Annotated in this window: 94 protein-coding genes, 1 tRNA gene and 5 pseudogenes (2 of these 100 running past the window's edge); 70 read left to right on the top strand and 30 right to left on the bottom strand. The window is 58.1% G+C overall.

Going from position 1 to position 115,343, the window contains the following annotated elements:
- The 6 genes from AXG89_RS20540 to AXG89_RS20565 all read left to right on the top strand — a co-directional run.
- Positions 1-420, top strand: partial view of an NAD(P)/FAD-dependent oxidoreductase gene (locus tag AXG89_RS20540; RefSeq protein ID WP_062172150.1) — the final stretch only. The gene continues 792 nt to the left of window position 1, outside the view; the window shows 420 of its 1,212 coding nt (coding positions 793-1,212); its start codon lies off the left edge, out of view; the stop codon is at positions 418-420.
- Positions 421-773: 353 nt separating this feature from the next.
- The gene (locus AXG89_RS20545) at positions 774-1,220 is read left to right on the top strand and encodes a GatB/YqeY domain-containing protein (protein ID WP_062002514.1); all 447 of its coding nucleotides are present in this window, start codon (positions 774-776) and stop codon (positions 1,218-1,220) included.
- Between the two features lie 35 nt (positions 1,221-1,255).
- Positions 1,256-3,133 carry a DNA primase gene (gene dnaG, locus AXG89_RS20550; protein ID WP_062172152.1) on the top strand — a complete coding sequence of 626 codons (1,878 nt, stop codon included), beginning with the start codon at positions 1,256-1,258 and terminating at the stop codon, positions 3,131-3,133.
- A gap of 524 nt (positions 3,134-3,657) precedes the next feature.
- On the top strand, positions 3,658-5,904 hold the full coding sequence (gene rpoD, locus AXG89_RS20555; RefSeq protein ID WP_119024683.1) for an RNA polymerase sigma factor RpoD: 2,247 nt from the start codon (positions 3,658-3,660) through the stop codon (positions 5,902-5,904).
- A 159-nt stretch (positions 5,905-6,063) separates the two neighbouring features.
- Positions 6,064-6,140, top strand: a tRNA-Ile gene (locus AXG89_RS20560).
- 172 nt (positions 6,141-6,312) lie between these two features.
- Positions 6,313-7,533, top strand: coding sequence for a tyrosine-type recombinase/integrase (locus AXG89_RS20565; protein WP_062172154.1), 1,221 nt, complete (start codon positions 6,313-6,315; stop codon positions 7,531-7,533).
- Positions 7,534-8,165: 632 nt separating this feature from the next.
- Here the strand turns inward: AXG89_RS20565 and AXG89_RS44660 are convergent.
- Positions 8,166-8,584, bottom strand: a pseudogene (locus tag AXG89_RS44660) (IS110 family transposase); the annotation flags it as partial.
- 266 nt (positions 8,585-8,850) lie between these two features.
- Positions 8,851-9,756 carry a LysR substrate-binding domain-containing protein gene (locus AXG89_RS20575; RefSeq protein WP_062172156.1) on the bottom strand — a complete coding sequence of 302 codons (906 nt, stop codon included), beginning with the start codon at positions 9,754-9,756 and terminating at the stop codon, positions 8,851-8,853.
- 153 nt (positions 9,757-9,909) lie between these two features.
- On the opposite strand from AXG89_RS20575, the gene AXG89_RS20580 reads away from it, so the two are divergent.
- The 7 genes from AXG89_RS20580 to AXG89_RS20610 all read left to right on the top strand — a co-directional run bounded on the left by AXG89_RS20580 (position 9,910) and on the right by AXG89_RS20610 (position 16,434).
- The gene (locus AXG89_RS20580; protein WP_062172158.1) at positions 9,910-10,674 is read left to right on the top strand and encodes an ABC transporter permease; all 765 of its coding nucleotides are present in this window, start codon (positions 9,910-9,912) and stop codon (positions 10,672-10,674) included.
- On the top strand, positions 10,671-11,699 hold the full coding sequence (locus AXG89_RS20585; protein ID WP_062172160.1) for an ABC transporter ATP-binding protein: 1,029 nt from the start codon (positions 10,671-10,673) through the stop codon (positions 11,697-11,699). The genes AXG89_RS20580 and AXG89_RS20585 overlap by 4 nt, the downstream gene beginning before the upstream one ends.
- 29 nt (positions 11,700-11,728) lie before the next feature.
- Entirely contained in the window at positions 11,729-12,802 is a 1,074-nt protein-coding gene (locus AXG89_RS20590) for an extracellular solute-binding protein (protein WP_062172162.1), read from the top strand.
- Positions 12,803-12,804: 2 nt separating this feature from the next.
- Positions 12,805-13,626 (top strand): ABC transporter permease, encoded by an 822-nt coding sequence (locus AXG89_RS20595; protein ID WP_062172164.1) that lies wholly within the window; start codon positions 12,805-12,807, stop codon positions 13,624-13,626.
- The gene (locus AXG89_RS20600) at positions 13,577-14,134 is read left to right on the top strand and encodes a TIGR00725 family protein (protein WP_062172166.1); all 558 of its coding nucleotides are present in this window, start codon (positions 13,577-13,579) and stop codon (positions 14,132-14,134) included. Before AXG89_RS20595 ends, AXG89_RS20600 begins: the two co-directional genes overlap by 50 nt.
- A 620-nt stretch (positions 14,135-14,754) precedes the next feature.
- Positions 14,755-15,954: a porin gene (locus AXG89_RS20605; protein WP_062172167.1), complete on the top strand. Its 1,200-nt coding sequence runs from the start codon at positions 14,755-14,757 to the stop codon at positions 15,952-15,954.
- A gap of 186 nt (positions 15,955-16,140) precedes the next feature.
- Positions 16,141-16,434, top strand: a complete 294-nt coding sequence (locus AXG89_RS20610) for a hypothetical protein (RefSeq protein ID WP_062172169.1) — start codon at positions 16,141-16,143, stop codon at positions 16,432-16,434.
- A gap of 166 nt (positions 16,435-16,600) precedes the next feature.
- Here AXG89_RS20610 and AXG89_RS20615 read toward each other — a convergent pair.
- Positions 16,601-17,590: pseudogene (locus tag AXG89_RS20615) on the bottom strand (IS630 family transposase); the annotation flags it as partial.
- 73 nt (positions 17,591-17,663) lie between these two features.
- Here AXG89_RS20615 and AXG89_RS44665 point away from each other — a divergent pair.
- A complete protein-coding gene (locus AXG89_RS44665) occupies positions 17,664-18,164 on the top strand; it encodes a transposase (protein WP_062172171.1) in 501 nt (166 codons plus the stop codon).
- A complete protein-coding gene (locus AXG89_RS20620; protein ID WP_062172173.1) occupies positions 18,161-19,240 on the top strand; it encodes an IS3 family transposase in 1,080 nt (359 codons plus the stop codon). The genes AXG89_RS44665 and AXG89_RS20620 overlap by 4 nt, the downstream gene beginning before the upstream one ends.
- A 431-nt stretch (positions 19,241-19,671) precedes the next feature.
- Here the strand turns inward: AXG89_RS20620 and AXG89_RS20625 are convergent, their stop codons facing one another.
- The 3 genes from AXG89_RS20625 to AXG89_RS20635 form a co-directional block, all read right to left on the bottom strand.
- Entirely contained in the window at positions 19,672-20,835 is a 1,164-nt protein-coding gene (locus tag AXG89_RS20625; RefSeq protein WP_062172175.1) for a mandelate racemase/muconate lactonizing enzyme family protein, read from the bottom strand.
- Positions 20,836-20,927: 92 nt separating this feature from the next.
- Positions 20,928-21,761, bottom strand: a complete 834-nt coding sequence (locus AXG89_RS20630; RefSeq protein ID WP_162916088.1) for an SDR family oxidoreductase — start codon at positions 21,759-21,761, stop codon at positions 20,928-20,930.
- A gap of 111 nt (positions 21,762-21,872) precedes the next feature.
- Complete coding sequence (locus AXG89_RS20635; protein WP_062172179.1) at positions 21,873-22,484, bottom strand: amidase family protein; 612 nt, start codon at positions 22,482-22,484, stop codon at positions 21,873-21,875.
- Between the two features lie 57 nt (positions 22,485-22,541).
- Between AXG89_RS20635 and AXG89_RS20640 the strand changes: the two genes are divergently transcribed.
- From AXG89_RS20640 to AXG89_RS20650, 3 genes are all read left to right on the top strand, one after another.
- Positions 22,542-22,919, top strand: a complete 378-nt coding sequence (locus AXG89_RS20640; protein WP_062172182.1) for a LysR substrate-binding domain-containing protein — start codon at positions 22,542-22,544, stop codon at positions 22,917-22,919.
- 1,447 nt (positions 22,920-24,366) lie between these two features.
- Positions 24,367-25,473: a porin gene (locus AXG89_RS20645; RefSeq protein WP_062172184.1), complete on the top strand. Its 1,107-nt coding sequence runs from the start codon at positions 24,367-24,369 to the stop codon at positions 25,471-25,473.
- Between the two features lie 655 nt (positions 25,474-26,128).
- On the top strand, positions 26,129-26,494 hold the full coding sequence (locus AXG89_RS20650) for a BON domain-containing protein (protein ID WP_062172186.1): 366 nt from the start codon (positions 26,129-26,131) through the stop codon (positions 26,492-26,494).
- An 810-nt stretch (positions 26,495-27,304) separates the two neighbouring features.
- On the opposite strand, the gene AXG89_RS20655 is transcribed toward AXG89_RS20650, so the two are convergent.
- Positions 27,305-28,420 carry a LysR family transcriptional regulator gene (locus AXG89_RS20655; protein WP_236873431.1) on the bottom strand — a complete coding sequence of 372 codons (1,116 nt, stop codon included), beginning with the start codon at positions 28,418-28,420 and terminating at the stop codon, positions 27,305-27,307.
- Positions 28,421-28,490: 70 nt separating this feature from the next.
- Here AXG89_RS20655 and AXG89_RS20660 point away from each other — a divergent pair, with 70 nt between their 5' ends.
- From AXG89_RS20660 to AXG89_RS20695, 7 genes are all read left to right on the top strand, one after another.
- Positions 28,491-29,516, top strand: coding sequence for an SIS domain-containing protein (locus AXG89_RS20660; RefSeq protein WP_062172190.1), 1,026 nt, complete (start codon positions 28,491-28,493; stop codon positions 29,514-29,516).
- 39 nt (positions 29,517-29,555) lie between these two features.
- Positions 29,556-30,344 (top strand): PfkB family carbohydrate kinase, encoded by a 789-nt coding sequence (locus AXG89_RS20665; protein WP_162916089.1) that lies wholly within the window; start codon positions 29,556-29,558, stop codon positions 30,342-30,344.
- 7 nt (positions 30,345-30,351) lie between these two features.
- Entirely contained in the window at positions 30,352-31,560 is a 1,209-nt protein-coding gene (locus AXG89_RS20670) for a M24 family metallopeptidase (RefSeq protein WP_062172194.1), read from the top strand.
- Positions 31,557-32,636, top strand: a complete 1,080-nt coding sequence (locus AXG89_RS20675) for an ABC transporter ATP-binding protein (RefSeq protein WP_062172196.1) — start codon at positions 31,557-31,559, stop codon at positions 32,634-32,636. Before AXG89_RS20670 ends, AXG89_RS20675 begins: the two co-directional genes overlap by 4 nt.
- 34 nt (positions 32,637-32,670) lie before the next feature.
- The gene (locus AXG89_RS20680; RefSeq protein WP_062172197.1) at positions 32,671-33,705 is read left to right on the top strand and encodes an ABC transporter substrate-binding protein; all 1,035 of its coding nucleotides are present in this window, start codon (positions 32,671-32,673) and stop codon (positions 33,703-33,705) included.
- A 113-nt stretch (positions 33,706-33,818) separates the two neighbouring features.
- Positions 33,819-35,510: an ABC transporter permease subunit gene (locus AXG89_RS20685; RefSeq protein ID WP_062172200.1), complete on the top strand. Its 1,692-nt coding sequence runs from the start codon at positions 33,819-33,821 to the stop codon at positions 35,508-35,510.
- 423 nt (positions 35,511-35,933) lie between these two features.
- A complete protein-coding gene (locus tag AXG89_RS20695) occupies positions 35,934-36,590 on the top strand; it encodes a Gfo/Idh/MocA family protein (RefSeq protein WP_205583074.1) in 657 nt (218 codons plus the stop codon).
- 45 nt (positions 36,591-36,635) lie between these two features.
- Here AXG89_RS20695 and AXG89_RS42775 read toward each other — a convergent pair whose 3' ends face one another.
- The gene (locus tag AXG89_RS42775; RefSeq protein ID WP_205583075.1) at positions 36,636-36,797 is read right to left on the bottom strand and encodes a hypothetical protein; all 162 of its coding nucleotides are present in this window, start codon (positions 36,795-36,797) and stop codon (positions 36,636-36,638) included.
- Between AXG89_RS42775 and AXG89_RS42780 the strand changes: the two genes are divergently transcribed.
- From AXG89_RS42780 to AXG89_RS20705, 3 genes are all read left to right on the top strand, one after another.
- A complete protein-coding gene (locus AXG89_RS42780; RefSeq protein WP_205583076.1) occupies positions 36,789-36,941 on the top strand; it encodes a hypothetical protein in 153 nt (50 codons plus the stop codon). The two genes, AXG89_RS42775 and AXG89_RS42780, sit on opposite strands and share 9 nt — an antisense overlap.
- Positions 36,942-36,970: 29 nt before the next feature.
- Positions 36,971-38,098 carry an NAD(P)/FAD-dependent oxidoreductase gene (locus tag AXG89_RS20700; RefSeq protein ID WP_062172619.1) on the top strand — a complete coding sequence of 376 codons (1,128 nt, stop codon included), beginning with the start codon at positions 36,971-36,973 and terminating at the stop codon, positions 38,096-38,098.
- A 367-nt stretch (positions 38,099-38,465) separates the two neighbouring features.
- Entirely contained in the window at positions 38,466-39,380 is a 915-nt protein-coding gene (locus AXG89_RS20705) for a glutaminase (RefSeq protein WP_062172202.1), read from the top strand.
- Positions 39,381-39,481: 101 nt separating this feature from the next.
- Here AXG89_RS20705 and AXG89_RS20710 read toward each other — a convergent pair whose 3' ends face one another.
- Positions 39,482-39,793 (bottom strand): substrate-binding domain-containing protein, encoded by a 312-nt coding sequence (locus tag AXG89_RS20710; protein WP_062172204.1) that lies wholly within the window; start codon positions 39,791-39,793, stop codon positions 39,482-39,484.
- Positions 39,794-39,816: 23 nt separating this feature from the next.
- Positions 39,817-40,014: a LacI family DNA-binding transcriptional regulator gene (locus AXG89_RS44670; RefSeq protein WP_082771516.1), complete on the bottom strand. Its 198-nt coding sequence runs from the start codon at positions 40,012-40,014 to the stop codon at positions 39,817-39,819.
- A gap of 111 nt (positions 40,015-40,125) precedes the next feature.
- Here AXG89_RS44670 and AXG89_RS42220 point away from each other — a divergent pair, with 111 nt between their 5' ends.
- Complete coding sequence (locus AXG89_RS42220; RefSeq protein ID WP_162916091.1) at positions 40,126-40,362, top strand: hypothetical protein; 237 nt, start codon at positions 40,126-40,128, stop codon at positions 40,360-40,362.
- On the top strand, positions 40,359-41,354 hold the full coding sequence (locus tag AXG89_RS20720; protein WP_062172206.1) for an ABC transporter substrate-binding protein: 996 nt from the start codon (positions 40,359-40,361) through the stop codon (positions 41,352-41,354). Before AXG89_RS42220 ends, AXG89_RS20720 begins: the two co-directional genes overlap by 4 nt.
- A gap of 310 nt (positions 41,355-41,664) precedes the next feature.
- Here the strand turns inward: AXG89_RS20720 and AXG89_RS20725 are convergent, their stop codons facing one another.
- Positions 41,665-42,762 (bottom strand): LacI family DNA-binding transcriptional regulator, encoded by a 1,098-nt coding sequence (locus AXG89_RS20725; protein ID WP_062172209.1) that lies wholly within the window; start codon positions 42,760-42,762, stop codon positions 41,665-41,667.
- A gap of 896 nt (positions 42,763-43,658) precedes the next feature.
- On the opposite strand from AXG89_RS20725, the gene AXG89_RS20730 reads away from it, so the two are divergent.
- A complete protein-coding gene (locus AXG89_RS20730; protein WP_062172210.1) occupies positions 43,659-44,567 on the top strand; it encodes an HTH-type transcriptional regulator ArgP in 909 nt (302 codons plus the stop codon).
- Between the two features lie 191 nt (positions 44,568-44,758).
- Here the strand turns inward: AXG89_RS20730 and AXG89_RS20735 are convergent, their stop codons facing one another.
- Both AXG89_RS20735 and AXG89_RS20740 read right to left on the bottom strand, forming a co-directional pair.
- A complete protein-coding gene (locus tag AXG89_RS20735; RefSeq protein ID WP_062172212.1) occupies positions 44,759-46,015 on the bottom strand; it encodes a hypothetical protein in 1,257 nt (418 codons plus the stop codon).
- A complete protein-coding gene (locus AXG89_RS20740) occupies positions 46,012-46,950 on the bottom strand; it encodes a fatty acid desaturase (protein WP_062172214.1) in 939 nt (312 codons plus the stop codon). Before AXG89_RS20740 ends, AXG89_RS20735 begins: the two co-directional genes overlap by 4 nt.
- A 199-nt stretch (positions 46,951-47,149) precedes the next feature.
- Between AXG89_RS20740 and AXG89_RS43095 the strand changes: the two genes are divergently transcribed.
- From AXG89_RS43095 to AXG89_RS20850, 21 genes are all read left to right on the top strand, one after another.
- Positions 47,150-47,431: an ACT domain-containing protein gene (locus AXG89_RS43095; RefSeq protein WP_236873432.1), complete on the top strand. Its 282-nt coding sequence runs from the start codon at positions 47,150-47,152 to the stop codon at positions 47,429-47,431.
- A gap of 371 nt (positions 47,432-47,802) precedes the next feature.
- Positions 47,803-48,339 (top strand): hypothetical protein, encoded by a 537-nt coding sequence (locus tag AXG89_RS20750; RefSeq protein ID WP_062172216.1) that lies wholly within the window; start codon positions 47,803-47,805, stop codon positions 48,337-48,339.
- A gap of 125 nt (positions 48,340-48,464) precedes the next feature.
- On the top strand, positions 48,465-48,698 hold the full coding sequence (locus AXG89_RS20755) for a helix-turn-helix transcriptional regulator (protein WP_062172218.1): 234 nt from the start codon (positions 48,465-48,467) through the stop codon (positions 48,696-48,698).
- A complete protein-coding gene (locus AXG89_RS20760) occupies positions 48,691-48,975 on the top strand; it encodes a hypothetical protein (protein ID WP_062172220.1) in 285 nt (94 codons plus the stop codon). The genes AXG89_RS20755 and AXG89_RS20760 overlap by 8 nt, the downstream gene beginning before the upstream one ends.
- A gap of 334 nt (positions 48,976-49,309) precedes the next feature.
- Entirely contained in the window at positions 49,310-49,885 is a 576-nt protein-coding gene (locus AXG89_RS20765; RefSeq protein WP_062172222.1) for a hypothetical protein, read from the top strand.
- On the top strand, positions 49,885-50,538 hold the full coding sequence (locus AXG89_RS20770; RefSeq protein WP_062172224.1) for a lytic transglycosylase domain-containing protein: 654 nt from the start codon (positions 49,885-49,887) through the stop codon (positions 50,536-50,538). Before AXG89_RS20765 ends, AXG89_RS20770 begins: the two co-directional genes overlap by 1 nt.
- Positions 50,539-50,588: 50 nt before the next feature.
- Positions 50,589-50,930, top strand: a complete 342-nt coding sequence (locus AXG89_RS20775) for a TrbC/VirB2 family protein (protein ID WP_062172226.1) — start codon at positions 50,589-50,591, stop codon at positions 50,928-50,930.
- Between the two features lie 52 nt (positions 50,931-50,982).
- Entirely contained in the window at positions 50,983-51,303 is a 321-nt protein-coding gene (locus AXG89_RS20780) for a type IV secretion system protein VirB3 (RefSeq protein WP_162916105.1), read from the top strand.
- Between the two features lies 1 nt (position 51,304).
- The gene (locus AXG89_RS20785; RefSeq protein WP_062172228.1) at positions 51,305-53,743 is read left to right on the top strand and encodes a VirB4 family type IV secretion/conjugal transfer ATPase; all 2,439 of its coding nucleotides are present in this window, start codon (positions 51,305-51,307) and stop codon (positions 53,741-53,743) included.
- Entirely contained in the window at positions 53,740-54,900 is a 1,161-nt protein-coding gene (locus AXG89_RS20790) for a type IV secretion system protein (RefSeq protein WP_062172229.1), read from the top strand. Before AXG89_RS20785 ends, AXG89_RS20790 begins: the two co-directional genes overlap by 4 nt.
- Before the next feature lie 16 nt (positions 54,901-54,916).
- A complete protein-coding gene (gene virB5, locus AXG89_RS20795; protein WP_062172621.1) occupies positions 54,917-55,612 on the top strand; it encodes a P-type DNA transfer protein VirB5 in 696 nt (231 codons plus the stop codon).
- Between the two features lie 213 nt (positions 55,613-55,825).
- The gene (locus tag AXG89_RS20805) at positions 55,826-56,530 is read left to right on the top strand and encodes a virB8 family protein (RefSeq protein ID WP_062172231.1); all 705 of its coding nucleotides are present in this window, start codon (positions 55,826-55,828) and stop codon (positions 56,528-56,530) included.
- Positions 56,527-57,357, top strand: a complete 831-nt coding sequence (gene virB9, locus AXG89_RS20810) for a P-type conjugative transfer protein VirB9 (protein WP_062172232.1) — start codon at positions 56,527-56,529, stop codon at positions 57,355-57,357. Before AXG89_RS20805 ends, virB9 begins: the two co-directional genes overlap by 4 nt.
- Complete coding sequence (gene virB10 / locus AXG89_RS20815) at positions 57,350-58,615, top strand: type IV secretion system protein VirB10 (RefSeq protein ID WP_062172622.1); 1,266 nt, start codon at positions 57,350-57,352, stop codon at positions 58,613-58,615. Before virB9 ends, virB10 begins: the two co-directional genes overlap by 8 nt.
- Complete coding sequence (virB11, locus tag AXG89_RS20820; RefSeq protein ID WP_062172233.1) at positions 58,612-59,730, top strand: P-type DNA transfer ATPase VirB11; 1,119 nt, start codon at positions 58,612-58,614, stop codon at positions 59,728-59,730. Before virB10 ends, virB11 begins: the two co-directional genes overlap by 4 nt.
- A 7-nt stretch (positions 59,731-59,737) precedes the next feature.
- Positions 59,738-60,136 (top strand): hypothetical protein, encoded by a 399-nt coding sequence (locus AXG89_RS20825; protein ID WP_062172235.1) that lies wholly within the window; start codon positions 59,738-59,740, stop codon positions 60,134-60,136.
- Entirely contained in the window at positions 60,133-61,869 is a 1,737-nt protein-coding gene (locus AXG89_RS20830) for a type IV secretory system conjugative DNA transfer family protein (protein ID WP_062172236.1), read from the top strand. The genes AXG89_RS20825 and AXG89_RS20830 overlap by 4 nt, the downstream gene beginning before the upstream one ends.
- The gene (locus AXG89_RS20835; RefSeq protein ID WP_062172237.1) at positions 61,866-63,722 is read left to right on the top strand and encodes a PriCT-2 domain-containing protein; all 1,857 of its coding nucleotides are present in this window, start codon (positions 61,866-61,868) and stop codon (positions 63,720-63,722) included. The genes AXG89_RS20830 and AXG89_RS20835 overlap by 4 nt, the downstream gene beginning before the upstream one ends.
- Before the next feature lie 74 nt (positions 63,723-63,796).
- Complete coding sequence (locus tag AXG89_RS20840) at positions 63,797-65,296, top strand: LPD7 domain-containing protein (RefSeq protein ID WP_335671963.1); 1,500 nt, start codon at positions 63,797-63,799, stop codon at positions 65,294-65,296.
- A gap of 15 nt (positions 65,297-65,311) precedes the next feature.
- On the top strand, positions 65,312-65,848 hold the full coding sequence (locus AXG89_RS20845) for a plasmid stabilization protein (protein WP_069638403.1): 537 nt from the start codon (positions 65,312-65,314) through the stop codon (positions 65,846-65,848).
- A 1-nt stretch (position 65,849) separates the two neighbouring features.
- Positions 65,850-66,866 (top strand): relaxase/mobilization nuclease domain-containing protein, encoded by a 1,017-nt coding sequence (locus tag AXG89_RS20850; RefSeq protein WP_062172242.1) that lies wholly within the window; start codon positions 65,850-65,852, stop codon positions 66,864-66,866.
- Positions 66,867-67,012: 146 nt separating this feature from the next.
- Here the strand turns inward: AXG89_RS20850 and AXG89_RS20855 are convergent, their stop codons facing one another.
- Positions 67,013-67,441 carry a hypothetical protein gene (locus AXG89_RS20855; protein ID WP_062172243.1) on the bottom strand — a complete coding sequence of 143 codons (429 nt, stop codon included), beginning with the start codon at positions 67,439-67,441 and terminating at the stop codon, positions 67,013-67,015.
- Between the two features lie 203 nt (positions 67,442-67,644).
- A complete protein-coding gene (locus AXG89_RS20860; RefSeq protein WP_062172245.1) occupies positions 67,645-68,310 on the bottom strand; it encodes a hypothetical protein in 666 nt (221 codons plus the stop codon).
- 38 nt (positions 68,311-68,348) lie between these two features.
- Between AXG89_RS20860 and AXG89_RS20865 the strand changes: the two genes are divergently transcribed.
- Positions 68,349-68,669, top strand: coding sequence for a helix-turn-helix domain-containing protein (locus tag AXG89_RS20865; RefSeq protein ID WP_062172246.1), 321 nt, complete (start codon positions 68,349-68,351; stop codon positions 68,667-68,669).
- Between the two features lie 116 nt (positions 68,670-68,785).
- Here AXG89_RS20865 and AXG89_RS42225 read toward each other — a convergent pair whose 3' ends face one another.
- From AXG89_RS42225 to AXG89_RS20890, 4 genes are all read right to left on the bottom strand, one after another.
- A complete protein-coding gene (locus AXG89_RS42225; RefSeq protein WP_162916092.1) occupies positions 68,786-69,862 on the bottom strand; it encodes a hypothetical protein in 1,077 nt (358 codons plus the stop codon).
- Positions 69,863-69,891: 29 nt separating this feature from the next.
- A complete protein-coding gene (locus AXG89_RS20880; RefSeq protein WP_062172253.1) occupies positions 69,892-71,595 on the bottom strand; it encodes an LA2681 family HEPN domain-containing protein in 1,704 nt (567 codons plus the stop codon).
- A 412-nt stretch (positions 71,596-72,007) separates the two neighbouring features.
- Positions 72,008-73,182 (bottom strand): IS3 family transposase gene (locus tag AXG89_RS20885; protein WP_119024612.1). Its coding sequence is split into 2 segments (ribosomal slippage): positions 72,008-72,909 and positions 72,909-73,182, totalling 1,176 coding nucleotides; the frame shifts between segments, so codons are not numbered across the junction.
- Positions 73,183-73,239: 57 nt separating this feature from the next.
- Complete coding sequence (locus tag AXG89_RS20890) at positions 73,240-73,800, bottom strand: hypothetical protein (RefSeq protein WP_062172255.1); 561 nt, start codon at positions 73,798-73,800, stop codon at positions 73,240-73,242.
- A gap of 929 nt (positions 73,801-74,729) precedes the next feature.
- Between AXG89_RS20890 and AXG89_RS20895 the strand changes: the two genes are divergently transcribed.
- Genes AXG89_RS20895 through AXG89_RS20905 form a run of 3 tightly spaced genes read left to right on the top strand, consistent with a single transcriptional unit; the run spans position 74,730 to position 76,636 of the window.
- On the top strand, positions 74,730-75,194 hold the full coding sequence (locus tag AXG89_RS20895; protein WP_047845635.1) for a hypothetical protein: 465 nt from the start codon (positions 74,730-74,732) through the stop codon (positions 75,192-75,194).
- A gap of 10 nt (positions 75,195-75,204) precedes the next feature.
- Positions 75,205-75,912 carry a nucleotide-binding protein gene (locus AXG89_RS20900; protein WP_062172257.1) on the top strand — a complete coding sequence of 236 codons (708 nt, stop codon included), beginning with the start codon at positions 75,205-75,207 and terminating at the stop codon, positions 75,910-75,912.
- A complete protein-coding gene (locus AXG89_RS20905; RefSeq protein ID WP_047845637.1) occupies positions 75,902-76,636 on the top strand; it encodes a hypothetical protein in 735 nt (244 codons plus the stop codon). Before AXG89_RS20900 ends, AXG89_RS20905 begins: the two co-directional genes overlap by 11 nt.
- Positions 76,637-76,715: 79 nt before the next feature.
- Here AXG89_RS20905 and AXG89_RS20910 read toward each other — a convergent pair whose 3' ends face one another.
- Together AXG89_RS20910 and AXG89_RS20915 are read right to left on the bottom strand one after the other, a co-directional pair.
- Positions 76,716-78,830, bottom strand: coding sequence for a ParB/RepB/Spo0J family partition protein (locus AXG89_RS20910; RefSeq protein WP_335671964.1), 2,115 nt, complete (start codon positions 78,828-78,830; stop codon positions 76,716-76,718).
- A 242-nt stretch (positions 78,831-79,072) separates the two neighbouring features.
- Positions 79,073-79,906, bottom strand: a complete 834-nt coding sequence (locus tag AXG89_RS20915; protein WP_062172259.1) for a DUF932 domain-containing protein — start codon at positions 79,904-79,906, stop codon at positions 79,073-79,075.
- An 899-nt stretch (positions 79,907-80,805) separates the two neighbouring features.
- Here AXG89_RS20915 and AXG89_RS20920 point away from each other — a divergent pair.
- From AXG89_RS20920 to AXG89_RS20950, 7 genes are all read left to right on the top strand, one after another.
- Positions 80,806-82,527, top strand: coding sequence for a serine/threonine protein kinase (locus AXG89_RS20920; protein WP_062172261.1), 1,722 nt, complete (start codon positions 80,806-80,808; stop codon positions 82,525-82,527).
- Between the two features lie 343 nt (positions 82,528-82,870).
- Positions 82,871-85,537 carry a TrlF family AAA-like ATPase gene (locus AXG89_RS20925; RefSeq protein WP_062172263.1) on the top strand — a complete coding sequence of 889 codons (2,667 nt, stop codon included), beginning with the start codon at positions 82,871-82,873 and terminating at the stop codon, positions 85,535-85,537.
- Positions 85,538-86,098: 561 nt separating this feature from the next.
- Positions 86,099-86,557 carry an IS66-like element accessory protein TnpA gene (gene tnpA / locus AXG89_RS20930; protein ID WP_062172264.1) on the top strand — a complete coding sequence of 153 codons (459 nt, stop codon included), beginning with the start codon at positions 86,099-86,101 and terminating at the stop codon, positions 86,555-86,557.
- Positions 86,557-86,910: an IS66 family insertion sequence element accessory protein TnpB gene (tnpB, locus tag AXG89_RS20935; protein WP_062172265.1), complete on the top strand. Its 354-nt coding sequence runs from the start codon at positions 86,557-86,559 to the stop codon at positions 86,908-86,910. The genes tnpA and tnpB overlap by 1 nt, the downstream gene beginning before the upstream one ends.
- A 91-nt stretch (positions 86,911-87,001) precedes the next feature.
- Positions 87,002-88,597 carry an IS66 family transposase gene (gene tnpC, locus AXG89_RS20940; RefSeq protein WP_062172266.1) on the top strand — a complete coding sequence of 532 codons (1,596 nt, stop codon included), beginning with the start codon at positions 87,002-87,004 and terminating at the stop codon, positions 88,595-88,597.
- A 140-nt stretch (positions 88,598-88,737) separates the two neighbouring features.
- Positions 88,738-89,490, top strand: coding sequence for a hypothetical protein (locus tag AXG89_RS20945; protein WP_162916095.1), 753 nt, complete (start codon positions 88,738-88,740; stop codon positions 89,488-89,490).
- Entirely contained in the window at positions 89,462-90,286 is an 825-nt protein-coding gene (locus tag AXG89_RS20950; protein ID WP_062172268.1) for an FRG domain-containing protein, read from the top strand. The genes AXG89_RS20945 and AXG89_RS20950 overlap by 29 nt, the downstream gene beginning before the upstream one ends.
- Here AXG89_RS20950 and istB (AXG89_RS20955) read toward each other — a convergent pair.
- The 3 genes from istB (AXG89_RS20955) to AXG89_RS20965 all read right to left on the bottom strand — a co-directional run bounded on the left by istB (AXG89_RS20955) (position 90,273) and on the right by AXG89_RS20965 (position 96,382).
- On the bottom strand, positions 90,273-91,091 hold the full coding sequence (istB, locus tag AXG89_RS20955; protein ID WP_062172269.1) for an IS21-like element helper ATPase IstB: 819 nt from the start codon (positions 91,089-91,091) through the stop codon (positions 90,273-90,275). The two genes, AXG89_RS20950 and istB (AXG89_RS20955), sit on opposite strands and share 14 nt — an antisense overlap.
- On the bottom strand, positions 91,088-92,587 hold the full coding sequence (gene istA / locus AXG89_RS20960) for an IS21 family transposase (RefSeq protein ID WP_062172270.1): 1,500 nt from the start codon (positions 92,585-92,587) through the stop codon (positions 91,088-91,090). Before istA (AXG89_RS20960) ends, istB (AXG89_RS20955) begins: the two co-directional genes overlap by 4 nt.
- A 609-nt stretch (positions 92,588-93,196) precedes the next feature.
- Positions 93,197-96,382 carry a UvrD-helicase domain-containing protein gene (locus tag AXG89_RS20965; RefSeq protein ID WP_062172271.1) on the bottom strand — a complete coding sequence of 1,062 codons (3,186 nt, stop codon included), beginning with the start codon at positions 96,380-96,382 and terminating at the stop codon, positions 93,197-93,199.
- A 1,273-nt stretch (positions 96,383-97,655) separates the two neighbouring features.
- Here AXG89_RS20965 and AXG89_RS20975 point away from each other — a divergent pair.
- From AXG89_RS20975 to AXG89_RS20985, 3 genes are read left to right on the top strand one after another with little or no spacing between them, the layout of a single operon-like run.
- On the top strand, positions 97,656-99,881 hold the full coding sequence (locus tag AXG89_RS20975) for an HsdM family class I SAM-dependent methyltransferase (RefSeq protein WP_236873433.1): 2,226 nt from the start codon (positions 97,656-97,658) through the stop codon (positions 99,879-99,881).
- Entirely contained in the window at positions 99,878-101,161 is a 1,284-nt protein-coding gene (locus AXG89_RS20980) for a restriction endonuclease subunit S (RefSeq protein WP_119024674.1), read from the top strand. The genes AXG89_RS20975 and AXG89_RS20980 overlap by 4 nt, the downstream gene beginning before the upstream one ends.
- Before the next feature lie 14 nt (positions 101,162-101,175).
- Complete coding sequence (locus AXG89_RS20985) at positions 101,176-104,616, top strand: type I restriction enzyme subunit R domain-containing protein (protein ID WP_062172623.1); 3,441 nt, start codon at positions 101,176-101,178, stop codon at positions 104,614-104,616.
- On the opposite strand, the pseudogene AXG89_RS20990 reads toward AXG89_RS20985, so the two are convergent.
- From AXG89_RS20990 to AXG89_RS44675, 3 genes and pseudogenes are all read right to left on the bottom strand, one after another.
- A pseudogene (locus AXG89_RS20990) lies at positions 104,611-104,994 on the bottom strand (tyrosine-type recombinase/integrase); the annotation flags it as partial. The gene AXG89_RS20985 and the pseudogene AXG89_RS20990 overlap by 6 nt on opposite strands.
- Positions 104,995-105,411: 417 nt before the next feature.
- On the bottom strand, positions 105,412-106,425 hold the full coding sequence (locus AXG89_RS20995) for an ATP-binding domain-containing protein (RefSeq protein ID WP_236873434.1): 1,014 nt from the start codon (positions 106,423-106,425) through the stop codon (positions 105,412-105,414).
- A gap of 45 nt (positions 106,426-106,470) precedes the next feature.
- Positions 106,471-106,587: pseudogene (locus AXG89_RS44675) on the bottom strand (hypothetical protein); the annotation flags it as partial.
- 405 nt (positions 106,588-106,992) lie between these two features.
- Between AXG89_RS44675 and istA (AXG89_RS21000) the strand changes: the two are divergent.
- Positions 106,993-108,060, top strand: coding sequence for an IS21 family transposase (istA, locus tag AXG89_RS21000; RefSeq protein WP_442861749.1), 1,068 nt, complete (start codon positions 106,993-106,995; stop codon positions 108,058-108,060).
- Positions 108,057-108,893, top strand: a complete 837-nt coding sequence (gene istB / locus AXG89_RS21005; protein WP_062172277.1) for an IS21-like element helper ATPase IstB — start codon at positions 108,057-108,059, stop codon at positions 108,891-108,893. The genes istA (AXG89_RS21000) and istB (AXG89_RS21005) overlap by 4 nt, the downstream gene beginning before the upstream one ends.
- Before the next feature lie 103 nt (positions 108,894-108,996).
- Here the strand turns inward: istB (AXG89_RS21005) and AXG89_RS21010 are convergent, their stop codons facing one another.
- The 3 genes and pseudogenes from AXG89_RS21010 to AXG89_RS21020 form a co-directional block, all read right to left on the bottom strand.
- Positions 108,997-110,037: an ATP-dependent nuclease gene (locus AXG89_RS21010; protein ID WP_119024675.1), complete on the bottom strand. Its 1,041-nt coding sequence runs from the start codon at positions 110,035-110,037 to the stop codon at positions 108,997-108,999.
- Positions 109,940-110,809 (bottom strand): hypothetical protein, encoded by an 870-nt coding sequence (locus AXG89_RS42230; RefSeq protein ID WP_062172279.1) that lies wholly within the window; start codon positions 110,807-110,809, stop codon positions 109,940-109,942. The genes AXG89_RS21010 and AXG89_RS42230 overlap by 98 nt, the downstream gene beginning before the upstream one ends.
- Positions 110,810-111,449: 640 nt before the next feature.
- Positions 111,450-112,669 (bottom strand): annotated as a pseudogene (locus AXG89_RS21020) (tyrosine-type recombinase/integrase).
- A gap of 1,127 nt (positions 112,670-113,796) precedes the next feature.
- Here AXG89_RS21020 and AXG89_RS21030 point away from each other — a divergent pair.
- Both AXG89_RS21030 and AXG89_RS21035 read left to right on the top strand, forming a co-directional pair.
- Positions 113,797-114,243, top strand: a complete 447-nt coding sequence (locus tag AXG89_RS21030) for a DUF6367 family protein (RefSeq protein WP_062172282.1) — start codon at positions 113,797-113,799, stop codon at positions 114,241-114,243.
- Between the two features lie 849 nt (positions 114,244-115,092).
- Positions 115,093-115,343: the beginning of a hypothetical protein gene (locus tag AXG89_RS21035; RefSeq protein WP_062172283.1), read on the top strand. 1,897 nt of this gene lie beyond the right edge of the window; only the first 251 of its 2,148 coding nucleotides appear in the window; it begins with the start codon at positions 115,093-115,095; its stop codon lies off the right edge, out of view.

Consider the following 115,343-nt stretch of genomic DNA (forward strand, 5'->3'; position numbering starts at 1 on the left):
GATGCGACCGGCGATCTGCTTGCCGCCAAGCGTGAATCGCGCAAACAGGTCGGTACGTTGCTCGCGGAACGCGTTCCGGCGCGGCTTGCCCAGACCTGGCTCGACGTCCAGCGCGTGCCGGCGGATTCGCGTCTTGCCGATCTCCCCGATAAAACCCTGCGTCAGATCGGCGAATCGCTGTCGCGCTGGACACTGACGCCAAACGGCACGGAAGGCTACCGGAAAGCCGAAGTCACCCGCGGCGGTGTGGACACGCGCGAGCTTTCGTCGGCAACGATGATGAGCGCGCGGGTCGCGGGTTTGTATTTCATCGGCGAAGCCGTCGATGTCACCGGCTGGCTCGGCGGATACAACTTCCAGTGGGCGTGGGCGTCCGCGGTGGCGGCGGGAAAGGCGGCGGCCGAGCAGGTTCGTGCCTGAAACGTTCAAGCAGGCCCCAAACCCATGACCAGCATGGTTTTAGCCGATGATTTGCAAGATGGATCAAGCCCGCTTCTGGCTTAGAAAACCTGTTTTCGACCTGCTATACTGCCTCGTTAGTAGCGACAATCGGCGCAACTCAAAAGAGTGCAATCGGGGCGGTGATCCATGAAAAACAATTCGATCCCTTCCCAAAACACGCTGGCAGGCGCACAGCGCCACGCCGGCCGGTTTCAAAAGTACTCGAAACACCCTGGTTCATGATCCCGCTTGAGGAAACCCTCTCAAGCGGGTTTTTGCATTGAGCCATGAACGGCAGAATTCTTAACACAGCATCAGCAGAGTCCCAAGCAATGAGCCTTAAAGACCAGATCACCGACGACATGAAAACCGCAATGCGCGCCCGCGAAACGGAGCGCCTCGGGACCATCCGGCTGCTGCTCGCGGCGATCAAGCAGCGCGAAGTCGATGAGCGCATCACACTGGACGACGCAGCGATCACGGCGGTGATCGACAAGATGATCAAGCAGCGCAAGGATTCCATCAGCCAGTTCCAGACAGCCGGACGCGACGACCTGGTTGCGAAGGAACAAGCCGAACTGGGCGTGTTGTCGGCCTACATGCCGGAACAATTATCAGCCGATGACATCAACGCCGAGATCCAGGCTGCCGTGACGGCAACGGGCGCGGCGGGTCCGCAGGACATGGGCAAGGTGATGGGCGTGCTGAAGCCGAAGCTGGCCGGACGCGCCGACATGACGGCGGTGTCGGGCCTGGTAAAAGCGGCGCTCGCCAAATAAAGCTTCTCATAAAGACTCAGCAAAAGACTTACTAAGTGATTCCGCATTCGTTTCTTCAGGACTTGCTGAACCGCGTCGATATCGTCGACGTGGTGGGCAAGTTCGTCCAGTTGAAGAAGGGCGGCGCGAACTTCATGGGCCTGTGCCCGTTCCATAACGAGAAAAGTCCCTCGTTCACGGTCAGCCCGACCAAGCAGTTCTATCACTGCTTCGGCTGCGGCGCGCACGGCACGGCCATCAGCTTTCTCATGGAGCACACGGCGCTGACCTTTCCGGAAGCCGTACAGGAACTCGCCCAATCAGTCGGCTTGACGGTTCCGCAGGAACCCTCGCGGCTTTCGGGCGGATCGGGCGAAGGCTATTCGCCCGCGCCAAGCAAGGCGGTCAGCGTCGCGTTGACGGAAGTGATGCAAACCGCCTGTGACTTCTACAGGAAGCAATTGCGCGGGGCGCCTAACGCCATCGAATATCTGAAAAAACGCGGTCTCACCGGCGAAATCGCATTGCGGTTCGGGCTGGGTTACGCGCCGGACGGCTGGCAGAACCTGGAAAGCGCGTTTCCCGATTACAAGAACGACAACCTGGTGGACGCGGGCCTGATCATCGTCAGCGAAAAAAGCGACAACCAGGGCCAGTCCCGCCGGTACGACCGCTTCCGCGAACGCGTGATGTTTCCCATCCGCAATGTGAAGGGAAACGTGATCGGTTTTGGGGGACGCGTGCTCGACGGTGGCGAACCCAAGTACTTGAACTCGCCGGAAACGCCGCTGTTCAGCAAGGGCAGCGAGTTGTACGGTTTGTTTGAAGCACGTCTGGCCATCCGCGAACTTGGCTACGCACTGGTCGTCGAAGGGTATATGGACGTGGTGGCGCTCGCGCAACTCGGGTTTGCGAATGCGGTCGCCACGCTCGGGACGGCCTGCACGCCGGTCCACGTTCAAAAGCTGTTTCGTCAGACTGAAACGGTCGTGTTCAGCTTCGATGGCGATTCCGCTGGCCGTCGCGCCGCGCGTCGCGCGCTCGAAGCATGTTTGCCGCACGCCGCCGACAACCGCACCATCCGCTTCCTGTTCCTGCCAAAAGAGCACGATCCGGACAGCTACGTGCGCGAGTTCGGTACGGACGGTTTTGGTGAACAGGTCGATCGCGCCATGCCGCTGTCGCAATTCCTGCTCAACGAGATTTTGAACGACAAGGAGCTCGACCAGCCGGAAGGCCGCGCGAAGGCGCTGTTCGATGCCAAACCGCTGCTGCAGGCGCTTCCACCCAACGCGCTGCGCGTGCAGATCCTGCACATGCTGGCCGATCGGCTGAATACGCCGTTTGGTGAAATTGCGGCACTGTGCGACATCGATTCGCGCGCCGCGGCAGTTGCCCGGGCCGCGTTGCCGAAGAGCGAGCGGCGTCGCGTCAAAGGGCATGAACAACGTGCGTTGCGCAATCTGGTGATGTATCCATCGATTTATAAAACGCTCGATCACGAAAGCGAGCAGTCGCTCGTGACCATGACCGAACACGGCGAATTATTCAGCGAAGTGATCGGACATGCGCGGGAGCTGGGCGAGACCGCGGAGTTCCAGATGTTGTCGGATCTGTTGCGCAACGCCGCGAACGCCCCGACTTACGAGGATATCTTCCAGGAAATTCTCGCCTATGATGAAAATGTACGTGACCTGCTGATGCGGGACCCCGCTGACGAGTCTGCCAACGAGCGTGTGCAGGAGCAGAAAAAGCTTTTGGCAGAGGAACTGCAGGCAACCGTTGTCAAACTCCGGCATGACAGCTATAGGAATCGGCTGGATCAACTGGCGCAGCAGGCCAGCCTGACCGTAGAAGAAATTGCCGAATTCTCGGAGTTATCGGTTAAAGCTGCTCAAATCAAGGCTGCACGCGGGGTAAGTCGGGAGGTGTAAATAGCGCATGCTACAATTAAAGGTTTTCAGCAAGTTGTTTTTTTGACTTTTGTGCTCATTTGCGAAAAAGAGGTGAGGCACGCATGGTTAAGACTGCTAGCGGGAAGAAAACAACGGCACGCGGCTCTAACGAGTCGAAACGGGCAGTGGCCCAAAGCCGGTCAGTTTCTTCCTCCGGAGCGTCCAGACATCGCGCGTCAGCCGTCAAGTCACCTTCCGGTTTGTCTGCTTCAAGTAGTCAGTCAGGCAGTCAACCGGGCACTGAATTGAGCACCAGGAAGCAAGGCTCGGTTGCATCGGCAGTGAGTGCAGGGCCGGCCAGAGCGGCGAAAGCCGTCAGGCCGCCAGGCAAAAAAACGCTGGGTCAGTCGACAAGTCGGGCCGGCAGCATTTCCGGCCAGTCGGATGCGGCGGGCGAAGCGGAGAAGGCCGGAAGTTCGGCCGGCAAGCAAGCGAGTGCAACGGAAGCGGCTGCTAATGCGGGCCGGAAACGCGTCACGAAGCAGGAGTCGAAGCAGGCTCGCATGCGCGTCGTGAAGCGAGGTCCGGCGCAGGACCCCGGACGGCGTAATGCCCGGAAAGTCGTGTCGACGCAGGACGAGGCAGCGCGCACACATTCAGTATCCACGGTTCCATCGGCTGTCGTCCAGCAGCCGCGAGTCGAGACTAATGCCGGTACGGCGAACTCCATGACGAAAAAGCTGAACGAAGTACCCGTCGATGACGACGCAACGCAAAACGCGCAAAACGTCCAGGCCGATCCTGCGGTGCCCGCAGCGGATGCCGTAGCCGCGCCTCCGGTCAAGGTCGAGAAGGTCAAGGCGCGCGACCGGCGTGCCAAGGAAAAAGCGCTGTTGAAGGACGCGTTCGCCTCCAGCGCGCCCGGTACGGTTGAAGAGCTCGAGGAGCGCCGTGCGAAACTGCGCGCGCTGATCAAGCTCGGCAAGGAACGCGGCTTCCTGACCTACGCGGAAATCAACGATCACCTGCCCGACAACTTCACGGAAACGGAAGCAATCGAAGGGATCATCAGCACGTTCAACGACATGGGCGTAGCGGTCTACGAACAGGCGCCGGACGCTGAAACGCTGCTGCTCAACGACAACGCGCCGGCCGCATCGTCGGATGACGAGGTCGAGGAAGAGGCTGAAGTCGCACTGTCCACTGTCGATTCCGAATTTGGCCGTACGACCGATCCGGTGCGCATGTACATGCGCGAAATGGGCACAGTCGAGCTGCTCACGCGCGAAGGCGAAATCGAGATCGCGAAGCGCATTGAAGATGGCCTCAAGCACATGGTGATGGCCATTTCGGCGTGCCCGACGACCATCGCGGACATCCTCGCGATGGCCGAGCGCGTGCAGAACGAAGAAACGCGCGTTGACGAACTGGTGGACGGTCTGATCGACCCGAACGCCGCCGACGCCGATGGTTTTTCCGAGCAGGAAGCGGAAGCCATTGAAAGCGAGGACGAAGAGGAAGCCGACGAAAGCAGCGAAGACGAGGAAGAAGTCGACGAAACCACCGCTCAGGCCAACGCCAACGCCGCGCAACTGGAAGCGCTCAAGCGTGCATCGCTCGAAAAATTCTCGCTCATCAGCGAGTGGTTCGACAAGATGCGCCGCGCTTACGAGAAGGAAGGCTACAAGTCGAAGGCTTATCTGAAGGCGCAGGAAGCCATTCAGAGCGAGCTGATGACCATCCGCTTTACCGCACGTACCGTTGAGCGCCTGTGCGACACGCTGCGCGCGCAAGTGGACGAAGTACGTCAGGTGGAACGTCAGATCCTGCATACCGTTGTCGATAAATGCGGCATGCCGCGGGCCGAGTTCATCGCGCGTTTTCCGGGTAGCGAGACGGATCTCGAATGGTCGGAGAAAGTCGTTGCTGAGAATCACGGCTACAGCGTCATCCTGGCGCGTAACGTTCCCGCGATTCGCGAACAGCAGCAACGTCTGCTCGACTTGCAGGCGCGGGTCGTGTTGCCGTTGAAGGACCTGAAGGAAACCAACCGTCAGATGGCGGCCGGCGAACTGAAGGCGCGTCAGGCCAAGCGCGAAATGACGGAAGCGAACTTGCGTCTCGTAATCTCGATTGCCAAGAAATACACGAACCGCGGGCTGCAGTTTCTTGACCTGATCCAGGAAGGCAACATCGGCCTGATGAAGGCGGTGGACAAGTTCGAATACCGTCGTGGTTATAAATTCTCGACTTACGCCACATGGTGGATTCGCCAGGCCATCACGCGGTCGATTGCCGACCAGGCGCGCACCATCCGGATTCCGGTTCACATGATCGAAACGATCAACAAGATGAACCGTATTTCGCGGCAGATCCTGCAGGAAACCGGTCTTGAGCCGGATCCGGCAACGCTCGCCGAGAAGATGGAAATGCCGGAAGACAAGATCCGCAAGATCATGAAGATCGCGAAGGAGCCGATCTCCATGGAAACGCCGATCGGGGACGACGACGACTCGCATCTGGGTGACTTTATCGAAGACACGAATACGGTCGCCCCGGCGGATGCTGCGCTGCACGCCAGCATGCGCGACGTCGTGAAGGACGTGCTCGATTCGTTGACGCCGCGCGAAGCGAAGGTGCTGCGCATGCGTTTTGGTATCGAGATGAGTACGGACCATACGCTTGAAGAAGTCGGCAAGCAGTTCGATGTCACCCGCGAACGGATTCGCCAGATCGAGGCGAAGGCGCTGCGCAAGCTTCGTCATCCAAGCCGTTCGGACAAGCTGAAGTCGTTCCTGGAAGGGAATTGATGGTCGAGGCGTGAATGAAGCACCCGAGCGGGGCGGTCCAGGTTGGGCCGCCCCGCTTGTTTTATGGCTCGTTTCAAGGCAAACTCGCAGACCTTCGCGAGTGTGTTACGAACGAAGTTCGTGATCACGGCAGTGTTGATCTGCGTTCCGCTGCACAAAGGGCCGGAAGCTTAATTGGTATAAGCTGTCGACTCATAATCGACCGATAGTGGGTTCGAATCCCACCCGGCCCACCATCCGCTGTTCCAGCGAGATCCCAGACGTTCTACTCAGGCTCTCAAACCCTTGCAGGACGGGCTTCACAGGGATGTCCGACTTCCCAGATGCTCCATGTCGTCCCGTTGACATCCCAGGATTCTGGGGGTAGTTTTGGGGGTATCCCGCAATCAACGCTATGCGATACCCCCAATGGCTCTTTCTGACGCTTCAATTCGCAATGCGAAGGCCGGCCCTAAGCCCGTGAAACTATCCGACGGTGGTGGCCTCTTTCTATTGCTGAATCCAAACGGCTCGCGTCTTTGGCGACTGAAGTACCGCTTTGCGGGCAAAGAGAAACTGATGGCATTCGGCGCTTATCCTGACGTCTCACTCAAGGATGCTCGTGAAAGCCGCGATGACGCGCGCAGACAGCTCGCGGCGGGTCACGATCCTGGAGAGGCTAGGAAAGCATCTAAGGCTGCAGCGACGGCACGAGCGTGCAACAGCTTCGAAGTCATAGCGCGCGAGTGGTTTGAGCTAACAAAAGCGAAATGGGAAAGCGAATACGCTAACCTCGTTCTTCGTCGGCTTGAGAGCGACATTTTTCCGCTGCTTGGCGGTAGGCCCATAGCCGAGATTACGCCGCTTGAGCTACTGACAGTTCTACGGCGGATCGAACAGCGGGGAGCCAATGATCTCACCCGGCGAGTGCTGCAGAAATGTGGGCAGGTTTTCAGGTACGCGGTAGTCACTGGTCGAGCGCCAAGAGACCCGACGACCGATCTGCGCGACGCGCTCAAGCCTGTCCAGAAGCAGCACTACGCATCGATCCAAGATCCCAAAGCGGTCGGAGAGCTGATGCGTGCAATGCGGGATTACCTAGGAGCATTTGAGACGAAATGTGCCTTACTACTCGGCATTTTGACGTTTGTTCGACCGGGCGAATTGAGGAAGGCCGAATGGTTAGAATTTGACCGTGAACAAGCTGAATGGAGGATTCCAGCATCTCGGATGAAGATGAAGGAACAACATATCGTTCCGCTTTCCACGCAGGCGCTTGCTGTTCTGAATGACCTGCATGTGGCGACAGGACACGGGCGTTACCTATTCCCCAGCATCCGAACGAGCTCGCGACCGATGAGCGAAAACACTGTGAACGCGGCTCTCCGTCGACTTGGATACACACGTGAGGAGATGACCGGCCACGGATTCCGAAGTACCGCCTCAACTTTGTTGAATGAGCTGGGGTGGCCCTCCGATGCTATTGAGCGCCAGCTTTCCCACGGTGAGCGTGACGAAGTGCGGAGTGCTTATAACTTTGCCGAATACCTTCCAGTGCGGAGAACGATGATGCAGGCTTGGGCCGACCATCTAGATACATTGGAGCGTGGCGCAAGGATTGTTCGAACACAATTCCCGAAAGCAAGTTAGCTTCAGAAGCGCACGGTAGTAGTGCTATTGATACACCACCAAAAAGGCTTACTATCTGGGTGACCCCAACGCGGCCGATCATCCGTTCCTGTGAAATGCCGATTGCACAGCTAAAAGGTTGGTGAAGAATTAAAGCGTCCGTACCGTCGCAGCGGCCGGTCAAGGCATCGATGCTTTCGGTGAATTGAGCGTCACAGAGGAACACCGATCAAAATCCTTCGCTGTTCAACGGCGCCGACCTGCAGCGTACCGGGGCGGCGGTTTCACAGCAACGCTGGCGCGTCGGCTCTGCGTGAGTTTGTGCTCGATCTGAGAACGACTTCCTATCCGGGAGTGGGGTAGGCCCGGAGGGAGTCAGTGAATGTGTAAATGGCATCTGAAAGACACTTGGTCAGTTGATCGACCCTTGTCTTAAGTGCATCGGAAAGTGACCTTCCTGAGAATGGCTCCAGGCCTTCCCCGCCGCCCGCAAGCATGAACCCGGAACCACTCAAATTTATAGACCCGGCAGACACGAACGAGTAGTGAGCGATTTCATCTCTGATTGAACGGTGCTCACTCCCGTTTGATAGCACGAACCTGAATGTCTTCACCCATTCCGGATGTAGCGTAAGAAGCGGCGCCGAGATAGCACGGTCGCGCTCGCCGCGCAGCCACGCGCGCAGGTTGGTGACCAGTTTGATGACATCGAGCCGGTCGGTCTTCGCGCGCCGCCGGTGGCGTTCGACCGGAATGCTCGCCGGATCGACGACGTAGCACTCGATGCCGCGCGCCTGCAGCGCGCGACAGATCCAGAACGCGTCCTGGCCGGCCTCGTAGCTGACGACGGTCCGCACGCCCGCCGGCAGCGACCACCTGTCCCGGTGCGCCTCGATCAGGTCCAGCACCGCCTGCAGCCGGGCGCGGCCTGGGGCTGCGCGACCGTGTGGACGGCCGGCTGCTCGCGCCGGCCGTCGTGCAGCGCGACCTTCCATTTCGCGGCAGCAAGCTCGAGTGACACCGCCAGCACCGGTTCCTCACCACCCGTCGTAAACGTCCGATCCGTGCGCATGATGCTCTCCTCGTAGCAGGGTTCGAGTGAATGATTTTATCGATCAGTCCGTCGGCAGATCTCCTGCCACATAGGATCATAAGCAAGATGGCCGGGAGGTCAAACTCGGTTTGGGGCGGTATCCCGTAGTTTCCTTGGCCGTGGTCCGCCTGAAGGCGCGCCATCCGCAATCAGAATCAACGTTCAAGTTCCATGCAAGCCGCGCTTGCACGAATCAAGCGCGGGACGAAATCTCGAACGCCCGCTTGTAAGCTATCGAGGAAATGTCACAACGGACCGCTGCTCGGCATCTGCCCCTGCGCAAGAATCCATGCGCGGAATACTGCGAAGGCAGGGCGGTCCAGACGTGCGCTTTCGAAGCAGAGGTAATGGCCGTGATCAAGTTCCAGCAGTTGTCCGAGCGTCAAGAGAATGCGATTAGTCAGCTCTTCCTCGACCAGAATTTTGGGGACTAAAGCCATGCCTAGTCCACTGACCGCCGCTTGGATTATGGCTGAGTACTGGGCAAATCGAGGGCCAGCTAAGGTCAGCGTTTCGTCGATCGAATGAACGTGTGCCCACTGGCGCCATGCAAGCGGCGCTTGCTCGTGGTGCAACAACGTTTCTCCGGCCACATCGTTCGCACTCCGCAGCAATCGGCCCTTCACAGGAATCGAGGGCGAGTATACGCAAACAAATTCTTTTCCAGCAATGTAGTCAGACTGAACCCTTGGCCAATCGCCAGATCCGTACCGAATCGCTGCATCCATATCTAATGGGAGAGAATCCGATTCGCCGAGATGCTGGCTGAAGCTGAATGTGACGTTAGCGTGAAGCCGCGTGAATTCATTGAGCCTTGGGATGAGCCATTTAGTAAGGAAGGTGGGAACACTCGCTAAGGATATGACGCCGGCTCCGTTACGACCTGCACGAAATTCGAAGGTCGCAGTCTCCAACGCACGAAGACTGGGGGAAACCCTTGCCAAATATTCACGTCCCGCCGTTGTCAGTTGAATCCCCCGACCGTGCTTTTGCATCAGCGGGCGACCCAAGTAACTCTCCAACGCAGAAATTTGCTTGCTCACCGCGCTGGCCGACACACAAAGAGAAATTGCTGCTCGTGTGAGGCTTTCGTAGCGGGCCACTGCGTCGAACGCGAGGAGCTCTTGGATAGTGGGGCAGGTTCGTTTCATGACATTAGTATGCCGTTATTGTTTCCGTTTGCTCAAGTGTTGCATCCCAATATTCACTAGTCGGGTGGGACTGTCGACGGTAAATTAAGAAAAACGTGATCCGGTAGCCGCAGAGCTGCCAAATAAAGGGCTACGCCCGATGGAGACAACACCGTGATTCGTGGCATTACCGTCGCATACGGTATTTATCTGGTCCTCCCGATCTTGCTGCTTGTTCTAGGTAGCGGGGGATCCTCTTGGACTAATACTATCCTTCCAACCGGGCTCACCGGTCACTGGTACGCAGACCTTTGGCAAGACTCATCTTTTCGAAAGGCATTCACCACAAGCTTGATTGTTGCCTTATCGACTTGCGTCATCAATGCCATCTTGGCGGTTCCTCTCGCATACAGCTTGTATAACGGCGCAGGCCGCCGTGGAAGCCTGGCCGCGAAAGTCGTCAGTGCAATGCCGGTCGCTGTACCCACGATCACATTGGGATTCGGTTACATCATAGTTTTTAACACCGACGCCATGCCATGGCTTGGCACACTTTGGTTGCTCATTGCAGCGCATGCAGTACACACACTGCCTTACCTGACCAACACGCTTCTTGCTGACCTGCGGCATCTTGATCTGGGGCGATATGAGCGTGCAGCCGCTACCTTGGGTGCGCGCCCAACCCAATCCTTTTTTGGCATCGTCGTGCCAAACCTTCGACAGAGCCTGATGAGTGGATTGGTCATGGTGGCGGCGATCTCCGTCGGCGAATTCGGAATTTCAAATCTGCTTACCAGTTTCCAGAACCGCACCTATCCCGTTGTCCTGCTCCAAGCGTTCTATGGCGCAACTGGATTTGCCTGCGCAGCAACCGTAATTTTGCTTCTGCTGGCCAGCGCATCTGCCCTGGTGTCGTCCACCGTCATGAGAAGAGCATGAGTCTTGTACTGAAAAACGTCAGCTACCGTTACCCCGGAACGAATCAGGGTCTGTCGGATGTCAACATCGACATTCAAACGGGCGAATTAGTCGCAGTAATTGGTCCAAGCGGATCGGGTAAGTCGACCCTCCTTAAACTCGTCTCTGGTCTGGAAAGTGGAAACGACGGCTCAATTCTGCTCGACGGTGACGACCTATCAAAAAAACCGGTTCACATGCGTAACATAGGCATGGTGTTTCAAAACTACTCGCTCTTTCCGCATTTAACCGTCGCGGAGAACGTAGCTTACGGGCTGAAGCTAAGGAAGGTTTCTAAAAACAAGCGGATTGAAAGAGCGCAAGAACTGCTGGAGCTCGTCGGCTTGAGCGACTTTTCAACGAAATCGGTATCCAAGCTGTCCGGTGGTCAACAGCAACGTGTGGCTGTGGCCCGAGCGCTCGCAATCAACCCTAAAGCGCTCTTGCTCGACGAGCCGCTGGCGGCTCTCGATGCCGGCATTCGAGGTTTCCTTCGTGATCAAATTCGAATGCTGCAGAAGCGCTTCAATGCGACGACGCTCATGGTGACCCATGATCAGGAAGAGGCGTTAACGATGGCCGATCGCGTTGCAGTGATGAAGGACGGTCGGCTGTTGCAACTGGCCACCCCCCACGAGATTTATCAACGTCCGGCGACCAGCGCGGTGGCGGAATTTGTGGGCCTGTCAACCATATTTCCAGGCACCGTCGTAGACGAGCAAACGGTCGATCTGGGCTTCGCAGCGGTCAACACGCCAACGGAGGGCAGGGCGTCCGGAAAATCAATTTTTATGATGATCCGTCCTGAGCACGTCGTTGGTGATCCGCCAATCGGCACACCAAACATGTTTTTTGGAAAGGTAGGGACACAGCGCTATTTAGGCTCAGTCGTGCGGTACGACTTCATGATCGAGGGCGCTTCAAAAGCTGTGCTTGCAGAAGCGCGTACGGTCGCTGCGGAATCGATTTCTTTCCCTCCCGAGCACATCAGGTTGCTTGATCACTAAACGCACTCTCATTTTCCAAGTAGACAACCATGAAACGTCGCCAACTTCTTGCCGCGCTCGGAGCCGCACCACTGGCAGTCGCCATGCCCGCGTTCTCATTTGAGGGGGTCGAACTCTATCCCGGCGAAAAATCAATCTACGAGGCCGCGAAAAAAGAAGGCGTCGTAATCTCTTTCGATACAGGCCCCGAATGGGTCAATTGGAAGGGGCTTTTTCGAGACTTCAAGAAGCGCTACCCCGAAGTCGACATCACGTACAACGACCTGGGATCTGCTGCGACGGTCTTTGCCCTCGAAAAGAGCCGTCGCAGACCGCAAGCCGATACGGCGTACTATTTTGCCGCGTCGGGCGTGGACGCCGTCAAAAAGGACGTAGTTGCTCCTTTCCAGCCCATCAATTTTGAGAAGCTCCCCCCGGTGTTCCGCGAAGCGAGCGGGAAGTGGTTCACTATCCACACGCTAAACGTCGCATTTCTAGTCAACAAAAAGCTTGTTAAAAACGTTCCCACAACCTGGGCCGACCTTCTCAAGCCTGAATACCGCAACAGCATTGTCTATCTCGATCCCCGTTCCACTGGGGTCGGTCAGGTCGTCGTCTTTGCAGCAGCATACGCAAATGGCGGATCAATAGAAAACATTAAGCCAGGTACCGACTATCTCGGGCGCCTCCAATCCGCCGGCAACGTCATGCGCGTAGAAGGGACTACGCCTTATGCCAAATTCCTCAAAGGCGAAGTACCCATCTGGATCGGCTATGAGAATGATGGACTCAAGGCCAAATATGTCGACGGGATGGGTGACGCAGCTGAAGTCGTTATCCCGAAGGAAGCCAGCATTGCCGCGCCGTACGCGATCAGCTTGGTTAAGAATGGGCCTAATCCCAACGCGGCCAAGCTTTGGTTGAACTTCACCATGAGTGAAGCCGGCCAAAGCCTCTTCGCCGAGGGCTTTGTCCGCCCGGCAGTCCCGGGCCTTCGCTTGCCACCGACTGTCCAATCAAAGATGCCGCCGGCGCCTCAACTGCTGCCGCTCGACGTCGTAAAGGCGGCGGAGCGAAACGCGGAGGTTAGCAGCCTCTGGGCTCAAGCCGTGCTGGGGAAGTAGCCATGAACCGCTTCGGGGGCTTACCAGCCTGGATATTCATGCTTATCTTCTTCGGGCTGCCGCTTGTTGCGCTAGCGCCTGAGGCATTCAGCGATGGCGGTTCTGCATTCGGCCGGATTTTCAGAGATCCGCTTTTTCTAGGAGCAGTGCGCAATACGGTCTTGCTAGGACTCATCGCAGGCGCGTTGTCAGCGTTAGTCGGTACCGCTATCGCGATTGAACTCGCGCGGCAGCCTGAAGGCAGGAGGCAATGGATGATGACGCTATTGGGACTGCCTTTGGCCTTCTCCGGTCTTGTAATAGCGTACGGGTTTATTCTTGCGTTCGGCCGTTCGGGTCTCGTGACGCAACTGCTTGCAGGGCTTGGGGCCGATCCGGCGCGTGTAGGCAGTTGGATCTACTCAGTGGGCGGACTGGGATTTGCCTACGCGTACTATCTCATTCCCCGGGTGGCGCTTTCGCTGTACCCGGTATTCGCGAACCTGGATGATCGGCCGTTGCTGGCTGCTCGAACCTTAGGTGCATCTCGCGCTAGAGCATTTTGGGACACGGTCGTCCCCGAGGTAGTCCCATCGGTTCTTTCTAGCGCTTGCTTAGTCGCCGCGTTAGCAATGGGCACCTATGGGACCGCGTTGGCCTTGGTCGGTACCCAACTCAACATTGTGCCTCTATTACTACTCGCCAAAGTGTCAGACTCGGGTAGTGACTTTCCAGAAGCGGCAGCGATGTCTCTCGTGCTGCTGGGTATTTGTATTCTTGTCTTAGGGGTAGGCGATGTCATCACAAGTCGGCGCGAGCAAGCATCTCTCGAACGCGGGCATTAAAGCTTTGGAATTGCTGACCGGTATTCAGAATGGAGCAGGTAGATGTCCGCTGCCGGTCGGGATTATTGGTCCGGGTGACGGCGGTACTCGGGAGTGCGAAGCGGCATACGAGGTCGCTAGCGTTCTCGCCTCGGCAGGAGTGACGATCGTGTGCGGAGGCCGAGGGGGGGTCATGGAGGCGGCTGCACGCGGTGCGTCAGAGTCAGGAGGGATCGCTGTGGGAATCCTGCCGGAGGAAGATCTATCGGGGGCGAACCGGTACCTGACGGTTGCAATCCCAACAGGCATTGGAGAGATGCGAAATGCACTAATTGCCCGCAGCGGAATCTGTTTGGTAGCGATCGGTGGTGGCATGGGAACAATTTCAGAGATGGCGCTTGGACTGAAGTGGTCAAAGCCGGTTTTTACATTGTACGAGGACGCACAGTTGACCGGAGCTCGGGCCGCAAAGAATAAGGAACAGCTTATCGAATGGGTGCTGGAATGCCTCGTATCAAAGCTGCAATAGCGAGGAACTTTATCCTTGGCTTCGCCCGAAAACGGCTAAGAAGCTTTAGGGCGGCCAAGTCTGCGTCACGGTTCTGACGTAACGACTTAGGTTTCGTTAAGACATTGAGCTAGTCGAACAGACAAATGAATTGATCGATTACTCGGCGTGCGAGTTTTGTGCAAACCGACGGCGGAACAAGCAATATCTTTAAGACAGTGCATCAATCTGGCAATGGATACCCGTCGCCATTGGACGTACACATAACGTACTAAGCACGGTCTGCAAAATAATAAAGGTTGTATTTTCACGCAGATGCGGATTCACAGCGTTATTTTACTCGCGCGCTGAAAGAACTGTTGTAAAACGGGTTTCGTAAAACGTTAGGTACATAGGACAACTAATAGCAAATAATGCAGCGTTAGAATTTTTGAGCTTCAAAGGAGTTAGCCAGCCGTGTACGAAAAATCAGCGTCACGCTGTTTGACTCTGTGGGTGTTTGCTTCGGCTATATAAGCGGCCAGCGTTTTTCCAGTCGATCGTTGCCTTCTGCCAGGTGCGTTGACTGATCGTGCTCGCCTGACATGGACCGCGGTGTCGACGCGGCACTTCTTTCCGTCAATTGAATGAGATAACGAACCATGAAAAAGAAAATTATCGCGTCTTGCGTGCTCGGTGGTGCGTGCGTGGCCGCTCAGGCGCAGAGCAGTGTTACCCTATACGGGATCGTCGACAACGGTCTGTCGTGGCAAAACAGCGCCACCTCACTCGGTTCAACCTCGGGCGGCCGTTCTCTTGTGAAGATGACCTCGGGCGTATGGGCGGGTAGCCGATTCGGCCTGAAGGGCAGTGAGGACCTCGGCGGCGGCACGAAAGCAATCTTCTCCCTCGAGGCCGGATTTAACAGCGCGAACGGAACCTCGCAGTTCACAGGCGGATTGTTCACGCGCCAGTCGTGGGTGGGCCTGACCGATTCACGCTTCGGTACGCTGACGGCCGGTCGCCAGTACACAGCCTATTACACAATCCTTGCGCCTTGGAGTCCGACCACTTGGTTGACTGGCTATTTCGGCGCGCATCCGGGCGACATCGATTCTCTCGACAACATTTATCGTGCCAACAATTCGCTTGTCTATCAATCGCCAACGATAGGCGGCTTCACCTTCGGTGCGTCTTACGCGTTAGGGGGCGTAGCAGGCAGCGTGAATGCCGGTTCGACCTGGACCGCAGGCCTTCAATATGCGAATGGGCCGTTTGGAATTGGCGCCGCTTTCGAGCGCGTCAACAACTCGACGCCGGGCGGCGGAGCGTGGGGCGCATCCTCGACAACCTCGAACGGCGGCGCGGAGCCTGCCGTCTCGGCGATCAATAATGGCTATCAGACCGCTCAGGCACAACAGCGTCTCGCGGTAACTGGAGGCTACACCTTCTCGGATGCTTGGGACGTGTCGGCTTCCTATTCGAACGTACAGTACATCCCAGGGACGGGTTCGGTGTTCCGTAGCACGGCCATCTTTAACTCGGCGGGTGCGGTGCTGCACTTCCGACCATCGAGATCGTGGGACTTTGCAGGCGGCTACAGCTACACCCGCGCAACGCTAGCGAATGGCATCTCGAATGCAGCTCAATATCACCAATTCACGCTCTCGCAGTACTACAGTTTGTCGAAGCGCACCGGACTCTATGCAGTGCAGTCGTATCAGCGTGCGAGCGGCGACACCTTGTCGGGCAACAACAAGGTAATCATCGCGACGTCATCACTTGGAGATGGCTTCAGTAGCACTCCGTCGTCGTCGCGCAGTCAAATTGCCGTCGGTGTGGGCGTTGTGCACCGTTTCTGATATTCAAGCCGGACGGATGCCGATGCATGTCCCAAATTGTTGGTCATGTCAAAGGCAAGTCGGACCCGTACGCACATACACATGAGTTCACCCCTCAAACGTGATGGTGTTGCGAATCTAGACGCGGCAGCCTCGAACCAGGCAGCCGCACAATAGATAATTAACGTTCTTCTGGAGAGCTTTGTTATGTTCCATTCTCGTTTCGTCGCCGTGGCCGCTGCTTTATTGATAACTGCTGTTGGGATGATTCCACCGGTCGCAATGGCGCAAAATGCTGAAACGGCTGCATCAACACCCAAGCAAATCAAAAAATTTCAACGCAAGGAAGCTCGAAAAGCTAACCGCGCACGCAAGGATGCAGAAATAGGCACGCTAAAAAAGAACGGTTACAACCCCTCTGCCAACCAGCCCGACTATGCGCAGAACATCCAAAATGCGGAAAAGAAAGCGGCCGCTGCGAAGGCTTTGTCGACACGCTAATGCTGGCTATGCCCGCATGCCGCCGCTTGCTCCGGATCGAGTAACCCGCCGGAGTGAGCTTCTCGAAGTCGGGAAGGTCCCACGGCTGAGCGCGTCGACAATAGCTGATCACTGTTTAAGCTAAATGTCGGGAAGTTGAGCGACTCTCTGTGAAAGAAAGTGCCGACTAGTGTAGTGCTTCGTTTTTCTTGGAAACAAGGCGACGGTTGGCGCGAATGACTTTCTGCAAGATGTCATTGGCCTTGGCAGTCCACACGAATGGTTTGGGTTCCTGGTTATGCACGGCGATGTACTCCTTGATAGCGAGGATGAGATCGGGAACGCAACGGAACACGCCACGGCGCAAACGTTCGGTAGTGATATCGCGAAAGAAACGCTCCGCCATGTTCAGCCACGATGCGGAGGTAGGCGTGAAATGCACGGTGAACCGAGGATGTTTCACGAGCCACTCCTTGACCTTCGGGTGCTTGTGGGTGGCATAGTTGTCGCAGATCAAATGCAGCTCTTTGCCCTTGGGAGTCTCACGCTCAATTTGGCGCAAGAAGTCGAGCCATTCGCTGTGACGGTGGTGCTGATCACAGCGGGCGATCACAGAACCATCGAGGGTGTTGAGCGCCGCGAACAGGGTCGTGGTGCCGTGACGCTTGTAGTCATGAGTCTGGGTGGCCGCACGGCCTCTCTTCAAGGGCAGTCCGGGCTGAGTACGGTCGAGCGCCTGCATCTGGCTCTTCTCGTCGCAGCACAGGACCAACGCATGCTCGGGCGGGGACATGTACAGGCCAACGATGTCCTCGAGCTTCTCGGCGAACAACGGATCCCGCGAGACCTTGAAGCTCTCGACCAAGTGAGGTTTGAGGCCGTTGGCCCGCCAGATTCGCAGCACCGTGGTGTCGCTGACGCCGGCCTTCCTGGCGAGCGTGCGCGTGCTCCAGTGTGTCGCAGCTTCGGGCGTGGTCTGCGTCGTCAGGCGCACGATCTCAGCTCTATCGACGCGTGGCTTGCGCCCACTGCGCGGCAGGTCATCTTCTATCGCCACGACGCCGCCCTGAACAAAGCGTTCACGCCAGCGCCCCACTTGGACTCGCCCGATCCCCAGCGCGGCGGCAATCTCCCGATTGCCCATACCATCCGCCGCCAACAGCACGATCTGTGCTCGTCGCACTGCTCCCCCTGCGTCACAATAGTTGTCGCCTCTGAATTTTCTTAGTGAAGAGATCAGAGGTGGTAGATTGAAGACGAAACAAACGTATTCAGCCGAGTTTAAAGAGCAGGCGCTTGCGAAGGTCCTAAACCGCGGAAGCCGTACAGTCGGATCCGTGGCCGACGAATTGAACATGAATGCACTGACCTTAAGGAAGTGGATGAGAGGTAGCGCCACGGCAGGTCGGAGCTTGGACTCCGGACACGCAAAACGTCCAGAAGACTGGTCGCCGGAAGAGCGACTGGTGGCTTTGCATGAGAGCCATGGGTTGGTCGATGAAGCCCTGAACGCGTGGTGTCGCGAGCGGGGTTTGTTTGCCCATCATCTTGCGCAGTGGGGTGCGGATTTTTGCGTCGCCGGCAGGGCTGGCCATCGCCAAGAGAGCGCTCAGGAGATCCGTGAACTGAAGCAGGCCAATATGCAACTTCAGCGCGAATTGAACCGTAAGGAGAAGGCCTTGGCTGAAGCGGCAGCGCTGTTGGTGCTGCAAAAAAAGTATCGTGCGTTGTTCGAGGACGAGGCGTCATGACCGCCCTTGAAGATCGCAAAACAGTGATCCGTTTGATCGGCGAGGCCACCTCGGCCGGGGCTCGGCAAGCACCTGCGTGTAGCATACTGGGATTGAGCGAGCGTACTGTGCAACGTTGGCTGTGCGGTGAACCTGACTCGCTCGATGGGCGCTCGACGCGACACTATGAACCGTCCCATAAGCTTTCTGCTGATGAACGCGCGGAACTGCTGGCCGTGGCGAACTCTGCCGAATTCGGGCATCTGCCGCCCAGTCAAATCGTTCCCCGGCTGGCCGATCAGCAACGCTACATTGCCTCGGAATCAACCTTCTACCGCGTCCTGCGAGACGAGAACCAACTCGCTCACCGGCGCAGCGAGCGGGCGCCCCGCTCGTGCCGCAAGCCACGCGCTGTCATGGCCGATGCGCCGAACCAGCTTTACAGCTGGGATATCACTTACCTGCCTTCAGCGATTCGCGGGCAGTACTTTTATCTCTATCTATTTATGGACGTGTTCAGCCGCATGATCGTCGGCTGGCAGGTCTATGCCGAGGAGAGCGGTGCCCAGGCAAGCGAGGTCCTCAAGGATCTCTGCGCGCGTGAGGCGATACAGCCAGATCAAGTCATTCTGCATTCCGACAATGGTGGCCCGATGAAGGGCGCCACGATGCTGGCTACCTTGCAGTCCCTGGGCGTCATGCCGTCATTGAGTCGCCCGGGAGTCAGCAACGACAATCCTTATTCAGAATCGCTGTTCAAAACGCTGAAATACCGTCCGGCCTATCCGCTCAAACCGTTCGACACATTATGCGCCGCGCGCGATTGGGTCACCGAACTGGTGCGCTGGTACAACCATGAGCATCGCCACAGCGCGATTCGCTTCGTCACGCCAGCCCAGCGTCACCGAAATCTCGACCAAGACATCTTGAATCGTCGTGCAACCCTCTACGAGAGCGCTCGACAAAATAATCCGCTGCGATGGAAAAGCCAAACGCGCAACTGGCAACGCATTCATGTGGTCCATCTCAATCCGGATCGCGACGACAAAATCAGCGCCGTTTCGCAACCCCGTAACCAGGAGCTAAAAGCAGCTTAAATCTCATGCGTCGAGGCGACAACTAGCTTGAAAACTTCCGCTGCTCGTACCTCGAGGGTTTGCGATCTCACCATCCGCTCAAGCTCGATGCGTTGTTTGCTGCTCAATTCGATCGGTCTCGCCGTCTTTATGACTCGCTTCATCGTCGGTATAAAGAGCATGGCAATGGCAAGACCCGATGGTTCCGTTAATTCAGAAGCACTACACTAGTTAGCCCGCCCGCGCTTGGGTCACCAACTTCTCCATGCGGTTGCACATCATTCGAATGGAAGATCGCGGCTCACCTTCGTAACTATTTCCGCGGGACAGTAATGGTTCCCACAGCTTAGGCCGTGGCATCGAGTCACCCGCGGCATGCGTCGCCCGACGCAGTGCGTGCAGCGAGTCGTTCTTGTGCTCATCTCGCATGCGGTTAGGGAAGGCTCGCGCGGTCATTGCGCGGATCCGCTGACGCTGTCGCACAGGAACGGGGCGAGCACGGCTCGGTTTAGTTCGGCGCCAAGACCTGCGCCCTCGGGCAGCGCCAGGTAGCCATCTTTTACCTTTAGCTCCGGTGCATCGACGATCGTGTCAATGGCGCCGTCGTGAAGTCGGAAATAAGGGTAAAGCTCAAGCATGGAGACATTCGGCAGATTAACCCCTATATGAAGCGCGACCTGGGTTGCAAGCGCACTTCCACAAACGTGTGGAGCAACACGCATCCCGAATGCTTCGGCCATTGCAGCAATCTTTTTCGTCTCCATTATTCCGCCGGTGTTGCACGGATCGGGCTGGACGATGTCGACTGCTCGCGCTTCGATTAGCGCACGCATCTGATGACGGCCGTAGTTGCGCTCGCCCGCAGCCAACGGAATCGACGTGCGTGCGGCGACCCACGCCATTGCTTCGGCGTCGGATGGATCAGTGGGTTCTTCGACGAAGAGAATATCGTAAGGCTCGAAGCGGCTGCAAAGTCGCGCGGCTTCTGCCGCGGTGAGCCCGCCACTCAGATCCAGCATCAGATCGACGTGCGGCCCGATCGCGTCGCGCACCGCCTTGACGCGCGCCACTGCCAGGTCAGCCTGTTCGCGCGTGATCGCCCGTTGGCTCACATGTCGCATGTTAGCTCCGACCATCTGGCCGAGCGGATAGAACTTGAGCGCGGTGTAGCCGTCGTTAAGTGGACGTTCAGTGGCCCGGGCGAATTCATCGGGCGTCTGAGCAGATTCGTACCAACCATTTGCATAGCAGCGAACGCGGTCGTTGACCGCACCACCCAGCATCTCGTAGACCGGAAGACCGCAGGCGCGGCCTTTGATGTCCCATAAGGCCTGCTCGATTGCACTCAACGCGGCGAACACGATCGTGCCACCACCTTTGCCCCAGAAGGTGTGGTCATAGACGTGCGTGGAAAACGCTTCGATGCGAGCGGGATCGCGACCAATCAGATCAGCGGCGAGGTCCTTTAACATGCCGGCGGCGGCTGTCGCGCCACGACCGTATGCGACGCCCGCTTCGCCGATGCCGCGCACCCCTTCGTCGGTTACTACTTCAACAAGGATGGGATGCAGTTTGCCGCTTTGGGCCAGATAGATGTCAACTTGCGTGATTTTCATGGGGGATCGGAGGGGATTTTATATCGTCGATTTAACAGAGTGGGCGTTTCACCATCGAACTACATTACTGCGTAGGGCACGGGGCTGGCCGCCTAGACTATCCCGCGATTCAAGCCGCCATCGGCTAGAAGCAACTGGCCCGTGACGTAGGACGAGGCGGGACACACCAGAAAAGCGATGGTCTCTGCTATTTCCTCGAGTTTCCCCGTGCGCCCCATTGGAATTGTATGTGGCAATTGCATATCAGAATTGAGTACAGCGTTCTCCAGCAGTCCGGGAAGCACGCAGTTCATGCGTGTGCCCGACGCAGCGTATCGGTCGGAGTAAAGACGCGTGAAACCATGAAGGGCTGAACGCACAGGACCGAGCAGGTACCGGAGCCTTGGCTCGGAGGCCTCCATGACCGATATCGCGACGATTGCGCCGCCTCCCGACGCCAGTAGGTGGGGCGTTGCAAAGTTAGCGGTGCTTACCGTTCCAAGAACCAGCAAGTCGAGGGCTTCGTGCCAGGCCTCGCGGGTAATTGCAAACAAGTTAAGTTTGAATTCAGGATCGAAAGCGAAGCCTGCCGTGCAAATCGACAAAGCCGTAGTGATCTCAAGATTGTTCAGTATGGACGCGTAGCGGCCGGTGCTAATTACTACCGCGTCCAGCCGACCATATTGGGCAGTTATGCCTTCGACGAAGCTCTTCACATCGCTCTCTTCTGTCAGTGAGCCTTCGAAACTCCATGCACCGAGCTCGGCAGCAAGATTCTGGCAGCCGGAGCGCGACATCAACGCCAGTCGATAGCCGCGGTGGGCAAGCAAGCGTGCCGTCGCTGCTCCAATGCCGCGGCTCGTTCCTGTGACCATGGCAACTGGAAGCTCCGCGCGGTCCGACACGCTTGCCATCACAATTGCTCTACGATCGGTGTCTCCGGCCACATTAATCTCCATAAAGATTGAGTTACGTGAGCCGGCACAATAATCGCCGTCAACGGTTCGGTGAAGTTCAAGGAATTTCTAACTGCGCGGACCAGATGCTCGTCATGTTGCCTATGCTGCCGGGCCATCCAGGAGGCCGTAGCCGGAAGCAGGCGCAAACAATCCACCGCGCTGGACTTCGAGCGCGCGTCCGATTTGAAAAGCCAGGGGGTCGGCGTAGCGACGAACAACAATCTGAACAGCGGTGGGGAGGCCCTCGACATCTCCCATAGGTATGCTCAGGGAAGCGAGGTCCATCAGATTAACGAGACGGGTAAAAAGACCAAACGGCGCGGCTGCGTCGTGCGCTCCTTCTATGGGCTTTGCCGTAATCGGCGAGGAGGGAAGCAGTATGGCATCCGCACCTGCGAAGTAGTGATAGATCTCCGTTTGCAACAGCCGCCGCTGCGCGTCGTAGCTGAGGTAGTCCTTGATGTTCATCGTTTTGCCGCGCGACATCCGCTTCGCAATTTCCGCGTTGACGAGACTGTTCTCCATATCGACAAGAGGGCCGTAACGGTCCCAAGCCTCCACGGTCGTGATGTTGGCACCGAGGCTCGCATATGTTTCGAGCGAGCGAGGTAGTGGCTTCTGCTCGAGGACCGCGCCCATCGCTTCGAGATCAGCGATCGTCGTCCTGAATCGCTCTAGGATCCCGGGTTCTGCGATTTTGAGGTCATCCATGGTCGGATAGCGCCGCTCGGGCATGCGCTAGCTAGACGCGAAACCATCACCCCGGCGTTGCTGGCGCAAGAACAAGTCATAGCGCTGGGGCCCGACAGTTTGCTGAGAACCAAGATTGATCAGGTGTTTGTATCCGCCGGTCTAGCCGTGCGTTCATCGATTGAAACGACCATGTCAGCGCATGCAGCGGCGCTGGTGTCGCAGGGACTGGGGATCGCATTGATCGATCCGTTCACCGCGCTATTTTTCCGCAGCGCGGATCTTGTGATCAAGCCGTTCTTGCCTGCGGTCCCTTATGATTTTGTGATGGTGACGCCGGAACACACCGGACAGTCTCATCTCGCGCAAGATTTTGCACGACTTGTCGCAAAACATGTCAGTCTGGTAGCGGACAAAGTTCGAGCTTTATATACCCAGTGCCGTTCGCCTAAGTAGCCGGCTAAGGTAGCGGTAGCGGGTTGGTCCATAGATCGGACATAAAGCGGGGGCGGATTTTGTCGCCGCAAATGAGTGCGGCGAACTGTAATTGCTATGAAGAGGAATACTAATGTTATCCGGTCGTAGAATTGATCATCATCGGACGGACGGTTGCTGCGAGCACACCTCGCTGCATGGGTCGCTTGATCGCGGACTGGACTTTCCATGTCAACAGTGATGTTGGCTCTTCGCTTGTTGGAAGGCAATCCGGTGAGGTGATTACGCGCAGTGTCTCATGCGACCTTGCGACAACCGTCCGTACGCACACCTCGACACGCATCTATGTCGGTCGACATTTGCGAAAGCGTGGCTGACATCGGAGGAGGGCAACGGTGTGTGATTCGCTCTTTTAAGGGATTCGCCAATTAGGGGCATCGCCGGACAGTATTTTTATAGAGCCTCTTTCTTTTACCGCGCATTTTGTCGCTGCGCTCCCTCCCATCGATAAATAATTGTCACGAGGACGGAGCTAAATTTTCGGGGGGGCGACCTGTCTATTGCCTGGAAATCCAACGTATGTTTGATTGCCAAAGTCGATCCGCTGCCTAGCCACACAAATAGTCCTTTGAGCCAGTGTCCGCTAGTAATTAACGGACAAGTTGACATCATCGACAAAAGGAGCTCTCGTGTCCACGCACGTTGTGGACCACATCCATGGAATCGATTGTAGCCAGTGCAAGGGGTTCTCGGTGCATGTATGGCCGCGGCCGCACGACTTAAAAAAGACACCGGTACGTTGCAAGACTAACGCCCCAGGCAGAGCAGGGCGCTTCAGCCGTCGTCCTTCGACGCGGTTCCGTTAGCCCAAAAGCCTCGTGCATCAAGGAGGCGGCGGTCTGTGTCGAATTCTCCGGGCTGCTATGCGTGGCCGACAAGTTCAACTTACGCGGAAAAATGTGTCAACGCGTTGACTATTATGTATTTTACGTTAATTTTGGCCGATGGCAAAGTCGCCTCAGTTCCGCAGCGGTGTGCATTTATCATCGCTTTGCAGATGGAAAGTTGGCAGATGGATCCGGCCCAGAACGTCTAATTTAAATCTTAAAAATAATGGAGTACTTATGGATTGGCGAATTTTCTTTGCTTCTTCTGTCCTTGCTCCTATTCGTGACGCCTGCGCGGTGAGTCGTCCCTCGTTTTGTCTGCAAGCGACGTAGACATGCTTCGGTTTGAAAACTATCAGACCGTAGTCGAACCTGCAAATACCCGTTCAACTTTCCTAGCAGGCTGCGTTGTAGGGTGGTCGCAAAGATCATATTTTAAAACTTCAGCTTCAGCTTCAGCTGCAGCCCTAGTTGACTTTCGCTAACTTCAAAAAACGAGAGGTCCATAAAAGTTTGTAGGTAGTAACCCGTGTACCAGGCCCTGTTGAATATATTTAATACACCTAAATTTTTAAACGACCATGAAAAAACTTTTGGTTTCGACCTTATTGATCGGGATGGTATTGGAGGCGCATGCGCAAAGCAGCGTAACTTTATACGGTCGACTAGATGCAGCGCTGGAGTACATGAGCGGCGTGCCTACCAACCCCAACTCTGCAGGTGTCGCTCAAGGTAGCACTAGTCGGTTCCGAGCCGTAGATGGAAACTGGCAAGGCAGCTTTTGGGGTATGAAAGGCTCGGAAGATTTGGGAGGGGGCAACAAAGTACTCTTCCAGTTGGAGAGTGGTTTCAGCCTCATGAGTGGTAAAGGATCGAGTGAAGGTATTTTCAATCGCTATGCACAAGTAGGTGTTTCTAACGACACATACGGCACATTCATGATGGGCCGGCAATTTTTTATTGCGAATGATGTCTGGGACTTCGACCCCTTCGGGCAATCTAACTGGTCGTCTGCAACGTTAGTGCGGGGGCGCAATTGGCCCTTTTCCAGCAACAATGTTTCCTATCAATCTCCGAAATTTTTGGGGTTTGATTTCGCCGGACAGTACTCGTTCTCAAATGCTACGAGCTTCAATGGCAATGGCACGACAGCACAAGGGCGTGAAGCGGGTGCGCACATAACCTACACGTCAGCGTTGTTTCAGGCACGTGCTATGTACGACGAAATTCGCAGCGCCGCCAATGGCGAGTTCACCGATCCATTCACCGCATCGCGCGAATACACGGCGATGGCAAACCTGTTCCTTGGACAGTTCAAGATCCAAGGTGCTTACCAAGCGATTCGTACGTCAGGCGGAACGGCCACGGCAGGTGTGGCGCCCACATCGCTCGACCATGAATGGGGGGGCGTGACATGGCAGGCAACGCCTGCAGCCGCGCTTATCGCGGCTGTTTATCACGTGAATGCGAACAAGGGTGCGGGTAACGCGACAATGTACACAGTTGGTGGCTCTTACAATTTGTCAAAACGTACCATGCTGAATATGCAGCTTGCGACGACACGTAACAGCAAGACCGCAAACTTTGCACTAAATGCGAACGACGCAGGCACTGCAGTTAGTACTGACAATCCGCTGCCGGGGCATGCCCAATCGGGTGTTTACGCCGGAATTCAACACTTGTTCTGACCGGTACCACGGGCCGCTAAAGCAATACTAAGTAGTTGATGAGATCAGCACCGCTCCCAGAGGTGGTCAAGGCGCGCGCTTGGTGAGAAGCGCCTCTTTTTCGAAAAGCGGGCTTCCGGAAGAGGTTTGGCGTGATTGATATGGAGCGGTTACGAAACGTGCTTGTTGGTGCACCGTTTGTACGACTGAACGGGAGTGATTGTCTGTATGTTCATTTCAAGGAAATTATCTAAGGCAGCAAACTGTGAACCGATCCCAGGCCCTCTTCTAGGAGGCCCGCACGCGACTCCCGATGATGTTGTTGGGCGCGCATGGAACTCGCCTAATTTCTGCATGTTCTTGAGGCAGATGATGCAGAGGTAGGCTAACGACTGATTGAATGGAAAGCGGTGTGAATTTGCTAGAGGCGAAGTTTTGCTGCGTGGGCGAATACTTTTCGCTCGATCGAAGAAGTGATCGATTTCATATGGAATTTCGCGCGAACTTACTTGCGGCGACCGAGCGTAGCAACGTTTTGCCACCCTCGCGGTACGTACCGCGGACGCCCGATCGCCGCGCGTTCCGCAGGGCGGCAGGATGTTGTACCAAGCAGCTGGCTTGGTGCGCTCCAGAAGATAAACTTGCGAATTCTCAATAGCGATAGAAAAGGGGAAACATGAAAGCAGTCGATATGTTGAAGGCGCTGGGCGTCGTTGTGTGCGTCGCCGTGGCGTCGAGCGCGTATGCGCAGTCGAGCGATGCTGCGGCTACGGGCGGTACAACGTCAACCTCAAAGGCCCGGTCCACGTCCACCAAGAAGACCGACCGTAAGCTCGGTCTCGATGTTCGCCGCGCGCTAGGCAAGGCGAACGGGATCGACATCTCGAACATCTTCGTTCGCTCCCGTGGCGGCGCTGTCACGCTGACGGGCTCGGTGCCCGACGGCGACCAGATCCAAAAGGCGGGCGATATCGCGAAGAGTGTGGCCGGTGTGACGTCGGTGTCGAACAAAATCGCGCTGTCGCCGCAGGGCGGGTCGTAAGTGATCGACTAGCCACCGGTCCGGCTTACGGCGCACCTTGTGCGGGGAGCCTGGACCGTTGCACCGACGGGTTCCTGCGTTCGCGCGGGGACCACTTTCTATTGGGCTCGGGGTTCGGGTGCCGGCGCCGGTGCGGCCGCTGCCGCTTTGACGATGATTGGCCTGGACGCGAGCGGCAGGCTGCTGACGGCGTCGCCGGGAACAAGCGAGCTGCGCGGCACCGCCTCAAATAGTGGCTGACGAGTTCGAAGAAGCGGCCTTAAAACGTGCCGAGTGAGACGGTTTTGGCTCGAGACCTTCTGCATCGAGTCGTTGTACGAACGGATCGTAACGAGCCAGGCACGCTCGCGGACGTGTCATTCTGCTTGAGCGTGGAGCTGTCCCTCACCGGGTTCGCCTACGCAACGCTCGTATGCGCCGCGTTTTCGTCTGGCATACAGACTTCGGGGACCGACACCACGAGTGCGAGTCCGGCGACGGCTGGAGTTTCTTAGTGTCGTCGATCACGTCGGCCTAGGACAGCATCGTCATGTAGCACTGGCTGCAGAGCCCCTCCGTCACGTCGAGTTCAAGGCTGAAAGACCGTTGGAGAGAGGATCGCAGAGCACCGCTGATCTCTCTACTCTTCGGGGCGAGCGCTGACATTTTCACGACGACGTAGATCGGGTCGTTGTTGACAGGCTCGGCCCATAAGGAGCGTACGACGCGAGGGTGCAGCGGAGGCGACTAATGCTGCTGAGCAGCACCAACATTCTGGAATGAACGCAGAGCTCCTGAGCGGCCGCGGGGGCGAAAAGTTCTGAGCAATAGCTAATCCACATCCAAAAGCGTTCGAACAACTTCGGGCACCGCAATCGGAGAACCATTTGGGCCAATCTCGTGGAATAAGTCGTTGACGATTTCAATTATGGACCTTACAAACGCGGGCTTATGGTTGCCGTACATGTCAGCAACGATGAGTGTTGGTGCTGGTAAGTTGTCGATGAGCGGGCGACGTACCAATCCTGGCCTATCCGGCGTCGAGTACTTGCCAGGCGTCATGTGGAGGAGCGCAATGCCGAATCCTGCCGATACTGCAGACTTTACAGTCTCGTAAGACCGCGCGCGAAAGCCGACGCGAGGTTTTGATGGCAGAACGTCAAAAAGACTGGTTATGTAGGTCGACGTCTGGGGCAGGTCAAGTAATACCAGTGGCCGTGTCGCCAGTTCCGCAATGGAAACAGCGTTCTGTTCGGCGAGCGGGTCACCGCTCGCAAGGAGCGCATGAGCCGGAATTTTGCAGATGCTGGTGGTGCAGTCGTCCCCGAAGCTTGGCCCTATGTCGTAGGTGATGACCAACTCGACCTCACCATTTGCTAGCCACTCTCGAAGTTGGACTTGGTCGCCTTCGTACAGAAGTATTTCAACTTCCCCGTACTTTGCGACAAATCGCCGAAGTACTTCGGCAACGAAGAGCGAGCCGAACGGTTCGAAGCATGCCACTCGCAATGTCTGCGGAGCGCTTTTCACAAGGTCTCCGATCTGACGATTGAATTCACCGGTCGCGGCTAATAGCGTACGGGCCGCAGTGGTGAAGCGTTCGCCTGCTCTTGTTATCTGGATTCCACGGGACGGTCGCCGGTCGAAAATCTTTGCCCCCAAGACGTCTTCCGCGATGCTGATCGCCGCGAGTATCGACGATTGCGAAATGTGAAGGGTTTCCGTGGCCGCCTGGATGCTGCCAAGACGGGCAACCTCGCACACGTATCGAAGCTGCTTATGGGACAGATTCACAATGCCTCCTGAGCGGGAAAGCTCGGCCAGACCGGGACACCAATTCGATCGTAGGGCTTTGCGCAGAACAATTTGCTTGGCATGTTCATGAAAATGAAGTTGGTCATATAGAAATTCCTTGACGACCAAATAACGATATGAGAACGTTATCACATGAGATCGATATCACAAGAGATCGCTCTCATGTGAGAACGCTATCACATACCAACCCAGAAAGCGAAACATGACAAATACCTACCCAAATTTAGTTTCCCCCGATACCGAATTCCGTCGCGTCATCGAAGCTGCGGTCGCACAGCGCGAAAGAATTGAGCGAGTAGCTAAGGCAGCGGCAGACGGGATGCGTAACCTGTTCTTGATCGGTTGTGGTGGCTCCCTAAACGACTTTTCGGCGGCAATTTACCGTTGCGATCTCAGTGCGAAAGTTCCAAGTTTTTGCCTCAATAGCGAAGAGTTCAATCACCGGCGCCCGGCACTGCTTGGGCCGGGGTCCGTGGTGCTCGTCGCCTCGCACAACGGCACTACAAAAGAGACGATCGAAGCTGCCCGCTGGGCGCGCGCTGCCGGCGCCCGCGTTATTGGCTTCACCAAGGACGAGACGACGAAACTCGCCGCAGAATGTAATGAAGTTTTCACCTACAACAGCGACCGAACCATCCTCGCGCCGAAGCAAGTGCTGATCGGCATGATGGTGGTGGCTCTTCTGAGGGAGTCGGGCTCAGACCTCGATTTTGCGGCATTTGAGCAGGCCTTCTCGGCCGTGCCGAAGGCATTTGAGCTGGCAATCGGGGAAGCGGAAGCGAGCCTTCACGAGATCGCTGTTGCCTTTGCGGCCGAACCGTTCACCTATGTCCTGTCCGCTGGTCCCAACCAGGGGGCAGGCTACGGCTTTGCCATGTGTTATCTCATGGAGATGCAGTGGAAGCATGCGTCTTGGTTCAACGCGAACGAGTTCTTGCATGGGGCGTTTGAGGTCGTTCAGCCGGATACGGCGGTTCTTCTATTCAAGGGTGAAGATGAAACTCGCCCGGTGATTGACCGGGTCGAGGCCTTTCTCAATAAAAACACCCAGCGTTGCCGCGTCATTGATTCGAAGGACTACAGCCTTCCCGGCGTACCAGCATCGATGCGCGGTGACATTTCTCCGCTCCTTCTTTCGACCCTTTCCAAGCGTTTGGCAGAACACTACCAAGCGGTCACGGGGCATTTGCTTACAGACCGCCGTTATATGTTTAAGACAACTTATTGAGGCATTCAAATGCGTGTTTGTGGCGTCGGTGACAATGTTGTGGACCGATATTTCAATCAGAAGCTGATGTTCCCGGGGGGCAATGCGGTGAATTTCGCTGTCCATGCCCAACGGAGTGGAATGCACGCAGCCTATCTTGGCGCGATCGGTACCGATTCCGATGGTGATTTGATCCGCTCGAGCCTGCAGGCTGAAGGCATCGAGCTCACGCGGCTTCGTGTCGAAGAGGGGGCGAATGCCTTCGCTACCGTTCATATGGACGATGACGGCAATAACCGCAAATGGGGTCTTTGCGAGAAAGGTGTGTCTGTGTTTCAACTTGACAGCGCCGATCTCGAATATCTCGCCGCCTTCGACCTGGTTCACACTGGTGAGACAAGCCGGTTAGACCATCAGCTTCCTGAGCTTCGCGAGCGCGTTGCAATCTCCTTCGATTTTTCTGATCGGAATCTGGAGTATGCCGCTGGGCTGCTACCGTATGTGAAAGTCGCGGCTTTCTCGCGTGCCAATGCCGACGATGACGAGGTGAGGCGTGTTTTGGAGGCAGCCCAATCCGCAGGCGTTGAGCTGGTCACCATCACGCAGGGGGCTCGTGGCGCCACTGTTTGCCATAAAGGCGAGATTCTGTTCGTGCCCGCCGTTCCTGTTGATGCCGTCGACACACTCGGTGCCGGCGACGCATTCGTAGGCCGCCTGGCATGTCGCGTGTTGGCCGGTGGATCGCTTGCGGAAGCGGGCGTCGATGCAGCGAATTACGCCGCGCTCATCTGCGGCACGCGTGGCGCCTTTGGTCACGCCCGTCCCATTACCCGAAAAATACCGTCTTGAGGGCACCATGAACGAAAACCCCGCAAATTCTAAGCTTACGTTCCCTTCCGAATCCGACTACGGCAATCGAGTCGCGCGCGCCCGGACCGCGATGAAACAGGAAGGGATCGACGTTCTTGCACTGTCCAGCTTCGACAATCATCGTTTCTTTGCCGGATTAGATGGCATTGCAACGGTCAGACCAGTCTGGTTTGTCCTGCCGCAGGATGACGCGGCGGCTTTTGTCTCGCCCCGCATTGAAGCACCGGAGATACGGGCGCAATGCAGTGTACCGGTGGCTGTCGAATGGATCGAATGGGAAGAGCCGGCGAAGCCTCCTATGTCGTTCGCAGTCGCGCTCGCTGACCATATAAAAAAAGTTGCGCCGCAAGCCCGCACGATTGGGGTCGACTTCGACGCCACCTCGGCACGTAATCTCGAATTGGTCAGGGAGGCTCTTGGCACCGAACGTATCCGGGACGTTTCAGCCATGCTTCGCGAGGTACGTCGCCGCAAAGACGCAGCAACGATCGACGTTGTTCGGCGATGCGCCGACATCGCTGCTCACCAGTTCAAGGCAAGTTGCGAAGCTGTAATCCCCGGCGTTCCCGAATGGGAAGTGGCGCTGGCTTCCCGCACAGCCGCGATGCGGCGAGCCGCAGAATGGTGGAAGGGCGATGAGAACCACTCGCCGCTCCTACAGGGGATTCATGTCATGGGGAGCGGAAGCATCCGTTCCGGGCGCGCCCATGCCGTCGCTGCGGGTCGTCCTATTCGGGAGGGCGAAATCGTGCAGCTGTGTTATTGCGGCCGGCCTTTCTTTGGGCATGGAATTTGTTTCGACCGTCCGCTCAAGGTAGGGTCGGCCGTGTTACCCACGGATGTTCGCAAAATCGTGGACGTCGCGCGTGAGGCTCAGGAAGCGGCGTTGGCCAAGGTGCGCGCGGGCGTAACGACAGGCGAGGTACATGCCGCAGCCGTTGCGGTCATTGGACGCCACGGCTGGGACCGCGCGATGCAGCATCGCACCGGTCGCGGTATCGGTCTTTCGGATCCCGAGTTTCCCGAGATCAAGGCAAACGACCCGACCGTTTTAGAAACGGGCATGCTCCTTGGGATTGAGCCGGGCGTCTATGTCGAAGGTGTTGGCGGAGCCCGCTTTGGTGACACGATCCTCGTTACGGAAACCGGATACGAGTCGCTCACGCCACTTGAACTTGGTAGGACCGTCGAATGACCGACCAGCCTTCCGCTGCCGTTTCCTTCCGAGGTGTCAGCCGACGCTATGGGACCGTCACTGCGGTGAGCGATCTTAGTCTCGACATCTCGCCCGGCGAATTCTTTGCGCTGCTCGGCTCGAGTGGATCGGGCAAGACAACTCTCCTTATGCTTCTGGCGGGGTTTGATAAGCCGACCGAAGGCCAGGTACTCATGGCTGGCAAGTCTGTCTCAGACGTGCCACCGCATCGGCGAAGCATCGGCGTCGTCTTCCAGAACTACGCTCTTTTCCCCCATCTGACGGCAGCCGACAACGTCGCCTATCCACTGAAGATGCGCGGCGTTGGGCGTAGCGAACGTGATGCACGAGTGAAAGCGGCGCTCAACCTGGTTAATCTTACAGATCGCTGGGCTTCGTATCCTTCACAGATGTCCGGTGGGCAGCAGCAACGCATCGCACTTGCCCGCGCTCTCGTTTTTGGTCCGGACATCCTGCTTATGGACGAACCGCTCGGTGCTCTTGATCGAAGGCTCCGCGACCAGATGCAGCAGGAATTGAAGCGAATTCAGAGGGAGCTGGGCATCACCGTTATCTACGTAACGCATGACCAGTCGGAAGCCATGGCCATGGCGGACCGGATCGGGATCATGGCGGGGGGGAAGCTTCTCCAGGTCGCCGATCCAGAGACTATCTATGCCGCGCCATCGAATCATTTCGTCGCGCGTTTCATTGGCGAGTGCTCCATCCTGCGTGTCAGCGCGGTTGATGGTGGCCGGGCATATGAGATCGCTGACGCTTGTCAGTCATTGCTGTCTCCTGCAATGGCGCCTTTCGATATTGTGGTGAGGCCGGAGAACGTTGCCTTACATCCCGCACCGAAAGCCGTATCAGACAGTGCCTTTGGCGTTCCCGCGACGATCCGCGAAGTCACCTACCTCGGAGCGGGCTGGCGTGTGGCACTCGAACTTCCCGACGGGCAGTCCCTGCTCGCCAACGTCATGCGTGGAGATGACCTGGCCGGAAGCCTAGCGCCCGGCAGATCCGTCGTCGCGCAATGGGAGCCAGCATCCGTCGCCGTTCTTCCGAGTGAATGATCACCCTGAAGCGAATTTTCTGAGGAGAAAAACCATGAAATTTAACAGACTGCGTAATCGCATCTCGGCCACTTTGCTTGCGGCTGCCGGCGTTAGCTTGCTTGTGACTGCGTCTGCCAGTTATGCGGCAGAGGTTGTCATTGCCTCTTATGGCGGCTCCTTCCAGGATGCTCAAACCAAGGCTTTATTTACGCCATACGCCAAAGCCACGGGTACCAAGGTTACCGGCACCACCGGCACGGGCTATGCCAAGGTTAAGGCCATGGTCGATAGCGGCAACGTCACCTGGGACGTCCTCTCCGCTGAGAGCTCGGCCTATGCGAACGAGGTGAAGGATAACCTTCTTCAGCCGCTTGATTATTCAGTCATCAAGGCCAATGGCATCCCGGCCCAGTTCCGCACGAAGTACGGTCTCGGTTACATCACGTTCGGACAAAATCTAGCGTGGAGCAAAGACAAGTTTCCGAAAGGACTTACCCCGGCTCAGTTTTTCGACCCCGCGGTGAAAGGCCGTCGTGCGGTGACGTTGGAGCCGGAATATACGCTTGAATTCGCGCTGCTGGCTGATGGTGTGAAGCCATCTGATCTCTATCCGCTGGATGTGGATCGTGCTCTCAAGGTTATCGCTCGGATCAAGGACCAAATCGTCGCCTACAAGGGTGCTGCTGATATTCAGGCTCTCATCCAGCAGGGTGAGGTTGACATGGCCTTCATCCCGAACGGCCGTGTCAACAATGCCATTAAAGCTGGTGCGAATTGGGCTTACAGTTGGGACGCTTCGGTCTCGGACACCGAATGGTGGGTGGTGGTGAAGGGTGCTCCACATACTCAGGAAGCGATGAAGTTTATCAATTTCGCCGCTCAGCCGGATCCGCAGGCGCAACTCGCACGGCAAATCCCCTATGGCCCCACCAACGTCGACGCGCTGAAGCTTCTTGACCCTGCGGTCGCGAAAGATCTGCCGAGTTATCCCGACAACGCCAAGCTCGGGGCAGTTCTCGATTCGAAATGGTGGAACAAGAACCGTGAGTCTGTGAAGGCCCGTTGGTCCACTTACATCATGCAGTAGCAACGCGTCAACGGGAGCAAAAGAAGATGAGACGTAAGTTAGTCATAGATTGGGGGCGAATTATCCTACTCGCTCCAGTATTCCTCCTGCTCCTCCTCGCTTTCGCTCTTCCGTTGCTTGCCATCGTGCCGGAAGCGTTCGGGGGTGATGCCGTCGGGCGCTTTTTGCGGATTTTCGGGAGTCCGGTCTACCGAACGGTCATCTGGACGACGGTGCGCATCAGTCTGGAATCGACGGCGATAACGCTTGTCGTTTCGTTTCCCTTGGCGTGGCTCTTGAGCCGAGCGACCGGAATGAAAGCTCTGCTTCTTGGACTATTGGTGCTGGTTCCCTTTTTGACCAGCATACTGGTGCGGACTTTCGCGTGGTTGGCGATCCTCGGACAACGGGGCCTTGTCAACTCGACCCTTCACAGCCTCGGACTGATTTCGGAGCCGCTCCCGCTTCTCTTCAGCGAGCCGGCCGTTGTTCTCGCCCTTGTGCACTCTTCCATCCCGATGATGGTCTTCGCTCTCGTCACCGTTCTCCGGCGCATCGACGGGCGCGTTCTGCTGGCCGCTCACACGCTCGGGGCCAGCCCGCTACGCGCCTGGATGGGCATAATTGTTCCGCTTGCAATTCGTGGCATCCAATCCGGCGTCACCATCATCTTTCTTTTCACCATGGCGAGCTTTATCGCGCCAGCCTTCCTTGGCAATCAACGCCAGCAAATGCTTGCACAAGTGATCCAGTCGGAAATCGAGACTGGGGCTGACTGGGCTTTCGCCGCGGCGCTTGGTGTCACGCTCGCTGTGACGGCGACGATCGTCGTCGTCGCGTTGTCCACGGTCGGGCGCTTGTTTTCGCGCTGGCAGCATCCGGGCTCGTTGCCATCCACCTTGCCGTATAAGGGAGCACAGGCGGTGGATAAGACGCTACTTCGCCAGCCGGTAGGCCTACCTTCATCGCGTCACAACACTCCTGCGTTTTTGCGCTTCGGCGCGCGGCTCGTCGAGCCGGCCTATGTTGGCGTTATATCTGTCTTCATTCTTCTTCCGCTGGTCGTGCTCATTCCAGTATCGTTCAGCGCGGCGGACGTGCTCATCTTTCCGCCTCCGGGCTACTCGATGAGATGGTTCGAAACGGTCCTTGGCAGCCAGGAATGGATTGACGCAGCACTGACCAGCCTTCGCATCGGAGCTGCTACCTGCATTATGACGGTCGTTTTGGCGATTCTTACTGTGCTCGGCTTCGGTCGTCATTTCCGGTTTCAAGGTACTGCCGAAGCAATAGTGCTATCGCCCTTGACCGTACCGAGCGTTGTCTTCGCGCTGGGTGCTTATCTGACCTTCGCGCGCGTCGGACTTGTTGACACTGAGACCGGTATTATCTTGGCTCATACAGTTCTGATCTTCCCGGTGGTTTATCTCGTCGCTTACACAACGTACACTTCCATCGATCCTTGGCTGTCGCTGGCCGCTGCAAGTCTTGGGGCCAATCCGTGGCGCAGATTTCGCACCATCGTCTTCCCATTGCTATTTCCGGGCCTTGCTATCGGAGCGCTGCTTGCGATGGCCCTTTCATTCGACGAATCGGTTGCTTCGATCTTCCTCAGCAACCTGTCGGTGAAGACACTGCCGAGAAAGCTTTGGGAAGGTATTCGTTTCAACACAAGCCCCGAATCGGCGGCCGTATCTGTAATGCTGCTTGGCGTGACCTGCATGGTGGTCATCGCCGGCACGGCGCTTGTCCTCGGGCGCCGAAAAATTACCGGTGGGACAGGCCCAATAGCAGTTCTGCGTGACGCGTCAGAAAAAACTGTGTGACCACCATGGGCATTTTCCGTGCTTCCCAACGTAACCTGGCTGCGGTAGGACTTCACCGGTGGATCATCGTCTCGCTTGGTCTCGCCGGCGGCCAGCAGCAGCGCCTCGCTATCGCCAGGGCCTTGGCGATGGATTCCGGAAGTTGTTCTGTTCGACGAAGTGACGAGCGCGCTTGACCCCGAGCTCGTCAAGTGGTGCTCGATCTCATGGTCGACCTCGGCCGGCAGGGAATCACAATTGTGGTCGTCACGCACGAGATAAGCTTCGCCTCACGCGTCGCCGACCAGGGTGTCTGCATGGGCGAGGGTCGATTGTCGCGTTCAGATCGATGGCGGACATCTTCGATGCCCCGAAACGTCACCGTCTCCGGCGTTTTCTCGCGGAGGTTCTTTGATCACAGAAAGAGCGGCAAGGAGCCTGCAAATGGAAAAGGTAGTTCGCTGGGGCGTCCTCAGCACCGGCAAGATCGCGGTCAAGACCGGGATCCCGGCAATTCAAAGGGCGGCCTTCTGTGAGGTGGCGGCAATTGCATCGCGCGATCTGGAGCGGGCTCCTGTCAGCGCCACGGCGCTGGGCGTGCCGACAGCGTATGGCAGTTACGAGGAGCTTATCTGCGACCCAACGATCGATGTGATCTACAACGCGCTGCCGAATCACCTTCATGCCGAGTGGACCGTCGGCGCGTTGCAAGCGGGCAAGCATGTTCTCTGCGAAAAACCGGCAGGCCTGAATGCGAAGGAGGTTGGAGCAGTCGCCGCGGTTTCCAAACGATTGGGTCTTGTCGCCGCAGAACCCTTCATGGCCCGGCATCATCGGCAATGGAAGCGAACACGGGAGCTGATTGCCGCCGGGCGCATCGGGGAGGTCAGGGCCGTCCATACGGTGTTCTCGTACTTTCTGACAGTTCCGGACAACGTCCGCAATTGCCTGGATATCGGTGGTAGGGGACTCTACGACGTGGGCTGCTACGCGATTAACACCGCCCGATATGTGTTCTCTGGCGAACCGGAGAGGGCAATCGCCATGTTCGATCGCGACCCCGCACTCGGGATCGATCGTATGGCGAGCGGCCTTTTGTAATTCTCCAGCGGACGCCATCTGGCGTTCACATGCGCGACCCAGCTCTCACCCTACCAGGCCATTCGTATCCTTGGTACCAAAGGCAGGATCGAACTTCAGGTACCGTTCAACGCGCCTGCCGATCAACCGGCCCGGATAGTTATCGATGATGGACGTGACCTGCTTGGCGGTGGCGCTGAGGCCATTGAACTCGACACCGTGGATCAATTTCAGCTTCAGGTGGAAGCCTTCCGCGAAGCCGTGCTCGGTTTGTCGCCTCTCGAAAGCGATCTGGGCGATGCAGTTGCCAACATGCGGGTCATCGACGCCCTGTTCCGGTCAGGGCAATCCCAGCGTTTCGAGCAACCCTGACCACCATCATTCAAATCAGGATCATGAAGATGAGCGAACACAAGAAGCCAGCAAACGTAATCGTCGTCGGCGGCGGGATTTTTGGGATGTCGACTGCCGTCCATCTCGCCAGGCTAGGCATCAAGACGACGTTGATTAATGACGGCCCTCTTGCCAACGGCGCGTCCGGACGCTCCCTGGCCTGGCTGAATTCGTCGCGAGTCCGGTCCGATGCCTATCATCGCTTGCGGCTTGCCGGGATTGATCGATATCGCACTCTTTCCCATAGATATCCTGACGCAACCTGGCTCCGCTTCGACGGCGGACTGACCTGGGATGCCGACGACGGCAACAACCAGATCGCTGCCTTATTCAACTATGAGCGCGAACTCGGCTACCACGCCATATTTGTCGATGGCGACGACGTCGCTGCCCTCACTCCCGGCGTCGACGGCACCGAGATCACGCAGCAGGGCGCGATCTTCAATCCGGGCGAGGGATGGGTTGACCTGCCGTCGTTGATCGCGGTGTTTGCTGACGAATTCAGGGAGCTTGGCGGCCAGATCGAAACGAATGCCGGACGTGCTTCCGTCGTGGTCGAAGAAAGCCGTGCGATCGGTGCTAGGACGGCCGACGGAAGGACGTGGCCGGCAGATGCGGTCCTGCTGGCCGCCGGCGCCGACGTGCCTGGCATCGCGGAGCAGGCCGGAGTTCATATCGGCGATCAGACGCCAGTCGGGCTGCTCGTGCGCACGAAACCGCTTGATCGCCCCCTGAAGGCTGTCCTCAATACGCCGCGTGTGTCCATCAGGCCGACGCCCGATGGCGCGCTTGCCCTCGACTGCCCATGGTCCGAAAGAGAAATCGACGTCAAGGAGGACGGCAGCTACGACGTTAAGCAGAGTACCCTGGATGGGCTGCTACGGGAGGCATCGAAGGTTCTCAAAAGCCATCCGAAGCTAGAACTGAGGGACTACGGAGTTGGACTGAAGCCCATTCCTGGTGACGGCGAGCCTGTTTTCGGCGAGCTGGCTTCCATCCCGAGGTATTTCGTAGCGTTTAGTCATAGTGGCGCGACCCTGGGGCTCATTGCGGGCGAACTACTTGCCGACGAGATTGCAACCGGCAAGCGCAATCTACTGCTTAGCAATTTCAGACCGGAGCGCTTTCGGAAGTGAATCTGGGCGGCTGAGACGCCAACAGGCCCGTGGATGAGCCCGGCACTCATTGAAGGCATGCGAGACAGAAACACACTCTGTGTCAGCACCGGGAGAGATTGGGCGTGGCGACTCCGGCGGCGATTCGCACGCTCGCGGCTAGCTCTGATGTCCAACTAGCGACGGCGACGGACGGCAATTCGCGAGGCGATGCCTACGCCCCTTGCTTTCGCGCCTTAGCGGAGGATGTCGGTTGCGCCTGGCTTCGAATGCGGCCCCAACGGAGGTTTGAAACGAAGTGCTCAAGCAGTGGGAGAGATCTCCGGATGACGCTCCGTTTACAGCATTTTCACGTATTAGAATCGGGCGCTTCCATCGATAGCTCCCCATGAACTACACCTCGATCCTCGAACAGATTCATCGCGACCTTCTAGCGAATCTCGGCAAAGGCCGCGTCGCGGACTACATTCCGGAACTCGCGTGCGTGCCACCCGACAGCTTCGGCATGGCGATCGTCACGATTGCAGGCGACGTGTTCAGCGTCGGCGATGCGGCCACGCGTTTCTCGATCCAGAGCATTTCGAAGCTGTTCGCCTGCACACTGGCGTTCCAGTTGCTTGGCGACGAACTGTGGAAGCGCGTCGGCCGCGAGCCATCGGGGACGCCGTTTAATTCGCTAGTGCAGCTTGAAGCGGAGCGAGGCAAGCCGCGCAATCCGTTCATCAACGCGGGCGCACTCGTCATCACAGATGTGCTGTGCCGGCGCTTCGTGCAAGCCGAAACTGCGATGGTCGAATTCATGCGGCGGCTGACGGGCGAACGCACGATCGACTACGATTCGCGCGTCGCCGAGTCCGAGCTCGCTCATTCCAATCGCAATCAGGCAATGGCGCACTTTATGGCAAGTTTCGGCAACCTGGAGATGCCGCCTGAACTGGTGGTCGATGCCTATTGCCGGCAGTGCGCGATCTCGATGAACTGCATCGAGCTGGCGCGCGCCGCGCTGTTTCTCGCGGACGGCGGTGTCGTGCCGGCGACCGGCGAGCGCGTGCTCGACAGCAGTGCGGCGAAGCGTCTTTCCGCGCTGATGCTGACCTGCGGTACCTATGACGCGGCCGGCGACTTCGCCTACCGCGTCGGCTTGCCGGCGAAGAGCGGCGTCGGCGGCGGGATCGTCGCGGTGCTGCCGGGAGAGATGGCTGTGTGCGTCTGGTCGCCAGGGCTCGATGCCAACGGAAATTCATTGGCCGGCGTTCTGGCTCTCGAGTGGCTGACGACGCATACAGGACGGTCGATCTTTTGATCGTACCTCGTCCGGCTAGGCGTGCGGTCTTCGCGCATACGCGAAAACGAGCTGAGCCGCTACCTCAGAGGCCATTCGATTCGCCGCGCATTCAAATCGAATCAAAGGTGTCGGCGTTGAGCACGGGCACGCCTGTCGAGAGGGACAAAGGGGCAGCCCATGTCCCGCGCGCCGATGAGGTGATCCACCTCGATGCTGGAGGTTGGTGAAACAATCAAGCCGTCGACTCGGTTGGCGAGCAGCACGCGCACTGCTTGACGTTCGAGCTCAATATCCTCGTCGGTGGTGGCTAGAACCACACTGAAGCCATTTGCGCTAGCTGTGTCCGTGATAGCCCGAATGGCTCGTGCGAAATACAAATTCTCAATATCGGCTATAACGACGCCAATCATCCCGCTGCGGCCCGTCACCATGCTGCGGGCGAGCTGGTCAGCTGCTACGACACGTGTTTTGCTGCGTCGAAGACACGCTGGCGTGTCTCGGAACCGACTAAACCGTGACCACCAAGTACCCGCGCTGCGGTAGCGGCTGAGACGCCGGCAGCGCGCGCAACGTCAGCGATGGGCGGTTTAGCGCCCGAGCGCCCGCTATTTCTCATGGTTTGCTGAACTCGCGTTGCGGGGCAGGTCCCCATGCTTCGCGGGAAAATCAATTGTTAAATCACCTGTTGACGGCTCAATAATGACAAAGTTATCATATGAGATCGTTATCACATACTCATCATAAACCTTAAAGGGGAAACACGATGAATCGTTATCCTAATCTTTTTCCCGCCGACGTAGATTTCCGTCGCGTTACCAATGCTGCTGCTTTGCAGAGAGACCGAATCAGGGTAGTGGCCAAGGCTGCAGCAGGTAGTATGCGCAATGTTTTCCTGGACGGTTGCGGCGACTCCTTTGCGAGAAAATGGCTCCTAGATGATCCGATAAGTGCAAGAAGACCTGAGCTAATCGTCAAAGCCAAGATTGGAAATCGGGAATGAGCAATCAGACACTAACAATCGTCAAAACGGAATCCTCCGCTGGTTCATGGCAGGATGCGCAGGACAAAGCGCTTTGGGCCCCAGCTGCTAAAGCTCTCGGTCTCACTTATGTACTCGATACGTCACAGAGTTGGGCCGACGCTCGTGCGCAGGTAGAAGCGGGTTCTATCAAGTGGGACATCATCCAGATCGCCCTTGCTGAAATACCTCAGGCGAAAGCCGCCGGTGTTCTCGAAAAACTCGATTCCGACGTCTACAACAAGGCAGATTTTGTGCCGGGTTCGTGCACGGACTACTTCGTCGCCAATAGTCTTTACTCCACTGTAATCGCCTGGAACAAGAGCATCTATGGCGCCAATAGCCCCAAGTCGAAGGACGATTTTTGGGATGTCAAAAAGTTCCCAGGGAAGCGAGCACTTTGGAATGAACCGGTTGGGATGCTTGAAGCCGCTGTTTTGGCATTAGGAACTTCTCGCGACAAGGTGTATGAATTCCTCTCATCCGAGGACGGTCGTCGGGCTGCTATCAACAAACTCGCAGAAATTGGTTCTCACATATCTCTGTGGTGGGAGAGCGGAGCCCAGGCGTCCCAGCTCATGAGAGACGGCGAAGTTGACATGATTCTTACTTGGGGCGGCCGTGTCCAAGGTGCGATAGACGATGGTGTGAATTTTGCCTACACGTTCCATGATGGGCAGCTTGGGACCGACGGTTATGCGGTCGTCAAAGGTGCTCCAAATCGTGACGCCGCAATGCGCTTCCTTAATGAGGTGTCCAAGCCTGAATACCAGAAGGATCTGTCGAACAGCTTCCCGACGGCCCCGGTAAATATGAAGGCCTTCGAGATTGCGGGATATACCACAGAGAAGATTGCGACGATGGCGTCTGCTCCACAGAACGTGGCTGTTCAGTACGCAGTTGATCCAGAATTCTGGGCACAGCATGGCGCTTGGGCATATGCGGCATACGACAAGATTCGTCGGTCCAATTAACTGCCAAGATTGGTTCTGGCCCAAGCCTTGACCTTGGGCCGGGTTTCACAAGATCCTCATGCCGAGGTCTCATGTCCTGCACTCAGAGCCGAATACCTGCCAAAGCAGCCAACAAACGATAACGTCATGCAAACAGCCAAACTTCACCATTGCCGATCAAGATTTGAAGCGTAACGAGAGCCTATTAGCTGGGTCGGCACTGTCCAGTGTGAAGCCAGAGATTAAGTGCGGCAAATCATGACCCTGATCGCACCATTGGATTCGTGCAAAACTAGACAAAGAGAGACCAACAACAATCGCGCTTGAAATGTCAGCTGCTAACGCTTTGCGATAAGCGCTTGACGCGTGGCGTCACCAGAGCACGACTGACCGATCCCCGATTTATAAGCGTTGCCTGGAGCATGGTTTCCTCTCCCGAAGTTTTGCTCTCGCCCTGCAGGCGAGCGATCAGATGCTCTGTCGCAGCGGTAGCCAGCTCTTTGATAGGCTGCGACACGACAGTGAGCGGGGGAGTGACCGCTGTTGTCCAGTCGGCGTCGTCGAAACAGATGAGCGAAGCCTTGTCGGGTATCGATAAATCGAGCTCCCGAAGAACTTTCAGAAGGATGAGGCCGACGGAACTGTCGGTCGCGAGAAAAGCGGTCGGACGGTTTGCAGACTGACTGAGCTGGCGTAACTGGCGAGCAAGATTTTCGGGGTCCCAACCTCCGAGGATAATCATCTTGGGGTCAACCTTGAGCCCGGCGTCGTGGAGCGCGGCGCGGTAACCGTCGATACGCTCCCGAACAGAGGAGATCAGGTACTGTTGCTCCCCGTGAGAAGGCGCGTTGGACACAAGCGCGATGCGTCGGTGTTGTTGTTTGATGAAAGATGCGACTGCCTGATGGGCCGCACCAAAGTTGTCTATGGCAAAGGTGTCGGCGTTGAGCACGGGCACGCGTCTGTCGAGAAGGACAAAGGGACAACCCATGTCCCGCGCGCCGATGAGGTGCTCCACCTCGATGCTGGAGGTTGGTGAAACAATCAGGCCGTCGACTCGGTTGGCGAGCAGCACGCGCACTGCTTGACGTTCGAGCTCAATATCCTCGTCGGTGGTGGCCAGGACCACACCGAGGCCATTTGCGCTAGCTGTGTCCGTGATAGCCCGAATGGCTCGTGCGAAATACAAATTCTCAATATCGGCTATAACGACGCCAATCATCCCGCTGCGGCCTGTCACCATGCTGCGGGCGAGCAGATTGGGCTGGTATGCTAGAAGTTTGGCGGCGTCTAACACGCGCTGACGGGTCTCACGGCCGGCATAGCCGTAATCGCCAAGCACCCGGGCCGCGGTAGCACGCGATACACCCGCGGCTCGCGCAACGTCGACGATCGTCGGCTGAGTAGCCCTGGGTCCATTACCTTTCATGATCTGCTCGCATTTGCATTAGGGGAGCCGTGTTCTGTTTGCGCCAAGTGGATCTGAGCCACCGCGCCATTTGAATTCTGAGGCGAGTGGATAAGTGTATGGGTTTCCAGAGTGGTTGTCTCCCTTGGCTTGAGGCCCCATTGCGTAGCCAAGCTGTGAAGCGCGTAGCCCGCGGCTGTTTTGCATCATGCGCAGCAGTCGGCCTCGCTGCTCGGCACTGGGTGAAAATCGAGCATTATGCCGAGCGATCTCTACCCTCGGGTGCTCTCACCACGTCACTGATGTCGCATTCTCGTTCACTCAACTGCCGCGCTCGGCGAGTGAGACCGAGGCCATCCCTTTCCCCACATAAGGTATCTGCCTGCACGCAATGGTCGCCTTGCGAAGTTCTCGCCATCCAACGCTTTCTCCACATCGCGGATCGCGACAAAGATCGAGGATTGGAGGACTGGAGCGCGATGGCGAACGTCTGAATGCTATTGATTTCGGCAACTTACCAAACGTTGTGACGCTGTGAGAACTGCTTACGCGTAGGAATGTATTAACGAGTGGGGAACTATGTATTTTACGTCATCTCTGATGAATGGCAGAGTCGCACTCAGTTCTGAGCGGTCTGCAATCCTCATCGGTCTACAGACAGATAGCCGGCGAAAGCATTCCGCTATGGATGGCTCTTCACAACCACCTGAAAAACAACGGAACATTTCTGGGGCACGGTGCGCTCCGCGCCATGCGGACTGCTCCTGTCCATATGTGCCGCAAAAGCAGGCCGCTAGCTCGTCGAAGCAATTGATACGCCTTAAGCACAAAGCGGACCTGTCGCCGGATGGTGGCGAATTTGACGATACATGGCGGATCATATGAGGCAGGCTATATCTTGAGCATGATTGAAGGCCATGATGTTTGATCGGCAGCAACTTGAAACATTTGCTGTGGTGGTGGAGTTGCATAATTTCGGCGCCGCCGCTAAAACGCTGAACGTGACTCGTGGGGCGGTGTCGCAACGGGTCATCGCACTGGAAGAAGCGTTGGGCACGCCCTTGTTGGTGCGTGATGGGAATGTACCGACACCTGCGGGCGAGGCACTTCTCCGGCACATCCAGGCACTCAAACTGATGGAGGCAGACACAATCGACAAGATCAAGCCGGGCACCAGCGGACGAACAAGGATCGCGATTGCGGTGAACGCAGATTCGCTGGCGACATGGTTTGAGCCTGTTGCCTGTGCGATCGCGAGGGATGATTGCTTGCTTGAGCTCATCGTGGACGATCAGGATTTCACGCTGCCGGTGCTGACACGGGGCGAGGCGATTGGTTGTGTGTCCACGGCAAGCAGGGCGCCGACCGGATTTGTGGCAGATGCCGTCGGCGCGATGAAGTACGAGTGTGTTTCCACGCCGTCATTCAGTAGCGCGTATTTTTCGCAAGGGCTCAATCTGCACGATATCTTGGCTGCACCGGCCGTGCTGTTCAATCGCAAGGACGGTATACATGCAGGCTTCATCGAGCGCCTGCTTGGCTTTCCCATAACCGGTTATGCCGCTCATTATTTCCCGTCGCCGGTGGCACTGCTTACGGCAGTACGTGCAGGAGTAGGATACGGCCTTGTGCCGTCGTTGCAAGTTCAACCGCTTCTTGATTCTGGCGAACTGATTGCGCTTGCGCCAAATGATAGCGTGTTCGTCAGTCTATATTGGCATCACTGGGAGAAGGCGCCGGCAAACGCACAAGCTATCAGCGAGCTAGTAATACGTCATGCACGTGAGGTTTTGACTCAGCAATCGTCCGTCTTACTCGACGACTAGTGCCGACGTGCGATGCGGTCGGTCCGAGGAGTTTGACCTCCGCCGCAAGACATATCATCACGAAGAAATCTTGAAGGACAGCGGCATGGAGTTTCCATACCGCCCGCGTTTTTGACCGCGTTGCACGACGTCCTTCATTGACCGCTAAAGTTCATTCAGGGGAGGGTCTCGGCTCAAAGAGGTCCGGGTGGCTATTTTGACTTACTTGCGGCAAGCGAAGTCCACATCTGGGGCGCTAACATCACGAGGAGCGAGAGTGGAGGCGACACAAGCAGCGGAGTCGCTTCAGGCATCGCCACAAATCCCGTCCAGCGGATCAAGTAGCAAGTCACTGCGATACCGCATCCCGCGGCGATCGAAGCGTTTGCCGCCTTGTCTGACACGCGTACGCGCAGTAGCCCGAGTCCCAGCAGCGGACCGACGGCGGCGAGGTAGACCATATTGAGGTCGACCATCATATCGACAAGGCTTTGACCACGTAGGGAGATAACGGAGGCAAGCAAGATCGGCAGGTTGCGCGACCACAACGGTCTTGAGATAAGAGGTGGACCAAGTGTGGCAGTAGCGTCAGCAATTGCCCGCAAAATTGAACTGCCTGAGCCTAGGGCCGTGGTGAGCAGGATAATGATGACGAGGTCTCGGGTCGCCCTCATTGAGAAAAACGAAAAGCTATGCATGAGAACGATCGGAACGGTTTGCACGGGGTCGGCTACCACTTCTAGATGCCAGGCCGGGGCCGCTGCGATTACGGCCAAGGCCGGAAGAAACCCGATTGTGAATACGACTAGTGCCGCAAGCAAGGCGCCAGTGCGAGCCGTAGTTGGCGTGCGGGCGGTAATCAAAAATTGCTGGTAGTCGGTACCACATATAACCATCGCAATGACAGATGCCCCGATGTATCCGCTATGAGCAGGAGGAAGAAGCAGAAGAGCATCGACGAATCGAACGGGGGCATGTAACCAGGTAGCAAGCCCGCCCGTCTCGATCAGCGCGTGAACGAGTAAAACATTGCACGCGAATATACAAAGTGAAAATCCAACGGAGAGCCATGAAAGTCGCATAAGGGACAGGCCGACTAGAAGCAGATCGGTCAGCAGGATTGCGGAAGTTGGGGGCATGGCCGCCAGGGAAAGTAGCGATGATGCTCCGCGGATTTGCGCAGCGAGCACTCCGGTCATCCAGACGAGCGATAAAAGCGCTACGTGGCTGCTGACTGAGGGACCATAGAGCTGAGCAAACCAATTCCAGATGGATCGTCCGGCCGCCCAAAGCAAAGGCGCGCAAAATGCGAGCACCGTCAGACCTAATGCGGTTGCTATCGCATACAGGCAACTCGCCATACCTTTATGCACGGCTAATTCGCCGGTACCCAAAAGAAAACCGATGCCGCAACTGGTCGAGATTAGCAGGCTAGCAACCTGCGCGGCGTTCAAGGTGCGTTCAGTCATGATGCCCTCCAGCCGTTCACGCTAGATCGAGATCCCTTTAGGTATGCTTCGCAGACAATGGATCTCTCGTTGAAAAACGAGACCTGGTGGAGGTGAGCATGCGCACGAGGCAAATCGTAGTAGGGGATTCGCGGAAACAGATGGTGCGTAAGGTGATAGCCGTTGTGATGCGGATGGATCAGGACCGAAAGGAGACCAAGAGATGGAGTCTCACGCGTATGTCGAAAAATACCCCCTGACTCCAACGCGTAGTGGTCGATCATCTCCCGAAAAATCGTGATGGCATGAAAAACACTGGCTTTCGCAGCTATCCATAATGCGAGGAACAAAATCGCGAAGTGCATGCCGACAAACATGTCGAGCACGGCTTCGTACGCAACCCACCATAAAGTGATGGCGAGCCATTGCGCGAGTGAGAGTCGCTTGTCGACAAGGTGTCCGAGTAGCGACGCGGTCAAATTGGCAGGATCGCAGAGCACGCGAGCATATGTACTGAACCAGTGCTGTTGCTCATATTTGGCGCGGGGCAGATAGTCAGGATCGCGAATCGGATCGCCGAGCCACGCATGGTGCCGCGCATGCTGGAGACGATAGAGCGTAAAGTCGCTGAAGAGCGCGGGAGCAAGTAGAATGCGGCCTATCCTGTCATTGACTTTGCGTCGGGCGCTCAGGTTTTGATGGCTGGCCTCGTGCAACAAATTGCCTAACGCACGTTGCCTGTTGCCGATCGCGAAGAGCGCAAGTACGGTCATGCACGCGCCGACCTGGTACGTGGCCCATGTAGCAAAAATTATGATTGTCCAATCGAAGAAGATGTCGGCTAGCGCTCGCAAAACGCTAGGAGGACTGATCTGCCAACTGGTGTCGGTCAACGCAACAGCGGCACGCACGGCGGACTGGTCCGCGATAACGGATGAAGATGCACGAAAACTCATGGTAGGTCCTCTCAATTGACAGAGTTCCCCCATGGCTTAACGCCCGAATTTGTAGTGCCAACGATTCGATAATAGGGTTCCGCTTGCGGTAGAGAGGGGTGGGTTAGTATTTAAAGACAGTGTGTAAATTTTCTAAACGAAGCAGGGTGAGAGTCACTCCGACCGCACGGTCGTCAGTGCGTTTGTAAAGGGGAATTCGTTGAGCGAAAGAGATCTTGTGAAGCTGTGCGCAAGCCTGAATCCCGCCACGGCGCAACCGGCCTACGTCTACTGTTCATTCATTGACTTCAGTTTGCCCGCTGGGCTGGTGCCTTTCTGCACCGTTCGAGAGGAGGAAGGCCTGACTGCAGTTGTAGCGCGCTCAGATGCAGAGCGCTTGCGCTTGCCGCATACCTTCGAGTCGCGTTTAATTACGTTGTCGGTCCATTCAAGTCTTGAAGCAGTTGGGTTTATCGCGGTGATCAGTCGCACGCTTGCTTAGGCCGGTATCTCCTGCAATGCGATTGCAGGCTATTACCACGATCACATTTTCGTCCCCGTCGACAAAGCCGAAGAAGCGATGAGCCTTCTGAATGAGATTGCAGCGGGATCGAGGTTGTTGCCCTCAACTTCGGGATGGCAACAGGCGCCTTAGCATTGGATGCGGTTATTTTTTCTGTACTTCGGTCAATCTTTGTCGCACTTACATAATCAATCTTGCCTCAGTGTCGTGCATCTAATAGATTAGAAGAATGCAATCAAGGCGGGGCGGTTCTCGAAGAGGAAGCTATTCGCGCTTTCCGGTAGAGCCGCGCCGTGATCTGTGTCCGTATCGCTGTTGAACGGTCACGCAGAACTGAAGAGCAGGGAATTATGTGCGAATCGACTAACAACAATCAGGACCGGGCATTTCACGAGACTGATGCGCGGCACGAGCTTGAAAACTCGCGGCGGCGAACTGAAGAATCAAAAGCGTTAATCGCCCGGCTGACGACCCGTCTTAGAGCGCGTGATCGACGTATCCAATTGCTGGAACTCGCGATTGCCAGAACGGCAGTCATGCATCATGTGTGGGCGTCACACCTTGAACGCAAGCTCGAGCGGTCGCCTGTGGCGGACACCAGCGATTCGGCCGAAAGGCCGGTCGTCGGCCCCGCGCCCGAAAGCGGTGTGATCGTCCATCTTCCCCACTTGACGCGGACCCTCGAGGCGCTTGTGGACGTGATGCGGGAGCATTGGTCGGAGTGGGATCCCGAGCGGCCACCGAAATCGTCCACCGTCGCCCGTGCGATCGACCAGAGGCTAGGCTTGAAGGGGCAGGCTAATGGCGAAGCGTCGCGCAGCGCCCAGACCTTTGCCGCCGCCCTGAGGCCGGATTCGGTCAACGAAACGGACGGCCGCCATCGCTGAACGCGTGCTGAACTCGGTTCCCGACGGGACATTCCGACGACATGACGGAATTGTCCGTCAGTGCCTCCTGCTGATTGAATAGGACCTGTGCAGCAACTTATTCAAGCGCAGTGGCGGAGGTGGGAATGAAAGTTCAATTGCGAGGGACTGGCGCAATATTGCGACGCGGCCAGGTCGAACAGGAAGTCGGCCTGAAGCGCTCGACCATCTACCAGCGGATGCAGGAAGGAACGTTCCCGCGTCCGATCCGGCTTGGGGAGAGGGCAGTTGGCTGGCGGGCATCGGATATCGAGCGATTTCTCGAAGACCCCGCTGGTTATCGCGTTCCCTATCTGGAAGACGAGGCGCGCGATGCCTGAGCAGCGCGCGTGGCCTTCGCTCGACGCCCGACTGGATAACTGGGCCAATGCGAATCGCGGTTCCTACGATGCGGTTGATGCAGCTTGCATCGAGCGGGCGTGGCAAAGACTTGCCACACGCCAACGGGATCTGCTGCGTATGGTGTATCTGTGGCGTGCCGGTCGTGAAGTGATCTGCCGCAGGCTCAAGATCCCAAGGCACCCGTGGTGTCGATACGAGTTGGAACTGACATCGGCCAAGCAGGCGCTAGCGAGTACGCTGGCGAGGATATCGTGAAGTAGCACGGCCTGTTACTTCGCTGGAAAAAACGGAAGCAGATGTCCCACGCAAGTCGCTCGCGTGTCGACAGTATCGCTCCGCTCGTAACCTGACAATCTGTTCCGGTCAACGTGCCAATCTACGATTGGCACAACCGAGTACGCGTAAGCGGCCCCGACGTAAAAACGGATGCGTGTATAGAGGATGTATCACGACCGGAACCTGCATTCGCGGGCTTCCTGTTTTCTCCCGACTGATCCCCCTTGAGCCCGCGGTTAGCCTCCCGGCGCCGCGGGTTCCTTTTTCTCGCTTCCGTTTGCACACGTCGGTGCTGCATGGATGGAAGCCGATCATGAAACAGTTCAAGTTGGCAGTGGCGGTGTGGCGGGTGCAAATGGTGAGCGGCGTCCTGCGCCGGTGGTCGCTTGCCTTGGCGTTGATCGGCGGCACGTCGATTCTGGCACCGGGCCTGGCCCATGCCGACGACTGGGGATGCCAGGTGCTCCTCTGCCTGTCCAATCCCGGTGGCCCCGAACAATACAGTGCGTGTGTGCCACCAATAGAGAAGCTCTGGCGCGCGTTGCGCCATGGTGACCCCTTTCCGACCTGTGATTTTGGTGTCGGTGGCTCGCATGGGACGTCAGCGACCGACACCTTCGCGAGCGGCGGTTACTGCCGGGAGGATTTCCTGTATTGGGGCGGTCCCGAGCAAAGCGAACTGCTGTGCCGTGCTACCGGGGCGATCAATGTCGATATCAACGATCAACTCTACACGCGCGTCTGGTGGGATGTTAGCGGACAGGACCGCACGATCACCGAGTTCTACGGAGGGGGCTGCACCCAGGTGCCGTATGACCCGTCGCAGTCCGCCGCGCTGTTTCTGAGGCAGACCGAACAGCAAAACAACTTCGGCGGTGGAGGCCCGTGATGCTCCCGTTCGACTTCATCACGCTCGCGCAGCAGTGCGCACCCCAAGTTTCACTGGTCACGATGGCGGCTATCGTCCGCACCGAGTCTGGCTTTAACCCGTATGCGATTGGCGTCGTGCGCGGCCGCTTGGTGCGTCAGCCGGCGAGCTTGGCCGAGGCGGTAGCTACGACGCATGCACTCGCTGCCGGTGGCTGGAACTTCAGCGTAGGACTCGCGCAGATCAACCGTGCGAACTGGGCTCGATATGGATTGAGCGAGCAAAGCGCCTTTGACCCATGCCGCAACCTGGCCGCGGGCGCCGCGATCCTGCAGGGCTGTTTCGAACGGGCGCGGCGTGCGCGAACCGATACGCCGAGTGACTCGCAGTCGGTCCTCTTCGCGAGCTTGTCCTGCTATGCCAGTGGAAATTTCTCCACGGGCTATCGCACCGGTTACGTGCAGAGCGTGGTCGATAGCGCAGGAACGGTGGCGCGATCATCGACGGCTGTCGTCGTGCCGCCCATTACCCCAATTCCCGTTGTCCCAGTCGACTCCGGAATGTCTACCCGGCCGCTGAGATCTCAACCGGACAGACATCCGGTGTCGGAACCATCGGAAATCGTACCCAGTAGACCCGACGGTGATTCAACCCGTAGTGCCGTGGTGTTCTAGCCCGGCCCCCCAACGCTAGCAGCGTCATCTCAAACGGATAGGAGTTCATCATGAAATTAGTATTACTTATTAGCAGTTGGGGTAATTCGTCTTCCGAAAAAACGGTTCGTGGCAGCAACCGTGCGATACGACGCACCGTTGCCACGTGCGCGGCACTGCTGGTGGCTTCTCCTGCCTGGGCACAACTGTCCCAAGTTAACACGCTCCTGAGCACGATCCAGACAACCCTGCTTGGCGTGGGTGGCGTGATCTGCTCGATCTCGATCATTTGGGCGGGCTTCCGGATGATGTTCCAGCATGCCCGCTTCGGCGACATCGCGAACGTGTTTATCGGTGGTGTCTTCGTTGGTTGCGCGACGGTGATCGCCGGCATGTTGATTCCGACGACCTGATCCGAGGCAACGAATCATAAATCCACTCATGAACCCGCTTATGAACTCATCTATAAATTCACTTAGGGATCCCGTCTTCAAGGGATGTACCCGACCCGCGATGCTCTGGGGCGTACCGCTCGTACCACTCCTCATAGTTAGCGGTGGCATGCTGATCCCAGCCATCTGGGCGCTGCTCGGGAGTCCGCCGCTAGGCGTCGGGATGCTGTTCCTGATGATTCCGGTGTTCGTTGCAATGCGCGTCATCACGCGCCGCGACGACCAGCGCCTCGCGCAATACGCACTGCGCCTGCGTTTGGTCGTCCGTCAGGGCAATCGTCGCTTCTGGGGCAGCCACGCCTATCTGCCTGTCCGGCTCAAGAGGAGGGCGTGACATGCCGGCCAACCTGAAATACGGCCGCGTTGCGAACCGGGAGGTTGCGCTCGCCGACACCATCCCATACTCGACTCATGTCACGGACCGCATTATCAAGACGCGCGAAGGCGATTACCTGCTGATATGGAAACTGGCGGGCATCGCGTTCGAAGCCGCTGATCCGGCTGACATCCTTGTGCGTCACGACGGGTTCAATCAACTGGTGCGGGCTCTGCCTGGCGGGCACGTGGCACTCTGGTCGCATCGTTTGCGCCGACGTGTCTCTGACCACTTCGCCACACCTTACGGGAATCGCTTCTGCCAGGAGCTCGCCACACGCTATTACGCGAGCTTCGCCGGATACCGGATGATGGCCAACGAGCTTTATCTGACCCTCGTCTACCGGCCTCACCGCACAAAAGTCGGGCGTGTCTTCAGCCGCGCCGCGCGCCGTACGCGCGAGGACATCCGGCGCGACCAGCAGGAAGCGCTCAAGCTCATGGACGAACTCGCCGCTCAGGTCGAGTCAAGCTTGAAACCCTACGATCCCGTGGCGCTCGGGGTCTATCGCAAGTCGAGCCCGAACACGAAGCGGTCCCGTCGGTTCTCGTCGGCGCTGGAACTGCTCGGCTACCTCGTCAATGGCGTCTGGGAGCCGGAATCTGTTCCCGCTGGTCCTATCCGCGAAGCGTTGCCGACTTCACGCCTCTTTGTTGGCGTTGAAAAAGTCGAGATCCGCATGCCGGCCGCAACGCGGCACGCTGCGCTGCTCGACCTGAAGGATTATCCCGAGGAAACCGAGCCCGGTATGCTTAACGGTCTGCTGTACGGCGACTTCGAATATATCGAAACGCAGAGCTTCACCATTCTCGACAAGCCCAGTGCGAAGGAAGCGCTTGAGCGGCAGCGCAACCAGCTTATCGCTGGAGAGGATATGGCCATCTCCCAGGTCGAGGCGATGGATCAGGCGCTAAACGATCTGATCAACGGCGATTTCGTGCTGGGCGAATATCACTATTCGCTCGCCGTGCTAGCCGATACGCCTGAGGACGTATCGAAGCATGTCGCAAAGGCCCGCACGCAGCTGGCTGATGCGGGCTTTCAGACGGCACTGATCGACCTCGTGGCCGACGCCGCGTGGTTCGCGCAGTTACCGGGCAACTGGCGCTACCGGCCACGGGAGGCCAAGCTCACGTCCCGCAATTTCTGCGGCCTGTCCAGCCTCCACAACTTCGCGACGGGTAAGCGCGACGGCAATCCATGGGGCGAGGCGATCACGATCGTCAAGACGCCGAGCGGCCAGCCGTTGTATCTGAACTTTCACGTGACGCCGGAGAAGCAGGATTCGGCCGACGAGAAAGCACTCGCCAACACACAGATCATCGGCCAAGCCGGTGCTGGCAAGACGGTGCTTGAGCTGTTCCTGCTCGCCATGGCGATGAAGTTTGGTTTGACCGCCGTGCTGTATGACAAGGATCGTGGTACCGAGATCGCCATCCGGGCGATGGGCGGCATCTATACGGTATTTCGCCGTGGCGAGCCGACCGGACTGAATCCGTTCCAACTGATGCCCGACGCATCGGTGCTCGACTTCTGGGAGCGGCTCGTACGTAAGCTCGTCGATACGGGCGCGCCACTGTCCGCGAGAGACGAGCTCGATATCTCACGCGCAGTGCGGCAAGTCGCCCGTATGGACAAGTCGTTGCGACGGCTCTCGATGGTCCGGCAACTGCTGCCGAATGTGGGGGAGAACAGCCTGCACGCGCGGCTCGCTAAATGGTGCGTGGGCGGACGGCTTGGCTGGCTGCTCGACAATCCAGCCGATTGCGTAGATCTCACGCGCGCGAGTCTCTTCGGTTTTGACGATACCGAACTGCTCGACGATGCAGAAGTGTCGACGCCCGTCACGATGTACCTGCTGCATCTGACGGAAAGCCTGATCGACGGTCGACGTTTCATCTATGTGATGACGGAGTTTTGGAAGCGGCTGGGTGACCCCGTCTTCACGGATTTCGCGAAAAATAAGCAAAAGACGATCCGCAAGCAAAACGGGCTGGGGATTTTCGACACGCAGTCGCCAGCCGACGTGCTGCGCAGCGATATCGCGCGCGCACTGATCGAGCAGAGCGCGACGTTCTTCTTTTTGCCGAACCCGCGGGCAGACTTCGACGATTACGTGCACGGCTTCAAGCTTACCGAGGCCGAGTTCAACATCGTCCGGCACCTTGGCGAGAACAGCCGTATGTTTCTGGTCAAGCAGGGCCATCGCTCGGCCATCGGCCGGCTCGATCTCGGAGGGCTGGGCGATGTGCTCGACGTGTTGTCCGGCACGACCGATAACGTGGAGCTGCTCGATACGATCCGCGCGCAGGTCGGGGGCAATCCTGACGTCTGGTTGCCAGTCTTCCACGCCCAACTTGCGAAACGTCGCGCGGCGCAGAAGGGAGGTGCGCGATGAGCGGCCTCTTTAGCGCGATCGGCGGCACGCTCGAGAACGGCATGTCGACTTACGTCACGACCGTGTCGTCGGCGCTCTCCAGCGCACTCGTTCCCGTTGTGACCACGGCCGTCTCGATCTGGGTCATTGCCTATGGACTGGCCATCGTGCGGGGCGAGGCGCACGAGGCGGTACCCGCTTTTGCATGGCGTGGGCTCAAGGTCGCTTCCATTCTCGCGTTTGCACTCGGAAGCGGCGTCTACCAGCAGCAACTGGTGGAGGCGGTGAGCGGCGCCACGTCGGGCCTCGCCCAGACGATTCAGAACGCGGCCAACACGACGGGTGGTGGCAATCCCGGATGCGGATCGGTTAGCGGCAGCAGTGTGACGGCGGCGAGCGCCACCAGTATTTACCAGACGCTCGACTGCTATGACCAGCAGATTGATCTTGTGCTGGACGCCTACTCGGAAAAGGCCACGCACGAGGGCTTAAGCCCCAGCGGGATTGCCGCCGCCATTGGCGACATCGTGTGCGGGTTCGTGGCGGCGATTGGCGGATCGATTTTCTTGATCGTGCTCGCACTCGAAGTCGTGATGGGCCGCATGCTGCTCGATCTGGTGCTCGGGATCGGACCGCTCTTCATTGCCTGCGCCGCGTTCGCGCCGACTGCGCGCTTCTTTGAGGCCTGGACCGCTAAGGTCGCGAACTACGCCCTGCTGCAGGTGCTGGTGGCGGCCTTTCTGGGTATGGCCCTGACCGCCTTTTCAACCGAGCTTGCCCCGTTCCAGGTGACGACGTCAGCACCCGGTGCAAATGCATCCTCACTCGTTGCGGCGGGTCAGGCAGCACTGGAAGCGTCGGCAGCGTGGGGCGCGGCACTCGGCATGTTTGCGACCGCGATTTTCCTGGCAATGGTCGGCTGGCAATTGCCGTCGGTTGCGTCAGGGCTATCGGGCGGAGCCACCGTATCCGGATTCGGCGCGTTCGTGGCGGGCGTCGCATCGCGCCGCATTGCGACCGCGATTGGACAGGCGCTGACCCGAGGCGGAAGTGGTCCGCGCTCCGGCGGCAAGATTCGCGGCCAAAGCGGTCCGGGGGGCGGTGGAACAACTTCGGGGAATGGCGCGTTACCCGCATACCAGCGGGTCGCGCGCGCCAATCTGGGACAAAGCAGATGAGTGTGAGGTGACGATCATGACAGGACGATTCAAGGTAGCCAGTGCGGCAGTCGTGTGGGCAACGCTTTCCTCCGTTGGTTACGCCCAGGGCATTCCAGTATTCGACGCACAGAACGTGATCCAGGCGATCGCGACGGTGGCGCAGCTCGAGCAGCAGGTTCAGCAGGAGATCCGGATCTACCAGTCCACGGTCGGCACGCGCGGTTTCGGCGCGCTCCTGACCAATCCGGTGGTCGCGAACTCGCTGCCATCGAACTGGCAGAGCGTCTATACGGCGGTCCAGAAAGGAGGTTACGCCGGGCTCACGGGCAGCGCCCAGGCGCTACGTTCGGCGAGCGAGATCTACAATTGCGCGGACCAAGCCGGCATCGACCAGCAGGTGTGCCAGCGGGCACTGAACAAGCCATTCCAGGACAAGGCGTTCGGCATGCAGGCGTATCAGACCGAGTTGCAGGAGCTGAACCAGATCCAGAGCCTGATGCAGCAGATCGACGTCACCGAGGATCCGAAAGGCGTGGCAGAACTGCAGGCGCGCATCCAGAGCGAAAACACGGCGGTCGGTAACGAGATGACGAAGCTGCAGCTTTTCCGGATGCTGGCCGAGACAGAAGACAGGCTCGTCGCCGAGCAGCAAAGCGAACTGGTGCTGAGCCGAGCGGGGAACACCACCCGGTTGCAGGATCAGATGGTACCGGCATCGTTCGGAAACTGAGGACACGATCATGCGCAAATTTCCCGTTATATATCTTGCTTTGAATTTCGTTGTCCTTACGAGTGGTTGCTCTTCGGGACCACCGAAGCCCGTCCTGCCGGACGGATTGCACCGCGTGCCCGTCAACAGCACGCCCGTCAACCGCGAGCCGCCGGTTCCGGCGGCCTCCGTTTCGCCAGCATTGCCTGACGCGCCGGCCGAAGGAGGTGGACGATGAGCCCGCCCGACGACTATGAACACGTCCTCGACATCGAGGCGTCGCTCACGCACCTGCAGGAGATGTCCGAGCGCCGAGCCTGGCATGTCGCTTACGGCGCGGCCGGCGTGGCGGTATTGAGTGTCATGGCGCTGGCCGTCATGGTGCCGTTCTATCGGGTTGTGCCTTTACCTATCGAGGTTGATCGGCTGACGGGCGAATCCCAAGTCATCGATGTGCTCGACGCGCGTCACATCCATACGAAGGAGATCCAAGATAAGCACTGGGTCGAGGCGTATGTGCGTGCCCGTGAGCGCTACGACTGGGGCTTGCTGCAAATGGATTACGACAGCGTGCTAGCCATGAGCGATGACGTGGTGGCGCGCGACTACCGTGGCGTGTATAGCGGCCCGGACGCGCTGGACCGGGAGATCGGGCCTAACACTGAGTGGCGCGTGCGGATTATCTCAACCACGCTGCCGCCCGACGAACCGGGTCGTGCAGTCGTGCACATCGAGCGCACGACGTTCAAGAACGGCCTCGCGAATACGGAGCCCCCGCAGCGCTTCGTGATCACGCTCGCATACACCTACCGGCCGCCAGTCTTTACTCGCGAAAGCGTTGCTGTTGCGAACCCGTTCGGCTTCAAGGTAACGGCCTATAGCCGCGATTCCGAATACACGCCGCCGGCCTCGTCCACGGCTGTGGGAGGTACACCATGAAATCGCTTTCTCTGATGGTGCTCTGGCTCGTCGGGCTAATGATGGTGAGCCCCGTTGTTTGCGCCTATGACCTGCCTGGCTGGTCCGATGATTCGCGGGTCCGACAGATCGTGTATGCGCCCGATGCTGTCGTGCGTATCCAGGCTCAGCGTGGCTTTGCCACACATATTGCGCTCGATCCGCATGAGCAGATCCAGGTCGTGGCGCCCGGCGACCGCGACGGCTGGCAAGTGGTAGCGAACAGGGGTGATCACGACGTGTACCTGAAGCCGCAGCTTGCCGCGCATGACTCGAACCTTGAGATTCGTACCAACAAACGCAGCTACAGCTTCGATCTGATGGTACTTCCTGTGAAAGCAAAGTTTGGCAACCGCGACGAGATGTATCGCATCACGTTCGTGTACCCGGACGAGGTGAAAGCACAGGCGCACGCCGAAACGGATGCGGAAATTGTTGCCAAGCGCCTGGGCCGATCGCCCGTGGTGCGTAACACCGAGTATTCGATGCAGGTCATGTCGCACTCGGACGATATCGCGCCGACGGCGGCGTGGGATGACGGCCGGTTCACGTATATCCGCATTCCGAACAACCGGCGCATTCCCGCGATCTTCCGGGTGGCCGAAGACGGCACCGAAAGCGTGGTCGACAGGCACATGGAGGACGACACGATCGTGGTCCACGAGGTGGCGAAGCGCTTCGTGCTGCGTCTTGGCAACGAGGTCGTCGGTATCTGGAACGACGCGTATGACATGGACGGCGTGCCGCCCCATGACGGTACGACGGTCATGGGTGTGAAGCGTGTCCTGCGGAGCCATGGCGATGAATGACGATACCCGCAACACAATCGAGCCGGATGATTCCGGCGACCGTACCCAGGCAGGGCACGACCGCAATTCCGCTGGCACGTCCGATGTGTTCACAGATCGTGGCATGCCGGCTCTCGGACAGTACCGGAGGGCGCGCCCGCGGGCCTGGTGGCTGACACCCCTGATCGTCATCCTTGTGGCCGGCGGCGGTGCGGTCTGGACAATCCATGCATTCCTTGCTCGTCACGATGCGGAAAACAAAGCCCGTCGGGATGCGATGGCGCAGACGCCGACACAGGGCCGGGTGTTCAGGGATGGTCCGGTCGCAGCGAGTGCGGCATCCGCATCGCCCGCGGCGAGTGCGCCTGTCCCGACGTCAGAACTGGGGCAGGTGCCGGCCGTGGTCCGATCGCCTGCAGCGGTTGCGCATCCAATATCTGCACGCAGCTACTACGATGCGCCGCTGCTTGCGACGGGTAGCAGGCCCGAAGTGGGCGGCCAAGCGGGGAGCGTGCCGAATGAACCCGGCGCGCTGGCGGCGGAAGGTGTTTCGGATGGTGTCACGGGAGGTGCCTCGTCGGTACCGGCAATCGTCTCGGGGCGCCCGATCAGCACAGCCGGACAGGGTGGACCGGGAACACTCTCCCAGGCGCTGACGCCAACTGCCACACCGCGAGTCCGGGCGGGCACGCTCGGCAACCGCAGCTTGGTCCTTGCGCAGGGGGCCAAGATTGATTGCGCAGGCGACACCGCTTTCGATTCAACCGAAGCGGGACTGTCTACCTGCACCGTGACCAAGAATGTCTACTCCGACGACGGTCGCGTGGTGCTGATCGAACGGGGCTCGCAGATCAACAGCCAGTATCGGTCGAACCTCTCGCCGGGGCAGAAACGGACCTTCATTCTGGCGGCACGTATCGAGACGCCGCATGGCGTGACCGTCGAGATCGATTCGCCTGCAGCCGACGCGCTCGGTCGCATGGGGATCGACGGCTATGTGGACAACCACTGGGGCGCGCGTTTCGGGGCGGCAATGCTGCTCGGAGTGACCCAGGACGCCATCGGCTATCTGGCGACGCGCGGTGGCAACAGCAACGGTTCCGTCGTCTACGAGAACACGCAGCAGCAGGGCAACGACATGGCCACACGGGTGCTCGACAGCACGATCAACATCCCGCCGACGTTGACAAAAAATCAGGGCGCCGAATTCACGATCGTAGTGGCGCGGGATCTCGATTTCGGATCGGTCTATGCGCTGCAGCCGGAGGGTGCGCGATGATCAGCCGTACTGACATGCAGGATCAGTCGAGAGACGCGGTGCTGGCTCGGCTTCCCGACGATGCATCCGTGCGGGAGCTGATGCGCCCGTTTGCGCGATTGCTGGAAGACGCCGACGTTACCGAACTGGTCATCAACCGACCACAGCGCGTGCTGACCGAATCGCATCGCGGCTGGCATGGCTACGACTACGCCGATCTCGATTACGAGCGCCTGATGTCGTTTGCGGTGGCCGTCGCGACGCTCACGAACCAGGAAGTCTCGGCACAGCATCCCGTCCTCTCCGCATTGCTGCCGGGTGATGCCCGTATCCAGATCGTTGTGCCGCCGGTCGTGCCGCCGCGCACAGTCTCGATCACGATCCGCCGCCCGTCCGCACGCGAGAAAACGCTCGACGCGTACCGCGACGAGGGGCTCTTCGACGATACGGTCTGGCATCGCCCGGATGGGCTCGACGCGGCATTGCCCATGCTGCGCCCTGCAGATCGCAAGCTGGTTCAGAGTCTGGAAGCGCGGGACTGGAGCGCGTTCTTTGAGCTTGCTGTAAAAGGGCAGCTCAACATCGCGATCGTCGGCAATACGGGGTCGGGCAAGACCAGTTTCATGAAGACCCTGTGCCGGTCGATCCCGGCGACCGAGCGAATCGTGACGATCGAGGATGTGCGCGAGCTTTTCATCCGGCACATCGAGAACTGCGTCCACCTGCTGTACAGCAAGGGCGGTCACGGTCAGGCGCGCGTGACACCGGCCGACCTTATCGCGAGCACGATGCGTATGCGCCCCGACCGGGTGCTGCTCGCGGAACTGCGTGGGGCTGAAGCCTACGACTTCCTGAAACTCCTGACAACGGGACACTCGGGTTCGATCACGAGCTATCACGCATCGAGTGCCACAGTTGCGATCGAACGCTTTGCGTTGATGGCGAAAGAGCACTCCGAAGCTGCAGCTTACGACGATGCGGCGTTGAAGCGCCTGCTCTTTCTGACCATTGATGTGGTGGCGCACATGGAGGCGCATGCCCTCTACAACGAAGCGGGTGAGCAGACGGCCAAGCGCTGGAGCGTGACGGAAGTCTGGTTCGATCCGGTGGGCAAGGCCCGCACGACATTCGCGTGAGGGCCGTATGAGCACAAACCGACTCTCCCTGACTTACCCCGACACTGCCAACGCCGCAGCGCATCACGCGCGAACGGCCGCAATCACAGTTGCTGCGCTGGCGCTTCTCGCCGGAGCCCTGCTGGCGTCGCTGTGGCTCGCGTCCTTCTTCCTGTATGCCAGCCTACGGGTGAATCCACTTCACGCAGGACTGTGGGGCTGGCCCGATGCGTTGCTTGCCTGGCATGACGGTCAGTGGAACGGTGGCCGGCGTCTGGCAGGTGCGGCGCTGTTGGGAACACTCGTCGCGGTGGGTGGCCCTGCGATGGGGCTGTATTCGCTGGTGACGAGTACCGGGCGGCGGCGCCTCTACGGCAGTGCCCGGTTTGCCAGCGAAGCTGAAATCCGCGCGGTGGGGTTGCTATGAACGCGCAGATGAACATAGACACCCCAGCCATCGTCGTAGGCGTGTGGCGAGGTCGTTATCTGCGCTTCGCCGGGCAGCAGTTCGTGCTGCTCGCCGCGCCCGCGCGCTCGGGTAAGGGAGTCGGTATCGTGATTCCGAACCTCTTGAGTTATCCCGATTCTGTCGTGGCGCTCGACATCAAGCGCGAAAACTATGCGCTGACCGCAGGATTCAGACGTGCACACGGGCAGGAGGTGTATCTGTTCGATCCGTTCGCGGAAGACGGTCGCACGCATCGGTACAACCCGCTGTCGGCGATCTCGGATGGACTCTTCCGTGTGGGCGACATCCTCGCGATCGGCTATGCCCTGTATCCGCCGGGTGGCCATGATGACTTCTGGAAGGACCAGGCGCGCAACCTGTTTCTCGGCATCGTATTGCTGTTGTGCGAATGGAAAGATGCGAGACGGACAGGCAAAGGGGCATCCATCCCTGACTATCCCGTCACGATGGGCGAGGTGCTACGGCAGTCGTCCGGCAACGGCGTGCCGGTCAAGACGTATCTGCAGCGTGCGCTCGTCCAGCATCGGGATTTGCTGACCGGGCCGTGCGTCGACGCCCTGAACCGCTTCCTGTCGAATGACGACAAGGTGCTCGCGAGCATTCTCGCGACCTTCCACGCGCCGCTCACGATATGGGCGAACCCGATCGTCGATGCTGCGACGAGCGCCAACGACTTCGACCTGCGCGACGTGCGTCGCCGCCGCATGACGGTCTATATCGGGATCACACCGGACCACCTTTCCGAGGCAGCGCTGCTCGTGAACCTGGTGTTCTCGCAGCTCGTCAATCTCAATACGAAACAGTTGCCCGAGGCAGACCCCACGCTCCGGTTCCAGTGCCTGCTGCTACTCGACGAGATGACAGCGATCGGCAAGATCCACATCATCGCGCGCTCGGTCGCCTACATGGCGGGCTATAACCTGCGCCTGCTCTCCGTCGTGCAATCGGTGGCGCAACTCGAATCCGTCTACGGCCGGGCCGATGCGCGCACGTTCCTGACGAACCACGCGATGCAGATTCTCTTTGCGCCGCGCGAGCAGAAGGACGCGAACGACTATTCGGAGATGCTCGGTACCTTCACCGATCAGTCACGTAGCGTCAGCCGGTCGAGCGGGATCTTCGGCGGACGAGGCGGATCAAGCGAGAGCGTGTCCGAGCAGCGCCGACCTTTGCTGTTGCCGCAGGAGTTGAAGGAGCTCGGTCGCGACAAGGAAATCATCGTGCTGGAGAACACCAAGCCGATACTCGCCAACCGGATTTGCTACTGGCGCGATCCCGTGTTTGCCTCCCGCGTATCGGCCGCGCCGTCGGTGCCTGCGATGAATCTCGCTCGTTTCAGCGCTCAGGCAGAGCGGCGGTTGCGCGAGGTGCAGCCCGATGAGATCGATCCGGATGGTACTGGCTTCATCCATTTGCCGACTGAGTATTTGGAAGTGCTGCAGGCCTGGGATCAGCGCGACCTGCCACAAAGGCTTTCCGACCTGAGCGAGGACGAGGCCGTAGCTTACGTCGAGCGGCATTTCATGTTGTTGGGCGTTCCGCCCAACCGAGTGGCGCGCGCGACGCGTCGGCTGTCCGTGGCGGACCTTGATGTGGCGGAACTGGTGCCAGCCAAATCCGCGCGTGCGAAGCCTAGACCTGTGTCAGTCGCCGAATCGAATGTCGTACCCATCCAGGGAGCGCGGCCATGAGCGCGGTCAATGTGGATGAAACCGCGCGCGTGCGAGCTGCATTGTCTGTCATTCCCGCGCACGACTACGGCACGTGGGTCGACATGGCGTTCGCGCTCAAGCATGGATTCGGCGATGCCGGCTTCGAGATCTGGGACGAGTGGAGCCGCACGGCCGGCAATTACACCGAACGCTCGGCGCGCACCACCTGGCGGTCGGCAAAGGAGTCCGGCGGCAAGACGCTCGCAACGCTCTTCTGGCTCGCGCGGCAGCACGGTTTCGACCTGAAGTGCATGCACTATCCCGACCGGATGACGGCATCGCTGGCGCCGAACCCTGACGTCCTCGAACGCAGGGCGCGCGACGAAGCCCGGCAGCACGCCCGGCACGCAGCGGTGGCACGGGAGGCACAGGAAATCTGGCAGTGGGCACGACCGGTAGGTCCGGAACACCCGTATCTCGTTTGCAAGCATCTCGAGCCGACGCGGTCACTGCGCGAGTTGGAGGCGCTCGAACTGCATGTATTGCTGGGTTACGTTCCGGCGAGTGAAGAGCAGCCGCTCATGGGACGCGTGCTGCTGGTGCCGTGCTGGATCGGCGAAGCGATCTCGACGCTTGAGCTGATCGATGAACACGGCCGTAAATCATCGCTGACAGGTGGTGTGAAGAGAGGTGGGTACTGGATCGCAGGTCCTACGCCGGCTGATGGCGAACTCAACTCACCGATTCTGATCGGCGAAGGCATGGCGACCGTGCTGTCTGCGCATCGGGCGACGGGCTGGGTGGCGCTCGCCGCCCTGTCGAGTGGAACCTTGCCTCAAGTCGCTGGAATTGTGCGTAATCGATATCCCGATGCTGATCTGGTGGTCCTTGGGGATCTTGGGCCGGGTGAAGCCAAGGCCCGACAGGCGGCACAAGAGTCGCTCGCGCGTCTGGCGCTGCCGGCATTCGCTGGGGGCGCACGGATCGGCGACAAACCCCCGACGGATTTCAACGACATGGCGGTGCTGTCGGGCTTGGGGCATGTCGCCGATCGGCTGCGGGAAATCGCATTCAGCAACGCCGAGTCGGCGGTCGAGGGGCTGGAGTCGACTGCGTTTATGGCAGCCGACGGAATACTGGACGAACCGAAGGAGGAAATGATGAGCCGTGTGAAAGAAACCCTTGTGAACGACACAGAGAGCGGATCGCGCCGCCCATCATCGAAGCGTGGTTCCCCGAAGCAGGCCGATCCGCCAGACTCGCGCGCGCCGACGAGCACGTCAGCTGGAGCCGAGCATGCAGTGACCGAGCCTTCCGCATTGCCCCCGGCGACCAATGCACCTGCAACTGGAGCAACGCGGCCATTGGCGACGCGTCCGTCCATTGGCGAGCCATTGTTCGCTTTGGCAGATGTGCCCAACGAAGTCAGGGCGCTGGCCGAGCACCGCTTTGGCACACCGTTGCGCATGGGAACACCGCGCGAGAACGGCGGCCCATATAAAGGCGAGGTGTTCAACACCGAGCACTACCTGATTCAAGAAGTCGCAACGCGCAGCGTCGTTTTCCATCCGAAGGAGCAGATGGAATTCGTGTCGGATCGGCTTAGGTGGATGGATGAGAACGCGCGCCTGAATGGATCGGAACTGCAAATCGGATACGAAGGAGACAGGCCGAAAGTCTATCCATGGGATCGCGCGCGTGACCTGCTTGAGCGCACAGTCGGCTCGCTCAAGAAGTCTGCACGTGAACTGAACTTCAGTCCGAACCTTGAGGGGATGCTGGATCAGTTGCAGGCGCGGTCATGGGCACGCGTGCGCGAGGCTCGCGCAGCGGCGGTGGAGCAGTCAAAAGAGCGGGCGGCATCGCAAGACCCTCCCGGGCCGGACCGCTGAGCTGTCTCAGTGTATCGCTGGCTATGACGAATCGTATTTGATCTGAAAGAGGTCACATCATGACTGAAACATCCTTGTCTTCCGACCCGGTGGTCAACGTGATCGAGCAGGATATACACGGCTTATCCGGCGCCATGGAACAATCCGGCGATGCAAGTCGTACGCGGCAATTGAACGCAGCCGCCATGGATGCCGTGTCAGCCCGGCGCCGACATGAGTTCGACACGGCTCGTGCGCGCTTACGGGATCAGGCAGTGCGCGACGACGCCAAAATGGCTCCGCAGGCTGATGAGCGCCCCGCCGCTGATGTGCCGCCCGGCGATAAGGTCACGGCGCGCGCACCGCTCGAACAGCCACCGGAACGTGTGCGCAAGCGCTACCTGCGTGCGGGCAGTCAGTATTTCCTCAAGGATGCGCCGTATCAGCTCGCGTTTGAGGATCTGGGACCGTACCTTGTCACCGAGCACAACCGACCGGACGTGGTGGAATCGATGGTCGACATGGTGGCGGCCAAATCGTGGCAGCGCATTCGCGTATCCGGGCATGAGGCATTTCGCAGCGAAGTTTGGCTGCGGGGCACACAGCTTGGCATCGAGGTGAGTGGCTATGAGCCGAAGGCGGCCGATCTCGCGCGTCTTGCGGATGCCCGGCAGGCACAGCCGAAAAACCGGATCGAGGCTGACGCGTCGACGCCAGCGGCCGGAACGCAATCGCCCGCGGGCGATAACGGTACACCGGCGAAGGCTTCCGACTTCCGGGCGCAAACAGCCGACACCGTTGGTGGCGCTGCTCGCTCGGCATCTCCGCGCTCAGAAGACCGGGCACGATCCTACCGGGCCGAACCTCAGGTGGTCAGTGACGAGCCCGAGACCCCGCGGCAGTATGCCGGCGAACTTCGCGAGCATGGTCGTGCGCCGTATTTGCATAACCCCGCACGAAGCGACTCGTACTACGTGGTGTTCCGCGACACGAGGGGTGCCGAGCGCGTCGTCTGGGGCGTGGATCTCGAACGCGCCGTGCTTGCGTCGCGCGCCGAACCTGGGCAGCACGTCACGCTGGAAAATCTGGGTCGGCGGCTCGTCATGGTCAAGGTGCCGATTTCTGATGACCACGGCACGGTAGTAGGGGAGAAAGAGAAGGACGTTTACCGGAACACCTGGCAGGTCGATGTGGTGCAGCGTGAACGATCGACTGTCGAATCTGACGGGCGCCCCGAACGCACATCCGGTACAGCGACGGCTCCTGCCAACGCGCCAGCGCGCGAGGACCGTCAGGAGCGTCGACGTTCGACAGTATCCGATGAGGACAAGGTTTTAAACCTGGCTGTATTGGTCGGGGCCATGCGAGAGCAGGGGTTCAGCGCGCGTTCGATTGCGCGCGTGCAGCAGCGCGCGGAAGAAATGCTGGATGCGTTTGGCCGGGAGGGTATTCCGGTGCCGCGACCAAGAGTTTTCGATCCGAAAGCACCGTCTGAACGCGATCGCCGGGCACGTCCGGCCGCCGGGCGTGCCCCTATGCGCGAGATCGAGCGGGAGATGGTGCGCACGCCGGCCGATCCCTCGCCTGCACGCTAAGGGGGAGCCATGCCTATGCATACTCGTATGCGTGAGCGCCTGTGTGTCGAACTCGGAGGGATGCGGCCGGACTGGAATCGCTGGTGTATGAGCCGCGGCCTGACGCCTGGCGAGGGCGTGCGGCAACTGATTGCGGCGGCGCTGGATGTTGACGCTGACGACCTGCAGGCCGAATCAGAAGTTGATTGGATCGCGATCAACGAGCCTCGCATACGAATCGAGATCAGGGTAACGCATGCAGAGCGGAAAGTAGTGGAGCAACGCGCGCAGGCGTCGGGCCTGACCAGTAACCGCTGGATTGTCGCGTTGATCCGAGCGCAGCTGATGCGGGAACCTCAGCTTGGCGTGCACGAGATGCGGCTGCTGTCGGACTCGAACCAGCAGCTTGCCGTGATCGGCCGGTGGCTGGGACACCTCGTGCGCGAAGGGAACGCGGTACGCATGGTCGCGAATGGGGGCGGCGATCTTAGAGCACTCCGGGACCAGATCGACGTGCACCTGCGAGCCGTGGCGGCCGTGATTCGGACGAACCTTGATCGATGGAGCCGGTGACATGGCTTACCCGAAGGTCTACATCGATGCGATGCTCCTGAACTGGGGCGACCGCCTGTTTCAGGAGTCGTTCCAGCATGCTCGTGCGCAGCGGCTTTCACGCGCCGGCATGCCTGGTGAAGCTAAGCGCATGCGCGATCTGTTGACCCGGACGCTCAGGCGAACACCGGAGGTGATGGTCAAGATCACCAATAAGGCGTCGAGCGCCCAGGGTATGGGTGCGGTGCGCCGGCATCTGCGTTATATCTCGCGCAATGGACAGGTCGAACTGGAAGACCAGAACGGGAACCCGATTGCCGGTGCCGAGGCTGTCCGCGATCTTGCGCGAACCTGGCAACTCGGCGGGTGGGGAATACCGGAGACGAGTCATCGTCGTGAGGTATTCAATGTCCTGCTTTCGATGCCGCCAGGCACGGACCGGCAGGCCGTGCGCGATGCTGCGCGCGATTTCGCGGCACTCGAGTTCGGTGATGGTCGCGCGTATGTGTTTGCCGCACATGACGACGAGGCCCATCCCCATGTCCACCTCAGCGTGCAGGTGCGGGGCCCAGATGGTCGACGGCTCAATCCGCGCAAGCAAGATCTGCTGCGCTGGCGTGAGCGATTCGCTGAGCAGCTCCGCTCGCATGGCGTCGAGGCGAATGCGACACCCCGGAGAACGCGCGGTGTCACGCAGCGTTACCCGAAACAGGGCGTCGCGCATATGCTAGCTCGAGGCGAAGTGCCGATGTATTGGCAGGCTGTCGCAAATGCGGAGCAGCGACAGGCACGATGGCAGTCTCATGATGGCGTATTCGCCGCGTGGCGGGAAATAGCACAGGCGATGGCGGCGTCCCCTGCGAGACTCGATCGTGAGATGGCAGTCGGCATTGCCGACTTCGTGCAAGCCATGCCGGTGCGACGGGATGCGCCAACGGTCATCAATCGTCCACAGCAAAAAGAGCCTCCGCGACCGGAGCGCATGCCGCCAGAGCGTGACAATCGGCCGGACGACCCCGGTCCGGATTTCGATCGCTGACGCGGGGACGACGTTGGCCGTGCTTATCGTGTTGCGCACTAACGGCAAGCTGCGTCATTGCCGACAATGACCGGGGGCAGATTCCTGTGCCGGTGATCGGGCGTAAGACGTGACGACCGATGCTCGATGTCTTCATGTTCAGGTGGCTATGGATCGACAATCCACGCGGGCGCGCCCTTGTATGTCGCAAAGAGCAGGAAGAGCATGGCTATCAAAAGAAGCGGAATACCGTAGAGCGCCACCGGGAAAAACAACACGAGCTGAAGAGATGCGCCGCTGACGCCGTGCATTAGATCGGTATCCCGGACATTCTCGTATATGAGCCACGCAGCAACGGCAATGCCCATCGCCATGAGGATAAATCCACCGGATGATGGTGCGTGGCGCAATGGGGCGGTTGCCCAGAAATAGTATCCCCACCAAAGGAAGTTGATAGCGATCCCCGCTAGCCAGAACCCGCGGATGGTGAAGAAGCTGTAGCCGAACCGCTGCCGACAATGGTGGCTGAATAGTCGGATTCCCAAGGCGAATCCAAATAGGATACCTAAGCTGATAGCGAGGTTTAGGATGCTCATGCTACATTCTCCTGCGATGCGAAATACACCGTGTCGAAGGCGGATCTGCAGGCAAAACACAACCCGCTATCCTCTTTCCAAATATAGTCGGTCGTCTGGCGATTGCAACGAGTCCCTGTCTAAGGGGGCGAGGACGGAACCGTTGGATGCAGACCCGGCACATCCTAATGTCAGTCAGCGCATATTCAACGTAGGGCCAATGCTCACCAGGACCGCAATTGCTGTTCGATGAGCGCGACGTCGATGCACAGCGCCCCGATGCTCAGCAGTTTTACCGTGTCCCGCTGCAGAACCCGTTCGTATAGGTTCAGCAAGAGCGGGTTCCATTCGCTGCGGCGTTGAGCCGAGTCAGATACCGCGCTGAAGCCTGCATACAATGAGTTTTCGTCGGAACCTGTTGCAGGCAAGATAGGAATGTCCATCCGCGCGAGGATGTTGTCCTGCCCGAGGAGAAATGCTGGGTGGTCCTCCCGAACCAGAAACAGCAGGGTAGCAATCAGATTTACATCTTCATCTAAGTTTCCGTTGTCGGCATGGCGTGCTTGCGCGGCTGCCAGACTGTACGCCGTCACCATGTCACGACTACGCCGATATAGCCACCGCTCTGCCTGTTCGATTTGTTCGTTGAGCGTGAGCAGCTGGTCATACTCCTGTTTGCTCAGATTGGCCCAGCGACCGGATCGTGAAAATTCGTCCAACATTGTCTCCGTCCTGTACTCGTTGGTTGCTGCGAGATGAAACAACAAAACGCTGAATTTGCTGCTTTGCTTGTGAAAAAGGTCGATGTCCACCGACTGCGGGTTTTGAAACCAGCCGCCTTGCCTCTTTGATGCTACGAAAATCGTAGTATCTAGCGCGACGTTTTGCAACGATATTCGTAGCTTCGTTTGTAACGAGCTATTATTGAATGTCTGCGGCGCATTCGTCCGTCTTTGGAGCGCGATTGAAAGAGGCTCGTCTTGAGGCCGGGCTGTCGCAGAAACAGCTTGGCATTGAGGCGGGCCTGGACGCTTTTGTGGCCAGCACTCGCATAAACCGATACGAACTCGGTATCCATAAGGCGGACTACGCATTTGCCAATCGTCTTGCAGCCGTGCTCAGGGTACCGGTGGCATTTTTCTATGCAGATGACGCCGAACTGGCTCGTCTGATCCTCCTATTTGGTCGATTGCCGAAGAGAAGGCAAGGCGATCTGCTGTCGCATGCCGAGACCTTGGCTGCTGGGTGAGTACCCGCATGCCTGTGCCAACGGTCCGCTCACACACGACCCCCGACACTTGTTTAGTCTCGCCTATCCAGGGGAGATCATTCGGAAAAAGCGGTGTAATCACGCGTCGCGCCAGCTCACGCGGTGCCGTCAGCGTCAGAGGCTTCCGTGGGCCAGTCAGCGTGGAGATCGAAGAGATCGCCAAACGTTTCGCCTTCGTGCTCGACGAGATGGTCGGCTTCCACCAGCGCGTGTGGAAAGCGTAATGCACTGTGTGGAATCGGCAATAAAGCCCAAGGATTAAGGTAAAGCAAATTGGATCCACGTGCGACGAAATGCCAGGGGTCGAATCGCCGGAATAGCCAGACGCCGCTCAGCCTCGTGCATTGAGGGCCCCGCGGTCCATACCATACACCGTCGGGTCGGCGGACGATGCGATGTTCTCCAAGCGACGCATCGCGGGGTATCCAGAACTCCAAGTGACCGAAGAGGGCGTCTCGTTCTTGCGTTACATCGGCAAAGCCTTCTTCTATTTTGATAGCGACAACATGCGGAAGGTCGATATCGCCGTAGCGTGTTGCTTTCGATTTCGCAGAAGCCTTGACAGTATCGACGATATTGACCGATCGAATTCCTAAACCGCGCATGCCGATAGTCCTCCCGCTTGGGCGTCCAGGGTGCTTGCGCGGAATGGCCTTGAAGATGATGGTCCAGCCGTCGTGTTCATACCTCAACTCCTCTCGAGGACGCTCATCTCTGATCTGCTGCTCGACCACATTGACGTCCATAGACTGGAGCCACCGTCTGATTTGATGTCGAAGGTTTTTGCGTGGCACGTTAGTTCGGGGACTTCCTTCGACATCGATATCGAGCAAAAAATTGGCCGAAGGCATGTCATCGATGGCGCGCAGCACCTCATTTTTTCTACGATCGGCCGCGAGCTCGGCGTCGCTCAGCTCACGTGCAAGCGTAGCCTCAACGTAGAAGGCGTCACCGCTGTCCGTGTGGATGCGGAAGTCGGGTCGCTTGCCATTACCGTTAGGAACTTCTGGATGTATCTCGACGGTCCAACCGCTTTGCAAGAAGCATGCATGAAGGAACAGTTCGAATGTCGCCGACGCAAATTGGACGTCTGACTCTCGAAGGCGCTGAAGTAGCTCCGGTCGATGATCTGGCGGGTAGCGGTCAATGCATGACTCAAGAAAGCGGCGCACCGCGGCGGCTTCCGAACGGTTCGATATGTTCAGGTAGCCGAAAGCGCTTTCGTCTTGCCGTTTACCGTCGAGCCGCGTCCGCTCGATGTTAGCGGTCGAAGATCATTTTGGTTCCCATCGGAGCATTTCTCCGGTGTATCTAACATTTCTAAAGGATTAGCCGAGTTCGAACGCGGCTTCCCGGGACTTGGCGCTTCCCTTCCAATGACCCAATCATGGTCGGGGACGATAAGCTCAACCCTAGGTCGCCCGTCGTCATGGATAGACTCATGAATTGCTATCATTTGCGCTGTGTATAGAAGTGCAGCGCGAGAAGTTTGCAAAGTCTCGATGAGATTGGTCCTGAAATAGTCAAGCGCGTAGTGATCGATGTGGAGGCTTTTCCTGCTTGGCGTGTCGCCGATCTCGTGAAGCACGGTGAAACGGTGCGTCGATGAATGGCGCATTGCCCGTTTGTGCTCCAGAAAACCTCCAACCTGTACATCCAGCGATAACTCAGAGATCGCAATAATCGCGGTGTTTCCGGCGGTGATTTCGTCAAGCACGGACTGCTTCCACTGGAGCTGCCGGCCAGCTTCATGCTTTTCGAACCACGTCTTGTGGAAGTATATGTCGCGTGGCTTGCCTGGCAAGGAAAGGTAGGCGCTCGCAAGTACCGCGATCTTATCTAGAAGGTCGAGGCACGCGCGCTGAGCAAGTGTGAGCACGGCCGGCTCAACACCATAGGTCGCATAGTCGAGCGTATCCGAATAATTGCCACTTTCCGTCACCTCGCCATTCAACGCGAGAAAAGCGATTTGCCTTGCTGCCAGATAGTCGGCCTTGAGAACATTAAACATGGCGAACAAAGGGGGCACGCCGTCCGTCGCTTCGAGCCCTTCTGATATTCCGTCGATCCGCAAGGAATCCCATCTTAATAAGGAAACGTCCAAACCTTCGATCGCTTCCGTGAGGAAAAGGCGATGTCTTGCAACGAAACGCTGATATTCATCTGCGTTTGACATATCTGGTGGGCTGGCAGGTGGCAGATTCAACGTCAACGTTTTTGTTAGCTTCTGAAATCCGGATTCACCGACGAACTCGCGAATGCGATCGGCATTGTCGTTGGCGATCGAGAGATGTTGAGCGGCAACAGCCAAGATGGCCGCTTCGTCACACGCCCCCTGGTTAATTGATTTGAGTAGCAGACGCGCCGCCACAGCATGCGCGACACCATTGGACGGGTCAAGCTCGAGCGCCAGTGAATATTGGTCGTATGCCTCGGTGTACCTGTACGCATCCGAAAGAGCGTTTCCCAGATTCGTATAAGCCTGAGTTCGCAGCTCGATGTGAATTTGCGGATTAGATGCCACCTTACCGTAAAGGCGGCGGGCCCTCGCGCGATCTACTGCAGTTTGCAGATACCATTCTGGATATTGCGACCAAGCGAGATTGGCCCGCGCCATCAAGCCATTAGCCAAGTTGTATTCGACGCTGAAGTTTTCTGGTGCACTCTCGAGCAGTCGCTCGAAGATCGCAACCCCATCGCTCACCGCCGTCTGGCTCTTGGTAACACTGCCGGCGTCAACCAATGTCCCTCCGGCAAGGAGATCGATATTTCGCTGGTCAACGCCCGGGCAGCTCAAATTTCGCGCTCTTTCGATGGCAGCAAGCGGGTCTGTGTCGAGCAGCACTCCCAATTCGTTGGCGAGCTTCCGCAACTGCATTTCCATTTTCGACGGATGGGTGTCCATAGCCTGTTCTCTGATTTCGCTTTGGAGGGGTTTGCATGCTGCGAAGTTTTATGTTCTACAAAGGATACTGAGGCGGATCAGCTCATGTGAGCAGCCGGAGCTTGTTGCCCGGACCTACTTCGATAGGGTCTTTCCAAGTGTTCCACGTTGGCACTTGGGTCTGCCCAATTAGGGCCGCGTCGCAATAGTCGTCGCATCTAAGAGTTGTCCAGAAGACGCACACAGGAGCTTGAATTGGCTTGGGCCAATCATCCGAACCCATATCGATCTTGACTTCAAGACGGCGCTCCACGTTGGCATATCCGGCGTAGAGTGTCCCTATGTGACCGTCTTCAATCCTGATCGCTGCACCATGGAGTCGGGCGATCGCATAGAGGGTTGAGGTCGGTCGTCAATAGTGGAGAGCAATGGGTTAAGCCGCGAGTCGCGTTTTATAAAATCGCTGCACGAAGGCAGCAGGCGACAGATAGTCAAGACGGGCTTGCTTGCGTTGCCGGTTGTAGAAGATCTCGATGTATTCGGTGATGGCCTGCCGGGCCTCGGCGCGCGTCGTGAACCGGCGGTGATGCACGAGTTCGTTTTTGAGCGACCCCCAGAAGCTTTCCATCGGCGCATTATCGTAGCAATCGCCTTTGCGACTCATGGACATCGTCATGCCGAACTGCTTTGCTAGATCCCGATAGTCATGCGAACAATATTGACTGCCACGATCCGAATGTAGGATCAAACCGGCTGCGGGCCGTTTAAGTGCGACCGCGGCAAATAGCGCCTGCATTACCAAGGTGCGGGTCATACGTTCGCTCATGGCGTAGCCGACCAGCTCGCCGTTGAACAGATCCTTGATGCCGGCTAGATACAACCAGCCCTCATCTGTCCACACGTACGTGATATCGCTCACCCAGGCCTGGTTCGGCATGCTCATGTCGAAGTTGCGTTCCAGCAAATTCGGTGCGACTGGCAAATCGTGCTTCGAATCCGTCGTGTTTCTGAACTTGCGCTTCTGCTTGCAACGCAGTCCCAGCTTGGTGCGAATGCGCCTAATGCGGTGAAGGCCAACGCACACGCCATGATCAAGCAGATCCGCCTGCAATCGCTCGCGCCCATACGTTTGCCGAGTTCGTTCGTGCGCCGCTACAATCTCGATTTCAAGGCGCGCGTTCTCTTGTGCACGTGGCGAGTCGAGCCGTCGGCGCCAAGCGTAGAAACTGCTGGCCCCTAGCTCAAACACACGGCACAGCACGGAAATCGGGTAGTCCTGTCGCATCGTTTCGATCCGGTCACATCTCACCGCGACTCCTTCGCGAAATAGACCGTCGCTTTTTTTAAAATATCGCGCTCCATCGTGACCGTCGCCAGCTCGCGCTTGACCCGCGCCAATTCCGCCTCCAACTCGCTCTGCGGCTTTTGCGTCTCGCCTACCTTCGTTAGCGTCCCTTTTCGCTCGGCAACGACCCACGCGCCAAGCGTTTTAACCGACAAAGATAATCGGCCCGCAACTTCTCGCTGCGACAGTCCATCGACAAGAACGAGCTTCACCGCCTGCTCGCGAAACTCCTTCGTGTAGCGGCCTTTCGGTCCTCGATTCATTTGATCTCCATTTCGCTCATTCTACGAAACATTGATCTCCACTTTCTTCAGCCTATCTCAGGTCAGTAGATCCTTTGCCTGAACAGGAAGTGCCCGGTCGACAGGTGTGAGAACCTCGTTTTTAATTAAAACATCGACGAAGTCCTGATGGAGAACTTCATCCGTGAAAGCAGGTTTCCAAAAAAAGCGGTTTGCAAGGAAATCTAGTGATTTGGCATCGCTGTCTGAAAGTGGAAATCCGGACTTGAGTTTTCGAAGAGCCTTTTCGAATTTTGTTCGCGCTGCGTCACGATGCATCCCGCATCTTTCCTTAAGTTCCTGATCCATGAGCAACCGCAAATTGGCTAGTCCTGCGGAGCGAAGATCGTCTTCGGTCGGCTGTACACCTCTTAACCCAAGGCTCCAGACACGAAAGCTTGTGAATATGTCGCGGACCCGCTGGGTCACTGGACCCTTATTGCGCTCATCGCGGTGCGCGAGGAAATCCCCAAGTTCCCGGAAGCTTTCCTTGCCGTGGAAGGATTGGCGCTGTTCGAGAAACAGCCGATCAAGGTCCTCAACGTTACCGCGGCCTTCGATTAAGCGGCGCGCCCGCACTTGAAGCTCTTTTTTTATCATTGATCCTTACTCTGCATGAGATCTCGTCACGGAAGGGAACGCACACCGGATAGTGCGACTGCGCGCCCGAGCAAAACAAATTCGCTTACCGAGAGGTCGGTGAGTCATCGCATCGTACCTGGTGTCGGATATCGGAACTCGGAGACTCGAGCAGATTTGCCGTGACTATACATCGGGGGAAAGACATTGAACTGGACACCGAGACCTGTCGATGAAGAGAGCTGATTGTTTATGGTGCCCAAAACCGGCGCAAGCCAATCCTGCCATCACTTTTTCAATGTCGTATTTCGGCTTCGAAGTTCGACATTTTCTGCGAGGTTGATCCGCCGAGTTCGTGACGTTGACTGTCCGATTCTGTTAGTTATGTGCCAAGAGTCTGTCGGTGCGCCGGGGTGATTGGGACTATTACGTCTACCGGGTCGACGGAATCGAAAATGTCAGTATGTCGACTTCGATCCCGAAGTTCCCGAGGTCATCCGGGCGAATTTGAGCCGGACTGCTCTGCTGGTCGCACCGGTGTATAGCATCAGTCTGACGGGTTCGCGCCCTGTGTCGGCCAGCTCTCATTCGCTGGTTTGCGATGTGCGCGCAGGAAGTCTGCGGAGCTATCCGATCAAATTTTCCGGTATGGTCGACTAAGCTTTGCAGGTGCTCCGTTGGGACTGCTCACTGCGGCATGCAGGTTGGAAGGTGTAGCGCTATGGCCGCACGTCGCTGCGCACCAGTTCGCTAGCTCATTAGCTCTGGCCTGCGATATGCCCTCTCGAAAGCTGATGGCTCGGGTCGGGTGCCAAAAATTTTTTCTGTTCCATCGGTTTCCTGCGTATTCCCATCGATTCCAGTCATGCGGTTCTAAAGTCGGAATGGGTATTGACGAGCAGCTTCGCGATTCGCATGATGGTCACGAAAGCGACGCATGGGAGTGAATCGTGCCGGGTGCAAAAGGCTACACACGGGCGCAGTGGGATGAGTTTGTCCATGCCCTTGATGCGTTACCGGAGAAGCCCCGGAATGAACAACGCGTCACGGTCAGCGATGCAATGAAAGAGATCCGGGCGCATATCACTGCCACCCAGGCGAAAGGATATACGCTCGAGGAAATTGTTCAGGAGGCTGGGCGTAAGGGGCTCGATGTGAGCATTGGCGCAGTCAAGTACGCGCTGTATCGCCCAGAACCTTCTGACGCAGTATCCAGAACGGCCAATCCCAAGGCGCCGCGCGAGGCCGACCCGTCGTCCCGTCCGAAGCAGGCTGTAAAGCAGAAGGGTAAGCGCGTGGACAACGCACATGTCGTCGCACGACAACAAAGGGGAAGGGGTGTCAACCAGCCGGGATCGATGGAGATTCAGGACGCGTTCTCCTTTGAGATACGGCCTGATATCGAAAACCTGTAGGAGGTCGGTGATGGATACGGTGTATCCCATTTATCTGGTCGGTGGCAGCAAGGGCGGTGTTGGAAAAAGCATGGTCACGCTTGCCCTGGCGGACTATTTGCAGCGACAGGGTATCCATGCGGTGCTGCTGGAAACCGATACGTCGAATCCCGATGTCATGAAAGCGCTCAGGGACGATATCAAATGCGCGGCCTATAACCTCGATGATGCAGACGGCTGGATCGGATTTGTGAACTTCTGTGATAGCCACTGGGGTGCGGCTGTGATCGTCAACACTGCCGCACGCAATCAGACCGGGTTTACACGGTACGGCGGGACGCTGGCCCGGACGCTGGCTGAACTGCAGCGGCAACTCGTCGTGCTGTGGGTGATCAACCGGCAGCGCGATAGCCTTGAGTTACTGCATATCTTTGGACAGACGTTTCCGGATACCTTGACGCATGTCGTTCGCAATGGCTACTTCGGTGAGCCGGACAAGTTCACGCTGTATCAGGAATCGCAGCTTCGCAAAGCTATCGAGACGAAAGGACGCTCGCTCGACTTCCCCGATCTGGCGGATCGGGTCGCAGACGAATTGCGCAGTCAACGTATCTCCATCCGCAAGGCGGCTGAAGTCATGCAGATTGGACAGCGCGCGGAGTTGTTTCGCTGGCGGGAATTGTGCGATGCCATGTTCTCGAAAGTGATCAGCATCGAGGGGATCATCCATGAGCAATAGGCGGTCGAGGTCGGTCGATCCGCTCGTGCGCCTGTTTCGCGAGGTATCGGGGGATGTTCCTGACGGGGCGAGTCTCGCCCGTATGCACCAGGTATCGAGCGCACTGAACCTGCGTGACAATGACGCGTTATGGTCGATTATCGCAGTGCTCGAATACTATGCGCGCCTGTATGAAGCCATGCCGGAGCGTATCCGGTGGGCGAGCGAGGGTAGTCTCGAAGCCGCGCGCCGGGAAGTCGGTGGCGCGACCGATGCGCTAATGCAGCAGCATCGGGATGCGCTGGAGCGATGTAAGGCGACGATCCAGTTGGCGGAAAGCCTGATACGGGAACATGAGGCGCGGTACCGGGCAGCACTCGCACAACTCAATGAGACGGCAATGATGGCCTTGATCGAGCGCATGTCAAATCAGGTCGCGCGCACGGCGGGCAACCGGTTGGTCGGCGTCGCAGCAGTTTCGGCTCGTGAGCAACGCGAGCGACTGGACATTGCGATGTCCGCGTTTGGGCAGGCGGTTGAGGCAGCGACGGCGCGCGTGGAGGTGATGGCTACACGTATGGAAATGCGTTTTGTACGCTCGATACGTCGCCTGTTGCTGGCGGGCGGTGCCGTCGTCTGCCTGCTGCTGGTTTCCGGCGGGCTGGCGGACTGGTGGAGGGAGTGTCATCTGGCGGGCGCGGATTGTCGCACGGTGCAGATGCGGCAGGCAGACGGCAGGCCTTGAAGGGGCCGCCGTCTGCGTTGCCCTGTTACCAGAGCAACGGGTCGGGCTTACGCGACGCGCCGGTCAGCTTGCGCGGTGCTCACGCTGGCAGCTGTCGGGAAAGCCACGGCGGCTGTTTGCTCCGCGTGTCGGGGGACGCGTCTGCATCGTGAGGCGTGTTGTTGATGTTCTCGCCGCCGTTGAATTCATCCGGTTCGGCGTCGCCATCCTCGCCACCCTGCGTCTCGCCTGCGCCGTTCCCGGCATCCGTATTGTCTCCGTCGTCTTCGTCGTGGATGTCCCATGAATGTGCGGCCGGGATTTCGCGATCGGTGAGGATTTCCGGGACCCATGCGACTTTCGCGAGCCGCAGTTCGGCGGCGGCTGCCGCGTCGGCCTTCTTCATCTTGCCGAGGTCAGCAGCGATCTTCGGTGACACGGCGGTGGCAACAACTTCCGCGATGCGCGCCTTGCTGACGTGATCGAAATACGAGGCGCGCGTGGGCGTCCAGTACCGCGTCATGTCGAGGTTCAGCGCGCTGGCGAGCGTGTTGATGGCGTGAGGCTTTTCGTCGCCCGCAATACCGTCAAGCAGCGCGCCGGTGCAGAAGGAGAGCAGGTCGAGCAGGGTCGTGCCGGGGTCCTGTTCGATTAGCCACGGCAGCAGGTCCGCGCGCCGCGCGGGCAGTTCACGGCCCCACTGCTCGCGCTGCGCCTCGATGAGACCCCACGCGGTGTTGGCGGGCAGGTCGTCCGCCGAGCCGAGCAGACTGTCGCGGTTGTTCGTGCAGGACAGTTTCAGCGCATGCGGTGCGAGACCCGTCCCATACCGCTCCGGAAAGACTTCCGGAATCAGGCGTTGGAGGATGGCGCCGAGTGCTACGGATGGCTGCGCGATCAGTTCCGCGTGAATAGCGGCGGTGCGATGCGCAGTGAGGCGCTGGCAGAGCTTTGCGTTGTGGATCGGCTTCTCCTTCGCTTCGGGTTCCTCTGTCTCGCCGGATGCGCGTTCAGTTCCCGGCGTGCCGGTCACGGTCGCGCCCACCGCATACAGTGCCGCGCTGTTCTCGCGGCGCACCAGACCCCTTTCGATGACCAGTTCGCCCTGCGGGCTGACCATCACGAATGCGCCCGCTTCGGCCATCTGCTGAGCGTCCCACGACAGCGTGTCGCTTTCAAGTGCGATGAGGGCAGCGTTCACCCTGTCGATTTCGGCTTCGAGGCGTTCGGCTTGCTCGTAGGCATTCTCGTCGTCCTCCGACAGTGCATCGAACTTTTCAGCCAGTTCGTCCTGCTGCGTGGTGAGCACGTCCATTTCCCGCTGTTCGTCGTCGGTGAGGGGGCGCTGCACCGGTTGCAGCCTGCCGTAGCGGTTCAGCTCGAACACGTCGCGCTCGATACGCTGTTCGGTCCAGCCCCAACCCTCGGCGCGGACTTCTTCGGCGGCGGAGTCGAGTTTCGCGGCGGCAAGACCTTGCAGCAGTTCGGCGTCGGCAACGTAACCCGCGTTTTCGTCGTCGCTAAAGAGGTCACGTCTCACGTAACCGCCCGCTGCCTCATAGACGTCCAATCCCACGAAGCGCACGAGGCGGCTGCGGCTCGCGTCGATCTCGGTACGTGTGATCGCCTGCCGCAGATAGTTGGGCTGGCGTTGCCACTCGTTCGCGTCAAACCAGATGCGCTCCTGCGTCTCGTGGTCATCTGTGAGCGCGAGCGCCGAAAGCTGGTTAAGCGTGATCGCGTCCTCGCGCAGCAGCGCGAGCAGTGTCGGCGAGGCGCTGGCGAGCTTCATACGCCGTTTGATCGTGATCGGCGCGGCCGAGAAAAGAGCGGCGATGTAATCGATGCTACGGCCTTCCTCGGCCAGCATCCGGTGGGCGCGCAGCACGTCGAACGGGTCGAGCCCTTCGCGTTCGCTGTTTTCGATCAGCGAAATGGCGAGGGCTTCGCCTTCGCTGACGATGCGCACGGGGACCGGATAGTCGGCGGTGATGTCTTTCTGCTCGAACAGGAGATCGAGTGCCGCCTCGCGGCGCTGCCCAGCACAGACTCCGTATTTGCGCTGCCTGCCGCGCGAGCCCTTCATCTCGTGGATGACGAGGTTCTGAAGCAGGCCCTTTGCGCGGATACTGACGGCAAGGGCTGCAATACCCGTGAGCGGTTTCGTGCGGGCATTGAGCGGCGAGGGATGCAGGCTGGAATACGGCACGGACACGACCGGCTGCTCTTTGCCAACGGTGGCTTCCAGCAGGATCGTGGCGTCAGTTGCGTTGGCGGTGGTTGCCACGGTTTCGGCGGGGGTTTCGACTTCATGGGCTCGCATGATTGACTCCAGAAATGGAAAAGGAAAGTGCCGGGTCACGGTGCTGCGGGATACCGTCAGGACTTGACCCGAATAGGAGTCCTGATGGTATGAATCGGAAGCGGGGCGGCAATGAGATGCCGCCCGTGCCGTGCTTATGCCTTCATCTGGCGCATGGCGTCCGCGAGCATCCAGAGCGCGCGGTTCAGTTTCACGTTCTGGTCGATACCGGTGACGGGACGAGTGGACATGGCGCGCCCGCTGCGCGAGCGTCCGTGCAGGCCGCCCTTCGTGAGTGATTCTTGCGTCCGGTTAAAAACCGTCCAGAGGTCGTCGCGGCGATCCTCGAAGCGGCGCGGGGTGAGCAACTGGCTTTCGGTGATCGGGGCGGGTGCGTCGGCGCCGGTCGGGTCGTATCGCAGCGCGAGGGCGGAGCGGGCGAACGCGTGCTGTTCGTCGCGCGTGAGCGTCACGGCGCGCATGCCGTCCTTCTGCTCGCGGATCAAGTCGAATCCGTCGAGCACGTCGAATGCGCCATTGATGACGTTCTGCACGATATTGCCTTTGTGGGGCACACGCACCTCGCCAACGGTTTCGCCCGCAACCATGCCGTTCTGGCAAACAAAGCGGAAGACGCCACCGAGCATATGAAAACTGCTGGTGCCATCGTGCGAATTGAGCAGGATGATTTCGTTGACGTCCTCGCCGGTAATCTCATTCGCCGGGCGCATGCGAATCAGGTGTTTTGTGAATTCGCGCTTGTCCTGATCGCGCACGCGCGTCTGGCAGACCATGAAGGGCTGGAAGCCTTCGTTGCGCAGGCCCCGGAGTACGTCGATGGTGGGGATGTAGGTATAGCGTTGCGAGCGACTATCGTGCTTGCCTTGGGCAAAGATGGACGGCGCGACGCGGCGGATCTGGTCGTCCGACAGCGGCGAGTCGGAGCGAAGCATCGGGGCGTCGTAACGAAAAGAGGAAGCGAGTTGCATGTCAGTCTCCTGAGAAAACAGTCAAAAAGGGTTGATCGGTGTTGCGCTGACCGGGCTCCAAGATTCCGCCCGCCGCGTAGGGGTTGGTTTCATCCTGGTCGAAGCCAGGGTTGGCATTGTTGCCGCCAGTCTCCTGAGTTCGCGCCCGTGCGACTGAAGGAGACGGCGCCGGGTGGGTGTCAAGGCAAGAAGTGAGGGGTTGGTGCGGGACGCAGCGAAGCGCAGGACTCGGCCCCGAACGCCTTGACACCCACCCGGTGTCGTCTACGGTCGCGGGTTAGGGCGGGAACGGTGGAGACTGGTGGTTGCGAAGCACTGCGCCTTTGAGCGGGATGAAATGCCGCGCGGCGAGCGCGAATCTGGGGCCGTTTTTCTGGGCCCATCTGACTGGGTTCTAAGGGTTTAGATGTGTCGGTGTCGCGTCAGGAATTGATGCCCGGTAGGGGCGAGACGCTGTAAGCGGCTCGATGCGCAAGCACGAAAGCCCGGCCCGTAGCGCTAGGGAAGGGAGACGCCCGGGGCGGAGGCCGGCAGTACGCATGCCTTCCGCTTGTTTCTGCCATGTAGGCGCGGTCGCCCGGTTGCGTGGTGTCGATGATGGGCCGTACCCGTTGCGTATCGGAAAAGGGGATGAACTGCTTCATGGTCGCAACTGGATGGGCAAACGATGTTCGCAAACCCATTTGATCCTTGGCGATTAAGTTGGCCCATTTGCAAATAAGTTGACCGTTCGAAGAGTCGGCCGGGTCGACCTAACAATGCGCCTAGTGTGGCTTCGTGAACGGGCGCTAGCGGTCAAGCGCGTAAGAGAAGCGATAGCGACGGCGGCACACCGGCCCCTGGTACGCGCGCCTTGTGGTCCTTGGGGTAAGCTGTCTCGTTGATCGAAGAACCACAACATGAACAAGGGGAGCAGCAACATGAGCGTCTGGGTTGACACTAAGGTATGGACCGAGCGATGGGTCAGCGTTGAGAATCTGGGCTCGGGCGGCCAAGGTGTCGTGCTCAAGGCCAGACGCCTGGACGGTGATGGCGCAGCGTGCGTGAAGGTGCTCAGTAAGCAAAAGGACGTGGAGCGCCGGGCACGTTTCTTACGCGAGGCGACCGCGTACCGTACGTGTCATCACGAACTTGTTCCCGCATTGATTGAGACGAATGCGGCTCATGAAGATGACCTCAACTATAAGCTGTTCATCGTCACGGAGTACGTCCCAGGGCTTACGCTGACCGAGTTTATCGAGATGAATGGTGTGTTGGAATTCGCCGATGCAGTTCGACTGACGAGCCGATTGCTCGACACGCTGATCTACCTCCACGAACAGGGTTGGGTTCACCGCGATATCAAGCCTGACAACATCATTGTGCGCGACGACAACATCGAGTTTCCCGTGCTTCTGGACTTCGGTCTGTGCTTCAAGGACGGTATCAGTCCGTCGTTCGTGACCGAGCTGAATCAGGAGGTGGGGAACAGATTCTTGCGCTTGCCTGAGCTCGGGATTGGCAGCGCAAACAAACAGGACGTTCGGTCCGATCTTTCGTTTGTCGGCGCCATCTTATTCTTCGTTATGACGGGTGGTATTCCCGCGTCTTTGTCGGACGGCGATGAACTTATGCCTCATCAGAGATCTGTGTTTTCGTCGACTATCGCCAGGGCTGCGGGTCCCGGCGCCATGACACTATTTGGATGGTTCGATCATGCATTTAACCCCAACGTGCAACGTCGATATGCAGGTGCTACGCAGATGCTGGAGGCACTCAAACTTGCCCTGGCACATTCAATGACGGAGCCGACTGATCGCAACCAGGGAGATCTGGAATTCGTCATAGGCCACGTAGACCGGCGCGCAAACCAGGACCAAGCAGCCAAGGCTCAATTGTGCGACGCCGCCATGACTGCGATTCAGTCGGTGCAGAACAAACTCGCAGTGCGGTTCAAACATGCTTTTGTGACGGTGCAGTCAGGCTGTTCACGGACGCCGCATGGGGTGCGTAACATGTTGGGTTTTGCCAACACCCACAGCGACCAACAGCGGTTTCTCGCCACGTTCGCGGCAACGATCGTTGGCGGTGAGATCGTTATTGAGGTCGACGGCGCACCAGTCTATCGAACGGAAGTCGATAAGCCGGAATATGGCAAGGACTTCGAGACGATGGTGCAGCAGATCTTTACCAGCGGTGTACGTGCGCTGATCGAGGATCCGTCGGGCCAGGTCGTAACCCGGGGTTTCTTCAAGTCCCGTCCGTGCGGAACCCTTGAGGAGGTAACGGCAAAGAGCGGGCTATCCGGCAAGCCAGCGTTTGTGATCGTTTTCGACGACTCGAACGCAACAATGAGCAAGCTGGATCACTCACTTGGGTTTTTCATGGAGTACCAGACAACCAAGGAACTTGTAGACGCGCATTTCGAAACCGCGATCGTCCGTGCCTCGTTGGTCCGCGATGCGGCAATGATCCCCGGGGACGACCCGCTTGAGACACCGAGATGGATCGTGACCGCTCCAGATGGGACTGTCCTGGTCAGCGAGAGTGTTTACCCCAACCCGGATGAGGGCCTCAAGCGCGTGCGCGATCTGATCCGGCACTGGGCCGATATGAAACAAGCGCCTTTGCCGCAAGGCTAAAGGCCCGAGTGTGTAGTCTGGATTCGTTCTCGTGAACGGTTCTGTTTGCAGCGCAATCGCGTCGATGCTAAGCGAGAGCATCGGGTGCGATCCACGGAAGCTGGATGTTGCGCCGTCGAGGCGACAAGTGATTGTCGGTCGGCGGTACGCACTTGCATCGCGTATCCGCGTATGCGCGCCCACTTAGATTCTGGGTTGAATTAGCGTATTTAGGGTCGCCCCTCGGCCTCGAAGCATGACAAAATGCAGTCGCGACCGTGCTTGGAGCATTCTGCTTTCACTGCCTTCCATGCCTTTGGATCGCGAGAGTCTCTGGATAAGAACCTAAAGAAAAGAGGGCGACGTGGCAATCAGCGATCGAGGATCTACCTGGGGGAAGTGGGACCTGCACGTTCATTCGCCAGACACGCACCTGGCAAATGAATATAGCGGCGATTGGTCCGGTTTCGCGCAGAAAGTGGCTGCAGGCGGATTTGCGGTTATCGGCGTGACGAATTATTTCTTTTTCGCTGAGGACGAGATCGAGCGAACCGGTCAGGCGCTCCAGGACGCAGGGGCGAGCGCCGTCGTAGTCGGAAATCTGGAATTCCGGCTGACCCAGCCGAACAAGGACGGCGAAGCGATCAATGCACATGTTTTATTTGACCCGGTGCTCGGGACAGCCGAAATCAATCAGCGACTATCCCGCCTCAAACTGATCAATACACTAGACGCAGACGGCGCGCGTCCAGTGTATTGCACGGAACGCGATATATCGGCAGCGGGGCTGACGATAGCCAACATAACGGTTGAATTTCGCGATCTGCGAGAGTGGCTCCATGCGCAGTTTAATCGGGATGACTATGTACTGATCGGTTGTCCGGTTGGATATGGATCGTTCCGGCCTCAACGCAACGAAGGCCGTGGTGAACAGATCGCGACCGAGCTGGACAAGGGTTGCGCGATAATGTTCGGTGGCCTCAAGGAGCGCGGCTTCTTCGCTGACGCGCACCGGTATGCTGGTGCGATCGCAAAACCTGTGTTGCAGGGAAGTGACGCTCATCGCATCAATGAGCTCGGCATCAACTATAGTTGGGTCAAGGCGAAGCCTACGTTCGACGGGCTGCGCCAACTCATTTATGAACCCACGGAACGGGTCAGTCTGGATCTGGATAGCCCCGAGCATCTGTATCCGAAGCCGTTCTTTAGCGGCCTGCATGTCGAGGGGCCGTTGTCAGCGGGCCAATCGCTCGCGTTCCACAGATCCTCTATTGGGATCAACCGTGATCTTGTCGCCATTATCGGCGGTCGTGGGACTGGAAAGAGCGTGCTTCTGGATTCTGTGCTTGCGCTGTTGCAGCCTGAGCGTTTGTCAACAAAGGGCTCTTTGGACTACCGGCCGCCGGCATTCACGCTAGATTTCACGAAGCAGAACGACGGCGAATGCATAGAGATCACCCGTGACGGCTCCGTTGGCCCTGACTATCTTCACGTTCGGCAGAAGGAATTGCAGGACATCGCCCTTGATCCGAACAAGCTGAGTCAGGAGATCAAGTCGCTTCTGCCCATCGCGACCAATGATCCGCTCGTGGACGTCGAAGAGGAGGTCTCAGCCCTGTTGCGCGAGAAGGAAGAAATTTTCGCGTGGTTTCAGGAGGAAGACGAGGAGGGCAATAAGATAAATACGCCTCGATACAACGACAAAGTCAAGCGCACCAATGAAGAGCGCGTGAACACGCTGACTAATGAAAAGAACAAGCTTCTCGTCACCGAATATAACGGCAATCGCAAGTTGGCAGGAGAAGCCCTGATACTGAAGAATCGGCTCAATGCTTTTCGCAATAAGTTAACGACCACTGTTGGTGAACTCTCCGACGAAGTAGCAGCGCTGAATACCCAACTAGAGCCGCATGACAAGCGGATCCCGGCGATTGATGTCAAGCCGCAGGTCGACGCCCTGGCACAATTTGCGATCGACATTACTGCTTATACGGAGAAGCTGGACGTGACGTCCGCCGAACTGCTGGAGAAGTTGCGGGAGCAGGGTATCGAGCAGGATCCGAAGGGGCTCCTCGACAAGGTTGAGGGCTATCAGCGAGAAGTGGCTCGTGCGAACGACCGGATCGAACGCTACAAGGATAAAAAGGCACGTGCGGAGTCGCTGAACAGGCTTCGAGGGGATTTGATGGTAGCGCACCTTGAGGACATTGCGACTGATGCGGCCAATATTGGCTCGGCTTTTCAGCTTCTGAAGAAAGGACAGGAAGGCTGGAGGCCTGAGCAGGTGCAACTCGTCAATGAGCTGCTCGAGGGCGTCAATATCGAAGGTGCGGTTCACTTCGACGCAGAGGCTTTCTATACGGGTATGGAGCCGTATTTGAATATGCGAAAATTCCGGGCCGCAGCCGGCGCTTCGAAGCGTGAAAAATTGATCGCGAAACTATCGGTCAACTCTCTGGATACCTTCAGGACGCTGGTCTCGGGCGCTGCCGTTGTGTTGGCGGACGACGACTCGAAAGTATCGATCGACCGATTTGTTAGAGACACCGAGTATGTATCCAACAGCGATGCGCTGAACTTCATGGACTACCTGTTCAAACCGTCGCAGCAGCGAAAATATCTGTTTGTTCGTGCGGGCCTAACCTATCGCGGAAAACCGCCAGAAAAGTTATCGGTTGGGCAGCGGGGTACATTCTTCTTGTGCATGAAGTTGGCGACGGATCCGTTCGGCAGTCCCTTCGTATTTGACCAGCCGGAAGATGACCTGGACAACGAGTTCATCGTGAACGATCTGATTCCGATCTTCCGGAAGATAAAGAAATATCGCCAGGTGATCATCGCAACGCATAACGCGAACCTTGTCGTAAACGCCGATGCGGAACAGATTATCATTGCTCACAACGATGCGGAAGTACTGCGCTACGAGACTGGGGCGATCGAGGAGCCCCACATGCGCGAAAAAATATGCGTGATACTTGAAGGCGGCGAGACCGCTTTTCGCCAACGCGAGCTTAAGTACGGGCTTGCGTGATAGCGAATGCGCACCTGGACAATTCCCGGCTCGAACTATATTGCGCGCAAAACGTTGGTTTTTGCTACAGAGGCCCATCGCGAGGTTCCTACAGGATGTTCGCATTTGTGAGCCCTCGGAAGTAGCACCAATTATTGAGTAGGCGATTGGGATGTTATGCGCGATCTCTCTTATCGCGGATTTGTTCGTGCCGCTACTGAGTTGAACGCGTGCTGGCGGCGCATCCTTCCTGCCGACCGGTACGCGGTTGACTGCTCGATCGGGCGATTGGCGACCGCAACGTCAGGACTCTGACGTCAAGTTTCCCGCCGTCGTGCCGTAATACCGTTAAACCATAGAACAAGCGCTACACGGTGTGAAGACTGTGTATTCATTGAAATTGCGTGGCTGAGAGAAGATGGCGTCAATCGAATACAGTCTTTTTCGAGTCAAGTTCGTATCAGGGCCTCAACATAGTCTGTTCCGGCCAAATGTTGGTAAGCGCTCGATCTTGCACACCTAGCTTGTGCTGTTTAGAAGGCTCACGATTGCGTCCGCAACCTCACTTTGCGGACGCAATCCATGACAGAAGATGACCTGAGCTTTTTGCCCTTGCGGGTGACCCGAGTTGGCGTCGGCGGTAAGCGAAGCTTTGACCCGATTGACAAGCGCCGACTGGTTGAAGCCTGTCTTCGGCCTGGGGCTTCGCTATCGGGCCTCGCCCTAAAGGCCGGCGTGAATGCTAACCAGCTGCATAAATGGGTTCGGGTGCATGAGCAGGGCGGCGCCCCGGTCAGGCGCGAAGCGCCGGCCGTACTGTCAGCGTTTGTGCCGGTCGTCACGATCGAGGGGGCGACGCCGGTGATGGCGCCCGCAGCGCGCCGCGTCACTACCGCAGAATCATTCTGCGTTTCGCCACCCTCAACGCGACCAGCCCGACTGACGGCTCACCTGCCCAACGGCGTGAAGCTTGAGCTCGAGTGTTCGCCAGGCGACGTGGCAATCGTCAATGCCATGATCGTTGCATTGGGAGCGCGCTGATGTTTCGCTTCGAGGCGGACCTTATTGTGTTTCTGCATCGAGAACCGATCGACTTTCGCGCCGGCATCAATAGCCTCGTGACGCTCGTCGAGCAGTCCATGCAGCTCGACCCATTTGCGCGCGCCGTGTTTGCTTTCCACAACCGCAAACGTGACCGAGTCAAACTGTTGTTCTACGATCGCAACGGTTTCTGGATGATGTTGAGGCGCCTTGAGGAAGACCACTTCGTGTGGCCGCGCCGGCAGCAGAGCGTCGTCAAGCTGACGAGCGAGCAGTTGCACTGGCTGCTGGAGGGCATCGACATTGATGCTGTACGCCGCCATCCGGTGCGGTCGTACCATCATGTCAGTTGAGCATTAATGTCGCCCATCAGCAATATGGCTCGGCCTGCTGTTACAAATTCCCGTAAACCCATGGCGGGCGACACTTCGCTATCGTGGAGACATGACTGAGGACGACTTCTCCCAATTGCCGCCGGCCGCCCAGGCCTATATCCGTGAACTCGAGACACGCAACCGGCAACTGGGCGAGCGGATTACCCAACTCGAGGAGCAGTTTCGCCTCGCGCAAATCAAGCGATTCGCCCCAAGCAGCGAGAAGCTCAAGGATCGCGTCTTCGACGAGGCCGAACAGATCGACAGCACCGAATCCGACGACATGGAGGTCGGCCCCACTGACGATGCGTTTATGCTCCCCAACACGGGTCTGCCGGATCTGCCTGCGCCCACGAGAAGCAAGCCGGGACGTAAGCCGTTACCGGCGCACCTGCCGCGTCAGCGCATCGAATACGATTTGAGCGAAAGCGAGAAGGTATGTCCGTGTTGCGCGCACCCACTGCATCGCATGGGTGAAGAGCTCAGCGAACAGCTGCACATCGAAGTCAAGGCATCAGTGCTTCAGCACGTGCGTATCAAATACGCCTGTCGCCACTGCGAGCGTCACGCGGAGCGCACGCCGGTGATCACGGCGTCGATACCCGCTCAGCCGTTGCCGGGAAGCAATGCCAGTGCGGCGATGATCGCGACAGTCACCGTGGGCAAATACGTTGACGGCACCCCGCTGTACCGGATGGCCCACGCGCTGGCGCGCGCAGATATTGAAGTCGGACGCGCTACGCTGGCAAACTGGATCATCCGGCCCGCCGAGCTGCACTACAGCCGGCTGTACGAGGCGCTGCGCAAAACACTGCTGTCAAAGCAGCTGATTCACGGCGACGAGACAACGGTGCAGGTGCTCAAGGAGCCGGGCAAGGCCGCCCAGAGCACGTCGTATATGTGGGTGTTCCGCAGTGCTGAAGACTGCCTGGAACCGGTCGTACTGTTCGACTACCAGCCGGGTCGTGGAAAAAGACATCCCCAGACGTTCCTCGCTGGTTACAAGGGGCTACTGATATCCGACGGGTATGCCGCCTGGCGCACGCTCGAAGGCCCAACCCACTTCGGCTGCCTGGCCCACGCGCGGCGTGCCTTCGTGGACGCCCTCAAAGGCATGAAGAAACCGGGTGGTCGTGCCGCACACGGGCTGGAATACTTTAAGGCGCTTTACCAGGTAGAAACGCTCGCAAAGGGCGAACTGCCCGAAGGTGAGACGCGGGTCGATTACACCCTCCGGTTGCGACAGCAACACAGCGTGCCACTGCTTGAGTCCCTGCGCAAATGGCTCGATGAACAGGCACCGCAGATTCTCCCCAAGAGCCTGCTTGGCAAAGCGATCTCCTATACGCGGAACCAGTGGACATACTTGAGCCGTTATGTGAACGACGGACGCGCGCCAATTGATAATAACGTGGTCGAGCGAGATATCCGGCCATTCTGCACGGGCAGATCCTCATGGCTGTTCAGTGACACTGTTGCCGGTGCGAAGGCCAGCGCGGTGATCTATAGCCTGATGCTCACATGCCGGGCATGCAACGTCGAACCCTACGCATATCTCTTGCATGTGCTCACCGAGCTACCGCAAAGGCCGCCCGAAGCAGACATCACCGATCTTCTGCCGTTCAACTTCTCCGCGTCTGCGCTTCAAGCGAATGGCATCGCTTGATCCGCCGGGCGTATTGACGCGACTCGGGGCAGTCAACGCAAGGCGCTAAGCGCAAATCCACCGCCGCACAATTCTATTAATCCCGTGTGCCAGATTGAGCGCTTACAAATGTTGACCGTCCTGCCTTGTTCTTGGCGGCGGTGAATGAGAAACCGTCTGCGGAGCTGCGAAAAGGATACTTGTGGCACATCGGCAACGTAGAGGCATTTTCGAATTCGTCCGGTTATTTCGCGATAGGTCGAACCACTCGCTCGACAATCGAGAAGTTCGACGAGACAGCGGGAAATTTCGTATATGAGGAACTTGAGGAGAGTCCGTTCACGCACTGCGTTTTCGACACTGAATTAAGTCTGCTCGCGGTTGCGAAGAAGACCAGTCTGGCTTCTGATGCAAAAGGCATTGCAATGAAGGTGCAACAGCTATTGCAGGTGTCTGACTCTGTGCTTGAGTACGACGTGAAAGTTGAGATTTTGCCAATTCCCGACCCGGAGGGCTTCCTCCGTATGCTGGCAGACGCATACCGGGTGATTCGTTTCTCGGCGACTTTCCACGGCCCTAATCCTTTTGATGCAGATGAGCACTTCCAGAAGCCTCTATCTGTTTATCTTCAAGCAGCAGATGGCATTGCTGGGAAGGCTCAAATTCAAGGGGACAATCTAAACAGGGAGGTACTCACTGAAGTTACGCGGAGTACCGCCGCCACGGGGAACGAAGCTTCGGCGCGCATCATAAAGGCACGCGCTGAACGACCGGTGACTATCAACCTAAGAGGTGATCCAATAAAGCGTGTGTACAACGAGAAGAATCATCTGCCCCAGCTCGTTTTGCAGCAGTTTGTTGAACTTTATCGTCGAGTGAGATCCAATGGAAGAAATACGCGTCGAGACGACTAACGAGCTGATCCAAAAACTCAACTCGTTTGAAAACCAGTTTGTCTTTCGGGGCCAGGCGAACGCGGTCTGGGGGTTACAATCATCGCTTGAACGTGTTGTCGGTGAGAAATGGTCGCCTGAGCAGGCTACTAAGTTCGAAGAGTTCTCACTGGAGCAGTTCCGTTCGAAATTTCACTTGTACGACAAGGAAAACACCCAACCGACGTCCAAGCTGGCGTGGCTTTCTATCATGCAGCACTATGGAGTGCCAACACGCCTTCTCGATTTCTCGGAGAGTCCATACGTTGCGCTTTACTTCGCCCTTGAGGGTTATTCCCACCAGTCGCAAAACGACCTTGCGATATATGCGCTCGACTATACGAACATCATGGATCGTTCGATAGTGCACATCAAAGATCGAGACAGCGGATTCAAGGAAGACCGACGCTCGGTCTACGAGAAAGCGGATGTAATCTTCGATACGACAGTTGACCGGTTTGCATATCCAATTGCATGGATAGCCGAACCAAAGCAGTTGAACGCGCGACTCGACAGACAAGCCGGTTCGTTCCTGATTTGTGGCGATCGCGGGGCACGCATTGAAGACGTACTTGCTACGCAAGCTTACGACGGTGTGACGATGCAGAAAATATGCTTTCCCGGCAAATTGTATGGCTCATGCTTTGCGGTTCTGCGAAAAATGAACCTTACAAGCAAGAGCCTTTACGGAGTGGATATCGTCAACTACGATGTCCGGTTGCGCGACAACTATGATGGCCGGTCGACGGGGGTAATTGTCGCTGTCAATTGGCTATAGTTGTCGCTCCGTTGTGGTCGTCTGTGGGTAATTGACGCCGCCGCTCTTTCTGTCTGTCATTGGCGTTGCGGCGCCGATAGCTTTCGACATTCAGTTCGAAGATCGTCGAGTGATGAACGAGGCGGTCTATGGCGGCGACGGTCATACCAGGGTCAGGAAACACGTCATTCCACCCCGAGAATGGTTGATTGGCCGTGATGAGAAGACTTTTTCTTTCATATCTCTCGGCTATCAACTCGAACAGCACGCTGGTTTCGGCCTGGTCCTTTCTCACGTACGACAGATCATCCAAGATGATCAGATCGAAACGATCGAGTTTGGCAAGTGCCGACGGTAATTGCAGGCTCTTTCGCGCCACCTGAAGCTTCTGCACCAATTCGCTGGTGCGGGTGCACAGGACCCGATAGCCCGCGTCGATTAAGGCGTGTCCGATGGCGCTTCCAAGATGACTTTTGCCCCCGCCAGGCGGCCCAAACAGTAGAATCGTGGCACCTTTCTCGAGCCACGCATCCCCGGTGGCCAACGCCATGACGTGTGCCTTCGATACCATGGGCACGACACTGAAGTCGAACGTGGCGAGGGTCTTGGTCGGATCCAATTGCGATTCGACGCGATGACGTTCCAGCCTGCGTTTTGCACGTTCAGCCAATTCGTGCTCGAACAATGCGCCCAACAGTTGCGATGCTTGCCAGCCTTCTTTGTCGGACCGTTGGGCGAAGTCAGACCACAGTCGACCGATTGTTGGCAGACGCAATTCGTTGAGCATCAGTCCCATGCTGCCGGTGTCGTACGTCGGTGCACTCATGCGAGCACCTCTTCGTCAAGCAACGCATCGTAGATCGAGGCGTCGGGCATCTCGACTAATACAATGGGACATTCGGCCTGGCGCGGAGCAAATTCTGCGAAGAGCGCTTCCAAATCGGGCAGCTCTCCGAGTTCCAGTAACACGTCAAGCCGCTGGGCCAGTTCTGCCTCTACGCCGTAGTTGCCGGCAAGCTCCAGCAGGCCCACGATGACCTTGCACGCGTTGCGCGGGCTCAGTGCTTGATCCAGGCGCTCCCAAGTCCGGCGGTACGCCTCGCGTGGAAACAGATCGTCACGAAACACGAGGCCCCTGAAGGCTTGGGGTTTGCGTTTGAGCGACTCAATAAAGTGTCGATAATCAATTCCACGCCCGCGACCTGTGCTCGTACGCCTGACTCGCGCCGTGCTGTGCACGAGCGCTCCCGACAGATAGCAGTCAAGCCGATCGCTGTAGAGTCGTACTTTCAAGCGATGTCCGATTAGGCGTGAGGGCGCGCTGTAGATGCTGCCATCCACCGTAAATGTGCCAGAGCGTGTCACGCGTCCTTCGTCCTCAATGAAGTCGGTCGTACGATGCTCAGGCAGCTCCTTTAGGTATCCGCGCTCCACTTGGAACGCGGCAGCATTACGTCGATTGCGGCGCATCACCACGCTGCGCACAAACTCCTCGTAGGCCGCCCGATCAGCGAAATCGCGATGACCGCGCAGCTCCAGTGCCTGATCGACCGCGTCCTTCAAGTAGCGATGCGATGATTCCACGCTGCCGTTCTCGTGACCTAAGCCACGGTTGTTGCGCGTGCCTTCCATGCCATAGTGCCCAAGCAACGCCGCGTAGCGAACCGTAAAGTCGTCCTTCTCCTGAAGGTTCTTAAAAGCTGCCGACAGGCTGTCGGAGCGGTGCTCGCTGGGGCAGCCGCCCGCCTGCCATAAAGCGTTCTGCAATCCTGCTGCCAGTGCCTGGAAACTCTCTCCGCCGTCAACGACGCTGGCGTATTCCCAGCGCGAGAACGCCAGCACAAAGTGATAGAGCAAATGTCCGAACGCAACACCGGCGATCGTTACACCCAGTTTCTCCATGTGCGTGAAGTCCGACAGCCCGCGCACGCCGGGCTGGTAGGTTTGAGGGAAGAACACCTCCTTGCCGGGTCCTTCGAGCGCGCGCCATTGGCTGATATGCCGTTCAAGGGTGCGACGCATGCTGTCGGGGAAACGATCAGCATGGTCTTCTTGCAACTTGCGCAGAAGGGTGATGGCTTTGAGTTTCGGCGAACAGCGTAACAACGGCACGATTTCGCTGTCCCAAACGTCGGCAAAGGGATTTGTCCGCGTCCGCCAATCGCGTTCTGGCTTCTGCGAGGGCAACTCGGTCGCTTTGGTTACGCGGCGAGCTGTGCGCACGCTCATACCTGCTTTCGCGGCGGCAACTTCCTGTGTGTGGTCTTTGCGCTTGGTCATGTAGAGATGAACCTGTCGATCGGTGATGTGGGTTCCAGACATTGGCGAACTGCTCTTTAGCTGCAGTCGACCATCCTATTCCCCGCCGAATCAGCGCTGCCGGTGGTTCGGCGTCTACGGCGGCTACGCCGCCTTCGACACCTCACCACCGGCCATCATAGTTGTCGCAAAAGCGGACTTCCCAATTGTCGCGCACCAACGGAGACCTCGACGGCTTGGCACGGGCTATTCGAATGAATATGCAGGTGTACGCGTCTTAGTCAAAAGAGTCTCACAGGAGGCAGCGTAGGTTGCCTGCCACAGTCGAAAGACACGAGCAACGAGATACGCGACAACTCGAACGCCCGACATGCGTTGACTTGAGTCCTTCAAGTTTCCGAGCAGCCATTCGGTGGCCTTCGAATAAAAGGAATGCCGACTACCGCCGTCTCAAGCATAGCGCAATCAAGCCATAAACGTGGTTCGACGACGGCCGCGAAGGGAGGGAGGATCTTCCACTGAAGCCTTGATTGATCTTTGCCGTTAGCGGGGAGCGAGTCGGCAGCTTCAAAATGACTCGCAGCGTGCTTTCACCGTTCGGCCGGACACAGCAGTTTCCGTCCGGGAACTGAAAAGTCTCCTGGTATAGTTCAAAATTCTCGATGGAAAGCATCATGGGATTTCCCACGCGGTGCCTTTAGTCGCACTTGCCTTGATTTCGAAAGAATGCTCAAAGAATTTTGTCATCACAGGAGCTGCTGGGCGTCCGATCAGAATCATTTTCCGGTTAGTCTCAATATCGTCTGCCGTGACATCGCTCGCAGCGGAGGATACTAAATTGCTGGATTCGATCCGGCCCAGGCACTCGTCCAGTCCAGCCTTGGTCAATACCATCGCGTCTGGATCAGTGCGCAATTGCCTGACATGTTGGTGCCTGAGCCATTCGGCGAGTTCTTGTCGAGGAATCAGGAATCCCAGTACCGGATAGGCCATCGGCCTGCCAACCTCTAGCTGGCTAGCTTGATCCACGCCTTGTGCCACCAGAAATGAGGCGAGGGTATGTGCGCTGAGCTGTCGCTGCGAAAACTTCAGCACTTCGCTGTGGCGGTGAAGCTTTAAATTTGCAACGGGCTTTGGACCATCGACGATCTCTACACCCGGGTCGGATGCGGAAGTCGAAGGGGCCGGCGTTGGCGCTGCCGCAGTATTGAGGTTGCCGGTCTCATCGTCATCGTTGTCCCGGATCAGCGGCGCGAGCCGTGCATTCAGTTCCGACCACGCCTCGTTGCTCATGATGCCATTGCGGGCAATCGGGCTTTCCATGTCCTGGTAGAAAGCGCGGAACTCGCGCCATTCCATCTGTTTTCTGCGTCCGCCACCCGAGCGAGCCTCCGTCTTGATGCTTCCCGTTACATGCTGAAGCATCTCGTCCTGCACTACCTGACTGAGTCCTACCGCTTCCCGCATCCGTAAGAATTCGCGACCGCTTACACCCCAGTTCGTGACGTTGCCGGTCTGACGCAACACCGGCGATGGCCACACGACACCGGCGACATCGGCGGGGTTGTCTACGTGCTCCTCCCAGCCCGCTTCGTTGAAGAGCTCCGTCGCCGCTCCCACGAAACGGGAAAGGCCGCCATGGAAACTGACGACCAGCTCGGTCTTTGCGCGTGTCAGCGCCACATAGAGTTTGAACAGCTCGCGGAAGGACTCATGCTCGGGCAAATCTGGATGCGGAATCACCTTTCCGCCACAGTTGAGTACAACCATCAGGTCGAACTCAAACCCCTTCGTTTGCTCTAAGTCGGACAAGAACAACGACTGTGCTGACAAGTCCGTGTTTCCGCACAGCGCGGGCAATGCCAGGCTGGCCGCCAGACGCTCCACGGCGGCTTGCGAATATCCACATAACGAGATACAGACCTTGTGATTAGGTGCCCCTTCGATATTCTCGCGCGCGTAAGTCAACGCCATGGCGAGCTCTTCCTGAATGGAAGAGGCGTTCAGCAGCAGTGGCTTGGCAGATGTGAAGTTGGCGAACTCTGGCTGCAGAATTTCCAGATCAATAGTTCCGCGCGGAATGCTGCTGAAGGAGCGTGTCAGGAGCTCGTATGCTGCGGTCAAAATCTGGCGGCTGTTCCGATAGTTCTGGTTCAGTCTGATCCAGCGCGCCGGGGGTAGATCAATCTCCGCATCTTTTAAGTTCAGATATTTTGTATGCACAGTCTGTGCCGAGTCGCCACACAAGAACAGGTCGTTGGCGCCTGGGCGAGTCAATCGGCGAATGATGCGTAGCTCCAGCGTGCCTAGATCCTGTACTTCATCGACAAGCACGTGGTCAAACTCTTGTGTCAACGCATTCACATGCCCGCACAGCACGGTTGCGATGCCTCCATCATCAATGGCTCCCACCGCGGCCATTTTACGTTCCCATCCTGCTAAGCCGTTCAGCACCATCTCACGGTAGCGACGGTCCAAGGCAATCACTCTCCCGTCACGTTGCATGTCCAGGTAAGCACTCCGGTTTTCCGGCGCAAAGGCACTCCGCACGTAGTCCAGTTCCTGACGCAAATAGTCCTGCGGCAGCACGTTACGGACGAGTAAGGTGCGCACCACATCGAACATAGTCTCTGCATCATGATTGTTCGCCTGACAGTGGAAATACTCTTCCCAAATGTCGTCGATGTGCTCGGCTACTGCAAAGGCGTTGCGCTGCACGATGCGCTTGCCGTAGTAGTCACCCTTATCGGGCTCCAAAGCGATGAGTTTCTCGCGGCAAAGGTTAAATACCGACTTCACCATCAGGTTGCGGGGGCGCGTCGATCCGCTTTCGGCGTCGATCAACTCATTGATCAGCTTGGCGAGAGCCTCATTCAGCGTCAGTACCAGCACCTTCTTATCGGTGGCTCCACGCGCAAGACGCAGGGCTCGGTGAATCACAACACACGTCTTGCCTGAGCCAGACACACCGGCCAAACGAGTAGGGCCGGCAAAATCTCTATCCACGAACTCCCGCTGCTGCGGATGCAGGTACAACATCCACTGTTTGAAGTCGGCGGTCTTGATGAAGTGCTCGAACAGGACCGGGTCAATATCCTGGACCCGCACGGTTTTTTCACTCGAAGATATCCTGGCAACCTCATCGGCATTGAGCGTGTCGACGGTGCGCACCTCATCGGCATATAAATCAACCCGTGCCTTGGCTCCGCGGATGTCGCTGGAACGCAATTTCAGCAAGACATCCAGCACGGCGTCGGCATGCGTTGATTCCGCGATGGTACTGACGATATCCAGGAGGGCATCTTCCGATGTGTGTGATTTCACACTACGAACATGTTCCACCACATCACCTTCGAGCCCTTCCAGTAAGCGCTCACGATATCGTTCGGGTAGTTGATCGACGACGGGGCCAGTACTCATCCAGTCGATTTCAGATCGGATCAAACCCTGCTTGCCGTCAGCCCGGTTCGACACATAAACGGGAGCAACTTCAAGACGGCATCCTTGCACGCGAGCGACAAAATCCAGCCCTTTGTTCGCATCCAGCCAACGTGCTACCGCCTCATGATCGCCGGCAAACAAGAGGATGCATAGATTGTTGCTGTAGGCTGTCACGAGTCGTGCATAGCCTGTGAGATCAAACTTGCGGCAGTGGGCGATCCGGTCCTCACCGTTATTCGTAAGCGTCAGGCCGGCAAACACACCGTCAAAACTGTTTTCGCCCGCATTTGCCTTGCCCCACGCCTGATAGACACGTTCAGCAGCCTTCTGATATTTTCCCCCTTTTCGAAAGAGTGCGCTAAGGGAATCAGGAAACTCGGCGCCTTGCATGAATTCGATTTTGTTTTTTGTGCCCATGACTCTATCTCGTCCCACTGTCGTTCGCTGGATCAAAGGTTCATCATCGCATGCGTGCCAGCGGGCCGCCCTCGCCCGCAGCCTGGTCCATGCTGGTCTTGGCCGTGGACGGCCCTTGGTTCTTCGGCCAACTTCGCGCTCGCATAGATATTGTGGCAGTAGCCGATGAGTGGGTCGGTTCTGCGCGACTGGGCATCCGAGCCATTGCCTTTCCCCGTGCTGGTTCAATGCGCAGATCAGCTGATACGGGTCTTTCCGGACTGGCGCGTAAGGCATGTCGCTCCGGGCTCCATTTTCTCAAAGGTTCCCGGGTTTCGTCGTAGGCAACTGCTTCAGATTGCGCGCAGTGCCATTGACGCATCAACTTACCCTTACGATCGCGGTCAATCGCACGGGATCGCCCAGTATATTAACGGCAGAAACGCGGGAAACTCCAATCGGCTTTACGATTCGGCTGCCCCGTCGGGCGATCGGCAGGCCTAGTCCCCGCAAAGGCAAGAAAAACGCCGAGTCGAAATTGCACTTACCATGAGTGGCAGTAGTTTCTTGCCGGCTCGTATAGACCGCCTCGAATTTATCACCGCTGCATCATCAGCAGCTTCTCGCCAATACTTGTCGTGCTGCACGCATGTCCTCGACGACGAGCACGACGCCGCTCTCGAAGAACAGTTCATCATGATTGTCACGCCGTATCGACTGGAGCATTCCTCTTTTCGGGACGTTCGACAAGTATCCAGCGGCTCCTTCGCGCCTTGGTGAAGGCGTAAGCCTCTACCTGAAACACGACAGCGCATACCGCAACCTGCTACCGATCATATGGGATAAAGGGTGGCAAACCCGAACAGTAAGGTTTGCTCATTGCAGGACTTAATGAAATTCGAGATGTGTTCAGCCGGTCGTGATCACCGAACCAGCATATGGTTTGACGGGTGACGTCACCGCTGAGGTGTCCAGCCCTGAACGGCGAAGGGCCCGATGGGTGGCTACGTCGGGTGCCCAGACGATTTACGGGCGATCCGAAGCGGAAGCATTCATGAGAAGGCGATAATCCCAGCTTTAGGGCTTGATCTGTTGTATTACAATGGTAGTTTGAATGTATTGCTATCTGCACTCGGGCTGATCGCATGAAAACTGTCAAGAACGCTCCCACGGCCTTTCGCTTCGACACTACGGTCAAGACCGCTTTGGCGCTGCTTGCGGACAAGGAAGGACGGAGCATGGCCAACATGCTCGAATGGCTCATACGGAAGCAATGTGAGCGCGAGGGGTTGGGATGGCCGCCCGCTATCGAGGGCACCGCGGCGCCGGCTCCCGCGCGAGGAGGCAAGGTGTCCGCGAAACCTGCTCGAAAACGCGCCGCTGTGGCGTCGACAAACAAAAATTGATTGGACTCATGGCACAGAAAATTGGAGCGGCATTGCTCTCCTACACAGAAACGATCTGGAAGACGGCGGACACGCTGCGCGGGGCGGGCATCAAGGAGGGCGACTTTCCTAGCTACATGATGCCGTTTTTCGCGTTGATGCTTTTGGAATCTCGACTGCGCCGCTTCAAGGCGGAAAAGATCTCCGAGTTTGAGCAGGCGATGGCGGTCAAATTCGACCCGGAGAAGGCCGAGCATAGGGAGTGGTTGGAGCTGTCTGCAAAGGCTATGAACAAGGGCTACCACCCCGAACTGCTGTTGCTCGACAAGGGTCTCAAAGAGACCTGCGCCGTTCCAGGTGGCAATTTTCGCAATCGCCTCATGGCGCACCTCGGGCAATACGACCCGGAGACGAGGCGCCTCCTCGGACTGGGCTACGCCGAGGGCACGCCGAAGTTTCTGGACATCCAGGGAAAGGCGTCCGATCTGTTCTCGCGGCCAAACAGTCCGCTCTACGCGTTCGCGCAGAAGTGGGCGGCCATCGACCTCACGCGGTTTAGCAACTCGGAGGTGACGACCATCGAGGAACACATCAAGCGCCGCTGGGGAGACATCTCGGCCGAGACGGCCGGTGAGCAATACACACCAATGGATGTCATCGAACTAGCGGCCGACCTCATCGTGGAGTTGCGCAGGGAGGGCAAGCTTTCCGAGGGGATCGCGGACATCTACGACATGGCCTGCGGCGGCGGCAATTTTTTGTTCGCGACCGAGGACGCTCTCCGCTCGGCGTTTCCGAGCCTGTCGGTGCGCACGAGAGGCCAGGAGCTTAACGACGCGCTCTACGCGCTGGCGGCGATCGAGGCGCGCTTTCGCGAGGACGCGCGCATCGAGCGCGAGAACACGCTGACCAACGACTTGTTTCTCTCCGATAAGTTCGATGTCATCGTCGCCAATCCTCCCTATGGGCTGGACTGGAAAGATTCCAGGTCGGCCGTTGAGGCGGACGCGTCCGGGCGCTTTGAGAAGACCCGCATGCCGCCAGTGTCCGACGGCCAGCTTTTGTTTTTGCAGCACGCGGCCTTTCACCTGACCGAGACGGGCGTTGCGACCATCGTCCACAACGGATCGACCCTGTTCTCAGGCGACGCCGGAAGCGGAGAGTCCCAGACGAGGATCTGGCTTCTTCAAGAGTTGGACATCGTCGAGGCGATCGTTCAGCTGCCCCGCGGCGAGTTTTTCAACACCGATATTTCGACCTATTTGTGGGTGCTCAACAAGTCGAAGCCGAAGGCGCGAAAGGGACGCGTAATCCTCATCAATGCAGAGGCGTGCTTCACCAAGTTGAAGCGCAACCTGAACAAGAAGAATTGTGAGATAGACGCCGCCAACCGAAAGCGCGTCGTCGCGGCGTTCAAGGCCTACCAGGATGGTCCGATCGCGAAGGTCGTGTCGGTCCAGGATATCCTCTACAACAAGGTCGAGCTCCAAGTGCATCGCCACGACGAGAATGGCCGCGCCATAGCCGAGGAGGTGTCGATCGAGGGCGAGCGGTTGCTCGTGACGCTCGACGACGAGACTTTTGAGATCCTCGGTGGGCGCTTGGACGTTGAGCAGTTCGAAGGAGCCGCCCCCAAGGACACATCCGCCATGTTCAACGAGGCCGTCAAATGCGCTTCGCGCGTGGCGGTCGGTTTGGAGGACGGGACCGAGTGGTCTCGCGTCGGCGACTATGGGCGCGTCTCGTTGCGGAAAAAGGGTAAGGAGCGAGACCTTGGGCTAGGCCGGATTCTGCCAAGAGCGAAGGTCGGCAAGTCGAAAGGCGGCGAATTCGTGCACGTCAACATCGTCGTGGCGCCATTGATAGAAAAGGACTTCGAGGTGGTCGGTTATTCGAAGTCCGCCCGCAAGAACGATGAGTTGATCGCGCTGCACCTTGACAAGTGGGTGCGCGAGCCACACGAGGTGGTCGGATCCCGCGTTGGCTGCGAAATCAACTTCAATCGCATCTTTCCGCGCGCGGTGAGGGTCGACTCGGCAACCGCCGTGATGGCCAAGCTGAGGGAGGTGAACGTTGAGATCCAAAAGTTGGAGTCCGAGTTCGCCTCAAGCTTGGCAAAGGCCACGGCTAAATGAGCACGTCGTGGCAAGTCGAGAGACTCAGATCGTTGGCGCAGGTCAACCCGGCAACTCGAATTCCCCGCAAAGGGCAGCTCGACTTCTTTCCCATGGAGGCGCTGGTCGAGGGGGGAGGTATCGCGCGCGGCCATAGCAAGGACGTTTCCGAGGCCGGCGGCTACTCGCAGTTTGTGAACGGAGACGTTCTTTTCGCGAAGGTCACGCCCTGCTTTGAGAATCGCAAGTGCGCGTTGGCGGATGGGCTCGAGCGAGGCGTTGGCTTGGCGACGACCGAGGTGTCGGTGTTTCGGCCAAGTCGCCGCATCTTGCCCGAGTTCCTGTTGTATCGATTGCAGGCGTTCGACTTCCAGGAGTTCGGCGTGAACGCGATGCGGGGCGTTGGCGGATTGAAGCGAGTGCCCGACCGGATGGTCGGAGACTTCGAGCTCAGGCTGCCACCACTCCCTGAGCAGCGGCGCATCGTCGCGTTCATCGAGCGGGAGCTCGCGCTCTTCGCCGAGCGCCGCGAGGCGCACGAGCGAAAGAAGGCGGTGTTGGCGGAGGCCAAGCAGGCGCTGCGCGAGGCGATCGCGTTTGGCCGGCTCAGGCCTGGTGACGCGCGCTCGCCGTCGGAGGAGCCATGGCACGGGGAGGTGCCGAGCCACTGGGGAATGGACCGGCTGGGCAACCTGTTTCGAGAGGCCGCGGAATTGGGTTACGCCGATCTGCCGGTGCTGAGTGTGTCGATCCATTCGGGGATCTCCGACAGGGAGATGGCTGACGAACCAGGCTCCCGCAAGGTTAGCCGCAGCGAGGACCGTGGCATTTACAAGCGCGTCGAGCCGCTCGACCTCGTCTACAACCAAATGCGCGCGTGGCAAGGCGGCTTCGGAGTCGCGAGCGTCGAGGGCTTGGTGAGCCCGGCCTACGTCGTCGCCCGGCCGCGGCGCAGAGTGGTCCCGGCCTACGTCGAGCATGTGCTTCGGTCGCCGTCCGGCATCGAGGAGATGCGTCGGCGTTCGAGAGGCATCATCGATTTTCGGCTGCGCCTCTATTGGGACGAGTTCAAGGACATTCGAATTCCGCTGCCGCCAATCGAAGAGCAGTCGGCGATCGCCGCCGATATCGACGCGAAGCTGGACATGGTGGACAGGCAGATCGTGCTGCTCGAGAAGTCGCAGGAGGGTTTGGCTTTGCAGCGCAGCGCGCTGATTCACGAGGCGGTCACCGGGGCCTTGGCGCCGGCCGTCATGGGGCGCGCGGCGCCGACAAAACCCGGCGCCGCGTGCGCCGTTTGAGCGAAGGACCGAACGTGGCGCACGGATTCAAAGAGATCGATTTTCAAGAGGGGGTGTTTCTCCCCTTTCTCACCGGCCATGGGAAAAATGGCTTGGACTGGATCTTGGGGAAGCCGTCAGACCTCGACTCCGCTCGCTGGGTCGTCCCAGCCGACTTGCTCGCGTTCCTTCGAGATGGCGGCCCCTTGAACCAAGCCGCGTTCGAAAAGGCGTCCAAGGGCTTCGCGTCCGAAGCCGAGTTCTGCCTGGCGTTCATCGAGGAGGCGCTGCTGCCGCGCGTGGAGGCGACCTCGAACGCCGCGTTCGTGCTCAGGGACCCCGTCGTCTTCAACGGCCAATCATTCTCGCTCTGGAACGAGGAGCCCCGCGCCGGAGCGGAACGCGCGGCCGCCGATCTGTTCGCGAGGAATTTGCTGCGCGTCATCCCGGAGGCGACGTTCGAGCGCGTCTTTCCGCTGACGGGGAAGAGGATTCGGAGGCGCCCGGACTGCGTCTTCTTCGTCAACGGGATCTATTTCGCCTACTCCGAGTTGAAGACCGCGCAGACTGGGCAAACTGCGTCCTCCCATGGCCGCAAGAAGATCGCCCACAACTGCGTCGAGGCTGCCATCGCCGCCCTTGGAGAGGCGCGTGAGCGTTGGTTGCAGCAGGGGGCGAAGTGGCCGAGTTTCCGAGGTCGATCGATGCCGGCTGGCGAGCGGGCCCGCATTCGGCAGGACATTTGCCTCTACGAGAAGGCCACTCACATCAGCTGCCTGGACATGGGCAACCTGATGTTGTTGCAGAATATGGAATGGCTGCTCGCCGATGTCGACGACGCGATGGAGCGGGACGATCGGATCGAGCTCGAATCGGGGATCCCCGATCGCCTCGTCCAGGTTTTCGGCCAGGCCGCCGACATCCGCGACAAGTCCCCAAGCGCCGCGTTGGCGGACCATCTGGCCTCGCTCTTCGCGGCCGGCGATGGCATCGACAAGGAGGTCTTCTTCTTCAACCAGCATCGGCCTAGCCGGACCACGACTGGCACCGAGATTCTGATGCCCAGGCCGGCGCAGCGTGCGATGCTGTTCCAAACCATGCGACGCGTCCGGGAGCTCTACGCGGACGAGGGAAAGCCGAAGATAGGCGAGTCGGACATCCGCGCCAGGCTGGCCGTCGACCTGCCGGCGTTGGAGCCGGCGAAGGCGGACCGGATAGTCAAACAAACGCTGTTGCATCGCAATGGCGCCGACTCGCACTCGCTCCTGTTGCAAGGCGCCGCCGGGCTGGGAAAGACGAACGTCATCGTGTGGCTGGCCCAAGCCATCGCCGACATGGCTGATCCGCGCAGCGCGGCGGCGGCGCCTCTCTTCGACTTGTGCGTGCTCCTCACTGATCGGACCGAGCTGCGCAAGAACGTCGCGGAAGAGGCCGGGCGGCTGCGCGCCACCAAGGGGATCGTCGTCGAGGCTGAGACGTTCGCCCAGTTGCGCGGCGCGCTCGAAGGCTCGGCGCGCGTCGTCGTGGTGAACATCCAGAAATTCCCCTCCATCCAACGCCTCGCGAGCGACGATCCGGAGTTGTCCAAGCTGTTGGAGAGCAAGAGGGTGGCGTTCGTCATCGACGAGGTGCACCGATCGCAAAATGGAGTACTGCACGACGCGACGGTGGAGGTGTTCGACCAGTGGGGAACGATCCGTCCCGTAGGTGCGAAGCGCAACTTGATCGTCGGCCTCACCGCGACGCCCAAGGACGAGATCCTCGCCCGCATCGGTGAGTGGCGCGCGCCCACGGGGCCGGGGGACGACATCCGATGGGCGCCATATTTCGCCTACACGATGACGCAGGCCATCCGCGACAAGGTCATCCTCAATCCGATCCAAAACGTCGTCCGGTTCAGCGACCACATCCTCTACAAAATCACCGAGTCGGTCGCCAAGCTTGGCCAAGAGGAGCGGCTCAGAGCCCCGTCGGCGGAGGAGATTTACGAGAACCCGAGCCGGCAGCGCCTCGTCGCCAAGCAGGCGGTGTTGGTGTTCGCAGCCAAGACGATGATGGCGGTCCGGCCATCGGGCGGCCGGGCCCTGGGCGAGGGCAAGGCGCTACTGGCTGCCTACTCGATCCGGGCCGCAATCGTCTACCAGGGACTGATCAAGGAGGAGCTCACCGCATTGGCGAACGACCCGCGGTTCGCGGAGCATGCGGAGACGCTTCGGGCTATTCCAGTGCTGCTGCTTTACACGGACAAGCAAGGCGAAGCGACCTGCGCGTCGAAGAACGACGGAAAGAACCAAGAGCAGATCATCGACGAGTTTCGGCGCAAGGGCATCGAGAGCCACACGGGGCTCAAAGTGCGCAACGCGATCATCGTGGTAGTCGACAAGCTTTTGACAGGCTTCGACGAGCCGACCCTCCACACGGTCTTTATCGACCGAGGCATGGACGATGTGTTGCTGTTTCAAACCGCATGCCGGATCAACCGGGCCCGTAAATACAAGAACGACTGTCTGATCATCGATTTCTCGCACGACGGCATCGTCTCGAAGAACCTGCCAAAGGTTTTCGCGAAATATGGCGGCATCACGGTCTCGGACCTCGACGCTATGGACGTCATGGAGAAAATGGACGCGGCCTACCGCATTTTCTTCCTGGACAAGGACATCGAGCTCCACTGGAAGACATGGAAAGCGACCAGATCGGGCGGCAAGGACGCCATCGGGGCCAGGAGCCTGTCCGATTTCTTGGACGGCTTAGTCAAGCTCGACATCGTGCGGGCGGCACTGCTTCGTAAGGCAGGCTCCGCATGGCTGTCGAGCAGGGATAGGTTGCGTGGCATTCTCGACTTTGAGCGCAACGAGCTACGCAAGCACAAGGATTTGCTGCGCGCCGAATTCGCGGAGCAGGTGGTGCGCCACCTGGCGGCGCAGACGAAGGATGCTGACGAAAGCGTGGCCGCGGTGTTCGACATAGACATGGTCGAGGACGCGGAGGGCTGGGGCCTCGACGACCTGCCCGACGCTCCCGCGCGCAAGGAGCGCCGCGCTAACGCAGGCCAAGACGGGCCGCAATCGGTGAAGGCCATCTCCGAGTCTTTGGACGCTTTCGAGCTGTTGGCCGCCTTGCAACTGACCGAGGAGCAGAAGCTCGAACTCATGGAGCGGCTAAAAGCGTTCCTCGCCGCGCTCTTCAAGGCGATGGACGCCACGGGGAGGTCCCGCAATAACGACATCCATCGCAAGATGATTCTCGCGATGGCAAAGGAGGGCGCCGATTTCCCTTGGGAAGAGCGTTTTGAGAAGTTCAAGGAACTGCTCGACGCCGCGGCGCTAGCCCCCGCGATCTTTGCGCATCCCAACCGAAAGGCGTTCATGCAGCCGCTGATGAAGCGGTCGGAGTTGGTGATGGCTGACTACGAGGAATGGATTGCCACGGATGGTGCCTCCATCGCCTTGAGAGCGGCCAACTCGGCCTTATAACGCCCTCCGCGTGAGAGCAAAACTCAGCGAAGGCAGGCCCATCCGATTGTAGGCCGAACCGAGGTTGTCTGGAACGGGTTGCGCAAGTAGGTGCTCGATCACCTCCGGTTTATGCTCAAGTTCCTCGCGCAGAATCGTACGAACCATCGTCCGAAAGCCGTGGCCGGTAATCTCCGCGCGCGTCGTACCCGAGTCGGCGCAGAGCTGCATTGATGGCCGCTTCGCTCATCGTACGAAGGTTGGAGCGAGCGCCCGGAAACACGAAGCGGCCTTGCCCCGTCAGGGCGTGCAGTTCGCGCAGGATTGCAACTGCCTGCTTGGCGAGTGGCACCAGGTGCTCCGTCCTGGTCTTGCTAAGAGGTAGCGCCATTCGCCCCTAAGTGGTTAGCAGAAACTCTGTTTGCGGCACCCTTTTGATTGTTGATTAAAGCATGCTTGAAAACCCGTTGTCGCCTGGATTATCGCGGTTGTGCTATTCGTGTGGCTGTTTAGATGCTTGAGCGGACAAACGTCACTTCTTGGGGGCGCGCCATCCCTTTTCATTGTCCCGCGACGGGCAATAAGCTGTGGGGCGAACACACAGAATGGTCATTCGTACATTTCGCGCGAAACCGATGTGGCCTATGCGGTTGATGGGGCCTGGGCACAGGTCGTCCCGCTGCGCGAGGACCCGTGCACGCCGGCCTTGGTGAGCCTCTTGCGCGCGGTTAGTAGCGCCCAGAAATCGTCTCGGGGCGGCCCTTTAAAGGGCGAGGGGCGAGGGGCGAGCAAAGAGCAATTTTTCGCGCATCGGGGCTATAGCTGGAAGAGCGGGGATGGGTTGCCCTCAGGGACCACAAGCGCCAGTCGTTTGCAAGACCTGCTAAGGGCGACATATAGAAGGCATCGGTTCTTCTGGTTAGGAGCGAGACTGTTTGCATCGCATGGGATCAGAATTGCTCCGTCGCATTCAAGCCCTTTGGACTTGTGGATGGTGCTAATCGATTGGGAAGGTACGCGGTCGGTTCGCCTGCCGCGCTGGTGCGAAAGTCCGGCAAGCACGGTACTAATATCAGGATGTGAATGGATCCGTCGTGCTTCGGCAAACTCTTTTCGCAGATCGACGCGAGCCTCGCGGAAGTGTTCGCTGGCATTCATTAGGTGATGGACGCGATCGATTGCTTCGCCGACGCCTATATGACTAGGCTGCCGTACGATCAACCGAGCGACTGACTGAATCTCAGCTGGCTTGCCACGGCAAGGCCTGACACAATTGGTCTCTAGTTCTTGAGTAAGCCGGTTACCGAAGGATGTCGCTGAAAAACCTTTTCCGATAGCCTCGAGGAAGATACACATTGACCTGCCAAGACCTACCGGATCGCCGGATCGGATCCGGCAGGCGGCGAGAAGGTCCCCCAAAGCGCTCCTTGTATAGCCCTCCCAGATTGGGATGCGAGTTCCCCAGAAGGCGTTGAGGCCGAAGACGGTCTGATTGTGAGCCGTCAACACCAGCAGATTTGGACTGTTCCGGACCAGTGCATCGAGCGGGCGACGTTCAGCCGGGCTCAGTTGGAAGCCGCCGAAGCGTGGCGCGCGATTGTCGGCCCGCAATAGGTGCAACCCAATAGGCAACCTATGCCGGAGGTCGACTCTGCCGCCGGTGCGCAGATGCTCCCTCTGTTCGAGCACCCAGGCGCCCAGTGCGGGAGAGCCGGAGGCCCAGCGATGTACGGTGTCCAGTCGCTCGAACGCGTTGGCGGTCACCGCAAGCTCACGCCATTGCAGCTCTTGCGTTTCCCGTTCCAGTCCCGTGTTGAAGATCGCTTGCATCGGGTCGCCGAAGAACCTCACTTTCGCACTTGCCTGCGCAAGCGTTTCGACAATGGTGTGTTGGTCGCTGCTGGCATCCTGATGCTCGTCACAGATTACTATTGGGTGCCGCTCTGCTACCGCGCCGGCGACGCTGGGCGAACGGACGAGCAGAAGTTGCACCCTTTTGCAAGGTCGGCATAGCTGTCGGGGCCTCGGTCAATCGACCACGCGTGAATATCAGCCGGTAGGTCGAGAGCCCGGTGGTAGACCTTCGCGATCATTGCCACTAGCGAATCGATGGTCCCGATCCGCAACCGCCCCTCCAGGTCGGCAGTTCTCGACGAGAAGACGTCACAGGCGGAATGCGTATGCGCCAATATAAGTACCCGCTGGCCTTTACCTAGGCCAGTTGTTGCATCCCGAGCGTAGCTGGCGGCCTGGTGTGTTTTGCCAGTCCCTGCAGGCGCCTCGACGACGACACGTTGCACGTCCGAGCGCAGCTGTCACGCGCAGTTGTAAATTAATACAGCAACGCGTTTAGGAATTGATACACCTCGTTGTAGGGTTGCTCTTTTTGGGCGGCCCGTGATCAGCTACGAGGAGTACATGGAAATCGAGATTCTGCGTCGTCAGGGAAACAGCCTGCGAGACATCGCGGTAGAGACCGGCATGGCCGTCAACACGGTTCGGAAATATCTGGCATTGGGTCCTCCGCATCGCAAAGTGCGTGAGCCCGTCGTGAGTAAGCTTGCGCCGTTTAAGTCGTATCTTCAGGGCCGGGTCGAAGCAGCAAAGCCAGACTGGATCCCGGCGACGGTGCTCAAGCGAGAGATTGAGGAGCGCGGCTACAAGGGCGGATTGCGACAGGTGCAGGACTATCTGCAGAAACTTCGACCCGCTGCGCGTCCCGACCCAGTAGTCAGATTCGAGACCGAGCCGGGCCAACAGATGCAGATGGACTGGATCGAGTTTCGTAAGCCGGGACACAAGCTCGGCATGCTCGCGGCGTTCGTCGCCACGTTGGGCTACAGCCGCGTAAGCTACGCGGAGTTTGTCACCGACATGCGTGTTGAAACGCTGCTGGCTTGCCACGTGCGGGCATTCGAGGCGTTTGGAGGCCTCACCAGAGAAATCGTGTATGACAATATGAAAACGGTAATCCTGAAACGCGATGCATATGGCAAGAAACAGCATAGATATCATCCAGGATTCGCCGACTTCGCTAAACATCACGGGTTCGTGCCTCGCGTCTGCAAACCATACCGTGCAAAGACGAAAGGCAAAGTCGAGCGTATGAATGGTTATTTGCGCTACAGCTTCTGGGTCCCGTTGGTCTCAATGCTTAAACAAGCCGGGTTGACAGCGGACTGTGGCCTTTGCAATGAGCGTGTCAGGCGGTGGCTGCGCGACGTTGCCAACGTTCGTCTTCATGGCACCACGAAACGCGTACCAGCTGAGGTATTGCTCGAAGAGCGCCCACATTTGCTGCCGCTGCCGGCACCGTACGTGGGACGGTCGGTCCGAACTGGAGCGACGCCGCATGAGCAACCGAAACCGGTATCGCGGTATGCAACGTCGGAATGGGAAAAACCGCTGCAGCATCCGTTGTCGGTCTACGATGCCTTCAGCCGAACGCAGGAGGTGAACGCATGACGCCGCAGCTCGAGCGACTGACCGTGTTGTGTAAGCAACTCAACCTCCTGCATTTGCCGACGCAGATTGCGCACCTTGGACAAATGGCTGCGAAGCGCGAGCTTGGCTATCTCGACTTCCTCGAACACGCGTTAAAAGATGAAGCAATGGCTCGCACGGAACGAATGCGCCGGATGCTGACCCGTCTCGCCGGCTTCCCGGCGATCAAGACGCTTGATGATTTCGATTTCGAGTTCGCACTCGGCGTACCCAAACCGCTAGTTCTCGAGCTAAGCAGCCTAGCCTTTGTGGAGCGTGCGGAGAATGTCGTACTGCTCGGACCTAGTGGCGTGGGTAAAACTCACCTCGCATTGGCACTTGGATATCGTGCAACGCAGGCCGGGTTCCGCGTTCGCTTTATCACCGCCGCCGACCTCCTGATGCAATTGACGACCGCGTTGCGGCGTAACCAGCTCGAGGAAACCATCAAGCGCATCACGAAGCCGTACAGACTTCTGATCATTGATGAGATGGGATACCTGCCAATGGATCGGGAACAAGCGAACTTACTCTTCCAGGTCATTGCCAAACGATACGAAACGGGCAGTCTCGTCCTCACCAGTAATTTGCCGTTCGGTCAGTGGGATCAGACCTTTGCCGACGACGCAACGCTCACTGCGGCTTTGCTCGACCGGCTGCTTCATCACGCACACGTCGTGCCGATCTCCGGTGAATCGTATCGGCTAAAGGAAAAACGTCAGGCTGGAATGATCAACAGAATTGCGCCGCCGCACTTGCACGACGGGGACGACATCAAACGCAGACGTAATTCGAAGGAGGTAGCACCCAGCTAATAACCGCGTGAGCAGGTGTATTAATTTCCAATTGCGTTTGCGTACGAAGCTGTATCAACTTGAGATTGCGTTTGACACAGCGCCTCAGCGACAGAGGCGTCGCTCACGAGTTTCGCCTTTGAGCGACAGCCGGAACCGGATCGGCCTGTGTGCGGATAACCGCGTTGACGAACGGACGCAGCAAGGCGTCCAGTTGCGTCTCCCAAACGCCGGAGTTGTAAACCTTTCCTGCGAGTTCGCGGCCGCCTTCGATGCTCTTAAACCACGCCGTCGCATGTCCCTTGAAGGGATTGCGCTGCGCGGCCGGCGCGTCGCGCAATGCGTCGGGTACCTTACCCGTTGCGGCTTCGATGATCCATGGAACCAGGGGATGAACCTGGTGGCCGGAGTTCTCACCGCGGCGCTCTAAAGCAAGCGCACTCAACGCCTCAAACGATGTGTCAACCGTCGCCATCCGATCGGCGAGGGTACGCAACCGGTGTCCGGTTTTTTCGCCTTCTGGATCAGTTATAAGCGCTTGAAGCTGATCTGCTGGGAAAAACGGGATCACATTTTCCTCCATATTCCCGGTGTTCCACTGGAACAGAAGCGAGCCGACGCGGTTTGCCACTGCACGCCATCGTCCCGCGTCGCGGTTTTCGTTGTCTACAAAGCCGGCAAACTTCACGCCGCCGACCAAGAGTGCCTCTAGCAGCGTCAGGGTGTCGTCATTGCCGCCGCCGTCCGCGATATGTACTCCGCGATCCCTCCATCCGGGGAGTTCGCGATCGAAGATTTCTCGAAGGAACCCGACCTCCGTTGCTCCTTCGGCGACAAGTGTCACCCGGGCCAGAAATGCCTCCGGGTCTCGGGCGAGGTGGCGAGAAACCTTCTCTCGCGCTAGCGCGCCAACCCTACAGCCGGTATCGACATACCAGACCGACGCGTCAGTTGCAGCGGTCACGACTGAGGCGCTATGTGTGGTGATGAAAGTTTGCCCCTGTCCGGCGGCAATATGGCGAACGAGCTGACGCTGACGATAGGGCTCAAGCCCTCGCTCAAGTTCGTCAACGAGGGTAATCGGATGGCCGTCCTGCAAGGAGTCTGCGATGGCCAATGCAGCCAGACGACGGGTGCCGGAGCCCCAGGTGGCAAGGGGCAACACGACGTCGTTTTTTAACTGCGGTGAGGCCTATGAGCGCATTGATGGATTGCCCGGCGCCGCCGGTGACAGCCAGGCCGAGTTGGTTTGGGAGCTGACGCTCGACGAAGTCCTGATCGAGCTGCTCAAGGCGAGTGCGTGACTCATCGTCCAGATGCTGAACGACAGAGTCAGCGGCGAACTCACGGCCGAGCCGGGCGCGCAATCCACGATCATTGATTAGCCGGTCGAGATTAGATCCAACGACCAACCGCAGGTCGCGATCAGTGCGATCATCGCCTAGCAATCGTACGAGGCCAACCTTTCGCCGTAATGCCAAAGAGAACGCAGCGACACTGTCATCCGGCTGAACGATTTCGTAAACCAGCTCAAGATCAGCTGTGCCTCGAACGCGAACCTTGTAGACCGCATGTCTGCCTTGCTGAGGAGCCGGTAGGGGCGCGGTGTTTTCTGGCTCACCAGCTACCGCGAGCACTGCGTTCAGACCGTCCCATTCCCATGGCCACGCCATGGTAGCCTGGCGATTGATATCTCCTGGCAGGCTCATGATCGTTTCAATGAGAAATTCTTCTTCTACGAGACGGCCTAAGTAATCTGAGTCCAACAGTGTGTAGCTCGTGGTCGGACTGAGCAAAAGACCGATGGCCTCCAGGATTGTTGTCTTGCCGACGTTGCCTCCGCCTAGCAAAAGATTCAGAGCCCGTTGGGGGTGCCATGTCAGTTCCCGAATTCCACGAAAACGTTCGATGTGAAGACGCTTAATCTCTGATGCCATTCGAATCCCCCGATTCAGCAGTTCCGCACAGTTCGCTGTGCGACATAGTATCTAGGAATGGTTAGTGAATGAGAACAATGGGAATGTGCGTCTACGCTGGCTCAACGGCTAGGCGTGGCTAAGCTGAACGTTTACCGGGTCGGTAAATTGACTTCAGTTCGGCGATACGGCATATTCTTTCTTGCGGAAAAGTTGGCTTACAGGGCTGGGCACAACCGGCGTCATCCACACTCAGCCAATGGTGACATGTCATGCGGAGCAGCACATCGCTTCGCGCGGCAACGTTCGACACGAAGCAGTAAGTAAGTACCAGCAAGACGTTCAAAAGCAACGAACCGTGCAGAGCAAACCGCAAGCTAAGGCAATCAAACCAACTGCACAAGGAACCAAGCAAATGAACAAGAAAAACTGGAAATGTAAGGCATCAAAACTCGCGAAGTCAGCAGCTTGCTTCGCGATCGCAGCAATTGTGTCGAACGTAGACCTGAGTGGGGCTCTGTAAGCCAATTCAGATAAAAAGCCCAGCGTGTGTTGCTGGGCTTTTTTTTGTGCGGCTACTTCTCGGCGGTGTTGTCGCTGCTGTAGCGTGTTTTTCGCAGTATTCCCCTTAGTTGGAGGGGTTGTCGTGGGCGCAGTCTTATCACCGATGTGCGGCGATTGATACGACTTTCGCCCCGACCTTGATTCGATCAAGGTAGTCGGCCCACTGCTGCATCATGAGGCGCCGCTCACGGATGAACTTTGTCCGGTTGTAGGCAGAACCGAGGTCATCCGGAACGGCGTGCGCGAGTTGATGCTCGATCACCTCCGGTTTCTGTTCGAGTTCCTCATGCAGGATCGTACGCGCCATCGCCCGAAAGCCGTGGCCCGTAATTTCCGTGCGAGTGTCGTACCCGAGTCGACGCAGCGCTGCATTGATGGCGGCTTCGCTCATCGGACGAAGCTTGGAGCGGGCGCTCGGGAACACGAATCGGCCTTGCCCTGTCATCGCGTGCAGTTCGCGGAGGATTGCAACTGCCTGCGTGGCGAGTGGCACCAGGTGCTCCGTCTTGGTCTTGCTAATGAGGTAGCGCCATTCGCCCTTGTCCAGATCGAACTGAGTCCATTCCGCCTGCCGCAATTCGCCGGGCCGCACGAATATCATCGGTGCTATCTTGAGCGCACAAAGCACTGGGAACGTACCTGAAAAACCGTCAAACGCGCGCAGCATCTCTCCGATTTTCACGGGTTCGGTAATAGCCGCGAAATGCTTTTCTACTGGGGGGGTATCGCGCCGATCAGATCCTTAGCCGGGTCGGTCTTGCAAAACCCTTCCTTGATGCCATAGCGGAAGACCCGGCTGATCTCGCTGCGCACCCGATGGGCCGTAAATCGCGCGCCCCGGCCGTCGATGCGCTTTAGGACAGAAAGGATCTCCGGGGCGTCGATTTCGGTGATCGGTCTCTTGCCCAGCCACGGAAACACATCATTCTTGAAGCGGGCCGATGTCTTCTCGTACTGACCGATTTCAACAACCGTCTTGCGTTCTTCCATCCAGCCATTGGCGGCGACTTCAAATGAATTGGCGGCGGCGATGCGCACTGCGCGTTTTTCGGTTTTCTTCGCCTCGCCAGGGTCTATTCCCGCCGCAAGCTTTTCGCGCGCGTTGTCGCGTTTCTTGCGAGCTGCCGCTAGCGACACGGCTGGATATGCGCCGAGCGCGAGCGTTTTTTGTTTGCCGACGAACCGATAGTTCATCCGCCAGTATTTCCCGCCGGACTTATCGAGCTGAAGGTACATGCCGCCACCATCTGACAGGCGGTTGCCGGTTCCGTCTAAGTTGTAGCGTGCGTTCCTAATCTGGATGTCGGTGAGCGGCATGTTGGTATCTCGAAGCGGAAAAGTGCGTTTGCGAGGTCGATACCAACAAAAATACCACCCGATACCAACAGATGTCCACGGAACATCTCCGCTCAGCCAAGACAAAAAAACCCGCGAAGCCATGAGTTGGCGCGGGTTTCTGAAGTTCTCTGGAACTTGCCGGAATATTTTGTGGTGCCCGGGGCCGGAATCGAACCACCACGCCTAACAACAGTAGCTGTTGAGCTTCGCTTTGCGGTCAAAGGGCTTGCAAGAAAACTTCGTGAATGCGGTCGCCGCGGCCATACTCGGTCACGAGGCCAATTAAGTTTTCCGGTCAAAAGCCATGACCGTCGTTGGATAGCTTGCATAGCGGGGCAACATTTGATGCATGCTGGCATTCACTTGAAGACTGTAACGAAAATGTGCTGCGGGTACCCAACGCGATTTGCCATACTTGGCATGCTGAATCTGCTGCAGCCGTTGTTCGAGTTTAACGTCCGTGCGGGCAAATCCCGTAGCTTCGGAGGTCCCGAGAGACGTTGCTGCCATCAATCCGAAGAACGTTGCGCAGGTAACCCCGCGTAGGCCGCTCGGCGGATACAGCTGCTCGCAAGCTGCGAGTAGCGAGCAGGCCAAGGATCTCGTCATCCGTAAATATGTGTGGGACCACCGTCGATGGACCTCGAAAAGTCGTCGCGGTGGGACCTCGGTTGCAGGATCAAACTGGTGACAGTAGGCTGGAAAAAGGTGGGAGTACCTCGATTCTGCGTGCGCCGTCAGTCGACGTCGACTGCTGGAACTGTTTGCCTATCGGGCGGCAAGTTGTCGGGTTGGAGGACCAAGATGACCGATCGCTTCAGTGGAGCGCGCGAAGCGTGGCAGTTCTTCTTCCTTAACCTTGAGGGCGAAACCGGCCTGCCGGCGAACGGCGACGTACTCTTCGATCCATTTTGAGAATGGCGTATATGTCCTCATGAGGGTCGTCTTCCCGTGGCAGTGCCTTACGAGGCATTAGATTTTTCCGCCTATTTCCTCAGGCCGCAAACTGCGGTGTTCGTGATGACCCATATAATCAGAGCCGCTCACAGCCTGAGGACGGGAATAAGAGACTTCAAATTGCAAAAAAACTAACTTAAGGGTTGCGAATGAAGCTAAACGAAATTGGGATCGGCGATCCAGTAGACATCGAAGAGATATGGGTTACTGTCTCAAAAGATGTATTGAATATGTACAGCGTCGTGCTGGAAAGCATCTGGCAACCATCTGCCCGGTCTGGATGGTCATACCGGATCGACCCCGAAGACCCGAATTTACCTTTGCAACGGCATATACACATTGCGAAAGACAAACATACAAGCTCGAAAAAAATGCAGGCGTCGTGGAATGTCGATGGATCGAGACACGACAGGAAGACGTTCAACGTCAGTATCGGTAGTCAGAACTTTGTGCGAGACCTTGCAAGATCCGCCTTAAAACTGCGACCGTCGATAGTCTTAGAGCACCTTGCCGATCCAAGCAAGTCCATCGTTGACCGTGATATCGCGTTGGCAAAAGATGGGAAAGTCGGCTTCATCGAATTGTCACTGGATTAGAGTCTGAACGTGTCTAACCGTTGCCACGGCTGCGGCAGCGGGTTGATCACGTTATCAAACCAGGTCAGCCAAGGAGGCTCGTTCGTTCATGCCTTATGCGCACCGAAGCGTATTGCCACGGACGGTCGCCTTGCTTTTCTAGAGATACTCGATGGCGTTCGCATACATGTTCTCCTAACTGCCAATCCGATAGTTGCCGCTCTCGTCCCAGTTCCCGCTCGCGTTCTGGTTGTGCTCGTCGTTCATCAGCGAATATCACCTATACCGTCCGCACCGGGGGCATGAAGCAATTCGAGATCTTGGCGGTGGTCATTATCTGCGACGCGATGAACATACCGACCCGGTTTCTTCGCCAAGACGAATGCCACTGCAACGGCCGCTTCCTAGTGCAGGAGTAATGTTAGAACCTCCGCCCAAGAGCCGGTGCGAACGTTTGACGGTGGCCGTATCGCCAGTTCCAACTAAGGCGCCTGAAGCCGATATTCGCTAAGACTGGGACGAATTCGCCAACGACCGCAAAGGCCGACGAGCCACAGAACACAGACGCAAAGTAACAGGCCGTTGATCGGCCATTGCCGCCGTTGATTGATCAACACGCCAGTGGCACGTATAGGACCTAAGCCGTTGATAGTCAGCGATCTTGGTGAGCGTTTGGCCGCTTAACGGTTTACAAACAGGACCGGGGCAGCACATCCCCGTCCTGCGGCTTCCCTCGTGTATACCTAGACTCCAGGCGCCAAATATCGACCTATCCGCCAAACGCCGGCGACGGTTTCAGTGTTCGCCTAGAGTCAGAAGCGGGATCGCTGCTCCGTCCGCAAACGGTCACTCTCGAATAAGTGGTGAATCATGGATCGATTCTGGCTCTTTCGTCATCGCACGCCGGTAGTGCCCCTTATTCGCCGAAGGCACGCGCTGCTATTCGCATCAGTTGTTTTTCTTTTGTCCGGTTGCACGTGGATAACTGACAAAATCGCGAACAAGGTCTATTCCAGTCTCGAGCGCCCATTCGAGACGGAAGCGCCCGCAACGTTCGTCTCCTATCCATCGTCGACGGAAACCGAAGCGATCATCGGTGGTGAAGGACGGGGAATCAATTG

It is taken from the genome of Burkholderia sp. PAMC 26561 (assembly GCF_001557535.2).
Lineage (GTDB): Bacteria > Pseudomonadota > Gammaproteobacteria > Burkholderiales > Burkholderiaceae > Caballeronia.

Excerpts from the sequence above, each read along its gene's own strand:
- AXG89_RS20680 (WP_062172197.1), top strand. The coding sequence starts at position 32,671 with ATGAAATTTAACAGACTGCGTAATCGCATCTCGGCCACTTTGCTTGCG.
- AXG89_RS20705 (WP_062172202.1), top strand. The coding sequence starts at position 38,466 with ATGAACTACACCTCGATCCTCGAACAGATTCATCGCGACCTTCTAGCG.
- AXG89_RS20790 (WP_062172229.1), top strand. The coding sequence starts at position 53,740 with ATGAGCGGCCTCTTTAGCGCGATCGGCGGCACGCTCGAGAACGGCATG.
- AXG89_RS20855 (WP_062172243.1), bottom strand. The coding sequence starts at position 67,441 with ATGAGCATCCTAAACCTCGCTATCAGCTTAGGTATCCTATTTGGATTC.
- AXG89_RS20805 (WP_062172231.1), top strand. The coding sequence starts at position 55,826 with ATGAGCCCGCCCGACGACTATGAACACGTCCTCGACATCGAGGCGTCG.
- AXG89_RS20545 (WP_062002514.1), top strand. The coding sequence starts at position 774 with ATGAGCCTTAAAGACCAGATCACCGACGACATGAAAACCGCAATGCGC.
- AXG89_RS20835 (WP_062172237.1), top strand. The coding sequence starts at position 61,866 with ATGAGCGCGGTCAATGTGGATGAAACCGCGCGCGTGCGAGCTGCATTG.
- AXG89_RS20965 (WP_062172271.1), bottom strand. The coding sequence starts at position 96,382 with ATGGGCACAAAAAACAAAATCGAATTCATGCAAGGCGCCGAGTTTCCT.
- virB9 (WP_062172232.1), top strand. The coding sequence starts at position 56,527 with ATGAAATCGCTTTCTCTGATGGTGCTCTGGCTCGTCGGGCTAATGATG.
- AXG89_RS20565 (WP_062172154.1), top strand. The coding sequence starts at position 6,313 with ATGGCTCTTTCTGACGCTTCAATTCGCAATGCGAAGGCCGGCCCTAAG.
- AXG89_RS20720 (WP_062172206.1), top strand. The coding sequence starts at position 40,359 with ATGAGCAATCAGACACTAACAATCGTCAAAACGGAATCCTCCGCTGGT.
- virB11 (WP_062172233.1), top strand. The coding sequence starts at position 58,612 with ATGATCAGCCGTACTGACATGCAGGATCAGTCGAGAGACGCGGTGCTG.
- AXG89_RS20610 (WP_062172169.1), top strand. The coding sequence starts at position 16,141 with ATGTTCCATTCTCGTTTCGTCGCCGTGGCCGCTGCTTTATTGATAACT.
- AXG89_RS20850 (WP_062172242.1), top strand. The coding sequence starts at position 65,850 with ATGGCTTACCCGAAGGTCTACATCGATGCGATGCTCCTGAACTGGGGC.
- AXG89_RS20920 (WP_062172261.1), top strand. The coding sequence starts at position 80,806 with ATGAACAAGGGGAGCAGCAACATGAGCGTCTGGGTTGACACTAAGGTA.
- AXG89_RS44670 (WP_082771516.1), bottom strand. The coding sequence starts at position 40,014 with ATGGGGACCTGCCCCGCAACGCGAGTTCAGCAAACCATGAGAAATAGC.
- AXG89_RS20905 (WP_047845637.1), top strand. The coding sequence starts at position 75,902 with ATGAGCAATAGGCGGTCGAGGTCGGTCGATCCGCTCGTGCGCCTGTTT.
- rpoD (WP_119024683.1), top strand. The coding sequence starts at position 3,658 with ATGCGCGTCGTGAAGCGAGGTCCGGCGCAGGACCCCGGACGGCGTAAT.
- AXG89_RS20740 (WP_062172214.1), bottom strand. The coding sequence starts at position 46,950 with ATGAGTTTTCGTGCATCTTCATCCGTTATCGCGGACCAGTCCGCCGTG.
- AXG89_RS20785 (WP_062172228.1), top strand. The coding sequence starts at position 51,305 with ATGCCGGCCAACCTGAAATACGGCCGCGTTGCGAACCGGGAGGTTGCG.
- istB (WP_062172277.1), top strand. The coding sequence starts at position 108,057 with ATGACGCCGCAGCTCGAGCGACTGACCGTGTTGTGTAAGCAACTCAAC.
- AXG89_RS20660 (WP_062172190.1), top strand. The coding sequence starts at position 28,491 with ATGACAAATACCTACCCAAATTTAGTTTCCCCCGATACCGAATTCCGT.
- AXG89_RS20585 (WP_062172160.1), top strand. The coding sequence starts at position 10,671 with ATGAGTCTTGTACTGAAAAACGTCAGCTACCGTTACCCCGGAACGAAT.
- AXG89_RS20590 (WP_062172162.1), top strand. The coding sequence starts at position 11,729 with ATGAAACGTCGCCAACTTCTTGCCGCGCTCGGAGCCGCACCACTGGCA.
- AXG89_RS20975 (WP_236873433.1), top strand. The coding sequence starts at position 97,656 with ATGGCCGCCCGCTATCGAGGGCACCGCGGCGCCGGCTCCCGCGCGAGG.
- tnpC (WP_062172266.1), top strand. The coding sequence starts at position 87,002 with ATGACTGAGGACGACTTCTCCCAATTGCCGCCGGCCGCCCAGGCCTAT.
- AXG89_RS20980 (WP_119024674.1), top strand. The coding sequence starts at position 99,878 with ATGAGCACGTCGTGGCAAGTCGAGAGACTCAGATCGTTGGCGCAGGTC.
- AXG89_RS20900 (WP_062172257.1), top strand. The coding sequence starts at position 75,205 with ATGGATACGGTGTATCCCATTTATCTGGTCGGTGGCAGCAAGGGCGGT.
- AXG89_RS20600 (WP_062172166.1), top strand. The coding sequence starts at position 13,577 with ATGTCATCACAAGTCGGCGCGAGCAAGCATCTCTCGAACGCGGGCATT.
- tnpA (WP_062172264.1), top strand. The coding sequence starts at position 86,099 with ATGACAGAAGATGACCTGAGCTTTTTGCCCTTGCGGGTGACCCGAGTT.
- AXG89_RS20950 (WP_062172268.1), top strand. The coding sequence starts at position 89,462 with ATGGAAGAAATACGCGTCGAGACGACTAACGAGCTGATCCAAAAACTC.
- AXG89_RS20865 (WP_062172246.1), top strand. The coding sequence starts at position 68,349 with ATGTCTGCGGCGCATTCGTCCGTCTTTGGAGCGCGATTGAAAGAGGCT.
- AXG89_RS20595 (WP_062172164.1), top strand. The coding sequence starts at position 12,805 with ATGAACCGCTTCGGGGGCTTACCAGCCTGGATATTCATGCTTATCTTC.
- virB5 (WP_062172621.1), top strand. The coding sequence starts at position 54,917 with ATGACAGGACGATTCAAGGTAGCCAGTGCGGCAGTCGTGTGGGCAACG.
- AXG89_RS20725 (WP_062172209.1), bottom strand. The coding sequence starts at position 42,762 with ATGAAAGGTAATGGACCCAGGGCTACTCAGCCGACGATCGTCGACGTT.
- AXG89_RS20995 (WP_236873434.1), bottom strand. The coding sequence starts at position 106,425 with ATGCAAGCGATCTTCAACACGGGACTGGAACGGGAAACGCAAGAGCTG.
- AXG89_RS20605 (WP_062172167.1), top strand. The coding sequence starts at position 14,755 with ATGAAAAAGAAAATTATCGCGTCTTGCGTGCTCGGTGGTGCGTGCGTG.
- istA (WP_062172270.1), bottom strand. The coding sequence starts at position 92,587 with ATGTCTGGAACCCACATCACCGATCGACAGGTTCATCTCTACATGACC.
- AXG89_RS20575 (WP_062172156.1), bottom strand. The coding sequence starts at position 9,756 with ATGAAACGAACCTGCCCCACTATCCAAGAGCTCCTCGCGTTCGACGCA.
- AXG89_RS20650 (WP_062172186.1), top strand. The coding sequence starts at position 26,129 with ATGAAAGCAGTCGATATGTTGAAGGCGCTGGGCGTCGTTGTGTGCGTC.
- AXG89_RS20755 (WP_062172218.1), top strand. The coding sequence starts at position 48,465 with ATGAAAGTTCAATTGCGAGGGACTGGCGCAATATTGCGACGCGGCCAG.
- AXG89_RS20735 (WP_062172212.1), bottom strand. The coding sequence starts at position 46,015 with ATGACTGAACGCACCTTGAACGCCGCGCAGGTTGCTAGCCTGCTAATC.
- AXG89_RS20770 (WP_062172224.1), top strand. The coding sequence starts at position 49,885 with ATGCTCCCGTTCGACTTCATCACGCTCGCGCAGCAGTGCGCACCCCAA.
- AXG89_RS42230 (WP_062172279.1), bottom strand. The coding sequence starts at position 110,809 with ATGGCATCAGAGATTAAGCGTCTTCACATCGAACGTTTTCGTGGAATT.
- AXG89_RS20880 (WP_062172253.1), bottom strand. The coding sequence starts at position 71,595 with ATGGACACCCATCCGTCGAAAATGGAAATGCAGTTGCGGAAGCTCGCC.
- AXG89_RS20695 (WP_205583074.1), top strand. The coding sequence starts at position 35,934 with ATGGAAAAGGTAGTTCGCTGGGGCGTCCTCAGCACCGGCAAGATCGCG.
- AXG89_RS20675 (WP_062172196.1), top strand. The coding sequence starts at position 31,557 with ATGACCGACCAGCCTTCCGCTGCCGTTTCCTTCCGAGGTGTCAGCCGA.
- AXG89_RS20845 (WP_069638403.1), top strand. The coding sequence starts at position 65,312 with ATGCATACTCGTATGCGTGAGCGCCTGTGTGTCGAACTCGGAGGGATG.
- AXG89_RS20760 (WP_062172220.1), top strand. The coding sequence starts at position 48,691 with ATGCCTGAGCAGCGCGCGTGGCCTTCGCTCGACGCCCGACTGGATAAC.
- AXG89_RS20710 (WP_062172204.1), bottom strand. The coding sequence starts at position 39,793 with ATGGTGACGGGCCGCAGCGGGATGATTGGCGTCGTTATAGCCGATATT.
- AXG89_RS20670 (WP_062172194.1), top strand. The coding sequence starts at position 30,352 with ATGAACGAAAACCCCGCAAATTCTAAGCTTACGTTCCCTTCCGAATCC.
- AXG89_RS21030 (WP_062172282.1), top strand. The coding sequence starts at position 113,797 with ATGAAGCTAAACGAAATTGGGATCGGCGATCCAGTAGACATCGAAGAG.
- AXG89_RS20830 (WP_062172236.1), top strand. The coding sequence starts at position 60,133 with ATGAACGCGCAGATGAACATAGACACCCCAGCCATCGTCGTAGGCGTG.
- AXG89_RS20625 (WP_062172175.1), bottom strand. The coding sequence starts at position 20,835 with ATGAAAATCACGCAAGTTGACATCTATCTGGCCCAAAGCGGCAAACTG.
- AXG89_RS20890 (WP_062172255.1), bottom strand. The coding sequence starts at position 73,800 with ATGATAAAAAAAGAGCTTCAAGTGCGGGCGCGCCGCTTAATCGAAGGC.
- AXG89_RS20620 (WP_062172173.1), top strand. The coding sequence starts at position 18,161 with ATGACCGCCCTTGAAGATCGCAAAACAGTGATCCGTTTGATCGGCGAG.
- virB10 (WP_062172622.1), top strand. The coding sequence starts at position 57,350 with ATGAATGACGATACCCGCAACACAATCGAGCCGGATGATTCCGGCGAC.
- AXG89_RS20635 (WP_062172179.1), bottom strand. The coding sequence starts at position 22,484 with ATGGATGACCTCAAAATCGCAGAACCCGGGATCCTAGAGCGATTCAGG.
- AXG89_RS20750 (WP_062172216.1), top strand. The coding sequence starts at position 47,803 with ATGTGCGAATCGACTAACAACAATCAGGACCGGGCATTTCACGAGACT.
- AXG89_RS20730 (WP_062172210.1), top strand. The coding sequence starts at position 43,659 with ATGATGTTTGATCGGCAGCAACTTGAAACATTTGCTGTGGTGGTGGAG.
- AXG89_RS20915 (WP_062172259.1), bottom strand. The coding sequence starts at position 79,906 with ATGCAACTCGCTTCCTCTTTTCGTTACGACGCCCCGATGCTTCGCTCC.
- AXG89_RS20700 (WP_062172619.1), top strand. The coding sequence starts at position 36,971 with ATGAGCGAACACAAGAAGCCAGCAAACGTAATCGTCGTCGGCGGCGGG.
- istB (WP_062172269.1), bottom strand. The coding sequence starts at position 91,091 with ATGAGTGCACCGACGTACGACACCGGCAGCATGGGACTGATGCTCAAC.
- AXG89_RS20825 (WP_062172235.1), top strand. The coding sequence starts at position 59,738 with ATGAGCACAAACCGACTCTCCCTGACTTACCCCGACACTGCCAACGCC.
- AXG89_RS42220 (WP_162916091.1), top strand. The coding sequence starts at position 40,126 with ATGAATCGTTATCCTAATCTTTTTCCCGCCGACGTAGATTTCCGTCGC.
- AXG89_RS20645 (WP_062172184.1), top strand. The coding sequence starts at position 24,367 with ATGAAAAAACTTTTGGTTTCGACCTTATTGATCGGGATGGTATTGGAG.
- AXG89_RS20765 (WP_062172222.1), top strand. The coding sequence starts at position 49,310 with ATGAAACAGTTCAAGTTGGCAGTGGCGGTGTGGCGGGTGCAAATGGTG.
- tnpB (WP_062172265.1), top strand. The coding sequence starts at position 86,557 with ATGTTTCGCTTCGAGGCGGACCTTATTGTGTTTCTGCATCGAGAACCG.
- AXG89_RS20775 (WP_062172226.1), top strand. The coding sequence starts at position 50,589 with ATGAAATTAGTATTACTTATTAGCAGTTGGGGTAATTCGTCTTCCGAA.